Here is a 115343-nt window from a genome sequence, read left to right as displayed (position 1 = left end):
TTTGAAATACCGGCAAAAAGCCGCCACCGTCAGGTTGGTCAGGTCGGCGAGTTCGGCCAGCTCGATTTTCCGTCCGTAGTTTTCGTCGATAAACCGGTAAATGCGCTGCAACCGCTGCTGCTCCTTCGCGTTGTAGGGCGACTCGACGGGCTGGCGGTTCAGCAGGGTGTAGTCCGGCGAGGTAGCCAGCAGTTGAAAGATTTCTAGCAGCTCGATCAGTTGCCGGAAATGCGACAGCTGATGAAACCGCACCAGTCGTTTGCCGACCATCCGTTTCGTGTTGCCGTGAAAAGCGATGCCGTGTCGCGCCCGATCGAAAAGCCGGGCAATGTCGGTCAGCTCCGGCATTTTCTGGAAATTATCGCGCAAAAAATCCTCCCGCATCTGAATCACCACTTTCCGGTAATCCGTCCGAACGCCATAATCGAAGTTCAGGTGCGGAATGTAGGAGCCGATAAACACCAGATCGCTGCCTTCGTAACGCGAGAGATGATCGCCAACGTGCCGGGGGCCGTCGGCATTCTCAATAAAAACCAGTTCGTATTCGGGGTGAAAATGCCACAAGAAAAAATCGTTGAGGTGGGGGGTCAGCAACAGCCGGAACGAACTGTCGGTATCGGCCTGAATTTCTTCCAGATACGCTTTCATACGCCAGTGATTTGTACAAAGCTATACGAAGGGATCTAAAAAAGAGTCATAAACTATCAATCCTGTTCAAATAGTGGTCACTCGGCGTGTAGCCCGCAACCGCCCGGCGGTTTTACCTTTGTCCTGTTCAATCTAAAACCAATCCGATTCGATGGAAACCAGGACGCCAACCATGACCCCGACAGGAACGCCTGCCACCATGCAGCCGAATACGGCCCATAACGACATTCCCGGAAACCCGTCGACTGCCACCAGCAGTCACCTGAAACTTAATGATCGGACCAACGGAAAACCGCTGTGGGTGCTGTCGGAAGACGACTGGAAATTCTGGATTGAAAACGGTTACATCGTCATCAAAAGGGCGGTTCCGAAAGAACAGGCCGAACGCCTGGCCCGGTTTCTGTGGGAATTTGAGGAAAAAGACCCGAACGATCCCGAAACCTGGTATGCCCCGCCCCGCGCCGAAATGAAAATGAAGGAGCTGAGCAACAGCGGCATGGTCGAAATCTACAACCACCCGTATCTCTGGGAAAACCGGCAGTCGCCCCGCATCTACGACGCATTCGTGGACATCTGGGGGACGGAAAAGCTTTGGGTGACCATCGACCGGGCCAACCTGAACCTGCCCGCCCGACCCGGTTTTGAGTTCAAAGGCTTTATTCACTGGGACTATGATCCGGAAACAAAACCGCAAAACGTGCAGGGTGTGCTGGCGCTGGCCGACCAGACCGACGAAAACATGGGCGGTTTTCAGTGCATCCCCGAACTCTACCGCACCTACGACACCTGGAAGCTGACCCAGCCTGCCGACCGGGATCATTTTAAGCCCGACACCACCGGTTTTGAGCTGGTGAAAGTAAAGCTGGAAGCCGGTGATCTGCTCATTTTCAACAGCACGCAGCCGCACGGCATTCGTCCGAATTTGTCGGGCCACAAAGTCCGGATTGCGCAGTACATTTCGATGATGCCCGCGCAAGAAGACGACGAAGCGCTGCGGCAGTGGCGCATCACCTCCTGGCGCGACCGCAAAGCACCCGAAGGCTACGCGTTTCCCGGCGATCCGCGCGGCTGGGAACAAACCCGGTACCCAACCGCCAACCTGAGCGACTTAGGGAAAAAGCTGCTGGGACTGGAAGCGTGGTAATTTTGCTGGATGAACGAAGATCGAATAGCGAATACTGAACGGCGAATAACGAATGTTGAAGTGGCTCCGCCTGGGTTCGCTTGTCGTTACACGCGGATAGTCCCTGCGCTATTCGGTATTCAATATTCAGTATTCAATCGTTCATTCCCTCCTTCTCAAAGGCGGTTTCGGCCGGTTTGAATAAACGATCCGGCACTCTACAGAAAATGTCTGACAATTCAGCAAGGTATGCTCGTATCTTCATGGTTGAAGAAACCGCCCGAACGGGCGCGCCGGTTTTCTTCTCCACCGAAAAACAACAGCCTGCTAATGTCCTGGTTCCCTTCACAATCGCCGGTGCGCCCGGTTCAGCTGGCCATCGCCGGTTTGAGTAGCTACGTTGCCGACCCGACGCCCATTGCCGACTGGGCCGAGTCCTTTCAGGTTCCGGATCGAAAAGACCCTTCCCGGTTTCTGGACGGCCCGATGGTCGAAAAAGTGCTGGGTGTGCGGTCGAAGAGCTGGGCGCCGGAGGTTTTTCAAAATCAGGACGTGGTGACGCAGGTCGCGAAAGAAGCGCTGGCCAACGCCCAGATTTCGCCCCGCCAGATTGATGCCGCCATCATTGTGACCTGTTCGCCCTACCAGGTGCTGCTCGATCAGGATGCGTTTTACTTCCTGAAAAGCCTGCGAATTCCGGATTCGGTGGTGCCGCTTCAACTGGGAGCCGGTTGTGCCGGCATGGCGCGGGCCATGCAGCTAGCCACGCAATTGTCGGCCGAAAATATCCTGATTGTGGCCTACAGCCTGAGCAGCCTCTACACCCAAACCCCGCTTTACAAACAGAATCCGGTGCATCCGCTGGGCCGCTCGCTGTGGATGTCGTCGGCGCTTTTCTCGGATGGGGCCTCGGCGCTGGTGCTGCGAAAAACCGGCTACCGGGGCGGTCTGGCATTTTACTCCCGCGACTCGCTGGCGTTTGGCTCGGAAGGCGGTTTTGACGATCCGCTGATTCATTACATGGGCGGGGGCGCGCTCAATCCGCCGGGGCAGGCGCAATCCGAAGCGCTTTCCTGCTTCGGCATGGCCGGCGACCGCGTGAAGGAGTATTACAGGAAAGGCATGATGCTGAACCACCAGACCCTGCTCGAAAACCGCCCGACGTATTTAACCGACGTCCGGAAAATTTACACCCACCAGGCCAGCCCCGTGCTGACCAACGGGTTTCTGAATTACCTGATCGAAACCTGCGGCATTCCGCGGTCCCGGTTTGGGGTCAATGTTGAAACCTACGGGAATCTGGTGGCCACCAGCACCGTCAAGCTCCTGCACGACGACCTGACCAGCGGCCGGGCCCAAACCGGCGACGAAATCTGCATTTCGGTGGTGGGCGCGGGGCCGGAGCGGGGCGCTTTCATCACCCGAATTGCCTGAGTTTTTCCAAACCTAACCGATGAACAAGCAGAAAGTGATTGACCAATGAACGGGGATGCGTCAGCCTGTTCATTGGTCATCGTTTATTCCGAGCGCAGCGCGCGAACCGGATTCATCAGGGCGGCTTTGATGCTTTGAAAACTGACGGTGAGCAGCGCGATGCCCACCGACAGGAAGCCCGCCAGCGCAAACACCCACCAGCCGATCTCAATCTGGTAGGCAAAACCCTGGAGCCAGTGCTGCATGACGTACCAGGCCACCGGCGAAGCAAGGAGGATGGCGATGACCACCAGTTTCAGAAAATCCCGGGAGAGCAGCGCCACCACGCTCGCCACCGAAGCCCCCAGCACTTTGCGGACGCCGATTTCTTTCGTGCGCTGCTCGGCCACGAAAGCCGCCAGACCAAACAAACCCAGACAGGCAATGAAAATGGCCAGACCGGCAAAAAGCGTGGCCAGTTTGCCCACCACGGTTTCACTTTTGTACGTCATCTGGTAGTCGGTATCGACAAAGGAATAGGTGAACGGAAACGTCGGATTGATTTTTTTGCAAAAGGTTTCGATGCTGGCCAGGGCCTGCGCGGTCTGGCCGGGTTGCGTCCGGATCAGCAGGCTGCCGTAGTGGTTGTCGGCCAGGCGAATGATCAGCGGTCGGATGGGTTCGTGCAGGGAGTTGAAATGGAAGTCTTTGAGGAGCCCGATGATTTTTCCCGGTTTATTCCAGAACGTCAGCGGTTGGCCGACCGGCTTTTTGTACCCGATGCGTTTGGCGGCCGCTTCATTGATGAGGTAGTTGGCGGAATCGGTCCCAAAACCAGGTGAAAAATCGCGCCCCTCCACGAAGGTGAGTTTCATCGTTTGGGCAAAATCGTAGCCAACCGCTGTATTGTTGAACGAAATGGTCGCATTGGGATCTTTGCCCGGCCAGTTGACACTTTCCGTCGTGCTGCCATTCCGGAGCGGATTGCCGTTCATTTTCGTAACGGCCTGAATCCCGTTCAGGCGGAGTAGCTCTTGCTTAACAAGCGGATAATCGGTCGCCAGGGCGCCATCCATCGGGATTTTGATCAGGTTCTCCCGGTTGTACCCCAGATTTTTGGTCTGAATGAACCGCAATTGCTGGTAAATGACCACCGTTCCGATCATCAGCAGCGTCGATAGCGCAAATTGAAAAACGACCAGTCCGCGCCGGAATAACTGCGCCCCCGCCCCAAATTGCAGGGTTCCTTTCAGCACCCGCACCGGATGGAGCGACGACAGAAACAGCGCCGGATAACTCCCCGCCAGAAAACCGACGACCAGCAGCAGGCCCAGCAGCGACAGCCAGAAAATCGGCTGTCCGATGGGCAGCGTCAGGGTTTTATCGGTCAACTGGTTGAAAAAAGGAAGGACGAGCAGGACCAGCAGCAGCGCCACCAGCAGGGCGACGGTCGTCAGCAGGAGGGCTTCACCGATAAACTGCCCGGCCAGCGCGGAGCGTTTGGCCCCCACCACCTTGCGAACGCCTACTTCCCGGGCGCGTTTCACCGAGCGGGCCGTGGCTAGGTTCATGAAATTGACGCCCGCAATCAGCAGCAGAAAAACCGCCACCACCGCCAGCAAGCGCACGGATTCGATCCGCCCGCCGTTCAGAAAACCGTCTTTGAAACTGGAATACAGATAGGCATCTTCTTCGGGATGCAGAAACAGGTTGATGTAGAAAGTAGGGCCAAAATCGGTGTTCCGGCCTTTCAGAAACCATTTGAGTTTGGCGTCGAACTGGGCCACGTTGGCGTCGGGCCGGAGTTGAACCCGGGTTTTGGGCCCGCCGTTGGTCCATTCTTTCACCCAGGGTTCCCGTTTCAGTAAAGCGTCCCAGTTGAGCAGAAAATCGTATTTTTCGAGCGCGCTGGCGGGCAGATCTTCAAAAACCGCCGTGACCTGATAATCGATCCAGTTGTCCAGCCGCAGCGATTGGCCCAGCGCCCGCTGCGGACTGCCAAAATATCGCTCGGCCAGCTTTCGCGAAATGGCCAGGCTATTGGGGGTGCTGAGGGCCGTCGCGGGCGAACCCGCCAGCAGCGGAATGCTGTACATCCTGAACCAGTCGGCCCCGGCAAAATTACCGGTCTGCCGCATGATTTTGTTTTGGGCCGCCAGCACGTGTTCCTCAGACCAGGTAAAACCGGCGGCATACACCACTTCCGGAAACACTTTTTTGAGTTCGTCGGCCAGCAGCCCGGGCGTGTCTTCGTCGGCCACCACCTTGCCGTCGGTGTATTCCCGTTCCATGATGCGGTACAGGTGGGCGCCGTTTTCGTGCTGCCGGCCCCTGCTCCGTTCGTCCTGAATCCAGCGGAAAATAAGCAGACTGGACGCCATGCCCAGGGCTAGCCCGAGGATGTTGATGGCGGAAAACGCTTTGTTGCGAATCAGATTTCGCCAGGCGATGGTAAAGTAATTCCGAATCATGAGGTCCAGGAAAAAAGAAACATGAGGGTTAAAAAACCGGCTTTTTCCATAGACACTGCAGGACCTTTTTCCCCCTACGCAGCCGGTTTTCAGTCGTCCTGAACACCGGGAAAACCGGGTTTTGGGATTTAGCTTCGGAGCGGTTTTGAGGAAGAATCCGGAACAATTCGGGAGTTTGGGAGTATTTATTAATAACGTATACGCCCAATCGAAAAACGAGAAGTTGAAAAAAGTGACCTGATGGTTGTTAACAAAAGCGATTTGAACAGGAGTCTCTCAATAAGCAAGAAGTTGGTTTTCAGGAGTTTGGTTTTTATTCTTTCCGTCCTGTCACCCCTGTTTCTCCACGCCCAGCAAACCGCCGAAAGCAGCGAGGTCGATAGCCTGCCCATTATTCCGCAACCCGGTATTCCGGTCGACAGCATCATTGCCCGCCTGGAAAAAGGACATACCGCGCTGAACGACATCAGCAACCGCACCCGCCGGGGGTTCAGCACCTGGCAAATCGAAGACCAGCTGCCGGAAGTGCAGTCGTACGTCCAGACGATCCGGACCAACCTGCGGATTTACAGCAAGGTGAACGACATGAAAAGCATGCTGATGTTTCAGGTGCTGCTCGAGGACATGCAAACGCGGCTCAAAGTCTGGCGGGAAACGCTTTCGGGCTACGAAAACCAACTGTCCGAGATGAACGGCCAGCTCATTTCGCTGGCCCGCGATTCGTTGCTGGTGCTGCCCAACGACACCACGGCTCGCACCGTCTATTTTAACTCGCTCAAGGATTTGCGGCAACAGTGGATTCAGGCCAGCGAATCGACCAACCAGAACCTGACGAAGATCAACAAACTCCAGGCTTCGGTTTCCGACGGCTATTTTGAAACCGCCGAACTGACCAACATCGTCAACGACCGGATTCGGGAATTTAACGCCAGGATTACCGGAAAAGAAACGGAGTTCATCTGGGCCATCCCGAAAACCGCCGGTTCCGACGAACACCTGGACGAGCTGGTGGCTCGTTCCTACGAAGGGCAGCGCAACCTGCTGGGGTATTATTTCAACCGCAGCGCCGGCAACTGGCTTTACATGCTGGTCATCGGGGCGGTTTTTTTTACCTGGGTATACCGCAGTTTTTCCGTCATCGACAAACACGGCCAGCGCGAAACCGTTCGGCAGGAGCTAAAACTCCGGTACCTGCGGGCCATCCCGGTTTTTTCGGTGCTGGTGGTGGTGTTCAATTTTGCCCCCCTGTTCGACCTGCGCCCCCCGGCGGTTTATGTCGAACTGATGCAGTTTGTGCTGCTGCTGGCGCTGACGGCGCTCTTTTTCCGCAGCTGGTCCCGGCCGCTGTTCCGCAACTGGCTGGCCATCGTGGCGCTTTATCTGCTGGTGATCGTCACCCGCTCGTCCATCATCGACCCCGGCATTGGTTTTCGGCTCTGGTTGCTGGTTCTCAACGCCGTATCGGTGTTGTTTGGTTTTCTGTTTCTGTTCCGGATTCGGCAGGCCCTGGCGCTGGCGGGCTTTGTCAAGCAGGTTTCGGTGCTCTACATCGGCATGAACAGCCTGGCGATTCTCTGCAACATTCTGGGGCGCATGAGCCTGGCGAAAATTCTCTCGACGGCGTCGATTTACGGCTTGACGCAGGCCATTGGGCTGTTTACGATGGTGCAAATCATCAACGAAGCCTTCGCGCTTCAGGTTGTGAGCAGCAAACTGTCCGACAGCATTACGTCGCGCTTCAATTATGCAAAGCTGAAAATTGGCCTGCACCGGCTGCTGGGCACTATCGCCGTCCTGGCCTGGCTCATCATTTTTACCAACAACATTTACATCTACAACACGATTTACGACGTCGTTGCGCACTTTCTGACCACGGAACGAACCGTCGGCAGCACCAGCTTTACCTGGGGAAACATTGTCCTGTTTTTCCTGGTGCTGTACCTGTCCGGGGTGCTCCGGAAATACATCGGGTATTTCTTCGGCGAAACCGACGATGAGATCGGCGGCAGCATCAGCAATACCGACTCGCGGCTGGTCATGATCCGGCTTTTCATGCTCATCGGCGGTTTTCTGTTTGCGATTGTGGCTTCCGGAATCGGGCTGGACAAGGTGACGGTGATCGTCGGGGCGCTGGGCGTCGGAATCGGTCTGGGGTTGCAGAACATCGTCAACAACCTGGTGTCGGGCATTATTCTGATTTTCGACAAACCGTTTCAGATCGGTGATTTTATCGAGATTACCAACAAAAAAGGGCGGGTGAAAAACATCGGTATCCGGTCCAGCCGCCTGCTGACCACCGAAGGGTCAGAGGTCATCATTCCAAACGGCGATCTGCTGTCGGGACAGGTGATCAACTGGACGATCAATCACAAGGCCAAGCGCATCGAGCTGACCATCAAGGCCGATGCCGAACACGAGTTAAGTACGCTCAAAACGCTGATTAGACAGGAAATTACCAAACACCCGAATGCTGTCAAACGCCAGCAACCCGAAATTTTCCTGTCGACGATCACCAGCGACGCCATCGAATTAAAGGTACGGACCTGGATCAACTCGGTGAACAAAGAAGATCAATTCCGGAGCGAAGTGCTGCTGAATATTTACCGGCGGTTTAAAGAAGCGGGAATCAAGCTGATGTAGGTTCTTTGAATCAATAACCAATGAACAGGCTGGCGCCAGCCTGTTTATTGGTCATCGTTTATTCCGAGCGCAGCGCGCGAACCGGATTCATCAGGGCGGCTTTGATGCTCTGGAAGCTGACCGTCAGCAGGGTAATGGCTACCGCCCCCAGGCCCGAAACCGCGAAAATCCACCACGATAATTCCGTTCGGTAGGTGTACCGCTGGAGCCAGGTTGTCATGAAATAATTCGTGAGCGGAATGGCCAGCGCGCAGGCCAGCACCACCAGCACCAAAAACTCTTTCGACAACAGCCGCCAGACGTTGAAAACCGAGGCACCCAACACCTTGCGGACGCCGATTTCTTTCGTGCGCTGTTCGGCCACAAACGACGCCAGTCCAAACAACCCCAGGCAGGAAATGAAAATGGCGAGGATCGCAAAGAAGAAAGCCAGCTTGCCCACCCGTTCTTCTTCGCCGAATTTTTTGGCGTACTCCTGATCGACAAACTGGTAGGTGAACAGATTGTCGGCATCGTATTTTTTGTAAACCGATTCGATTCGTTCCAGCGCGTTGTGGGCACTGACGGCCGGATTTATTTTCAGCGTCAGCAGCGAAACCCGCTTGTAGTTAAGGACAAAAATGGTCTGTTTAACCGGTTCGTAGGGCGACTGCGTGATGAGGTTTTTGACCACGCCGATGACTTTATACGGTTCGTCACCCCATTTGATGGTTTCGCCCACCGGATTTTTCAGGCCCATGTACGCAACGGCCGCTTCGTTCAGCACAAAACCGGTCGAGTCGGTCGCAAAATCTTTGGAAAAATCCCGGCCTTCCTTGAGTTGCCAGCCAATCATTTTGCCAAATTCGTGCGTTATCCGCAGCGTAAGGAATTCGTCGGCCATGTTGGGAATTTTGCCCTTCCAGTCAAAACCGCTGTTGGTCACCCCGGTGGCCGTAATGGGGGAGTCCGTTGCGGATACTTCTTCCACCAACCCGGTTTTTAGCAGTTCGTCGCGAAAAGTTGGAAAATGGGTGATCAGTGCATCGTTCCGGATCGGAAGCGTCACCAGATTGGCGCGGCTGTAGCCAATGGGGCGGTTTTTAGCAAACTGAATCTGCCGGAAGACCACGATGGTGCCGATGATCAGCGTGACGGAAACCGTGAACTGGATGACCACCAGCGTCTGCCGGGGAATGGCCGCAAACCGCCCCACCCGAAACGTACCCTTCAGGACCTTGACGGGCTGAAAAGCCGATAGGTAAAAAGCCGGATAGCTGCCCGCTACGACGCTGGTGAGTAAGCAAAACACCACGCTTGCCAGCCAGAACCAGGGTCGGACAGCCGGGCTGTTGGTCCAGAGCAGACCGATTTCCTTGTTGGTGACTTCGTTGAAGAAAGGCAGACTAAGCTGTGCCAGCAGCAGGGCAATCACGAATGCAATGACCACCACCAGCAGCGATTCGCTGAAAAACTGGGCGATCAATTGTAGTCGCACCGAGCCAATCGCCTTGCGAATGCCGACTTCTTTGGCGCGCTTTTCGGAGCGGGCGGTGCTCAGATTCATGAAATTGATGCAGGCCAGCAGCAACACAAACAGGCCGATGATGCCAAACAGCCACACGATCTGAATTTTTCCGCCGACATTGACGCCGTTTTTAAACTCGGAATACAGATGCCAGCGCGACATGGGCAGCAGAAACAATTCCGGTTTAAACCGCCGGTCGTCATTCCTTTTCACCCGGTTCCATTTGGCCAGTTTAATTTTCTCCGAAACCGCATTCATATCGGTTTTATCCGCAATCAGAACGAACGTCTGAAACCAGCTGTTGCCCCAGTCTACCCACGCGGGCAAATCGCGTTTTTGCAAGTCAAAAGGCGCGATAAACGCCAGGTTGCCAAACGTAGAATTGTCCGGAATATCTTCGTAAACCCCGGTGACTTTGACACTGTACTTGTTGCCGATTTTTACGGTTTTGTTGATCGGATTGGCCGCACCGAAAAGCGCGTTAGCGGCAGAAGCCGACAGCAGGACGGAGTTGGGGTCCTGCAAACCGGAGCGGTTTCCTTTCCGCATGGTCAGCGCCAGCAGGTCGGTAATGCCGGGCTCCATGTAATTGCCGGTTTGCGTGATTTTTCGGTCGCCAACCGTCAGCAGGTAGTCGCCCGGAAAACCGGCCGTCACGACGTGTTTGAAATAGCTGCCGTAGCTGGTCCGAAGTTCGGGGGCCAACTGCATCGCCTGACTGCCCCAGGTTTCAACCTGTCCGTTGAACGTCTGATTCTGCATCACCTTCGCAATGCGGTCATAGTGTTGGTGGGATCGGTTGAACGACCATTCATCGAAAATCCACAGACCGATGAGCATCGCCACGGCCATGCCCGACGCCAGCCCGAAGATGTTGATGAACGAATAGCCCTTGTGTTTGACCAGATTCCGGAAGGCGATTTTGAAATAGTTGCGGATCATATCGGTATAGGTTGGGTTTGGAAAGTCAGAAGGTGCTCGCCGGATAAAAGCCGGTCGCAGGTAGGCCAGCAGATCACGCCAGTACCGGCGCCGGGCGCGGGCTTCTCCCAGCCGTTCCACCTGCCTGAAAAACCGCTCGTGCCGGTCGCCCAGCACCTCCTCCCGCAGGTGGGGAGCAATCAGCCAGGTCAGCAGTCGGTCGGCAAAGCGGGGCGGTTTCATCATTGAATTGTCTGAACTGGGATTACACAGATTGAAAGATTAACGGGGATATGACCATCAGATACGGCTAAGCAGGAGTGTCGGGTGGCAGTTCATCCCAGCTCAGATACCTATTCACTTCGCAGCGACTTCACCGGGTTCACCAGAGCGGCTTTGATGGCCTGATAACTGACGGTTAACAGCGCAATGAGGATCGCTACAAAACCGGCTGCGACGAAGACCCACCACCCAATCTGGATGCGGTAGGCAAACTCGTTCAGCCATTGATTGGCGGCCCACCACGCCACCGGAAACGCAATGCCGTTGGCGATCAAAACCAGCTTCAGGAAATCTCTGGAAAGCAGCGCCGTCAGGTTCCAGACACTCGCGCCCAGCACTTTCCGGACGCCGATTTCCTTGATCCGTTGCTCGGCTGCGTAGGTCGCCAGACCAAACAGACCCAGACAGGCAATGAAAATCGTGGCCAGCGCTACCCAGATCAACAGCGTGTGCCGGCGTTGGTCGTCGACGTAAAACCGGGCCAGTTGCTCGTCCAGAAAATGGTATTCAAACGTGTGGGTCGGGTCGATTTTAGCCATGGCCGCTTCCATGCGCTTCAGAGTAACGGGCAGGTTGCCGCCCTCAATCCGGGCCGTGTAATAATCGATCTGGTGCACCGGATTATTCCGGTACGCCAGCACCAGGGGCGCAATTTTTTCGCGCAGCGACTGAAAATGAAAATCCTTCACAACCCCGATCACGCGCGCCCGAAAGGGTTCGTTCGACTCGTTCAGGGGGGTGAAATCGACCCCGAACGACCGCGACGGAATTTCCACCACTTGTCCGGACGCTTCCCGGATGTTTAGGGCTTTGGCGGCCGTTTCGTTCAACAGGATGGCGGTCGAATCCGCCGGGTTGGTAAAATTCCGACCCTGCAAAAACCGGACTTCAAAGGTGTTGGCAAAGTTTTCATCGGCCCCGATCAGGTAGGCGGTTTTGTGAACATCGGCGCTGCCCTGCGGTTTTATTTTTACCATCTGGATTTGCTTCCACTCGCCCGGCACGCGGGAGGTCACCGACACATTTTTTACATCCGATAGCCTGGCCAGCTCCGTTTTCATCGCATCGGCTTCCGTCCGGGCTTTTGCGCTGTTGATGTCCACCACCACCAGCAGGTCTTTCTTAAAACCCAGATCCTTGTTGTTGGCGTAACGGATTTGCAGAAACAGCACCATGGTCGCAATCATGATCACGACGGAAATCGTAAACTGGAAAATCACCAGCCCTTTCCGCAGCGACAGATTGCTCTTGTTGTGGAGTTTCAGGCTTTTCAGCAGCACCACCGGTTTGAAATTCGACAGCAGCAGGGCCGGATAACTCCCCGACAGGAAACCGGTAACGACCAGAATAAGAAGCGTATAGAGCCAAATCCGGTAGTCGGTTCTGAAGCCCAGCGAAAGTTGTTTCTCCGTAAATTCATTGAAAACCGGCAGCAGCAGATTCGCCAGCAACACCGCCAGTACGCCCGATATCAGCGTCACCAGCAGGGATTCGGTCAGAAACTGCTTCACCAGCTGGCTCCGAAACGCCCCGTTGGCTTTCCGGACACCAATCTCCTTCGCCCGATTGGACGCCCGGGCCGTCGCCAGATTCATGTAGTTGATGCAGGCAATCAGCAACACAAAAACCGCCACAATCGCGAAGATTCTGATGTACAGCAGCGTTCCCTGTCCCATCGCAGCCACGTTGGAGTTGCGGGCCGCATCGATGATCGTTTCCGAATGCAGGTGCACGTCCGGCAGCGGTTGCAGACCAAACGCGATCGAGGTTCCCGCTTCGGGTTTGAAATTGGCGTACAGCAAAGAGGAGAGTTTGGACGCAACGACTTCCGGGTTTGCATTTTCCTTCAGCAGGGCAAAAACCATGAATTCCGTCGAGTCCCAGCTACCCGGTTCCTGTTTGCGATCCTTCTGGCTGCTGAGCGAAATCATCGACCCAAAGTCGAAACTGGAATTGCGGGGGTGATTTTTCAAAACCGCCGTCACCCTCAGGGGCGTATTGTTGTAACTGAACTGCACAACCCGACCCGCAGCCTGCGTCGTATGGAAAAGCCGCAGGGCCAGTTCTTCCACCAGAACAATCGAGTTCGGTTCTTTCAGCGCCGTTTTTCCTTCGCCGTCAACCACTTCGAAATCAAACAGTTCCATCAGGCTCTGGTCCGCATAAGCCACCGTTTCCTGAAATTGAATTTTGGTTTCGGGATTGATGAGGTCGGCCCGCCCGATCCGGGTCATTCGGGTGATGGCTTCGACTTCGGCAATCCGGTTTTTCGCTTCGTCGGCCAGGTTGTAGCTGGCAGCGGCCACCGTAAACTCCTCATTCGGATTCTTCCGGTGTTCCAGAATCCGGTAGATGCGGTTGGCGTTCCGGTGGTGCTGATCGAACGTCAGCTCATCGAACAGGTACAAACCGATCAAGAAAAAGCACGTGATGCCAAACGTCAAACCGGCCACGTTGAGGACGGTGTACAGTTTATTGCGGCTCAGGGTTCGAAACGTGATTGTAAAATAATTCCGTAACATATCGGTAGGGGTTGGAGTCGGAAATGCCCGGTGCGCCGGGCCGGATGGTTGTCGCCGGATAAAAGCCGGTCGCAGGTAGGCCAGCAGATCACGCCAGTACCGGCGCCGGGCGCGGGCTTCTCCCAGCCGCTCCACCTGCCGAAAAAACCGCTCGTGCCGGTCGCCCAGCACCTCCTCCCGCAGGTGGGGCGCCACCAGCCAGGTCAGCAGTCGGTCGGCAAAGCGGGGCGGTTTCATTAGCGTGATGAGTGAAGAGTGATGAGTTGTGCGGATTAACTGGAATTTGACCGTTGGAAAGCATAGTGAATTGTTTTTAACTCATAACTATTCACTCTTAATTCTCAACTCCACTTCAGGATTGTGTGCGGAATGATGCGGTCCCAGAGCCGGTTTCGGACCGACCGAACGTCCTGCAAAACGCGGCCGCCCAGGGCCGTGACGGTGAACAGGCGCTTTCGTCGTCCCCCGCGTTCGGCCGTGGCTTCCCCCAGAACGGACGTCACGTAGCCTTTCTGCTCCAGCCGCTGCAAAGCCGCGTGAACCGCCCCCGTGCTGACGGTTTGTCCGGTTTCCCGTTCCAGTTCCTCGGCAATGACGACGGAATAGGCGGTCGGCACCAGAACGGCTACGGCCAGCAAAACCACTTCTTCAAATTCACCAAGATCACTCCGTCGCATGAGCTGAAAATCAGTAGGGTTAAGAGTCTGATGTATTTCTTCTATTTCCGTATATCAAATCTCCGGCCAAACCGAAAAACCGCCCTGCGTTGGCCGCCAGGGGCTATTTTTGAAAACCGTACTGTCCGTTTGTGGACATTTTCTGTACGCATCTGGACAGTCTGGGGCGCTTCCGGTCCGGCATCGGTAACCCAAATTAATTGTCTACTTTTGGACCGGAAAACAGGAGCACGGCCGGGTTGCCGGTTTCCCCCTAAAAAATAGAACAGCTTATGAATCGTCGTCAGTTTATACACCAGTCGGCTGCCGCCAGCGCCGGCCTTGCGCTGGGTTCTCACCCGGTTTTTGCGGCCCCTGAGCCCACCTTCCCGACCGTTCGGGTGGCCGCCGACAAACGGAATTTCACGAGTGCTGCCGTCGAACGGGCCATCGAAAAAGTAAAAAAAACCGTCCGCGATCCCGAACTGGCGTGGCTGTTTGAAAACTGCTTTCCGAACACGCTCGATACCACCGTTCAGTTCAGGGAGTCCGGGGGCAAACCCGATGTGTTTGTTATTACGGGCGATATCGACGCCATGTGGCTGCGCGACAGCACCGCCCAGGTCTGGCCGTATCTGCCCCTGACGAAAGAAGACGAGCCGCTGCGGAAGCTGATTGCGGGCGTCATCCGGCGGCAAACGCAGTGCATCCGGCTCGATCCGTACGCCAACGCCTTCTATTCCGATCCGGCGAAGGAGGGCGAATGGAAAAAAGACATTACGGCCATGAAACCGGGTCTGCACGAACGCAAGTGGGAACTGGATTCGCTTTGTTACCCGATTCGGCTGGCGTATCACTACTGGCAAACCACCGGCGATACCAGTCCGTTTGATGCCGACTGGGCCGAGGCCATGAAACTGGTGCTGAAAACCTGCCGCGAACAGCAGCGCAAAACCGGGCCGGGGCCGTATAAATTTGGCCGCGAAACCGCCTGGTCGACGGACACGGTGCCGGGCAACGGCTACGGCAATCCCACCAGACCGGTTGGCTTGATCCACAGCATTTTCCGGCCGTCGGACGATGCCACGGTGTTTCCGTTTCTGGTGCCGTCCAACTGGTTTGCGGTGGTGTCGCTGCGGCAGGTGGCCACCCTGACCGATAAACTGCGGCCCGATGCGGCTTTTGCGACCGAATGCCGGGCGCTGGCCGATGAGGTGGAGAAAGCCCTGAAGCAGTACGCTATTTATACGCACCCGAAATACGGCAGGCTCTACGCCTTGGAAGTGGACGGTTTTGGCAACCATCTGTTGCAGGACGACGCCAACGTGCCCAACCTGATTTCGCTGCCGTATCTGGGTGCGCTGCCGGCCAGCGATCCGGTTTACCGGAACACCCGCCGGTTTTCGCTCAGCGCCGACAACCCGTATTATTTTCGGGGAAAAGCCGCCGAAGGCATTGGCAGTCCGCACACGCTGGTGAACAATATCTGGACGATGAGCCTGACGATGCGGGCCCTGACGTCCACCGACGATCAGGAGATTCTGACGCAGCTCCGGCAGTTGAAAAAGACCCACGCCAATACCGGTTTCATGCACGAGTCGTTCGACAAAGACGATCCGGCGAAATTTACGCGCAAGTGGTTTGCCTGGGCCAACACCCTGTTCGGCGAGTTGATTCTAAAAGTGGTCAACGAAAAACCGCACCTGGTGAGCAAGCCGTTGTAAACCAAGGCGGTTTGGCGAATTTCATTCTGATTCGCACCGAAATGAGAAAAGAAATAATGAATGTAAAATGAGAAATGGAGAATGATGAGTGAAAAAGGCCCGGATTGGCAATCCCTTTTCCATTCATCATTCTCCATTTCTCATTCCCATCCCCCTACCGGCTGGTCTGCGGATTGTAGACGATGTAGCGTTGCGATTCGATGGCCGGAAGGTCGATTACCTCGATCTGCCGGACGGTGGTTTGGCGGCCGTCGCTGATTTCGAGCTGGTAGAGGCCGGATGGCGCATCTTCAAAATCGAATTTCAATCGGTACGCATTCGGCGATGGTTTCAGGTAAGACCGGTGCATCACGGCGTTGCGCGTGTTTTTCAGCGTGACAATCACCGGCTTGGACTGGTGAATCGCCAGATTGACATTGACCCTCCTGGAAGCGCCCCGGTACACAAGAAAGTCAAACGGTTTTTGGATGGCCGTCGAGTCGGTTTCGCCCGTGGTTTTTGCGTGGCAGGCAGAAGTGCTCAGAATCAGCAGGACGAGCAGCGTGCGGACAAAGTTTAGTTTACTTTTCATTGGTTTGAGTACCCGCTCGCGCGGGCGTTTGCGTGGTGTGGAAAAAAGGAATTGATTGTAAAAGGGATAAAAAAAGTGGGTGCGGGGAAAGGGCGCTACGGCCATAAATCCGCCGTAATCTCCTCCCAGGAAATGTCGAACTGGTCGCTGGTGAAGTCCAAAGCTGCAAAGCGTTTGGGCCGGAATTCAAGGACAATGACCAGGAGGGTCAGGCAAAGAATCGAAAATGTTTTCATGGTTTGTTGTTTACTGGATGCGATCAGCTGAGGCTGAAAAGGCAATTCTGTCAATTGATTTGTAAAAGGTAAAGCCCGCCCGGATCAAAAACCGGCCCTGTTTCGGCAGGGTGGATACCACCGGAAAACCGGGTACGGATCACCGTTAAGTAAGTCGTGGTCAAAGGATTTCGTTTCAACGCCAGGAAAAGGTTACTTTGTGTGGATCAGATTATTACGGCACAAAGATCCCGCTTCTGTCGCCCAAAAAAATCACCGAAATCCGTCATTTTCTGTCACTGAATTCGGTGATTTTGCGGCTAAACCGGCTCTGGCGCGGGCAGAGACAGAGCGTTTGAGCATCCATCGCAGGCCATGAAACCCTTGCAAAACCTACTGCTGCTGGTTATTGCGCTGAGCCTGTCCGGCACACTCCGGGCACAGCGTTACGACACCCCGCCTTTCAACTTCGACCGGAGCATGGATCGGGCGTATGCCGATAGCCTGGTCCGGGCGACCCGCACCCGCCTGCTCGGGCTCGACCGGCTGCGACCGGGCCCGGTGGTGGATACGGCCCGCATGGAATACCTGCATTTCACAGCGTACGTCCACTACAGCGGCATGGTTCACCGCGACAGCGGCCTGCTGGTGGCCAACCACCTCGTCGAGCTTGCCGAACGGAAAAAAAACATCAAATACCAGATCAAAGGATTGTTGCTGGCGGAACGGTATTACCGCAATTTTGGGATAAATTACCCCCTGGCCATGAAGCAGAATTACCGCATTCTGGCGTTGATCGAACGGGCGCCCAAAGTCTACGGTCTTTATTTCTGGCGGATTTACCGGAACCTGGGTCAGATTAATACCCTCCTGGGCGAATATGGCGAAGCCGTGGCGTATTTGCAGAAAAGCATTGCCTGGTTTGACAAAGACCCTAAAAGTGATCCGGTTCACTTATCCGACCTGCACCGGATTCTGGCGAATGCCTACAAAAAGCAGGGGCAACTGGCCCGCGCCGAAACGCACTCGCTGCTGGCCTGGGAACTGCTGAACCGGCAGGAAAAAGTGTCGGTTTCCAACAAGGCTTTTCTGAGCAACGACATCGGCCAGGTCTACAACAGCCAGCAGAAATTCGCGCAGGCGGTTCCGTATCTGAAACAATCGGTGGCGTATTGGGAACAACTCAAATCCCCGCTTCCGCAGGGGGATGCGCTGGCCGATCTGGCGGTTTCGTACCTCGGCTTGGGGCAATACGCCAACGCCATTGCCAGCGCCAGGGCAGCGCTGGCTAAAAATCAGCAGGTTCGCACGCCCATGCTCACGGCCTATTCCGTCCTGATTGACGCGTATGAACACCAGCAGGACTGGAAAAATGCGTTTGCGTACCAGCGGCTTTACGACGCCAAAAAATGGGAGGAACAGCAGGCCATTAACCAGACCGAAAGCCTGCGCAGCAAAGCCCGTTTTGAGCGCGAACGGCTCGAAACCGCCCACCGTCAGGAGCAGCAGTTGCAGCAGCACCGGTACCAGACCCTGGCGAAACAGGCCGAACTGGATCGCCTGAGCCACGTTGTCAAAACGAATGAGTTGCGCCGACGCTCGGAAACCAGCCGGTTGCAACACCAGCTTGAAAGCCACCGGCTCCGGGCGGCAGCGGCCCAGAAAGAGGCCCGTCAGCAGGCCACGATCAAGCAGTTAAAGATCGATCGGTTGCACCAGGGGCTTTCGGCGCAGGAGCGGTTTCGGAAGCTGCTGGGCGTCGGTTTTGCGCTCATCAGTGCGCTGGGTCTGTTGCTGGTCTATTACAGCCTGCGGCTTCGGCGGACCAACCTGGCCCTGCGCGCCAAAAACCGGGAGATTGAAATGGCCCTGATCAAAGGCCAGACGCTGGAGCGGAAGCGCGTGGCCACCGAACTCCACGACCGGGTGAGCAGCCTGCTCGGGGCCACCAAAATGACGTTCCAGACCATCGACGCCGATATTTTATCCCCCCGCGACAAGAAGTTGTACGAAAACAGCCTCGATTTGCTCAACGACGCCGTTACGCAGGTCCGGCAGGTGTCGCGCAACCTCGTGCCTGATCAGGTGTTGCAGCAGGAGCTGCTGGTGTCGCTCAAAAGCCTGATCAAAAAACTGAATCTGATGGAAAAAACGCGGTTTTCGTTGAGCTACGAGCCCACCGCAAAGCTGCCGCTGAGTCCGGACGTGAAGTTCAATCTGTACGTTATCTGCCTGGAATTGTGCACGAACATCCTGCGTCACGCGCGGGCCAGCCAGGCGCAGATCAAGCTGGTCTGGCACGACCAGTGGCTGGCGGTGCAGGTCAACGACGACGGCATCGGACTGGCCAACCGCACCGATGCCGGCAGTGGTCTGGACAATATTCGGGAGCGGGCCCAAACGATTGGGGCCCAGTTCTGGCTGGAATCCGGCGCCGGGAACGGTACGCAGGCCAGCGTATTGCTGCCCCTGGCTATCGAAGAAGTTTCCGGCTGAGCGAATATTTCAGCAGGCCCAGCGCGGTCGTTACCCCCAGCTTCTGATAAATCCGTTTGCGGTGCGTTTCCACCGTATTGAACGAAATGAACAGCCGCTCGGCAATCTGCACGCTCGAAAATTCGTCCACAATCAGGCGGGCGATCTGATTTTCGCGCTCGGTGAGCGGGTTTTCGGTGGCCGGTGCGGGGGGGGCGGGTTCTTCCCACAGAAAAGCCCGGCTATCCATGTACCGCCGGCCGGCGGCTACGGCCAGAATGGCGTCGAAAAGCTCGGTTTTGTCGGCGGTTTTGGTTACATAACCGCTTGCTCCGGCCTGCATCGCCCGCCGAACCAGGGCCGGATCATCCGAACCGGACAACACCAGTACGGACAGATTCGGGTACTGTTCTTTCAGCGGGCCAATCAGGTCGGCACCGTTCAGGGTCGGCATGAGCAGGTCGGTGACCAGCACATCAACGGGCTGGCCTTCCCGCTGGTTCTGCTCCAGAATTGCCAGCAGCGATGGGCGGTCCTGCGCCATTCCCACCACCCGGAAGTGGTCCGAAGTCGCCAGCAGGTTGGCAAAGCTTTCGAGCACCACCTGATGATCATCCAGAAGAACAAGGGTATACATCTTACGACAAAATGAATGTGAATAGAAAAGGCGCCCGGTTTTTAACGTCGTGCCGTGTTCAGTCAACCAATTAGCGAGCCCGTTGCCGGTTTTCGGGCGAGCAGCCGCATTAATCCGTAAACCGCCAGTAAAACGGTTACGGCAAAAGCGGTCCATTTCAGGGTACCAACGACGGAGCACCAGACCGCGACGGTTGGCAGTGGTGCCGGATACGATTGCAGCAGCGTCACAATCAGGGCGTTTTCGATCAGATCAAGGCCCGGCATCAGCATCGGGAAAACATTCACCAGCGATCCCGGCCGTTTCCGGTACAGCAGCGACAGAATAAGGCAAAAGAGGAAGGTATAAACAATCGGATAAATCGTGTCGCCGATCAGCACGCCCTGCGTATAAAGGGCCCGGCCCTCCGGACCGTAATCCGCTACCATTTGCTGAATTTTAGCCGGGTTAAACTCGAACATCAACAGGTCGATCGGTCCGATTTCGTAACCGGCGAAGGCATTCAGCTGCTTTTCGAGCGGCCCCAGAATGAAGATCGGAATCGGCAGGTAGAGCAGAATGCCCAGGAGCAGCGTTTTCCAGGATGCAATCCGGTAAAAGAAAGCAGACAGCGCGCGAATCATACGGGTTTTAGGGCGGTAAGGGCGTTGATAATCAGCGAAAAGATTGCAAATTAACGCACAGATTTACCACTCTTCCAATGTCTATTTAGCGAACGGTTCGGGGTTACCATTTGACGCCGACCGTTGCAAAGAAGCTCCGCCCGTCGGACGGCAAAATACCGGGGCCGGGATAGCCCGTGGCCCGGCGCGTATAATAAAATTCGTTCGTCAGGTTGTTGACGCTGCCTTCCAGTTTGAGCCAGCGGTAATTCCAGGAAAGTGAGACGTCCATGATGTGGTACGACGGAATCCGCCCGACGACCGCCGAAAAACCGCCATCGACGGCGTTGGTGGCGTCGGAAAACTGATCGGTCAGGAAGGTGAACTGGAACGACGCTTTCAGGTTGCGATAGCCCCCGCGCAGGCCCGATTTGAGGTTGACCGCCGGAACAAACTCTACTTCGTTGCCCCGGACGCCCGGAATCTGGCTGTTCACGTACTGGGACCGGATCAGTGCAACGTTGCCAAAAACCGACCCGCTCCACTGCGCCGAAGGCGGTTGCCACAGGCGCAGCACTTCCGCTTCGCCGTAGGCTTCCAGACCGACAATCAGCGCCCGGCCCACGTTGGTTCGTTTGCGCAGAACCCGGTCGTTTTCGTCGTAAAACTGCACCTCGCCAATGCGGTTGCCGTAGTTGAGCGCGAACAAGCTCAGGTCGTAGTTCAGCACCTGGTTCTTCTCGCCCCGAACGCCCAGATCCGCCGAAAAACCGCGTTCGTCCTGCAAATTGGGGTCGATCACCGCCGACGGATTCGCAATCCGCATGTCGCTGAAGGTAATCGAACGGTAGTTCTGCGAGATGTTTCCGTACAATTCCGCGGCCGCCGAAGGCTTGTAACTCAGGCCAAGACCGGCAATGACAAACCCGCGCGGATTGACGCGCTTCTCATTGGTTTTCGTGATCGTAATGATGTTACCGGCCAGATCGCGAATGATGTTGCCGTAAAAACCGTCGGCGGTGGTGCGGATGTATTCGTACCGCAAACCGGGCGTAACGGAAAATCTGGAACTGAGAAACAGGACATTCTCGGCAAAAACCGACACGTTTCGGTTCGGAAACCGGTAGTCGGACGACATCAGTTGATCGGGTTCGACAAACGTAAAATCGGCCTTTTTCCCGGCGGGCCCCATGCCCTGCCGGCTGTGGTTAAAACCGTGGTAAAACCGGGTTCCTACCAGAAAAACGCCTTCTTTCCGGCCCAGCTTGTAGCGGTTCAGAAACCGCCCTTCGAAGCCCCAGTTGCGGAAATGGCCCGCGATCAGGTCGCGCTCGATGCTTTCGTGGTCGACCGTGGCCACGCGGTTGGGCCGAAAACCGAGCGAGTACCGCGACGCAGCCACGCCAAAGCCGATCAGGTTAAGCTCCGAGCGGGCATTGATTTTCCAGTCGTAATGAAGGTTGAAGAGGTTCCAGTCGACTTTAAACCAGTTGCGTTCGCGATTCGACTGGCGCGGATTCTGCCGGAACATGTCGTCGCTCAGGCCGCCCGGTTGCTGGGCCAGGTAATCCATGTGCGTCACTTCCAGCTCAATTTTAGCGTCGTCGGTCAGTTGGTAATGCAGGTCGGCAAAGGCGGTTTTGCTGTCGAAATGCGAATTGGACCGCCAGCCATCTCCGCGCTTGTACTGAAAAAAAGCGTAGTAACTCAACTTTTTGGCCGTGCCGCTCACGCTGTTGAACGAATTGAAAAAACCGTACGAACCCACGGTTTGCCGCGACGTCAGCTCGAACGTCCGGTCGGTGACGGGCGGGCGCATTTCAAAATTCAGCAAACCGCCGAACTGCGTTCCGTACTGCAACGAAGCCGCCCCACGCACGATCTTGATGCGTTTCAGGGCCTCCGTCGGCGGGGTGTAATAGCTCTCGGGATAGCCCAGCGCGTCGGCGCTGATGTCGTAGCCGTTCTGCCGGACGTTGAAATTGGAGGTCCGGTTGGGGTCGAGGCCGCGCCCGCCGATGCTCAGTTGCAAACCGCCCCCGTCGTTTTCCCAGATGTTCAGCCCGGCGACGCGCGCGTAGACCTGCCGGGCGTTGTTCGTGGCCAGATTGGCAACCAGATTTTCGGGCAGAATCACCTCCGATTTTTTGGCCGCAAAAATGGCCGTGCCTTCCACTTCCCGCAGCCGGGTCATGCCGAAACTACCCTGCGGGGCCGTTACGGTCACTTCGCGAAGCGTCTTTTCGGAGCTTTCCAGGGTAAACTCCAGCGTTGCGGTTTCTGGGCCAACGGTAACGTCGGTTTTGAGGGATTGGTGGTTGAGCGAAAAAAACTGGAGCTGGTAGGTACCGGGTTTCAGGTTCGGGATGAAAAACCGCCCGGCGCTGTCGGTCGTCGCAATGGTGCGGGAGCCTTTCAGGTACACGCTGCACCCATCCACCGGCCCGAGCGTGGTTTTTTCCCGAACGAGGCCCCGCAGCGTGTGCTGGGCCAGTCCGGCGTGCGAAATCAGGCAGAAAAGTAACCAGAAGCTATAAACCTTTAATTTCATCGGTAAACGGTAAAATCCACTTTTTGGGGCGGAATGAATCGGTTTCCTGCGCCAGATTGACGTTTGGATCGATGTACGGTTTTCCCAGCCGCCCGTTCAGGCTGACGTAGGTATCGGCGTACACTTTCGGGTTGCGGAACCCCTGCCGGGCGTAGTAATCCCGCAAATAGTGCGCAAACTGGAGCAGCATATCCGGCTGCGTCGCCATCATTTTTTCCTGCAAAACCGTCAGGTGTTGCTCGTTATTGACAATCGCGTACCGCCCCGATTCGTCCACTACCCTGAACTGCACGTTTCCCATTTTTTCCATCAGCATCACCCGCCACGAAAACCGGTATCCTTCTTCCGACCAGAATAACTCGTTGGGATAGAGCAGGTAACGAAACGGAACAATGAGTTGAAGGATGAAAAAAAAGAGCAGGAGGGCTGCCAAAAACCGGTTTTTCAGCGGGCTGTAGACCAGCGGTTTCTGCGCTGATGATAGAAAATCCGGAAGCCGGAGCAAACCGCTGAGCCGGGCCAGAAGCCGCTGGTGAAAACCGGCCGGAAAAAAGATCAGCGCGGCCACGATCATGATGTACGGAAACATCCCGATCGGAAACAACACCGCCGTCAGAACGTGGAAAAGCACAACGGCAACGTACGCATACGGGCGCGTGACGCGATTGAGCAGCAGAAACGGGATGCTCAGGTCGTACAACAAACCGAGCCAGCTAAACGCAAAGGCGGTTTCGCGGTAACTGAACAGCCAACCGATCAGGGGCAGGTCGTTGCGCCCCGGCAGCCAGATGCGGAGCGGCAGGGCTTCGAGCAGCCAGTCGGAATTGAGTTTGGACAGCCCGGCGTAGATGTACACCAGCCCCATCAGCAGGCGCAGACAGTCGATGGTCCAGCGCGGAACCTGGTTGTGAAAAATCCGGCGGTTTTGGAAAGCATCCACCGAGAAAAAGGCGTTGGCGGGCAGAAAAACCAGCAGGAACGCCACCAGACTCACAAAATAATAGTGGTTCAGGTAGGTGCTTTTGTCCATCAGTTCGATGTAAGTAAAACTGAGAAAAAGCAGTACCGAAGCCGTCCGGTAAAACCAGCCGATGGCGACCAGCAGCGCACTCAACCCGCAAACCGCAAAGAGCAGATACGTGTAATTGCCCAGCGGTTTGATGAACTCAAACCCGTAATACGGAAAGAAAAACGTCGGTTTGAGGTACAGTTCTTCAATCCAGCCTTTCGACCCGAACCGGACGACACTGCCGAACAGCATCAGCCCAAACGCGATCCGAAAAACCGCCAGGGGGGCTGCCGACGTGTATGTCCGAAGGTAGGCCCGCATCAGTCGCCATCCGTATCCACGTACGTAATCGTGATGCTCATGGCCGAGGTCATGTCTACTTTCAGCATCCGAACGGCTCGCTGCATTTCGGTATAAACCGCCGTAACGGCCGCAGTATTGGTTTTGACTTCGTCGGACAGGTTGGGTTTCAAGGCGTTGAGTTTCGCGTTCGATGCGTCAAACTGCGCGTTGATCACCTCCGTCAGCGACTTGCCGCTTTGGCTGTCTTTGGCACCGAGGGCGTTCAGGTACGACTTGAAACCGGGTCCTTCCTGGCCGGTTTTGACGTCTTTGCCGTTGAAGAAGTCAATGGCGGCCTGGTGGGCGGTTTTGGCCAGCGTCACCGCCAGATCTTTTTTGTAGAATGCCTCTACTTTTTCGGGAGCCTCTACGCCGTTTGTCATCGCTCCCGACGGGATGCCGAATTTTCCGGAACGGATGTAGCGCTCATAATGCAGAACATAGCCGTTCACCAGTTTGGAGGTCGAGCCGCTGACGTCGATGCCGGTGCTGGTGATGAACTTATCCCGGTAGGAGGTCGTCCATTCGGTCAGGACGGTGTTCAAAACCGTCTTCATCTGGTTGGTAATCAGCTTCAAATACGCAATTCGCTTGGCCGCGTCGGCCGCCGTGGTGTAGCGCAGAATCAGGGCGTCGTCGGTGGGAGCCAGGCCGTTGATGAGGTAATCGAGGGCCGGGAAGCCCTGTTTCGGATAAGCCGACGGTAAATCGAGCACCGCCGTTCCGGAAACGATGTTTTCTTCAATCCCGGTCGCGTTGGCCGGATAAATGTTGAAGAAATACCGCAGCGTGTGCGACTCGGCCGGCCCCACGTCGAACAGTTCTACTTTCTGCCATTCCACGTACGCATCGGCCCAGGCCTGCCGGAATTCGGTCAGCGTCGTTTTGTCGGGTTTGGCCGTAAACGCATCCGATTTCGCCAGCATCTGGTCGAACTTCGTTTTGAAATTGGCGTAACTGGGCAGAATCAGGTTGTCGGCCAGGTGCGTCAGCATCGCTTTGCGATCGGGCCCTACGGGATTGGTTGGATTCGGGTCCGGCGTGGGGTTAGGGTCCGCTTCGTCGTTGCCGGACGAACAGGCCCAGATAACGCCCACGAATACGACTAAAAAACCGACGGTTTTCCAACGAAAGAATGCCATAAGAAAAAAGAAAAGAACCGGGCAACGCAGATGGGTTGCCCGGTGTGGAATGATCAGGTATTTACCGGATGCGGTTTTCGGTGGGCGGGCGCCTGCCAGGAGACAAGCGTCGGCCCACCGAAAACCGCAAACCCAAAACCGTAAACTTATTTCGCGATCTTGAACTGCGTCCGGATGGCGGTGTCGGCGGCATCGATTTTGGTGTTGGTCAGACCCCAGAAGCCGTTCGGCGCCGTGTAGACCAGGTTCGCCAGAAGGCCGTCGGAAAAAGCCGCCGTGCCGCCGTTCAGTTTGGCGTAGCGCAGGGAGTAGATAAAGCCCAGTCCTTCGCCGATGGCGTGGGCGCGGGCCGCGTCGTTCGTTGCGTTGGTTTTCCATTTGCCCAAATAACCGAGGGCCGCGCCAGCAACCGCTTTTTCCATCGCCGGACGCAGAATAGCGGCCTGGGCTTTCAGGGTGGTGGCGTCATTGTTGACAATGGCAGCCCGGCCTTTCAGCAGCGCCATGTGGATTTTGGGGAAGTCTTCCTTGTTGTATTCCCACAGGTAAGAACCCAGGAAACTTTCGCCCGACGAGGTCGCCGTGGCTTTGCCGCCGTACACCGGGTTGGCCGTCAGCAGGCCGAAGATCTGATCCCAGCTGTGCTCCAGCTCGGTGTATTTTTTGCCGGATACGACTTTGGAATTGTCGAGCGCCAGCTTGGCGTCGCTGAGCAGCACGTTGCTGATGTAATCCAGCTGCAACCCACCGATCATTGATTTCTGGATGATCTGGCCCCACTCGATGCCTTTTGCATCCACCAGATACGTGCCCAATTTCCCGGCTTTTCCTTCACCCGCCGTGGCCGATACTGATTTGCTGGCCGTGGCGATGGCCGGAAAACCGGCTTCCAGGGTTTTCCGTTCTTTTTCGGCGTCGGCCGCAGGCAGCGACGACGCAAAGATCGAGCGCAGGTTCACGCCGGACGTGTTCAAGGCCGCGTCGGAGAAGGCGTTGTTGGTATTGGCAAACATGTTTTTCAGGACCGTCGAATCCAGCGTCGCGCCGGTTCCAACCGCCGTGCCGTTGTAGGTGTTGATGGCGCGGAACATCAGCAACTGGGTGCTGCCGGGCGCCAGATCAACGGTTTTGTTGCCGTCGTTATCCTTGAAATAGTTCGCGTAAGAGGTAGTGTCCGACAGTTTAGTGTAGTCGATGGCCGAGCGCAGGTTGGAAGGCGGAATAAACGTAGTGTCGTCATCGGCATCGTTACAAGCCGTCAGACTCGCCACCAGGAAAGCCACCGGCATAAACCGGGAAAGGAAAGAAGATTTTAACATGACAGGTTGATAAAAAGGTTTTCGCCGTAAATGTAAATACTATTTAGAACGATTATAAAGTTGTTGCCAATAAAATTTAAAAGTCTCAATTAACTGCCTAGCTGTCAATGCGTTATTTTTTTTGTAAAAAGGCAAATCCACCGGTGCTCCTATGGAAGGCCGGTGGATTTGCGGGAGTCTGATGCGGTTTTAGCGTTTCTGCCGCTCAAATACGTGGACGCCTTTTTTATTGCCTACGGTAATGTCCGGCAATTTGTCGCCGTTAATGTCTTCCACCGTGACGTGTAAGCCAACGCCGGAATTGTTGTCAATTTCGTGCGGAATCCAGGACGGATTTTTACCCGGTTTAAACTCAAACCAGTACAAAACCGCCGGGTCATCCTCACCCGGGTCAACCTTGCCGTTGTGCGCGTAATACCGTTTGCCCGTCACCAGATCCGGGTTTTTATCGCCGTTCAGATCGACCAGCGCCAGACCGTGGCTCTGGGAAAAATCCTTGTAGATTTCGTGGGTGGTCCAGCCCGGGTTGCCCTGCGCGTCCTTGCTTTGTTCGTGCCACCAGATGCCGTAGTTGTGGGCGGAGGACGTGATGACGTCATTCAGGCCGTCGCCGTTGACGTCATAGACGTACATCTGGGCGCATTCTTTGCCCAGGTTGGCCGAATGAAAAGTCCAGTTGGGTTGTTTCGGATCGCTGGGGCCTTCCCACCAGCCAATGTGAATCATCACGTCCAGCTTTTTGTCGCCGTTGACGTCGCCCAGGCCCAGGCCATGGGTGTACATGTGCGTACCGGGCGTCGAATCGCCTTTGCTGATCACGGTTTTTTCCCATTCGTCGGTGAAATTTTTGTCGGGTGCCCGCAGCCAGATGATTTCTTTGGCCGTCGGATCGTTGCAAATCAGGTCCTGCCGACCGTCGCCGTCGACGTCCGCAAACAGGGGCGATTCGTTGCCGACCGACGGATAGATCGGGTGAATTTTCCAGTGGCCGGGCTGGTTCTTCGGGTTTTCGTGCCAGACGGCGGCTTTGCCGGGGAAGTCGATCCGGATCACGTCCAGCCAGCCGTCTTTGTTGACGTCCATGGTGAAATTCAGGAAGGAATTGCTGTAGCCCGTGTTGTACGTAAACTTCTGGGGTTTGTCGAGTTCGTGGCGCGTCCAGCCCGGGGCTTCAAACCAGTAGGCGCCGGCTACCACATCTTTTTTCCCATCTTTATTGACGTCGATGACGGTGGCCCCTTCAGCAATGAATTCGGTGGTCAGGACGTGCTTTTTAAACCGGAGTTCGCTTCCTTTTTTCGGCTTACTCTGGGCGTTGCCGATCATAACGGCAACCAGCAGACAGCCGCACAGGCTCAGCCCTTTTCGGCCAAAACCGCCCAACTTCGTTGCCATGCTTTTCATTCGTGTCATAGTTCTGAATAATAGTAGACATAGAACGAAAGAAAAAAGGCCGCCAAAGCTACTTGACCCCAAACCCGAAAACACGCCTTCGGGGGGGCAGACGATTAGTTTGAGAAACCGAGTCGCAAACTGACACCCCCCGAACCGAGCTGCAGGTTCTCCCGCGTGAACGGCCCCAGCGGGTATTTCAGGTACGGCTCGGCCGACAACCGAAGCCGGTCGCTGATCCGGCGTTCAACACCAACGGAGACGTTGACAATCCGGCCCCAGTAAATCTGCCGGAAAGCCGGTTCGGAACGGTTGACGATTTGCTGCGCGGTCACGTATTGCGTCACCGTTTGCTCCTGCCCATTGGTGCCCATCACCGAAACGGTCACCGGTTTGAGTTGCTCATAGGTTTCGGCATACTGCTCGTTCAGGAAGGCCAGCGATGACAGACCGGTTTCGATGTAAAAACCGGTCTGGGCGGACTTGAAAGGGCGAAACCGAAGATTCACGGGCAGATCGACCGCGACCAGCCGGATGTCGGTGGCCACCCGATGCGGCAGCGTCGACATCGGAATCAGCCCCGATTCTTTGGTGCCGAGCGTTTGGCGGGCCACCAGCAAACCGGTCGACAAACTGAACCGCTTCGTGACCGGAATTTCGGAGAACAGACCGCCCCCGACGGCCATGGCGGGCGCACTGCCCGCGGCATAAACCGACTGCGGGCTCAGGCTCACGCCCAGCACCGGTTTGGGCTTCGACGCAGCACCGGCCGTTTTCGCCAGCGTCGGCGCTGCGGGCTGCGCAGTCAACGGAAGCCCCAACGGCCGCTCCGGCCAGCGGTAGAACGTTCGGAAACGGGTGGGAATCGGTTCAAACGAAGCGGTTTTTTCGGTTCGCTGGCTGAAACGCGGTGGACCGTCCGTGGCCGGAAGCGGGCCAGTCGGTTCCTGTTCAAAAACCGGATCGGAATCCGTTGAAAAACCGGGTTTTGCCGGTTTTGAATTGTGTTTCAATTGGTTTTTAGTGAGGGTTAGGGTCTGATAGTCAGCGGATTTGATGGACACTTCTTTAGGGTGCTGTGCCGTATTTTTCCAGGCCGGGCGGGTTTGAGCCAAAGCGTTCGGATGCAGCGGTTTTTCATGCCCCTGCGGACCGAAGGGCTGGCTGGTCGAAACCGGGTCGGCGGGTTGCCGGTTTTTCGCAGCCGGATTCCCTTCCTTCTGATCTGGAAGTCCGGTTTTGGGCCGGCTGACGGCCCAACCGCTTGGTTCGGACCGATCCAGATACAGCCAAAGCGGCACGCCCAGCAGGCCGAGCAGCAGGCAAGCTGCCATCGCATACCGGAACCAGACCAGCGGCTGGCGTTGCTGCCGCTGGCGTTGCAGGCGCTGAAACTCCTCCCATGAGCCGGGTTCGTAGGGAGTTTCATACCGCCCCACGGTTTTCCGGATGTGTTCGGTCAGCTTTTTAGGAATGGAATCTTTCATTGTGGTTCGGGAAATAACTTTTCACCATCCGGGCCAGTTTTTCTTTGGCCCGCACCAGGTACACCCGCGACGAACTGACCGACAGGTTGAGTTGCCGGGCAATCTCGTCGTGCGTGTAGCCTTCAATTTCGTAAAGATTAAACACCAGCCGGTAGTGATCGGGCAGATGGTGCAGCAGGTGCAGAATATCCTCCGCCGTTAGCTGGCTGATCACCGAATCTTCGACCAAAACCGCCGGATGATCGGGGTTGTCGTTGATGTCAAGGGTGTGGGCGTGTCTGGACAGCCGGCGGTAGTGATCGAGGGCGGTATTGACCACAATCCGGCGCAGCCAGCCCCGAAACGTTTCGTCGAAGGAATACCGGTCGATCCGGTCGAAAATTTTCAGGAAACTGTCGTTGACCACGCTGCCGGCTTCCTGCCTGCCGGGATGGTATCGTAACGCAATGGCCATTGCAAACCCGTAAAAATGCTTGTAAAACATTTCCTGGTGCTGCGGACTGCCTTTCCGGCATCCTTCGATGAGTTGTCGTTCAAACGGAGTACAATCGGGTGCCATATCACCGGCTGCGGGCGATAAAAAGAAACGGTGGGCCGCCTGACCCACCGTTTCGCGTGTGGTGTGTTATTGATTTAGCGGTTGGAAACCGAGCCATCCGGGCTGAGCGTGGTGTCCTGCACTTTGGACCCGTTGTAGACGACAAAGGTTGTATTGGCATGATCGCCTTCGCCCACCACTTTGGTGATGTCAATTTTGATCGTGTGTTCCAGATCCGTCGGGCAGCCCACCACTTCGGCGGTTTCGTGCAGGAGCGCCAGGTGGATCGTCGGCGGGTAAATCATGATCTCCACGCCGTTCCAGACTGCCTGGAACGATTCGGGCGAACAACCGCCTTTTACCTTGACCGTCAGGATGTTGCCTTCGCGGCTGACGTTCTCGATGGTGAACGGGACGCCTACGGCTTTGGCCCGCGCATTCATCGCCCGGTCAAATTCTTCGGCGCTTTTCACCACGCTGGTTACGCCCTTGTCGGACGGGGCCGGATCGTTGTCCGAATTCTGGTTACAGGCGCCGAGCGCCAGCAGGCATACGAAGCTGAAAACGGCGGTAATTTTTCGATACTTCAGGAGGCTGGATACGATGGTTGATGCGTTCATGGTGTAATGGTGTTAAGTTTTACACTACCAGGACGGAACCCGCAGCCCGAACGCTACAACCGGCCGTAAATTTTTTTTGAAAATTGCCGGATTTTTTTTCGCTTACCAGTCCGGGTTTTGCTGGAGTTTGGGATTGGCGTTGATTTCTACCTGCGGAATCGGAAAATATTTGTGTTTGGCCTGCGGGCGTCGCTCCGGAAAATCGGCGTTCTTCACTTTAGGAATTTCCGTTAAAAACTTACCGGTTCGGGTCAGGTCATACCAGCGGTCGCCTTCACCAAAAAATTCCCAGGCCCGCTCCTGCAAAACCGCATCGATAAAGGCATCTTTGCCCAGGCCGGTTTTCAGATCGGCAATTCCCGCCCGGCGTCGAATGGTGTTGATGAACGTATAGGCTGCCGCGGTGGGTCCGTTGGCGCGGGCTTCCGCTTCGGCCGCAATCAAAAACGCATCGGCGTACCGCAAAACCGGCATGTTGTTGCTGTTAGCCGCGCCAACTGATTTGGGATCTTTGAACTTTCCGAGCACCACCAGACTATCCTTGGCCAGCAGGCGCGTGTCGATTTCCTTCTGTTTGACCACCTTTCCGGCCGGGTTGACAAAGCTGGTATCGAGCAGGGTCCGGCGTTTATCCGCCCGGTCGAACGAGTTGTAGAACGACTGGTATATGTAAAAACCGCCGGAGGCCCCGTTCGAATAAATCCCGACGCCCGTGATGGGGGCTACCTGCCAGGCCACCGCCGTAAACTTGTTGGGGGTGGCAGTTCCGCTCGATTCGGCCGCGAAAATGTTTTCGATTCGTGCCTGCGCTTTTTTCGTAACGTCGTACACGTCAGCGACGTTGGGCATCAGACTTTGCTTGCCGGACGTGATCAGCTCCTGCGATTTGGCCAGGGCCGTTACCCAGTCTTCGTTGTAGAGGGCGGCTTTGGCGTGCAGCAGAATGGCGGCCTGTTTGCTGGCCCGGCCCGGAACCAGCTGGGCGGAATAATCCGGTAGCAGGGGCGTCGCTTGGGTCAGATCGTCGTAAATCTGCCGGTATACCTCGGCCAGGGTGGCTTTGGCGTTGGTGGCGTTGTCGATGGTGTTGGTCGGGGCGGTTTTGAGCGGTATTTCCCCGAAATTTTTCGCCAGTGTCCAGTGCATCAGCGCCCGCAGAAAATACGCTTCGCCAACAATCTGATCACGACGGACGGCATCCATGTCCGTCGCCGGAACTTTCAACAGAATCCAGTTGGCTTTTTCAACGCACTGATACGCCGACTGCCAGAGCTGGACCGGCGACTCGTAATTGCGGCCAAAACCCAGCTGAACCGAATACGTCGGCTCGTAGGTGTACAGGGTGATCGAACCCCGGCCCACGACATTGCGCGGAAACATGAGATCACTGGCGGTTTCGGCCAGCAGGGGGTAATGACCGCCGTAGAGGTCGTAAAAACTCCCGTACATCGCCACCTGGGCCGATTCGGCTTCGGCCGCGTTTTTGTAATAATTGTCGGTGTAAATCTGGGCGAACGGCGTCTCGTCCAGTTGGCAGCCCGATAGCAGAAACGCCAGCAGGGAGCCGATGGAATAGGAAAAGAATTTCAGGAATCTGTTCATCACAAACTTGATTTAATGTCTTATATTTCAACTCATTACTAAACCTCAAAACTCAACCTGCAAGCCCAGCAGATACGATTTGGCGACGGGATAAACGATGTTATCCACGCCCACCAGCGTGTTGGAACCGCCGAATGAATTCACTTCCGGATCAAAACCGGAATAGCCCGTCACCGTAAACAGGTTGTTGCCACTGAGGTAAATTTTGGCGTTGCTCACGTCCTTGATGCGCGGAAGCTGGTAGCCGACCGTGAGGTTTCGGGCCCGCAGAAAAGAACCGTCCTCGATGTAGCGGTCCGTCAGCGGAATCCGCTGGGACAGGTTGGTGCCCGCGTGTACGTATTCCTGGCTGGGGTTTTCGGGTGTCCAGCGGTTGGCCAGACCACTCAGCACGTTGCGCATGCCGAGCGGATTTTCCAGCTGATAAGCCGCCAGATTCAGCACCTTGTTGCCCTGGACGCCGGAAAACAAAGCGTTGAGGTAAAAGCCCTTAAACTTCAGATTGGTCGAAAAACCGTACGTAAAATCGGGCGACGAATTGGTCAGCACCAGATCGCTGTCGCTGATGCGGCCGTCGCCGTTGACATCTTTCACCTTAACGCCCCCCACCCGCGAACCGGAGCCTTCCAGGATGCTTTCGCCGTTCTGGTAAATGCCCTCAAACACGTAGGTTCGGAACAAACCAATCGGTTGCCCCACCACCAGGGAGTTGTAAAAATTGACGTCGAACTTTTGCAGGTTCTCCTGCAGGCGGATGATTTCGTTGCGGTTAAAGGAAATATTCCCCGATACGTCCCATTTCAGGTGGTCGGTGGTGATCGGACGGGCCTTCACGGCAAACTCCAGCCCCCGGTTTTGCAGGGAGGCAAAATTGCCAAAAACCGTAGCGTAGCCCGACGACAGCGGCAGGTTGCGGGCAAAAATCAGGTCGTCGGTGCGCTTGGAATAGGCGTCAAACACAAAGGAAATTTTGTTCTTGAGCACGTCCAGATCCAGACCCACGTTCACCTGCGTGCTTTTTTCCCACTTCAAATCCGGATTGGCAACGCCGGTAGGCTGCGTTCCGGTGACGTTGACCCCGTTGAAGATGTAATCCCGGCCGATGCCGACGGTAGCCAGCGACTGATACGCTCCGATGGCGCCCTGGTTTCCGGTTTGCCCGGCGCTGGCCCGGAGTTTCAGGTTCGAAATGACGGCGCTGTTTTCCAGAAAATCTTCGCCGGTTACGTTCCAGGCGGCCGAAAGGGCGGGAAAGAGCGCAAATTTATTGTTCCGGCCAAACTTGGACGAACCGTCCATCCGGGCGTTGAGGTCGATGAAATACTTGCCTTTGAAGTTGTAGGAAAGTCGGCCAAAGAACGATACCAGCTCGTCCCTCGACCGGCTGCTGCGGGCATCCCGAACCTGCGCCAGCCCGATGGATTCGTTCGTGGTTGCATCCGAGGCAAACCGTTGGCCGGTCGCGTAGTTGTAATTGCTGTTGTTGACGATGTAGCTGTATCCGGCGGTGGCCCGTACGGTATGGCTGGTGTTAAAAACCCGGTCATAACTCAGGATGCTTTCGTGCATCATGCGGTTGTAGTTCTGGTTTTGTTTCATGGCAAAACCGCCCCCTCCGCCGTTGGCCGAAATATCGGTAATGGTAAAGGCCGCAATCGGAAAGTAATAATCGAGCAAACTGCTGGTAACCACCGCGTTGAAGTTGGCCCGGTATTTCAAGCCTTTCAGCAGACTGAAATCCAGGTAAACATTCGGCACAATGGTGTTGGTATGTTGCTGATCCAGAATCTTGGTGAATTGCAACGGATGCCGCAGATCCTGGTACAAACCCCGCAGCTGGCGGTCGAAATTCAGAATCCGGCCCTCGTCGTACGGCCGCAAAACCGGGGGGGTCGCCAGGGCCAGCCCCACCAGCGAGTTGAGTAGTCCTCCACCGTCGGTATCGACCGAGCCGGTCGGAATCCGCTGATTGATCGATTTGGCCAGTAACGTACTCGTCCCGATTTTCAGCCAGGGCGTCGCCTGGTGGTCCAGGTTCAGGCGGAGCGAATACCGGTCGAACGAAGAGTTGATGACAATGCCGTCCTGGTTAAAATAATTGAACGAAACCAGCAACTGCGTCTTTTCGTTGCCGCCCGAAACCGTCAGTTGGTGGTTCTGAATCTTGGCCTTCCGGAAAATCAGCTCCTGCCAGTTGGTGCCGGTTCCGATCGAATCGGTATTCGGAAACCGGGCCGGGTTTTTGTAGACTTCGTTTTCCAGTTCGGCAAACTGGCTGCCATTCAAAACCGGGATGGTTTTCGTAATGCTCTGCTGCCCGAAATACGACTCGTAACTGACTTTGGTTTTGCCGCTTTTGCCGCGCTTGGTCGTGATGATCACCACCCCGTTGGCCGCCTGTGAGCCGTAAATGGCCGCGGCCGAAGCATCTTTCAGCACTTCGACCGATTCAATGTCGTTGGGGTTCAGGTTGGATAACGGACTGGTTTCGTTGGCATTCCCGCCGATAATCTGGCGTCCGCCGTTGGTGTTGATCGGGATGTTCTGCGAGGCATTCTGCACCTGCACGCCGTCGATGATGTATAGCGGTTCCGAAGAGCCGTTGATGGAGTTGGTGCCGCGAATCCGCATGCTGATCGCTCCGCCGGGGGCTGCGTTGTTTTGGGTCACCTGCAGGCCCGACACCAGCCCCTGCAAGCCCTGCGCGAGGTTGGTGGCCGGGGTCTGCAAAAGCTCGGCGGCTTTGACGCTGGTGATGGCGCTGGTGATCTCGCTCTTCTTCTGCGTTCCGTAGCCGACCACCACCACCTCATCGAGCGCTTTGGTATCGGGCACCAGGGCCACATTCACCGTTGAGCGGTTGTTGATGGCCACTTCCTGCCGAATATACCCGATGTAGGAAAACACCAGCGTAGCCGTTCCGTCGGGCACCGTCAGCGAAAACCGCCCGTCCGCGTCCGTCACCGTGCCGCTCGTGGTGCCCTTCAGCACGACGCTCACGCCCGGAAGCCCTTCGTTGGTTTCGCTGCGCACCACGCCCTGAACCGCAAATTCGACGGGCGGACTAACGGATTGATGGTTGAGCGAAAGCGCATTGCCGACCGGCGTGCCGGGCTGCTCCGGCTGCCCGGAAAAACGAGGGGCCGACGATTCATTTTCCAAAACCGGGACGGTTTTCTGCGGTGTCCGCTGCTCGCTCAGGGAGTAGATGTAATAAATCGTGTTCGGTTTTCGGTAGCGTTTATAGCCCAGTCCAATGGGTCTTAACAAATTGGTCAACAGACGATTCAGGTCGGCAGCCGCGCCGTCCGGCACGAGAATCTGCACCCCTTCCACGGTTTTTTCGTTGTAGGTAAACCGGATGCCGTAGCGGTTTTCGAGTTGTTTCAAAACCTCTTTCAGGGACTGCGTAGCCGATACCGGCTCGGTATAGACCGGAGTCTTTTTGGGAAGAGCCGGCAGTTGGGCTAGCGTAGCGCCTTGCGCAAAAACCCGGTTTTGCACACCGACGAAGGTCAGCACCAAACAAAGCCGGATGAGGGACGAACAAACATGTTTCTTCATTGGGAATTGGGTAAGGATTCAGATAAAAACGGAACCTACCGGCTGATGTAAAGCTGGTTTTCATCCCGGGAAATTTGCAGGGTGTTGGTGGTGGACAGGGCATCGATCAGGTCTTCCAGATTTTCGGCGGGCACCACCCCGCTCATGCGTTCCTGCGCAATGTCGGGGTCGGCAAAGGTGACTTTCAGGCCGAAGGTTTTTTCCAGCCGGTCGGCCACTTCGCGCAGCGACGTATTGTCCAGAATCCATTGCTGGCTGGTCCAGTCGCTGTAGCGCTCCGGTTTTACTGTCCGCTTGGTCAGCGTTTTCTGCCGGCTCGAAAATTCAACCAGTTCGCCGGGCGCCATCACAATGCTTTTCCGGTCGGCTCCCTGGGGCAGCTCCAGTTTCACCTGGCCCGAGTTCAGCACCACCTGGGTCGCGCCCTTCCGGCTGTCGACGTTGAACTGCGTTCCGAGCACTTCCACGTTCAGATCGCTGGTGTGTACGATAAACCGGGAGGGTCTCTGCTTTTGGACCACCTTAAAAAAGGCTTCGCCCTCCAGCCAGACCTCGCGCGTTTGTCCTTCCTGCCAGTCCGTCGCCAGTTTCAAATTCGAGTGCGCATTCAGGATAACCTCCGACCCGTCGGGCAGAGTAATGGTCTGTGTCTGACCGTATTCCGTATGGTACTGCGGACTGGTTGGGCGGTTGAAGAAATAAAGCAGGGTACCCAGAAAAACCATGCCGGCCATCGCTGCCGCCCAGCCCATCCAGCGCCGGGAAGCCCAAAGCGGCCGCACACCGACTTGTTCCGAAAAACCGGGTTTGCGCGTGGTGTTGAGCCGGTTCCAGACGGCGGCCTGTTCGTCGGCAGCTGGCTGGTCTTCGCGAAAGTTGAGCAGGGCGACCAGCTGCCGGGCTTCGGTAATGGTTTCCTGTTTGTCGGGATGCCGGGCAAGCCAGTCCTGCCAGAACCGTTCCGTGTCCGGATCGGGTTGCTGCACCCACCGCTGAAAACGCTCATTCAGCGCAAAATCTTCGGCGGAATAATCATCAAAATTCATCGGCTCAGGTTCGGGCTTAGAAGCCATTTTCCTCTAATCCGAAAAACCGCCGGAACCTCATCAGTCCAATGAAACTATTTTTAAAGAATTGGATTATTTTTCAAAAACCGGGTAGGCGCAGCCCGGAGATTGCCTAAAACCGCAGCAACAGCAGCACCAGTCCAATAGGCGTTATGTTTTTCCGCAAGACACCGAGGGCCTTGGAAATCAGGTTGTACGACGAATCGACATTCAGCGCCATGATCGACGCGATTTCTTCGTACGACAGGTTGTTGTAGAATTTCAGGTAAATGGCTTCTTTCTGCCGCTGCGTCAGCGTGTTGAGGGCCTTCAGGATGCGCTCTTTCTGCTCGTCATCCAGTTGCTGGGCAACCAGACTGGCTTCGTGCGGGGGCACAAAGTCAAAACTGCCCGAAACCGCATCGTGCTGCTCAAACACCAGCCGCTGTTTTGCCGACAGCTGGTCGAGCATCGTGTACCGCATGGCTTTGAACAGGTAATATTTGATGGAGGTGGTGTGTCGGAGGTTCCGGCGACTTTCCCACAATTCGATAAAAAGATCGTGGATACAGTCCCTGACCAGTTCTTTGTCGGGCGTAAATTTGCTGGCGTAGCTGTACAGCACCTTGAAATACCGGTTATAAAGTTCCTCAAATGCCGGTTCGTGGCCCTCTTTGAAGTTTCGCCATAGTGTTTCGTCGGATACCGGCATGCTCGCGTTTTGTTCCTCGATGCGTTTTCGTTTATGAAAGCGGCCCCGGAATCTTCAGTAGGAGAGCCGATTCACTATAACACGCTGGAATAAATAAAGTTAAAGATCATCGGAAGATAATCCAACGCGCACAACAGGACGGTTTTTAACCGGCGCCTTTGTGGCCGTCTACCCGGTTTTGTACTCAACGAAAAGGCCCGTCTGCGCTCGACGGATGGCGCAGACGGGCAGCGAATAAATTCTTCGGATGTCAGTTCACGGTCGCACCGATCACGCAGGTGCGGTTATAGGCTTCCACGATTTCGCCAAACCGCTTCCAGTCCCGGCGCGTGGCCGCCGGAAACTGCCGCACAAATTCGGGGCAATCGCCGAAGAGGGTTTCGTGCTCGTCGTCGAGGGTGCTTTTTTTCACGATCCGGGCGCTGCTCTGGTCTTTCACCACCACAAAGCTGAGGTCTTTCGGATTGGTGCCGATCGTAAACTGGCCGAAGGTGTATTCCGAATTCTTCTTCCAGCCGTTGGCGTCGAAGTAGAGCGTAAGCTTGCCGGGGTGGCTCAGCCGTTCGAGCAGGGCGGTTTTTCCGTTGTGGCGCGGATTCGGCACGCGCCCGAAAATCACCTGCTTCCGTTCGCGGGGAATGGCGCCGGTGGCATACGCAAACTGGGGAATGTCCTGAGCAATGAGCCGGAGTTTGTCGCCTTTGAAGGTCACTTTTTTGTCGTCGTCCAGCCGCAGGGCAACGCTGGCGGGTGCATCGTTGACCATCGTGTTCACCCGGACTTTCCCCCGGATCGTATCGTTTTCGGTGGTCACCACATAACCATCGGTCCAGGTCGTGATTGCGCCCAGAGGAGCGTATTGCGCCACCGAAGCCGCAGGACTCAACAGAAGGAGAAAGAAGCTGATTTTTAACGTGTTCATGGTTATTGGTTGTTTAACAGGCAGTGAATTGAATGATAAATGTAAAATGATGAATGGAAAAGGGAAGGTTCGCGCATTCGTCACCGTCTACCGATGCGTCGGTCCGGCGTAGCGTCGGCATCGCGAAAACCGTATACCGTAAACTGAAAACCGTAAACCGTAAAACCGGTCAATTCTTCCGCAGCAACGGAACCGTCACCCGAAACTCCGCGCCATCGTCGCTGATCACCAGCGGGGGCAAGCTCAGCCGCTGAAACCGCTCGGTGAGCGTGCCGAGGCCAATCGGGTTCGCGGTTACGCGCAGCGGTTTTCGCTGGATCGAGTTGGTGACCTGCAACTGATTGTCATTGGCGGTTCGGATGCTCAGCCGCAGCGGTTCTTCGGGCAAAATAACATTGTACCGAATGGCGTTTTCGACCAGCGTCTGGAGCGTCAGCGGAGGCAGCCAGTCGTCGAGCAAGCGGTCGGCCACCTGAATGTCGTACGAAATGGCCGACCCGAACCGCGTCTGAATCAGGAACAGGTACGAGCGGATGAATGCCACTTCGCTCCGGAGCAGCGTCAGTTCGCGGTCGCTTTCCTGCAACAAATACCGGTAAACGCTGGCGAGTTCGTCCAGAAATTCACCCGCCTGTTTTTTGTCTTCCGTAATGAGCGACGACAGCGAATTCAGCGAATTGAACAGAAAATGCGGATTGACCTGGTTTTTCAGGGTGTCGTACTGCCGCTGCAGGGTCGCTTTTTTCAGGATTTCGGCTTCCTGAATGGCTTCCCGGTTTTTCTGGAGGAAATACAGACTTTCGTAAATCACCCCGACCAGCAACGCAAACAGGAGCGCCATCGCCAGGTGCAGCAGGTACACGCGCGGAAACTCCGGCTCCCGCATCAGTCCGGTCACATCCAGAAACCGGATGCCCCAGGTCTCCACGAGCTGCACCGGAATCGTGAACAGCGAGTAGCCCAGAAACGTCGTCAGCATCCGCTGCCGGAATTGCTCGCGGGCGGCATACCACATCCGGACTTTGATGACCCACCACCGCAGCAGTTGCCACGCCACTCCGGTGGACACCAACCCCAGCAAAAACGTCTGGGCAAACAGCCGTCCGTCGTAACCGTACTCGTGCAGGTAAAAGAAAACGAACGGCAAAACCGCCAACGGAATCCCGATGATTTGCAGCCACTTATCATTGATCGGCTCCGCGCTCTGGCCCGATGCGTTCGTCGTCTGTTTTGTCACGTGCTTGTCCTGCTCCCGGGCCGGATTCGTGGTTGGATGCGGTAAATGATCGACCGATAAAAGTAGCCGATTGCGCAGGGGTTTCAAAAAAGAGTCGGTTGAATCCGCATTTTTGGCGGCCAAAGCGTAAGAAAACAGGCTGGATTTTCCCAGTACGACATTCTTTACTTATTTTTAGGTTAAATGGTAGTATTCCTGTAGATAACGAAGTGTTCCGATGATTATCAAATCCTTAGGAAAGTGTTTGCCGCGCCTGATCGGACTGGTCGTCCTGGTTGGCTGTGTGGCTCTGATGCCCGGGGAAGATCCTAAAACGCTGGAAATCGGGGCGCCGGCGCCCGACTTTTCGCTGCCCGGCATCGACGGCAAAACGTACAGCCTGAAGACTTTTGCCGGGTCGGCCGCGCTGGTCGTGGTGTTCAGTTGCAACCACTGTCCGACGGCGCAGGCTTACGAGGACCGGCTGATCAAAATGGTGCGTGATTACCAACCGAAAAAAGCGGATTTCATGGTCATTTCACCCAACAACCCGACCACGGTCAGCCTGGCCGAACTGGGCTATACCGACCTCAGCGACAGCTTCGAGGAAATGAAACTGCGCGCCAAAGCGAAAGGGTATAATTTTCCGTATCTGTACGACGGCGACACCCAGGCCACGGCCTTGAAATACGGTCCGGTGGGGACGCCCCACGTATTTATTTTCGACAAAAACCGCAAACTGCAATACGCCGGACGGTTTGACGCCCACGAAAAACCGGGAACGGGCCAGGCCGAAGATGCCCGGGCGGCTCTGGATGCGGTTTTGGCCGGTCAGCCGGTTCCGGTTGCCACGACCAAAACCTTCGGCTGTTCGGTCAAATGGATGGGAAAAGAAGATTACATCAGGAAGCAGCAGGCCGAATGGGCGAAACGGCCGGTTTCGGTGGACGATGTGGATGTGGCCGGCCTGAAAAAACTGCTTAAAAACGACTCGGATAAGCTGCGGCTGATCAACGTCTGGGCCACCTGGTGCGGCCCATGCGTGCAGGAGTTTCCCGATTTTGTGAGCATCGATCGGATGTACCGCGAGCGGGATTTTGAGTTTATTTCGGTTTCCGCCGACAAACCCGACAAAAAAGCCAAGGCCCTCGAATTTTTGAAAAAGAAGGAAGCCTCCAACAAAAATTACCTGTTCAGTTCGGAGGATAAATACGCCCTGATCGAAGCCATTGACCCGAACTGGCAGGGCGCGTTGCCGTACACGATTCTGGTCGAACCGGGCGGCAAAATTGTCTACAGCAAGCAGGGCACCATCGACGTGCTGGAAATGAAACGCCGGATCGTGGAAAACCGGCTGATGGGGCGGTATTATTGAGAATGATGAATGATAAACGATGAATGATGACGGGGCCGTTCGTGCAGTGCGGTTGCCAATTCATCGTTCATCATCCATCGTTCATCCTTTTCAAACCAGCACCACCTCTTCGGTCGGGTCGATGCGGAGCCAGAGCAGGCAACTGCACAGCAGCAAAAACGAGATCAGAAACAGCGGCAGGTTGAAATCGCCGGTCACCTCAACGATATACCCGAACAGGACGCCCAGAAAAACCGCCCCCAGTTGCCCGACGGTGTTCATCGCGCCCGACACCATGCCCGATTTGCTCCGCCCCACGTCGTTGCAAACCGCAAACGAAACCGGCAGCGTCAGGTCTTTGAACCCCATGCCCATCGACAGAAAAATAGCCGCCGTCTGATTTTCCTGGGTCAGGGCCGACAGCAGAATCATCGCTGACGAAAGCCCCAGGCCCACGATGCCCACCGCCCGCCGACCGGTTTTCAGTCCGTAGCGTTTGGCCAGCCAGTCGCTGAGGTAGCCGCCGGTGAAGCAGCCAATCGCGCCCAGAAAGAACGGTAGCGTAGCAAACAACTGCATTTGTTCTTTGTCGAAATGCCGGCCTTCGCGCAGGTACGTGGGCAGCCAGCCCGTGAAGAAATAGGCGCCGTACATGTAGAAGTGGAACATCAGCATGATGGCCCACATGTTGGGGCTACGCAAAACCGCCCCCCAGGGAATGTGGTGACTGGCAACCCGAAACCGCCGGTTTTCTTCGATATACGCCTGTTCGTCGGCGGTGATGTTTGGTTTTTCGCGGGGAAAATCACGGAACCAGACGTACCAGCAAACCGCCCAGATGACGCCCAGGAAGCCCATCACGTAGAACGACATCCGCCAGCCGAACTGGGCCGCCACCGGAATCACCATCCAGGGGGCCAGCATGCCGCCCACCCGTCCGGCGGCCCAGATGTAGGCCTGGGCGCGCCCGGTTTCCTGCCGGGGAAACCAGCGGGAAACCACAATGGACGCGTTGGGGTACGCCCCGGCTTCGCCCACGCCGAACAAAAACCGCACCACGACCAGGTACAGCCAGCTCGTGGCCGTGCCGGTCAGGGCCGTAAACGCCGACCACCAGCCGACCACCCGCGTCAGCACCCGCCGGGGACCCAGCCGGTCGCCCAGCGCACCCGTCGGCAGTTCGAAAAGCGCGTAGGAAAGGGCAAAGGCACTCAGGACCCAGCCCCACTGGTCATTGCCAATCTGCAGGTCGGTTTTGATGTCCGACGCCACCAGCGAGATGCAGGTGCGGTCGATGTAGGTGATGGCCGAAAGCGCAAATAAAAACGAGAGTACCCGGGAGCGGTAATTCATGGAAAGGGCCGGTGGTGAAATGATGCCGTAAAATAGCGAAGGATCGGACAATTTTGGTTTGCGGTTTTCGGTTTACAGCGGCACGACTCGCGTCAGCTACCGAAAACCGTGAACCGAAAACCTACAAAAAGTCCTCCCGCAGGGGCGTAAACACATCCACCAGCACCCCGGCTTCGAGCGCCAGCGCGCCGTGCGGAACATCCGGGGGCAGGTGATATACGTCGCCGGCTTTCAGTTCGCGGGTTTCGTCGGCAATGGTGATGGCAAACCGCCCGCTTTCGACGTAGCTCATCTGCGTGTGGTAGTGGTGGTGCATGGCACCGACTCCGCCCGCTTCAAACGCCACTTTCACCAGCATCAGGTTGGCGTCGTAGGCCATGATTTTCCGCCGGACGCCCGGGCCAACGTCTTCCCAGGGAAGATCGGTATCGTTCACAAAAAGTTGATTATTAGCAGACATCCGGAAAGCGTTAGGTGCTGAAGTTTCAGGGCAAAAATACCAGAATACACCGGACGGCAAATGCTTCCGGGCCGAAACCGGGCGATAGTTTTTGGTCCGTTGAACAAAAAATCAACAATTAAGCGGCTATCTTAGTTGATTAAAACAGCGCCCTGTCCGCCTAATCGAGAATTATTGCAAATGGCTAATCCTCCTTCGGATTCTTATAACGAATCATTACTGGCTGAAATCGCCCGGCTGCGGGCGTTGATGGACAGTTCGCAGACGGCTCTGTACCTGCTGCGGCCGGTTCGGGAGCCGCAGGGGGAAATCGTGGACTTTAGTTTCGTGATTGCCAACAAAACCCTGGCGACGATGGTTGGGGAGGAGCCGGAAAACCTGGTTGGTGAGCTTCACAGCCGGTGGTTTCCGAGGTACAAAACAAACGGTATTTTTGAGCATTACTGCCGCGCTTTTACGCAGAACGAATCGCTCGAGCTGGAGCATCACTACCAGAACAACGACACCGACCGCTGGCTGACGCTGGTGGCCGACCGGTTTGGCGACGAACTGCGCGTCACGTTTCTGGACATTACCGAAAACAAACGAACGCAGCACCAGCTCGAAGCGACCATTCACCAGATCAAAAATTCCAACGAAAACCTGGAGCAGTTTGCCTACATCGCGTCCCACGATTTGCAGGAACCGCTGCGGAAACTGCAGGCTTTTGGGGATGTGTTGCAGAGCCAGTTTGCGGATAGCCTGGTCGATGGCGAAATTGATCTGGTCCGGCGGATTCAGAATTCGGCCAAACGGATGCAGGTGCTGGTGCGCGATCTGCTGACGTATTCGCGGCTGTCGACCCAGACGGAAGCCTTTGAGACGGTTTCGCTTTCGCGGCTGATTAAAGAAGTGCTCAGCGATCTGGAAGTGTCTATTTCGGAGAAACAGGCCACGATTCGGGTGGCCGCCCTGCCCAATCTGCTGGGAAATGCGCTCCGCCTGCGGCAACTCTTCCAAAACCTGATCATCAACTCGATTAAATTTCAGAAACCGGATCAAAAACCGCTCATTCAGATCAGTGCGCGGCACGCGGAGCCGGAAGAATTACCCGACGAACTCCGGAACCAGGCCCAGCGCCTGTTTTTGCTGATCGAAGTGGCCGACAACGGGATCGGGTTCGACGAAAAATACAAGGGGCGGATTTTTCAGCCTTTTCAGCGCCTGGAAAGCCGGACCGCTTACAGCGGCACAGGCATCGGGCTGGCCATCTGCAAGAAAGTCGCCGAGATTCACGGTGGCGCCATTGATGTCGCAAGCCAGGTCGGCCAGGGGTCAACCTTCAAAGTCTTTCTGCCCGTCTACGGACGGGCCGGTTAAACCAGCGCCTGATTGGCGGCCTGCGTCTGTCTGAAAAGGTCGTGATAAGTTCGGAAGGTGCGCCCAGCCGCTTCCACAATCGCATCGTGATCCGACTCCGGCTGTTCGGCCAGAATGGCCCCGAACGCTTTCCACTTTTCCATCGCTTCGGCGCCGTATCCCCGGTAGAACCGGGCGTTTTGCAACAACGGCTGTACGTCCGGACTTTTCTGCAAATAGTGAAAAACCGTCTTTCCACCCAGCATCGATCCTTCACCAACGTAGGCTGCGCCCAGCAGTTCGATGGGCGACCAATCGCTGAACAGCTCCGGTTCAGTGTCCGGCAAAGCGCCGTTTACGGCGGCCAGATCGGCGGCCAGCCAGGGCGTTTTTCGGCGGTTGTCGGGCTGATAAGCCTGAAAAAAAACCGGGTTTCGGTCAATGGCCGCTTCCAGCGACCGGTGAAACAGCCCGTGAACCTGCAACAGATGCCGGTATTGTTCCGCCGTCAGCGTACCGTTTCGCAACGCTTCCGAATACAGCAATTCTTCGGTTTGTTCGTGAACCGGGCGCGTTTCGGCCCGCAGGCGCTCGGCTAACGTCATGCTTTCAAGACCACATTGTTATCAATCAGCCAGAAGTCACAGAGCCGGCGCAGCAACTGATTGATCGATTGGTAACTACCCGGTTTTACAACGTAGGCGTTGGCACCCAGAAAGAGCGACTGGCTGATGTCCTGCGGGTTGTCGGAGGTGCTGAAAACCACAATGGGCAGCAGCCGTGTCCGGGCCACCGAACGGGCTTTCTGGATAATTTCAAAACCGCTGTATTCCGACAGATCCAGGTCGAGCAGGAGCAGCTTCGGCAGCGGGGCCGTCTCCGACTGGTATTGACCTTCGGCGGTCAGGTATTCGATGGCTTCGGAGCCGACATTGATCACTTTGTAGGAAATGCCCTTTTCCATTTTCCGGATCACCCGACTGAACACGTCGGCATCGTCCGGATTATCTTCAACATACAATACATCTAACATGGTCGTACCCGTTTACAGTGGTTGTTGGTCTTCCTTCGGAAAGGAAACCGAAAAAATCGTTTCCCGGTTGGGCTGGCTGTGAAACCAGATTTTGCCCCCGTGCCGGTTCACAATGCGCTTTACGATGGCCAGGCCGACCCCCGTTCCTTCAAACGTGGCGGCATTATCGAGTCGTTTAAAAAGATCAAACATTTTTCCGGCGTGTTTCATGTCGAAACCAATGCCGTTGTCTTTCACCGTATAAATGATTTCTTCCCCGGTGTCGCGGCCTTCGACCTGAACCAGCGCTTCTTTGACCCGCTGGGTGTATTTAACCGCGTTCGAAACCAGATTCGTAAATACCTGATTGACCATCGTCGGATCACCGTAAATAGACGGCATGGTGCCAAATTCGATCCGCAGAACCCGGTTTTTCTTTTTTTCCGTAATCAGGATTTCGTCGCGGATCACGTCCAGCATTTTGGTCATATCCAGGTTCTTGAAGTTCAATTCCGTCCGGCCCATGCGGGAATAGTACAGAATGTGTCGGATCAGCGACCGCATCCGCTCCGTCGAATCCAGAATTTTCTGGAACATCAGCCGCGTGTCTTCTTCCATCGTACCGCCCTGCTCCTCCATGATGATTTCGGCGTAACACCGAATGGACGACAAGGGCGTGCGCAGATCGTGCGAAACCGTATAGCTGAACGCATCCAGCTCTTCGTAGGCAACCCGCAACCGCTCGTTCAGTTGCCGGACTTCATTGGCTTTGCGGGCCACCACCTGCAGCACATCTTCCCGCAACTTAACCGCCACCGAAATTTCGGCTTCTTTCCAGGGTTCGGAGGTGTTGCGAACGGTTTGCGACCAGGCTTCAAAACTCTTGCGGGGGTGCAGAAAAGCCTGGCCGTTTTCGGAAACCGTCATGGGTTTATCCGGGTTGCCGGCCCAGGTCACCTGCCGGATCTGTTCCGGTTTGAACCAGAGGATGTATTCGTTTAATTCTTTCGACAGCGCAATCGCCAGCAGGCCGGAACCAACGTCCCGGAAACCCTCGGCCAGCGGGTACAACTCGGGCAGTCGGTTGGTTTCGAAAAATGTATCGAACGACTCCGTTCCCAGCCAGTTGGTGATGCCGGCCACCGCCGATTCGCCCGGTACGGCACCGATGGAATAAAATTTGTTGTCGAACGCCAAAACCGCCCCCGTTGCCTTGGTAACGTCCAGAATCGTAACCGGATGCTGGGTTAAACCGGCCACCACGTCCCAGTCTTTCAGGACCTGGCTGTTCAGTTTTTGCTCGTTCTGCTGAATCTGAAACAGAAACGACTGGTCTTCTTCATCCTTCCGGAATTCGAGCGCCGATGACAGCAGCTGACTGACGAATTTGGCCGCCTGCCGGGCCGGAAAATCAACAAAGCGGGGTGACGAATGGTGGCAGGAAATCAGTCCCCAAAGCTCCCCGCGGTACAGCAGCGAAATGCTCATGGATGCCTGAACGCCCATGTTTTTCAGGTACTCGATGTGAATGGGCGAAACCGCCCGCAGCACCGCGTGCGTCAGATCCAGCGGTTTTTCGTCTTCTTTCTCGCCCAGCGAAAACAGGGGCGAAGACACGCTGTTTACATCGGCAATCAACCGGACCAGGTTGGCTTTGTACAACTCCCGGGCCTGCCGCGGAATGTCCGAAGCCGGGTAGTGCAGCCCCAGGTAGGGTTCCAGGTGCGGCTCTTTTTCTTCCGCAATGACTTCCCCGTGCCAGTCGGCGCTAAACCGGTAGACCATCACGCGGTCGTAGCCAATGATCTGCTTGACGCGCCGGGCGGTGTTCTGGATGAGTTCGGTCAGCGTCCGGTTCGACTGCACTTCGGTCAGCGCTTCCGCAATCAGCTGCTGATCCAGGTTGTTGTGGTTGGCAACGGCCGTTTCCCACTCCAGAATAAGCAGGTCATCGTTCTGGTGCACAATCAGATACCAGTCGTTTTCATTCACCCGAAACCGGTGCGGATTCATTCGTGACCAGGTATTGTCGCGCTTTCCAACGTTCAGAATGGCCACCAGATCGGCAACGGGCAGGTCGGTTTGGGTCAGCAAGTCGTCCAGCGGTTTTCCCAACAGCTCGGTGGCCGGGCGTTTGGTGAACCGTTCGCTGTTCTCACTGGCGTACCGGATGGTGAACGTATCCGCAGTAATGGCCACTAAAAAACCGTGGGACTGAATGTAACCGGGAATGTGAATCGGCTCCGATTCGCAATTGGTCAGATTAATTCCGGATGGTGTTATGTTGGCTGTTGGCACAGTCATTCTCAAAGGGTTGTCAGACCGGTGTGGCCCGGATGGTTAAGTGCAAAAGTCGTCGAATAACAAACTTGGGTACTGGGGAAACAAACTTTAAAAGGTAAGAATGCGTGCGGCCCCATACAAATAAAACGATAAAAACTTATCGGCGGTTTGGCAGACGGGCCATCTTGTCGAAAAAATCGGCTCCTAACGCCAGGGCATCCCGCAAAAAGCCCGGTTGCGTCAGGTGGTCAGGTAGGCGGCATAGAGCTTCGAATGGCCGTAGGCGGACGGGCGTTCGTTAATCCGGTTTACCGACAAAAAACCGGTTTCCTGCGCCAGTTTGGTCAGGGACTGAAAACTAACCGGATGGGGTACCCAGGGATTCGGCGTGTCGGTATCGTATTCGACCAGCAAAAAACCGCCATTGGGCTTTAAATGCGCCTTCAACTGCTGAATCAACGCTTTTTTGTCAGCCACAAAATGCAGCGAATTTGCCATCAGAATGCCGTCCAGAACCGGCAGATCGAGTTCGTCCTTCACAAAATCCAATTGTCGTTCCCGAATGGTGGTGTGGGCCGGAACCGGTCGTTTTGGCAGGAAAACCGGGTTTTTGTCCACGGCGTACAGGGTCGCCGGGTGAATTAAGAGGGCCGCCAGCGCGTGCGTAAACAACCCGGAACCGCAGCCCAGATCGGCCCAGACCGCCGGATTGGGTTGCGGTAAGGGGGGGTGAATCAGATCAATGGCCTGATGAAGCTCCATGCGTTTAAACTTTTGCAAATCTCGTACCTTCGCTCTCCTATTCCAAACCGTATTTTGCGATGAACCCACTTCTTGGCCTGCTCCTCTGGCTGTTTGTCCCCAAAACCGTCCCGCCAGCCGCCAACTGGAAACTGGTCTGGGCCGATGAATTCAACACGCCCGGTGCGCCCGATCCCAAAAACTGGGTGTTTGAAACCGGCTTTATGCGCAACAACGAGCTTCAGTGGTACCAGGCCGACAATGCCCGCTGTCAGAACGGGTTTCTGATCATCGAAGGACGGCGGGAGAGTCGCCCCAACCCGACCTACCAGCCCGGCAGCACCCACTGGAAAACGGGCCGCGATTCGATCCGCTACACGGCTTCGAGCCTGACGACGCAGGGCCTACGCCAGTGGCAGTTTGGGCGGTTTGAAATGCGCGGACGGATCGACACCCGGGCGGGTATCTGGCCTGCTTTCTGGACGCTGGGCGTATCGGGTTCCTGGCCCTCGAACGGCGAAATTGACATCATGGAATATTACCGGGATATGCTGCTGGCCAATGCCGCCTGGGGAACCGGCAAACCGTACGTGGCCGCCTGGAGCACGACCAAAAAGCCCATGCGCGAGTTCAACGATCCGACCTGGTCGGAGCGGTTTCACGTCTGGCGGATGGACTGGGATGCGAAGTATATCAAACTCTACGTTGACGATCAGTTGCTCAACTCGGTTGATCTGTCAAAAACCGTCAATGGCGACGGCAGCGGCAAAAATCCGTTTCACCAGCCGCATTACATCCTGCTGAACCTCGCCGTCGGCGGGCAGAACGGCGGTGATCCGTCGGCCACCAGGTTTCCGGCCCGGTTTGAGGTGGATTACGTGCGGATTTATCAGCAATGAGTTTAAAGAAGTTATTTCACAGGGCAGAGTTAACCAGCGTTTTTCTCAGCTACCTTCTGGTCACCTCCGCGAAATAACCTTTCGGCGGTAAACTTAACAGTAATTTCATCCCGGAACCGGCTTCTTAGTCCAGCGGATTGGCTAAGTTTACCCACTGACGTTTGTATCATGAAGCGCATCTTTCTGCTTGTTGGTCTGCTCGTTACCCGGTTTTTTGCCGCAAGTCACGCCCAGCAGGCCGGTCAGCCGCTGCCCGTCTGGCAGGAAGGCTACCTCGACATTCACCAGATCAATACCGGTCGCGGCAATGCCGCCTTGCTGATTCTGCCCGATGGCACCACCGCCCTGATCGACGCCGGACAACTGGACCCCAACGACCCGCGGACCCAAAGTCCCCGCAACACGCCCGCCAAACCGAACGGCAACCGCCAGGCTGGCGAGTGGATTGCCCGGTACGCCCGCAAGGTGCTCAGTTTCCGCCCCGATCCGGCCATCGATTACGCCATCATGACGCACTTTCACGACGACCACATGGGCGCGCCGACGGCCACCTCCAAAAAGGCGTCGGCGGGTCCGTATGTTCTGACCGGCATCACGGAAGTGGCCGAACACATTCCGGTTCGCAAAATCATCGACCGGGGCTGGCCGGATTACCAGTATCCGCGTTCGTTTGAGCAGGACCCGCTGGTGAAAAATTACCGGCAATTTCTGGACTGGCAAACGCAGCAAAAGGGCTTGAAAGTGGAACGGCTGCAAGCCGGTCGCACCGATCAGATTCAGTTGCTGAAACAACCCGCCAAATACAAAGAGCGATTCGAAATTCGGAATCTGGCCGTGAACGGCGAAATCTGGACGGGCGTGGGCACGGTTACGCGGCAGCATTTCCCCGAGCTGAAATCCCTGCCGCCCAACCAGTACCCGAGCGAGAACATGTGCAGCATGGCCCTGCGGCTGAGCTACGGCAAGTTTGATTATTTTTCGGGCGGTGACATCCCGGGCGTGCTGCAATTCGGCCAGCCGCTCTGGCACGATGTTGAAACACCGGTGGCGCAGGTGGCGGGTCCGGTGGAGGTGCAACTGCTCGATCACCACGGCAACCGCGATTCGCAGAACGGTTTTCTGCTGGGCAGCCTGCGCCCCCGTGTGCTGGTGATTCCGGTCTGGTCGTCCGACCACCCGGGACACGATGTGCTGGCCCGGATTTATTCGCAGCAGGTGTACGCCGGCGAACGCGACGTTTTTGCCACCCACATGCTGGAAGCCAACAAACTGGTGATTGGCGAGCTCCTGAACCGGCTGAAAAGCGATGCCGGCCACGTACTGGTGCGCGTCGATCCGGGCGGAGATTCGTACCGGGTCATCATTCTGGACGACAACGACGAGTCGCTGCGGGTAAAAGCCGTGCACGGCCCCTATCAGGCGCGGTGAACAAAACGGAGGCCAGCCGGTTTTTCAGGTGTCATCAAGCATATGAACATCCACATCGGTACATCAGGCTGGAGTTACGATCATTGGCAGGGCGTTTTGTATCCGCACAACACGGCCGTTCCGGACCGGCTGGCCTATTACGTCGAACAGTTTCAGACGGTTGAACTCAACAGCAGTTTTTACCGCTGGCCCCAGCTCAGCACCTTTGCGGGTTGGCGCAGTCGCCTGCCCGACGGTTTTCGGCTCACCGTCAAAGCACCCCGCGGACTCACCCACGCCAAAAAACTTTACGCGCCAGAGACCTGGCTCGAACGCATCAAAACCTGCTGGCACGCCCTGCGCGAAAAACGGGCGGTTTTGCTCGTGCAACTCTCTCCGCACCTGGCCTACGACCACGAGCGGCTGGCGTATTTTCTGGAGCAGGTGCCCGACTGGCTGCAAATTTCCGTCGAGTTCCGGCACCACACCTGGCACAACGAAGAGACGTTCCGGTTGCTGGAAAAACACCAGGCGGCTTACTGCATCATGAGCGGAGCCAACCTGCCGTGCGTGCTGCGGGCCACGGCCCCGTTTGTGTACGTCCGGATGCACGGCCCCGACACCCAGCATTTGTACGGCGGTTCGTATTCCGACAACGACCTCCACTGGTGGGCCGACCGCATCCGGGAGTGGACGGCGATGGGCAAGGACGTTTACGTCTATTTCAACAACGACGGCGACGGAAACGCCGTTCGGAATGCCCTGACGCTGAAGGCAATAGTTGGGGCCTAATCCTGGATCTTACACCCGTGAGCGCTGTTTTTCAGTTGGTTTTCCAGCGAATTGCCGTCGAGCAGTGCCCAGTGCTGGCTGATTTTTCCGTCGGTTACTTTAAAACAGCGATAGCCAACAACCGTCGCTTCGGCTCCGGCGGGTTCGATCCCGCGCCAGACGCCAATCTGCCGAACGACCATTTTGAACTTCAACAGGCAGGTGTCGCCCTCGGCGACCAATTCTTCGATGATGGTTTGGTGTTCGAACGACTCACTCGTGGCCGTGACCCATTGCCGTAACCCCACGCCGGTTGCGGGGAAAGCGGGCGGTAGCGAATGGTCGATGAAATCGGGATGAAGGTAGTCGTCCAGCGAATCGAAGCGGTTTTTGTTCCAGATGTTTTCGATAAAACCGGCGACAAGGTGGCGGTTTTTGGTTTCCGTTTTCATGGTTTAAACATTGATTTCGGTCGCAAAAGTCGCCGGTTTTAAGCCGGATAACCTGTGACAAAAATCACAAAAGGAAGCAGTTACGGATTTTTTCGAATCCGGCTGAGCGTTTCCCGCGCAATGCCCAGGTAGGAGGAGAGCTGAGAAAGCGAAATCCGTTGCAGCAGTTGCGGAAAATGCTGAGCCACATACTGGTACCGCTCGGTTGGCGAGAAGATTTTAAACAGGTTGGCGTGTTCTTCCTGATCGAGCAGCATTTGTTCCAGCAGGTTCCGGCCAAACGATTCGATCTCGGGTGATTGCCGGTATAAATTCAGCAGGGTTTCTTTACCGAATTCCCAGAAAACGGTTTCCTCACTGGCCTGAATGGAGTAGTCGGCGGGTGTCGCCATGCGCAGGCTTTTCAGATCCGTCACAAAGCTGTTTTCAAACGAAAACCGGGTGTTGATTTCTTTGCCGTCTTTGTTGTAAAAGGTTCGTACAGAACCGCTTTCCAAAAAATAGATGGCTTTACAAACCTGGCCTTCTTTCACCAGATACCCGCCTTTTAGAAGTGATTTTTGCGGGGCGGCATCCAGCAGCAAAGCCAGCGCAGCGGGCGAAAGATCCGCCATTAATTTAATTTTATTCGCAGAAAAGGGTGTCGCCATCGGGTAGGCTCTGGGCGTTGGTTATTCAAATTCCCACTTGCTGATCCAGGGGTCCCTGGTCCGTTCCTGAAACCGTTTCAATTTCGCCTGCATTCGTTTTAGCTCCGTCTGATAATGTGGATCGCTGGCCCGGTTTTTCACTTCATTGGGGTCCGTTTGCAGATCATACAGTTCGAAGCGCGGACGGTGTAGGTAGGCTTCGACGGTTCGCTTGCCGTATACCTTACGACCGGTTTTGCGAACGTCCTGCCAGGTGAACGACTGGTAGAGGTCCAGCGCCATCGGAAACGGCAGCGAGTGCGCCAGGTTGAAAATCAGCTTGTAACGCCGTTCGCGCAGTACCCGCATCGGGTAATACATCGTCACTTCGTGCAGGGAGTGCGACCCGTACACCTCATCCCAGCCCGCAGCTTTTTCCTGTTCAACAAGGGCTTTGAAACTCCGGCCCTGCCGGTAAACCGTGTCGGACAAGGCACCGGCAAAGTCCAGCAGGGTCGGCATAATATCGACCCACGACACCATCGCGTCCTGCACAAAACCCGGTTTTTGCGGTTTCGGTACTTTCACAAGGAGCGGCAGACGCATTCCTGGTTCATACAGGGTCGTTTTTGAGCCCGGAAACGGCGCGCCATTGTCCGATAAATAGACGATCACGGTATTGTCGTACTGGCCGGTTTCTTTGAGCAATGCCACCAGCCGCTCGACGCCCTGATCCAGCCGACTCACCGACTCGTAATACTGCGCCAGTTCCTGGCGGGTTGCCCGCGTGTCCGGCAAATAGGGTGGCACCGTAACCTGAAAAGGCTGGTAGAAAACGTCGTGAACCTGCGGATAGCCCCCCGGGCGGTTGCCGAACCAGTTGGCCCGATCGCTCGCAAAAACCGGCGAACCATTTGCCGAAACCGTATTGCTCCGGTGCGGATCGTCGGTGGCAAAATAAAGGAAAAACGGTTTTTCGGACGCTTCGGCAAACAGCGGATAACACAAATCCGCCATTTCGACGGGGCTGCGCCCGATGGAAGCCGGACTGTTGGTGGCTCCGGCCTGCAGCACTTTCTGAAAATGATACGCCGGTTCGGGGGCGACATGAAATTTACCGATTCGGGCGGTTTGGTAACCGGCTTTTTCAAGCAAAACCGGCAATGAACGGACGGTATCGAAAGACGCAAAATGGTGTTCGCGGTGTTCCAGCCCATACATGCCGTTGGCGTGGTTGTGCAGGCCCGTCAGCAACACCGACCGGCTGGGGCTGCAACTGGCCGTGGTGCAGAAAGCGTGCGAAAACCGGGTTCCTTCGGCGGCCAGCCGATCGAGGTGGGGCGTTTTTACGACCGGATTGCCGTAACAGCCCAGCGCTTCGCGGCCGTGGTCGTCGGCAACAATCAAAACGATGTTAGGCCGGGAATCTTTCCGGTTTTTTGCGGACGAAACCGGAAGAAAAGCCGTTGCCGCCAGCCCAAAAAGCAATAAACCTGCGAACACGATGCGAGTCATCCTTTCCTTTTTGGTAAAAATAAAACTTGGCCGCAAAACCCGCAGCGATCCCGCGTTTATTTCGCACTAGTTTGAAGAACAGGCTGAAAAACCGGTAACGGATTCGCTTGGTCAGGGTGTCAGCCGTTTTTCGTAGCAGTAGAACCGCAAACCGGGTCGGAAGCCCAGTCCGATCTCGCCCGCAAAAACGTAGCCCAGTTTGGGGAAAAGCCGTTGCGTGGCTTCGTTTTGGGTATTCGTATCGATGCGGAGAACGGCAATGCCGCGTTGCCGGGCCACTGCTTCGGCCTGCGCCAGCAGCCGGGCAGCGATGCCTTTTCCGCGCACGTCCGGATCGACCGCAAGCCGGTGGACCACCACGGCGGTTTCGTTCAGATCCCAGCCCACCTGCGCGTATTCCGGTTCCTGACCGGTCGTGATGGCGGCAACGCCCACCAGTTGGCCGTCCAGCTCGGCCACCCAAAGCTGGTCGCGTTCGATATCCTGCCCAAAAACAGCCGCGTTTGGATACTGATCATCCCATTGCAAATTACCGGCCGCGCGCATCAGCGGCACCACGCGCCGAATCAACGAGAGTAAAACCGGAATGTCGTCGGCCGTAGCGAAGCGAAGAAGCATCTTAAGCGTGGTGACTGATGAGAGTAAACGTTCAATGCGTCAGTTAACCGCACAGGCGGCTCCGTCATCATTCATAATTCAATTGCACCACTTTTTCTTCCCGGTTTGTATTTTTCTGCAAAACCGGCTCAACGTCCACTGGATTCCGGTGCCGTTTCATGCCGGCCAGAAAGAACAGGGAAGTGAAAAAGGCGTAAAAAATAACCCCTTTCTGTTGCGACCAGACGTTTTCGGTGAAGAAGGTAACCATAAACACCATCAGCAGCAGGGCGTACAGGTGATCGCGCCGTCGGATGGCCTTGGTAAGCTGAAGGGTCAGAACGAGCAGCAGCAGGCCAATGCCGATCAGGCCAAACGAAAGCCACTGGTTGATGTATTCGTTGTGGGTATCAAAGGTTTCCAGGGGTACGTTGAGTTTCCGGGCGTAATGGTCGTAGCGCGCATTCAGGGCCGGATCAACCCCGCCGGGGCCAAGGCCGGCTACCCAGTTTTCCTTCAGCACGTCCAGATCGACGGAGAAAATCACCTGGCGCATCTGCACCGAATTCGCCATCGGATTGTCGTTCGGCTCGGCGTTCAGCACGGCCGAAAATTCGCCGATCCGCTGGCTGCTGAACGGAATGGAAATGCAGGCCACCGACACCGACAACAGCAGCACGGCCGCAATGGGAATAAACCGGTGTTTGTAGGCCCGGTTGATCCAGCCGTAGTAGCCCAGAATGACAAAAAGCGCAACAACCGGCGCTTTGGGCATCAGCGCCATCAGAAACATGAACAGGGGAAACAAAACCGCCCCCAGCTTCCAGCCCCGCAGGTTCTGGCGCTGGCGGGGTGCGATAAGCAAAATGGCGGTGGCAAAGCACAGGTAGATGCCCATGTAGGTGGGATGCATACCCGTAACTTTCTCGAAATAAAGGCGATAGGTGATGTGCGCTTCCGGGCCGTTGATGTTCCAGCCGTATTCGTTCAGGTAAAACAGATTGCCCAGCAGGCAGGAAATGAAACAGGCGTAGACAAAATAAATGAGTTGGCCCGACAGGGTTTTGCGCGTCTGCGGATGCATGAAAAGAAGGACAAACGGCACGACCAGCAGGCTGGCTTTCTGCTCCAGATCGAACAGGACACCGGACCGGCCGGCCGGGTCGGTAAACGGCAGGTAAATCGCGTATAGCAGGTACGTACTGCCCAGCAGCAAAATTCCGCCGTAAGGCCGGAAGGCTTTTTCCCGCCGGATGAAGGCATCTCTGACAATCCAGTACAGAAAAATCCCCATCAGAACGAAAATCTGCATCCGGTTGGGCAGAAAAAACGAAAACATGACAAGCCGGGCTAAATGCTTATCGTACGCAATCAGGCTATCCATTGGTGTTCCTTTTAGCGGGGAAAACGTCATGCAGACGGGATAAACCGACATTTTGTCGCGCAACCAAGCTCATTTTCATACCGTTGAGAACGAAATGTGGTATTCAGAAAACCGGTCACCTATCCCTCCATGCGATCCCACAGTTTTATACTAAGACCCTGGATACCGCATTGTAGTTGCAATTGTTTTACGAATCTTATCCTGTAGCCCTTGTCCGGCCCCACAAAAAACCGGGTAAGGACTTGTCCATCAGGGGTTCGCGCACGCTGATTTGTCAGACTTTCCGCGCCGAAATTAAAAAGCCGGCTGGCAACAAAACAGCCCGGCACAAGCTGTACCGGGCTGTAAACTATCCCTAAACCCTTAATCTCAAAACGTTATTTTATTTTTCAACCTGAATATTATCCTGCGCGTTGGCCATAAAGGTGTTCACCGTGGAGGCATCGGCGTTCAGCTTGCCGGTATAGCTCACAAAGATGCCGTAGCCGCCACTTTTGGTGATCGTCGTGTTTTTGATCGACAGGTTGCCACCGTACAGGACCAGATTCGCTTTTTTGCCCGAAACAATGACCATGCTTCCGCCATTGCTGATTTCGGCGTTCTCGATCGCGTTCCGGGAATTGGTCGAATAAATTATCAGCCCTTTCCAGTAAGCGCCCGTGCGGTCAGCACCCGCAAACGTCACTTTGTCGGTGGCGGTTCCTTTGGCGATCAGGTAGCCTTTGCTGTTGATCATGATCATGATGTCGCGGGCCGCTTCAATCGTCACACCGGGGCTCAGCGTCAGGCCAACTTCAACCGCAAAATCACCCATCAGCCGGTACGGCGTTTTGTCTTTGAAACCGGCCCAGGTGATGTCGTCGCCTTCCCGCAGATAATAGCCCTTGATCTCAACCACGTTCCGGCCGTTTTCACCCGTGAATACCGAAGCCGCATCCAGCCTGACGACGTTGGTCGGATCGACCTGAATACCCGCTTCGCTGTTTTTGGTGAAACTATTGCTGGCAAATTCGCGCAGAATACCGCCATCCTGTACCAGCAGACCGTAACCGTCGTTCTGGGAGAAGAGGCTGTTCTTGAGGGCGATCTGCGCTTTGCCGCCACCGAACAAGGCCATTGCGGCTTTGGTCGAACTGATCAGGGCGCGGCTTCCGGCGTGCATAACTTCGATGTGTTCCAGAACGTTGGCGTTGCTGCCCGAGTAAATCATGATCCCCGCCCAGTAGCCTTTGGTTTTTTCGACCCCGACAAAGCGGATTTTTTTCTCGGCGGTTCCTTTGGCGATGATCAGACCACCGCCGTCGTTGATGTCCAGGCGCGCATCCCGTTCAAACGCAATGACTACGCCGGGGTTGATGGTCAGCTCGTGCGTGGCGGCAATGCTTTTCGTCACGATATAATCCGGGTAGTCCGGGTTGGCGATGCGGTCGGTCAGGACGGTTTTGACGGTAATGTTTTTATCAATGGCAACGGGTTGCGCCACCGAAGCGGCCAGTTTCACTTTATCCTTGCTGGTTCCGTTGGCGTTCGAAACCGTCAGTTCCAGTTCATATTCACCTACTTCATCGGCAACGAAGGTGGGCTTGGCCGTGGTAGCCGACGTAATGGCGGCCGTACTCTTCGCCGGTTTGCTGGCCACCGTCCACTGGTAGGTCAGCGGAGCGCCTTTGCTGTCGGCGGACGCACTGCCGTCGAGTTTTACGGTTTCGCCGACCTGCACTTCCTGGTCGGCTCCGGCGTTGGCCGTCAGGGTGTTGGTGGCCGGTGGGGGCGTGGTCGGATCGACTTCATCTTTTTTACAGCCGGTTACCAGAAACGTGGCGGAAAGCAGAATGGCAACGGCGCGCTTGGCAAAGGCAGGATTGACCCACGTAGGGTGGTTCGCGAACGAAGCCGCGGAAGGATTGGCTACTTTTTTCATGATGTGATGTTGTTTACTGGTAGTGTTTGGTAGCGTTCAACTACGGTTACAAAGTTGGGCGTTTCTGCGGAGCTGGGCTGTCGCATTTCGCGACGAAAAACGGGCTTAATGCGCCAACACATGACCATTCAGTCAATCTGCCAAACCGGGTTTCTAAAATCAATCTAATTATTATCTGTAGTTATGGACTATTCTAATTCATCATACCATTTGTTATGGATGGGGCCGGTTTTGCGTCTACTTTTGCAGCATCCTGCTGGTCAGAACTAAAAAATCTGTATCCACACCAGCATCACACAAAACAGGAACAAACAAAGAACATGATCACAACAGATCTTTGCATCATTGGGGCGGGTCCCGTCGGTTTATTTGCGGTTTTTGAAGCCGGTTTGCTGAAAATGCGCTGCCACCTGATCGATGCGCTGCCGCAGGTGGGCGGGCAGTTGTCCGAAATTTATCCCCAAAAACCGATCTACGACATTCCCGGTTTTCCGGACGTCAAAGCGCAGGAACTGGTGGATAACCTGATGGAACAGATTAATCCGTTTCACCCCACGTTCACGCTGGGCGAGCGCGTGGAAAGCCTGGAACGCCAGCCCGACGGCTCGTTTCACATCACCACCAACGAGCAAACCGTGGTGCATTGCCAGGTGGTTGTCATCGCGGGCGGGCTGGGTTGTTTCGAACCCCGAAAACCGGAGATTGCGGGCCTGGAAGAATTTGAAGGCAAAGGCGTTGCCTACATGGTGAAAAATCCGGAACTGCTGCGCGACCGGCGGGTGGTGCTGGCGGGCGGGGGCGATTCGGCCCTCGACTGGACGGTTTTTCTGGCCAACATCGCCCAGGAAGTGACGCTCATTCACCGCAGCGACAGTTTTCGGGGTGCACCCGACTCGGCCGAAAAAGTGTTTGATCTCGCGAAGGAGGGGCGGGTCAACCTGATTCTGCAATCGAACATCACCCGCATTTCCGGGAACGGCCACCTGCAGGAAGTCACCATTACGGCCAAAGACAAAACCGTCACGCAACTGGCGGCCGACCACCTGATTCCGCTTTTCGGCCTGACGCCCAGGCTCGGCCCGATTGCCGACTGGGGTCTTCAGATCGACAAATCGGCCATTCAGGTCGATACGACGGACTATTCGACGGGCGTAGAACGGATTTACGCCATCGGCGACATCAACACCTACCCGGGCAAGCTGAAACTGATTTTGTGCGGTTTTCACGAAGCCGCCCTGATGTGCCAGAGCGCGTTTAAGTACGTCTATCCCGATCAGAAACTGAGCTTTAAATACACCACCGTCAACGGAATTCCGACATTTTAAACTAGCCAGGAGAGACAAGACGTAAACCGTGTGAAACCGAAGGTTGTATTCTCTTGTCTACCTTCTCTTTCAAAACCATGATCCACATCACGATTGAAGACCGCGCCGGCGACCGGCAGGAACTGGACATTCCGGAGGGCATTAGCCTGAGCCTGATGGAAGTACTGAAAGGCTCGGATTACCCCATTCTGGCGACCTGCGGAGGCATGGCCCTGTGTGCCACCTGCCACGTGCACGTGCTGGAAGGCGCCGACAATCTGCTCCCGATCAACGACGCCGAAGGAACGATGCTCGACACGCTGCCCGATGCCGAGTCCGACAGCCGGCTGGCCTGCCAGTTGCGCATCGACGAAACCCTGCATCAGGCGGTTTTCCGGCTCTCCGATGGATAAACTTCCGGGAATTCCGAAAAAACCGGGTTATTATTTTTTGGTAATCCTGACCGTCCGGATGGACGCGCTAGTAAAATGCGCCGTCAGCGACCGGCTCCTTTCGCACAACCCGCGCTTTGGCCGGTTTTCGTCGTTTTGGGGGCTAATTCACCAAAACCGCCCTTAAAAATTTGAAAACGACGCACTTCATTGTATATCCGGTAGCTTCTGAATGTTATTTTACCCTTATTTTTGCCTGATTTAAAAAATCGGTTACTTGATACGGTTTTTTCGGTAGCCTAATTCTCTCCGTTCTGCCTCGATGATTACCAAACGACGCCCGGCGTTGCTGCTATTCATAGGATTGTGGGTGACGCAGGCACTGGCGCAGGCGCCGACGCTGTCGTTTCAGCGGCTGACCCTGCGGCAGGGACTGGCGACCAATTACACCTCGGCCATCACGCAGGATAATCTGGGGTTCATCTGGATTGGTACAGTTAATGGCCTGACGCGCTTCGACGGCCTGCGCTGCGTCAATTACACCCCCCAGACCGGCAATCCACGGTCGCTTTCGCACCGCACCGTTCGGGGTGTTTTCAAAGCCAGGGACGGTATTCTCTGGGTGGGCACCCAAAAAGGACTCAACCGGGTTGATCCGGAAACGCAGTCGTTCAGGCGATTTTCATTCACGGCGCTGGGTGATGGCTGCAACTTTGTGCGGACCACCGTTCAATCCCCCGACGGTCTGCTCTGGTTTGGGACCAACGGCGGGGTGGTCATTTTCGATCCGAAAACCGAGAAAAGCCGTTTGCTGACCATTCCGGCCGATTCGGCCGACCGCCAGCCCGCCAATGCGGTTCGGTGTTTACTGCTCGACGGCTCAACGCTCTGGATTGGTACCCAGTTCGGATTATACGCCTATAACCGGCAAACGCGGCAGTTTCGGACGTTTCGGCACGATGAAACGCAGGCCGGTTCAATCCCCAGCGACTACGTCATGACGATGATCCGGCATCCGGTTTCCGGGCTGCTCTACGTCGGAACCCGGAAAGGGCAGGTGGCGATTCTGGACCCGGCAACGGGCCAGTTTGAGCGAATGCCGTTTCAGGCCAGCCAGGGCGTGGCTTCGCTGCTGCTAACGCGGGAAGGCGTGTTGTGGGTGGCCGTTGCCGGAGAAGGTTTGTTCCGGTACGATGCCGTGAAAAACCGGTTTTTAGGGTATAAAAACGATGAAAACAACGCCCGTAGCCTGGTTTCCAATTCGCTGCGGGCCTTGTTTGAAGACCGGTCCGGCATCATCTGGATTGGTTCCGACGATGCGGGGGTGAGCTGGTTCAATCCGAAAGTCGATAAGTTTCGCTCCCTCTACGACGACATCGGGTACCGACCGGCTTCGACGCTGGGTTTGGACGCGGCTTCGCTTTCCTTCGACCGGCTGGACCGGCTTTGGGTGGCCTCGCGGGATGGGCTGGTGATGATCGATCCGGAGAAGCAGTCGTACCAAGTTTACCGCCATGATCCGGCCAACCCGAACAGCGTTGGAAACAACCTGACTTACAACGTATTGGCGGATCGGAGCGGGAAAATATGGGTAGGACACTTCACGGGCCTGAGCCGGCTGGATACGCTGACTCGCCGGTTTGAGCAGATTTCCTGCCTGCCTACTTCTGATGATCCGACTAGTTACCCGCCTTTCAACCCCAGACGGCGCGATTTTGTGGCGGGTAGCCAGGTTTTTTACTGTACGCAGGCCCGCGATGGCCGGATTTTTATCGGTTCCAACGAAAAACTGACGATCTATAACCCCCGAACCGGCGAATTTCTGAACCAGTTCAACGATGAACGCATTCGGAAACTGCCCGGCAAAAACTACAATACGCTCTTTATCGACCACCAGCAGAACCTCTGGGTGGGGGGGCTCGGCCCGGTTTACAAAATCAGTCCGGACCTGAAGCTGCTGAACGAATACGTTCATAACGAGGACGATCCGCACAGCCTGCCCGACGACGGCGTCACCGACTTTTCGCAGGATAGCAGCGGCCGGATGTGGTTTAGCACCGACAACGGCCTGGCCCGGCTCGACGAGCGGACGAAGCGGTTTGACGTGTACACCACCAAACACGGTTTGCCCAACAACGATATTTCGGCCCTGCGCCATACCGGCGATACGCTCTGGATCAGCACCAGCAACGGAGCCGCCGTGACCAATGTCCGCAAAATCCGGTTTATTGCGTTCGACGAAGCCGACGGCCTGCCCACGACGGAATTTGAGTCCGGATCGAGTGAGCGGGATCACCGAGGGCGGCTGTATTTCGGGGCCATGCGGGGGCTGGTGTATATTCAGCCCGGCCGGGTTCGGATCAACCAGTTTGCGCCCCCGGTTTACCTGACGTCGTTCCGGGTCAACGGGCGGGAATTGCTGGACGGCCCCACGGAAACACCGCCGGATGTGGTGCTCGATCACGACCAGAACCAGTTCAGTTTTGAGATGGCTGCGCTCAATTTCGACAACCCCGGCGCCAACCGCTACGCGTACCGGCTCGAAGGGCTCGAAGAACGCTGGAATCAGGCCGGAAACCGCCCGTTTGCCAGCTACACCAACGTGCCGTCCGGCACCTATAGTTTGCACATTATTGCGGCCAATAACGACGGGGTCTGGAACCGGAAAGGCCACCGGCTGCGGGTGACCATCCGAACGCCGTTCTGGGAAACCTGGTGGTTCCGGCTGGCGGTGGGGGCGGCTTTAGTGGCGCTGGGCGTATTCATTGCCCAATGGCGGGCCCGGAAAGTGGCCCAAGAGCAAAAGGAAAAAAGTGATTTACGCGAACGGATCGCCATGTCGGAAATGAAGGCGCTGCGTTCGCAGATGAATCCGCACTTTTTGTATAACTCCCTGAACGCCGTGCGCCTGTTCGTGTTGCAGAACGACAGCGACAATGCCGATAAATACCTCGTTAAATTTGCCCGTCTGATGCGGCTCATTCTCGGCAATTCACGGCAGGAATGGGTCACGCTCGCCAGCGAAACCGAGCAGCTTCAGTTGTATCTGGAACTGGAGCAACTGCGGTTTGGCAACCAGTTCGATTTTTTGATTGAAACCGATCCGGCGCTCGATCAGGAGCGGGTTTCGATTCCGCCCATGCTTATTCAGCCGTACATCGAAAACGCCATTCTGCACGGGATGGCGCACAAAAAAAGCCGGGGCCGGATTCAGGTTCGCATTAAACCGGTTGACGAACACCTGGAATGCCTGGTCGATGACGACGGCGTGGGCCGGGAAAAAGCCGCAGCCCTCAAAAAGAACTCCGCCACTTCGCACCAGAGCGTTGGGCTGAAAGTAACGGAGGAACGGCTGCAACTGATCCGGCAGCGAAGCGGCAAAGAAGCGGGCGTCACCATCATCGACAAACGCAACGACGCCGGCGAGCCCACCGGAACCCGGGTGGTCATTCGGGTGCCGCTGACGTTTCAGGCCGCTTCCGAAACCGTTTGATAGCAATACCGGGAGCGATCCGGTCCTTTTGGCTACCTTTGGTTTTCGCCAACCACCGACTTGTTTCTGCATGAAATCTTGTGTTGCCTTCCTGTTACTGGTTACCATTTCGCTCCCCCTTTTTGCCCAATCCGACAACGTTTATAACCTGCTTCCCTTTCCGGCCCAGTTTGCGGGCAAAGACGGCCATTTTACGGTTTTAGCGGGCACGCGAATTTTGATAGCCGCCGGCAATGGGGGGCAGCGCGCAGCCGCCCAGACCCTGGCTAATCAACTAAAAACCGCCAGCGGTTTTCCGGTGGCGGTAGCGCCCGCAACCCCCGCCCTGACCAAAGGCAAACACCTTGTTTTTCAGGCGCACAAAGCGGGAAAATGCGGTCCGGAAGGGTATCTGCTGAACGTTTCGCCGGAACGCATCGTGGTGGAGGCTGAAACCCCGAAAGGCTATTTCTACGCGACTCAAACGCTGTTGCAGCTACTGCCCACGGCGGTTTTCAGTCCGGCGAAAGTGGCCAATGTCAGCTGGACGATTCCGGCCTGCCAGATTCTGGACCGGCCGCGCTACGGCTACCGGGGGCTGATGCTCGATGTGAGCCGCCATTTCATGCCGGTTTCGTTCGTCAAGCGGTTTATTGACCTGATGGCGATGCACAAATTCAATACGTTTCACTGGCACCTGACCGACGATCAGGGCTGGCGGATCGAGATCAAAAAATACCCGAAACTGACGCAAATCGGCTCGAAACGGAAGGAAACCGTGGTGGGTCACAACGCCGAAAATTACCCGTTCCAGTACGACGGCAAGGCCTACGGCGGTTTTTATACGCAGGAGCAAATCAAGGACGTGGTTCGGTACGCAACTGCCCGGCACATCACAATTGTGCCGGAAATCGAACTGCCCGGCCACGCGCTGGCGGCACTGGCTTCGTATCCCGAATTGGGATGTGATCCGGCCAAAAAATACGAAGTCGCCCCGCGCTGGGGGATTTTCAAGGATGTGTATTGCCCGAATGAGCCGACCTTTGCGTTTTTGCAGAATGTCCTGACGGAGGTGATGGCGCTGTTTCCCGGAAAATACATCCACATTGGCGGTGATGAATGCCCGAAAGATGCCTGGAAAGCCAGCGCGTTCTGCCAGGATCTGATTAAAAAGCTGAAGCTGAAAGACGAGGATGCGTTGCAGAGCTATTTTATCCAGCGCATTGAGAAATTTGTCAACTCGAAAGGGCGCGCCATCATCGGCTGGGACGAAATTCTGGAGGGCGGTCTGGCCCCGAACGCAACCGTGATGAGCTGGCGCGGCACAGAGGGCGGTATTGAAGCGGCCCGGCAGAAACACCCGGTCGTGATGACGCCCGGCGAATTTTGTTACCTGGATCAGTATCAGGCCAATCCGGCGCAGGAGCCGCTGGCCGGGGGCGGTTATCTGCCCATCGAAAAAGTGTACAGTTACGAACCCACCCCCGCTGAGCTGACTCCAGACCAGCAAAAATACATTCTGGGCGTGCAGGGCAACGTCTGGACCGAATACATCCCGACCACGCAGCACGTCGAATACATGGTGTTTCCGCGGGCGTCGGCGCTGGCCGAAATCGGCTGGATGCCCAAAGGTCCGCGCAACTTCGAGGACTTTGCGGTGCGGCTGAAGGAGCATCTGAAACGGTTGTCGTACCTGAACGTCAATTATTCCAAACGGTTGCTCGACGTGCGGGCCGTCACCCAGTTTACCGATGCCGATCAGTTGCAGGTCCGGTTGGAAAAACTCGATTCGGACAGCAAGATTTATTACACCACCAACGGCCGGCAACCGACGGCATCGTCCACGGAATACGCCACACCGATTGCGCTGAAAAAAACGACAACGGTCAAAGCCGTCACCACCGCCGGCGCCCACTTCGAGGAGACGTTTTACATCCACCGGGCGAAAGGAAAACCGTATACGTACGCGAACGAAGCCGCCGGGAAGTCCGACCCAAACCGGAAAAAACTCACCGACGGGCAAGTGGCCCAAAGTCCGCGCAACAAGTCGGAATGGGTCAGCGTGTCGGGCGACGATCTGGAAGTGACGATTGACCTGGGCGAAGTGCGGCCCGTTACGAAAGTCTCGGCCAACTTTCTGAAACGGATTTCGTACAACGATTTTCCGCCCTCAGCGGTCGAAATCGGGTTGTCGCAGGACGGCGCGAGTTACAAAGACGCCATCAGCCAGCCCGTCAAGTATGCCCTCGAAGGTTCGTGGGGGATGTTGCCCGTGGTGGCCGATTTCAAAACCGCCCGGGCGCGTTACGTCCGGATTCGGGCAAAAAACGCCGGTCCGGCCCCGGCCGGTCTGCCCCGCGAAGGCCTGCCGACCTCGGTGTCCGTGGATGAGGTAGTGGTGGAATAACAAAGGCGGTTTTTTTGCAACCGTTAAATCCTTCCAGAGCAATTTGAGTTATAAAAGAAACCGATTGCAACATGACCACATCATCCACAAAACTCAAAACCCTCGACGCTGTGCTGGACGGCCTGATGAGCCGCTACCGGGAGCGCGTTCCCGATGTGCTGGGTATCGTCGACGCCATGGTTGACGAAAACGTGATTCCATCGGCGGACGCCATTGAAAACGATCACATTGCGTTCCGGACGATGGGCGTACCGAGTCTGGGCATTCAGTCGTTCGAGAAGATTTTCCTGCATTACGGCTACGAAAAACGGGAACCGTACGATTTCAAGGAAAAGAAGTTGAATGCGTATTGGTACAGTCCCCCAAAACCGCATTATCCGCGTATTTTCGTCAGCGAACTGCGGGTGCGGGATTTGTCGGACCAGGCGCAGCACATCATTTACAGTTACACGGATACCGTCGTGTTCGATCCGGTCGATACGCTGGATCTGGACGATGCGCAGGCCGTCGACCGGTTTTTGCACCAGCCGCTCTGGCAAATGCCCACGCTCGATGATTATTTGGCCCTGCTAAACGAAAGCGAATATGCCGCCTGGGTAATCTATAACCGGTACTACCTGAACCACTTTACGATCAGTGTGCACAACCTGAAAGCGGGTTACAACACCATTCAGGGGTTTACGGATTTCCTGGAAAAACGCGGTTTTAAACTCAACGACGCGGGCGGAAAAATCAAAATCAGTCCGGATGAAGGGTTGTTGCAGGCTTCAACGGTGGCCCAGATGATCGATGCCGAGTTTGCCAACGGCCAGTCGCACCGCATCGCGGGTTCCTACGTCGAGTTTGCCGAACGGCGGGTGTTGCCCGAGTTTCAGCACCTGCCCGCCGATCAGATTCGGCGCGAACACCGGCGCGACGGTTTTGAAGCGGGAAATGCCGACAAGATTTTTGAAAGCACCTTTACGTCGCAGACGGGGAAATAGCCAGCCGGTTTCTATCATGAACAAACCGTGAAGTTGGCTTAGAAATAGGCCAACTTTTTTACATTTGTGGGTACCCTGATCCTTCGGATGTATGAAAAAACTCATTATCGGCACGGTAGCGGTCTGCACGGTGTTGGCCGGATGCCAGACCGCCAAGAAAGAAACAGCCGCTTCGGCAAGTCCGAAAACCGTAACCACCCTGGCCTTCGGTTCGTGCAGCGATCAGAAACGACCGACGCCCCTCTGGGATGACATTGTGGCCCAAAAACCGGATGTCTGGATCTGGCTCGGCGACAACATCTACGGCGATTCGGAAAGCATGGACACGCTCCGAACCAAATACAACCGGCAGAAGGCGAACCCGGGCTATGCCCAACTCCGGCAAACAACTCAGATCATTGGGGTTTGGGACGACCACGATTACGGGGTCAACGACGGCGGCAAGGAGTACCCGCGCCGGAGAGAGAGCCAGCAGGTGATGCTGGATTTTCTGGACGAACCGGCCAACAGCCCGCTGCGGAAACAGGAAGGTGCTTACTCCGTCCATACGTACGGGCCGAAAGGCCAGCGCGTGAAGGTGATTCTGCTGGATGGGCGGTATTTTCGGGACCCGCTGAAAAAGGCGAACAAGGTGAATGTGCCCGATCCCTCGGGCGATATACTGGGCGAAGCGCAGTGGCAATGGCTGGAGAAGCAGCTCACCAACTCCGACGCCGATGTACACCTCATTGGCTGCGGCATTCAGTTTCTGGCCAACGAACACGTTTACGAGAAGTGGGGGAACTTTCCCACGTCGCGGCAGCGGTTTTTCGATTTGGTGGGCAAAACCAAACCGAAGGGCGCCATTCTGATCAGCGGGGACCGCCACATCGCCGAAATCTCGAAAACAAGCGTGCCGGGTCTGGGCTACGAACTTTACGACATCACGAGCAGCGGCCTGACGCACACCTCCAAACCCCACGACGAAGCCAATGCCCTGCGCGTCGGCAAGATGATCTTCGATCTGAACTACGGGTTGTTTACCGTTAATTGGGACCAAAAACCGCTGACGGTGACGGTGCAGATCAAGGGCGACAACCAGGCGACGTATCTGACGCAGGAAATTCGGTTTTGATCCGCTTCACATTATCACGGCAACTGGTATGCGGTATTTATTCTTGGCCCTGCTGGCTTTGCTGGGCACGGCCTTTGGCGTCGATCCGACGGAAAAAGCGGCTGATCGGGCGGCCGAAAAACCCAACATTATTTTTCTGCTGACGGACGACCACCGCTGGGATGCGTTGGGCGCGATGGGCAATCCACTGATCCAGACACCGAATCTGGACGCCCTGGCGAAGGACGGTCTGTTGTTTCCGAATGCGTACGTCACGACGTCGATTTGCTGCGTCAGCCGGGCGAGCCTGCTGAGCGGGCAGTATGAATCGCGGCACAAAATCAACGATTTTTCCACCGATTTTACGCCCGAAGCCCTGGCAAACACCTATCCGCTACTGCTCAAAAAAACCGGGTATACAATTGGGTTTATCGGGAAATACGGCGTGGGCGAGAACCCGCCCGAAGCACTCTATGATTTCTGGGCCTGCAACCGTAAGGGCCAGCCGCCGTATGAATACACCCGCAAAAGCGGCCAAACGATTCACCACACCGACAGCGTGGCCCACGCCATCAGCCGGTTTTTGAAAGATTTCGGCCGGAAAACCCCTTTTTGTTTATCGGTTAGCTTCAAAGCTCCGCACGAGCTGGACGGCAATCCGCCCACCTACCCAGTTCAGGAGCGGTTTCGGGATTTGTATAAAGACACCCGGATGCCGGTGCCGGAAACCGCCGATCCGAAAGACTGGAACCGCTTCCCGGAGTTTTTTCGCACCGATCAGAACATTGCCCGCCAACGCTGGAAACCTTTATTTTCGACGCCGGAACGGCACCAGCAAACCGTGAAAGATTATTACCGGCTGATCACGGGCGTCGATGAAGTGGTGGGCAAGCTGGTGGCGCAGTTGAAACAGCTCGGCCTGGACAAAAATACCGTGATTCTGTTCATGGGTGACAACGGTTTTTACCTGGGCGAGCACGGTCTGGAAGGTAAGTGGTTCGGACACGAAGAATCCATCCGGGTGCCGCTGCTGGTCTACAACCCGTTTTTGCCCGCCGACCGGCGTGGGACCCGGCCCCGGCAGATTGCGCTTAACATCGACATTGCGCCCACCATTCTGGCGCTGGCCGGTGCAGAAATTCCGAAAACGATGCAGGGGGTCGATCTGATGCAGCCTAAACCGCCCGCCCGAACGGACTTCTTTTACGAACACACGTTCATGGGCAGTCCCCGGCTGCCGAAAGTGGAGGGCGTCGTGACCACGGATTTCAAATACATGAACTTTATCGAACACGGCTACGAAGAACTGTACAAAGTCGCCACCGACCCCCACGAAACCCGAAACCTGGCCACTGACCCGGTTTTTCGGCAGAAATTGCAGGAACTCCGCCGGCGCTACGCGGTATTGAAAGAAACCGTCCGGTGAGAGGTGTTACGGCCTCAGAAACTGGTCATGCCCGCATCGTTTTTAAGAGTCCCGTCGGGCTTGTATTTCAACGCCCGGACCTTAACGTTTCGGAGGAACGTTTCGGAGGTGCGTTTTACCCGACAGGTCAAGGTCGTGTTGAAAAGAGGCCATTTATCCTGATAATCCGGCATTTGAGTGGTGGGTTTCAGTCCAAAACCGGTTTTTGCCAGGAGAAGAAAAGCGCAAACCAACCGGATTTTGAAGCAAAATTTAATTTAGAGGATTAAAAAGGTCTGTATGAGCGGCTTGATTCGAAGGCGGAAATACCACTCAGTCTGCTCGGGAAAAAATCTGCGGGATTGGACAAAAGCCGGACAGCTTATATTTTATTTTATCCGTAAAGTAAACGTACTTCGTATACGATTAACAAACTGTTAACCCGGAACCATTTATCTATTCGTGACCATGTTAAAAATTTCCTTAAGTCTGGTCTACGTTTTTCTGATCCTGATCGCCTTGATGGGAAAATTGGGTCAGCCAGAAACGCCGTTTACCCAGTCGGAGGTCAACACCGCTGCGCTTCAGCCCAAGCCCAAGGTGCAACCCAGTGGGCCCGACGATATCGTTATGACGAATTTCGCCGGTCCTGAACTGACGCCCAGCCCGGCCTGTCTGGCCGTAGCACCCACCGGCGACGTTTTTGTTGGGGTGGACATGATCGGGTCGTTGGGCAAAACGCCGGGCAAAGGGTACGTCATCAAACTGGTGGACAGCGACAACGATGGCAAAGTCGATCAGAACACCAAATTCTGCATGGTCGATAATCCGCGGGGCATCATCGCCAACGGCGATCAGGTGTTTGTGCTGCACACCACGTTCTCGAAGGAAACCGGCAAGGCCAGCGGCATGGATCTAGTGGTTTTCGAGGATAAAAACCGGGATGGCGTGGCCGACGGAGAGCCCAAACCGTTGATTCAGAACATCAGCTCGCCCAAATTCCTGCAAAGCCGCGGCACCGACCACGCGACCAACGGAATCCGGATGGGCATCGACGGCTGGATTTACATCGCCGTCGGTGATTTTGGTTTTCACGGTGCGGTGGATCGGAGCGGTCAGAAGATGACGCAACTCGGTGGCGGCATTGTGCGGGTCCGGCCCGACGGCACCGAAATGGAAGTGTTCAGCCACGGTTTGCGGAACATCTACGACGTGGCCATCGACCCGTATATGAACGTCTTTACGCGGGATAATACCAACGACGGCGGGGGCTGGAACATCCGGTTCAGCCACCAGATTCAGTCGGGTGAATATGGATACCCGGTTCTGTTCAAGCACTTTACGGATGAGATTATTCCGGCGCTGGTCGACGTGGGCGGTGGTTCCGGTACGGGCTCGCTGTTCATGGATGAACCCACCTGGCCGGCAAAATACAACAACGTGCCGATGATGGCCGACTGGGGCCGCAGCCAGTTGTACATCCACCGCGTGACGCCGGACGGCCCGACGTTTACCCAAAAAGAAGAAGAATTCATCAAACTGCCGCAGATCACGGATGTCGATGTCGATGGCGCGGGCCGGATGTTTCTGGCGGCCTGGGATGGCGCGGGTTATTCCGGCAACCCGGCCAAAGGCTACGTGGTGCGGGCGGTTCCCAAAAACTGGGCGTACAAAGCCTTCCCGAACCTGAAAAAAGCGTCGGTCAAAGATTTGAGCGCCTTGCTCAAATCCGGCAGCGCCGTCGCGCGGCTGGCGGCCCAGCAGGAGTTGCTCACGCGCCCCGGCAAAAATACGGTGAACGCAGCCTGGAAAATCGCGGAAGACAAAGCCCTGCCAGTTCCGGCCCGGATCGCCGGCATGTATACGTATGCGCAACTGGCGGGCGCGGAAGGAACGGAAAATCTGGTGAAGCTGACCGCCGAGAACGACTTTCGGGAGTACGCGCTGCGGGCGCTGGCCGACCGGAAAACGAACCTGAAAAACGTCCCGATTGAGCCGTTTTTGCAGGCATTGAACGATCCGTCGGAGCGGGTTCGGCTGGCGGCCACAATCGGTTTGGGTCGTCTGGGACGGGTGGAAGCCGCCCCGGCTTTGTTGCAGGTGAACGTGCCGGCATCGTTTGTGGCCCCGGCCAAAGGAACGGAAGGTCCGCACGCAACGCCCAATGCCGCCATCGTTCCGGGACATATTGCGGTGCGGACGCTGGTGAGCCTGAACGCGGTGGATGCCTGCGTGAGCGCCATCGGAACCAAAAATTCAACGCTGGCGCTCTGGGCCCTGCGGTACATGCACGATCCGAAAGCCGTCGATGGTCTGGTGGCGGCCTACAAAAAAGCGTCGGATGCAGCCCTGAAAAAGCAGATTCTGACCACGCTGTCGCGGCTTTACAAAAAAGAAGCCGACTACGACGGTTCGTGGTGGTGGAGCACCCGGCCCGATACGCACGGGCCGTATTACAAAGGAATTACGTGGGAATCCTCCCCGGCAGTCCGGGAGTTTCTGATGCAGGAGTGGGGCAAAGCGGACGAAACCGACAAGCAATTTTACGCCGACCTGAACGCCCGGCACCGGATGGAAATCACCGAGTTTGGGGGTGAGGAAGTGGCTGCGGTGAAAGAAGAAACAAAGGTGGATCTGGAAAAAATCAGAAACCAGAAAGGGCAGGTGGGCAAAGCGTCGATTGAAGACGTGATGCTGGCGATGGCGAAACTACCGGGTGATCCGGCGCTGGGCAAAACGCTGTTTACCCAGCAGGGCTGCATTGCCTGCCACAGCCTCAGCAAAAGCGAAGCGATGAAAGGGCCGTTTATGGGCCAGATCGGTTCGATCATGAACCGGGAGCAGATCGCCGAATCGATTCTGAAACCGAATGCGTCGATTTCGCAGGGCTTTGCGACGGTTCAGATCACCGCCAAAGGCAACAAAACCTACCTGGGCTTTGTCACGGAGGAAAGTTCAACCCGGTTGGTCCTGCGCGACATTACCGGCCAGGTGTACACGATCAGGGCCAGCGATGTGGTTGCCCGCAAGGAGATGGAAACCTCAATGATGCCGTCCGGGCTGGCCAATGCGCTGTCCTACGAAGAATTTGCCTCGCTGATTACCTTTCTGTCGCAGCAGAAGAAGTAAGGCGGTTTTCGGTGTACAATATACGGTTTTCAGTATACGGTTTTCGGAATTGCGCCAAAACGTCGATCAGCGAAAACCGTATACCGAAAACAGAAAACCGTAAATCGTAGTAATCCACCACAACGAGCAGTCCGATGAAAGGGTTTTTGATCGACCTCCAAAGGCGCAATGCGGTTTTGTATGGGTATGGCTGGCTGTGCTTTGCCGGAACCCTGCTGTGCCTGCTGATGACCCAGCTGACGGATACGGTGGTGCTGGGCATCAATGCCTGGATTAAGCCGATGAAGTTTTTTGTTTCCGTCGGCATTTTCTGCTGGACAATAGCCTGGTACATGGCGTATCTGACGCAACAGCGGAAGGTGCGGACATACTCCCGAATGGTGCTTTTCGTGATGAGCTATGAATTGGCGGTCATCACCTGGCAGGCCGCCAACGGCCGGTTGTCCCATTTCAATAATTCGGCGCCTTTCTACCAGATCCTGTTTGCGGTCATGGGAATCGCCATTTCCGTATTGGCGGTCTGGACGGGGTACGTGGGCTATTTATTTTTCCGCCAGAAACGGTTTCCCGTTCCCATGCCGTACGTCTGGGGCATTCGCCTGGGCATCCTCTTCTTCGTGATCTTCTCCTTTGAAGGCGGTTTGATGGCGGCCCGGCTGGCGCACACGGTCGGCGCGCCCGATGGCGGCCCCGGTTTGCCGGTTGTGAACTGGAGCAAGCACTACGGCGATCTACGGATTGCCCATTTTATTGGCCTGCACGCGCTGCAACTCCTGCCACTGGCCGGTTTTTTTGTGGCGAAAACCAACCGGAGCATCCAGCTTGTCTCGGCGGTGTATTTCCTTTTCACCCTTTTCCTCTTTATTCAGGCGATTTCGGCGATTCCGTTATTTTTCTGACGGGGCAGACACGAAGCTCCTGGCGACCGCCGTCATTCGGGGAGTCGGGAAATTTAAAGCGGCCGGCCGAACATCCGGGTGCGGTTTTCCGTTGTTTTCACGGAGTGATCAGTCAATCGTAGCGATGAGCAAGCCGGACAAACCTGAGAAAATACTGGCAACCGCGCTGAAGCTGTTTGTGGAATACGGTTTTCACGGAACACCAACGAGCCGGATTGCCAGCGAAGCCGGGGTGGCCAACGGAACCCTTTTTCATTATTTCAAGACCAAGGACGAGTTAGTAGTCGCCCTGTACATGTCCATTAAAGACGAGCTGAACCGGTTTCTGGCGGACAAAATGGGCGAGAGCGCAACGCCGAAAGAAAAATTCAGGACGCTGTTTCGGTACACCGTGGAGTGGGGGCTGGCCAACAACGACGCGTTTTATTTCCTCCAGCAGGTTCAGTTTTCACCGCACAAAAGCCTGCTTCCGGAGAGTTGGAACCAGACGGAAGTCCACACGCAGTTGTTGCAGGAAACCGCAAAAACAATCCTTTTAAAACCCTTGCCCCTCGATTTGATCAGGGCCCTGTTCAGCAATCAGATCGACGGCTTGTATCAGTACCTGATCAAAAAACCGCTGTCTTCGACCGAACAGCAATACCTTCTTAACGACGTTTTTGAACTAACCTGGACGATGATCGCCAACCCCGAAGCCCCATGAAAACCGACAAAGTACGCGCCATCATCACCGGCACCACCGGCATGGTTGGCGAGGGCGTTTTGCTCGAATGCCTGCAAAACCCGGCCGTGGAAGCCGTCCTGATCATCAACCGAAAACCGCTGGGAAGGTCGCATCCCAAACTGACGGAAATCATTCATGCGGATTTTTATAACTTTTCAGCGATTGAAAATCAGCTTGTTGGCTATAACGCCTGTTATTTCTGTCTGGGCGTTTCGTCGGTGGGAATGAACGAGAAGGAGTACGCCAAAGTTACCTACACGCTGACGATGCACGTCGCGCAGACGCTGAGCCGACTCAACCCGGACATGACGTTTTGTTACGTTTCCGGCGCGGGCACCGACAGCAGCGAAAATGGCCGCCAGATGTGGGCGCGGGTGAAAGGAAAAACCGAAAACGATCTGACGAAACTGCCGTTCAGACGGGTGTTTAACTTCCGGCCGGGTTTCATGAAACCGACCGAGGGCATGAAAAATACCAATTCCTACTACAAGTACATCGGCTGGCTGTATCCGATGGGCCGGGCGCTGTTTCCCGGCGGTTTTTGCACCCTGCAGGAAGTGGGTCTGGCCATGATTCATACCGTCAGCCAGGGGTACGAAAAACCGATTCTGGAAGTGCGGGATATTGTTGAGTTGGCGAAACGCTGACGGATTGGGCCGCCGACCTCACGCCAGAAAGAACCACACCAGCAGCCCGTATGCGAAAAAGGCCATCTGGCTTTTGAGGGACGTCAAGGCTTTGTAGAGGAGATTGGCCACCGACTGCCGGTTGATTTCCATCATTTCCGCAATCTGCTCGTTTTCCAGGCCCTTGTAAAACTTCAGAAAAACCACCTCCTGCTGCCGCTTGGGGAGCAACTCGATGGCATCGCGAACTTTGCGCTGACTTTCCGAATCGGCTTCGTTCCGTTCGATGGCGGTTTCAATCGTCTCCCAATCCGACAACTGACTGATTTCCTGGAGGGAAGGCACGGAGAGGGCGGGTTTGTTCCGGCGAAATTCCTGTAAAAGCTGATTGCGGAGCGATTTGAACAGGTAAATGGAAACTACCTGAATGGACAGCGTCTGGCGCTTTTCCCAGATGTTGATAAAGATTTCCTGAATCGAATCTTTGATGAACTCGCGGTCGGTGGTGAAATTGGTGGCGTAACGAAACAGCGACCGGTATTGCGACTCGGCCAATTGGCAAAAAGCCAGCTTATCTCCGGCTTTCGATCGCTGCCAGAGTTCCAGTAAATAGCTGTTTTCCTCAATAACGTGCCGCCGGTGCTCCAAAATACTGCTTTGTTACTGGAAGGTAAAATAACAGCATTAATTCTTAAAACATAAATAATAGACCGATGATTTGCGATTTATGCAAGTGAAAGCTGTTAAAATGCCAGATTTGCCGAATAAAATTGCGCACTTCAGGGTGCGGTTTTCGGTATACGGTTTTCCGTTTTCGCCGGCCCACCGAAAACCGTATACCGAAAACGGAAAACCGTATACCGCCTTTATTCCCGAAACTCAATGCTATTCAGTTTCAGAATCGACTCATTCGGTTTGATGGGTTTGATGGCAAAAAAGTAGACATCGTGCCGCCCCGACACCGGTTTGGTGAGCGCGCCGGTCACTTCTTTCAGCGTGTTGCCGTTGCCGGTGGGCTGATAGGCCGTGGTGCTGATGATCGGACCGGCCTGCGAGTCGATCCGGACCTGAATTTCGCCCGCGTGTTCCGACGATGCGTATTCGTAAACGAACTGTTTGATGTTGGTCAGGTCGATGTTTTTCAACAGAATGTAGGCCTTATGACCGCCCTGCGAAAGGTTTTTTCCGAACCGCGCAAAACCGGGGTGCGCATCGGCGTAGATGGAAAGCACTTTTGCGTTTCGCAGCGTCACGGCTTCGGTGCCGGTGAGCGGCCCCACCACCTGCCCACCTTTGTCGGTGTACGACGCCAGCAGCGTGTACTGGCCGTTCGGTTCGTCTTTCTGGTGATCGTTGAACGTCAGGGAGCCCTGCAAGGGTGCGGTTTTTGGCGCGCGCGGTTTGTCGGTCAGCGAGAAAATGTAACGGACCATTTCCTGCGCATCGGTCACCGGAATTTGGGGGTGGGCGCTCATGACATGCACGGTTCCCCAGTTGCCGCCCCCGCCGTTGATGATTTTCGTCGCCAGTTTATCAAGTGCATCCGTCTGGCTTTTGTACCGCTGCGCCACGGCCAGCAACGACGGCCCGACCGACACCTTGTCAATCGTGTGGCAGGCTTTGCAATCGCTGGCGTCCATCAGAATTTTGCCCGGCGGATTGCTGACCAGCACCGAGGTCGGTGACTTGGGCGCGTTCGGGTCGAGCGTGCTCGGCTGCGGATTATAGCTATACGACACCTTGATTCGCTTCGGATCAATTTTGCCGTCCTCCCGGTCCTGCACCTTTACCGCATAGGCAAACGGTTTTCCTTCCCAGAAAAACGATTTGTTCTGCGTGCTGGCAATGGCCACCGCCGGTTTGGCATTGCCGACCTTCACAACAACCGTATCGCGCCCCACCAGACCGGCCTTGTCCGTTACGTTCAGAATGGCTTTGTAAACGCCCGGTTTGGTGTAGGTGTAACTGGCATTCGGCGTGGTGGCGCCCGCGGTTTTTCCGTCGAACCACCACCGGTAGTTCACCTCATCATCGTCGTCGAGGTCGCGGCTGCCGCGTCCGCTAAACATCACCCGCAGGGGCGCGGGGCCGGCCATTTCACGCAGAATCGGGAAATTCCGGCGTTCGGAGGTCAGAAAAACCGTCCGGTCCAGGCGGTTTTCAATGGCCGTATCCTGCACGCTGGCCTGCGCCACGGGCGGGCGGTTTCCGGTGTTGTATTCAATCTTGACCAGCCGCGCATCTTCGTTATCGGCGCCGTATACCGAGCCGTATTCCAGCATGTACATGACACCGTCGGGGCCGAAATCGAGGTCGATGGGCCGCCGGAAGTCGCCGTTGCCGGGCATGAAAGGTTCGCTGCGGACGTAATTTTCGTTTTCGTCGAACGTCAGCGCCAGCACCCAGTTGCGCATCCAGTCGAACACAAACAGCTTGCCGTCGTAATACTCCGGAAATTTGGCCGCCGATTTTGAGGTTTTGTCAAACGCATAAAATTTGCCCGCCATCGCACTGCGGCCGCCCTGCCCCAGTTCCGGAAACTCCTCCGAAGCCGCGTACGGATACCAGATCATGGCGGGCATGGCCGGGGGCAACTGGTTCAAACCGGTGTTGTTCGGGGAGGTGTTGACGGGCGCTTTCGGGTCGAATTTCGGCCCGGCGGTTTTGGTCGCAAAGTCCCAGTCCACGTACGCGTAATTGTTGCCGACAAACAGCGGCCAGCCGAAATTGCCGGCTTTTTTGGCCTGGTTGAACTCGTCATAACCGCGCGGCCCCTGCGGCCCTTCCTTGCCCGCATCCGGCCCGATTTCGCCCCAATAGACCGTCGATGTTTTCGGATTAACCGCAATGCGGTACGGGTTCCGGCAGCCCATTGCATAGATTTCCGGTAAGGTTTTAACAGTTCCTTTCGGAAACAAATTTCCGGCCGGAATCGTGTAGCTGCCGTCGGGTTCGGGGTGAATCCGCAGCACTTTTCCTTTCAGGTCGTTCGTGTTGGCCGAGGAGCGCTGCGCATCCAGGCTGAAAAATTCCGGACCGGGCCGCTCGTCCATGGGCGAATAGCCGTCCGACGGAAACGGGCTGGAACTGTCGCCGGTCGACAGATACAGGTTGCCGTCCTTGTCCCAGGCCAGCGAGCCGCCGTGGTGCGAACCGCTGTTTTTCTGCACCGGCACTTTCAGCAGAATTTTCTCCGATTTCAGATCCAGTTGGTTAGTGGCCGAAACCGTAAAGCGCGAAAGCTGAAAATTGATCGGTTCGTCGGTTTGGCCGGCCGGGGCGTAGTAGACAAAAAGATGCCCGTTTTTGGCAAAGTTCGGATCGACCGTCACGCCGATCAGCCCGGTTCCACCCGCGAACGTAATCGGAAATTTATGCACCAGCGCGTGTTTCCGGCTCTTGGTGTCATACACCGAGAGGTTGCCCTGGAGTTCGGTAAAAAAGATGCGTCCGTCGGGCGTCACGGCCAGCTCCATCGGTGAGGCCAGGTCATTGACCAGTACGGTTTTCACGAAGCGGTTGGGTTCCGGCGTCACTTTGGCGTACGATTTCTGGTAGTCCAGCGGTTTTCCATTGCCAATGGCGTATTTGATTCCGCCCAGCAGGTGGTTCAGAAACAGCGGTTCGCTGAAACTTTCGTCGGTGTGGCCGTTGCCGGTGTAAAACGCCCGCCCGCCGTCGAATTCGTGGTACCAGCTAATGGGGTGATTGGCGCCGTTGGTGCCGCCCTCGTAGCTGCTCTCGTCGAGGTAGGCCAGCGGTTTGATGCCGGTATAAAACGAGCGGTAGTTGTACCATTCGTCGGTGCGCTCCCAGCGGTCCGGCAGCTGCACGGTTGAAACGTGTTTGTGGTCGGTCACGTCGACGGTGGCTTTCCGGACGTTTGGGTTGTGCGGGTGGCTGGCAAAATGCGCGCCCATCAGCCTGGCGTACCAGGGCCAGTCGTATTCGGTGTCAGCAGCCGCGTGAATCCCGACGTAACCGCCCCCGGCCTGAATATAGCGTTCAAATGCCGCCTGCTGTTCACCGTTCAGAACGTTGCCGGTCGTGTTGTTAAAGATTACCGTGGCGTATTTCTTTAAAGTTTCGTCGGTGAAGACGGCGGCATTTTTCGTGGTATCGACCAGGAAGTTGTTCTCCCGGCCAAGTTTCTGAAGGGCCGCAATCCCGAACGGAATGGACGTGTGTTTCCAGCCTTTGGTTTTCGAAAACACCAAAACCCGCACCGGGTCGGCCACCCGAATGGTCAGGCTGGAATGGAGCAGAAAAGCGATGCCGAATAGGAGAACGGAACTGATGCGCATTAGCAATGACCGGGTCATTCTATTTCAGTTAACGGTTTTTTAACGTTTTTTCTTTTTTATTTGATCGACGGTAGCGATCCAGCCCGAGGGGCCAGGCAACGACAGGGCAGACCGGGAATGTTGAAAAACCGCCGGTTGCCCTGATCCGGTTTTGGGAGGAGCTTTTGGTTTCATCGGGTATTTCGTTTCATCATAGTACGAGCCGTTGCCGAAAGCCGCACCGGTTTTTAACCGGTTGGCCGTCCGAAACGGGCATCATGATACTAAAGCAGCTTGTGCCGGAAATCTGCTTTGTCGTTCTAAAAAATATCGTTTTTTTCTTATTGAATAACCCGTATATGCTGCAACTCAAGCACGTTCACCACATTGCCATCATCTGCTCCGATTATGAACGGTCGAAGCATTTTTACACGGAGATTCTGGGGCTGGAAATTTTACAGGAAATCAACCGGGCTGCGCGCAGCTCCTACAAGCTGGATCTGGCGCTGAACGGGCAGTACGTCATCGAACTGTTCTCGTTCCCCAACCCGCCCGCGCGGCCTTCGCGGCCCGAAGCGCTGGGGCTGCGGCATCTGGCGTTTGCGGTGGAAAATGTCGAAGCCGCCAAAACCGCCCTGGAAGCGGCTGGCGTGGCGGTGGAGCCCATCCGGATCGATGAACAGACCGGGCGACGGTTTACGTTCTTCAGCGATCCGGACGGGTTGCCTCTGGAGTTTTACGAAGACTAATCAGTGGCCGGCGAACGTTGCGTTCCGGCGGTTTTCTGGCGGCAGAGCGCGTAGGCTTCGAGGAGCCGGTTGTGGTGCTGACGAGCTTTGAGCCAGGACCGGGCCGAGGTCTGCTGAATCACCGTCTGCATGCAGGGGTCGTTGACAAAGGCGGCTTCGAGGTTATGCCGGTTTAGGGCCAAAACCGGCTCGTCGGGCGTCACGCTGAAAAAGTAATGCTCCGTGGCGCCCTCCCCAAAGTCCGACTGGCGGTAGAGCGTCAGCGTTTTTTCCTCGACTACTTCGTACGTGCTCCCCAGGTAGAGCCGGTACAACGTGCCGTCTTTCTGCTGGTATCCCCAAAGCTGGTCGGTGGATGCGGTTTTTTTCTGGCCCGCATCGGTCGTAACCTGAACCTGGTACGGGTGCCAGTGGACGTGCACCGCCCGCAGATCCGGTTGCTGAAGCTGGTAACCGCCCGCATCGTTGCGATACACCAGCTGGTACTGATTTCGGTGCATCCGGCAGCCCTGAACCAGGAGCAAAACCACCCAGAACCCGATTAGATACCGCTTCATTTCCGACTGGCGTTTACGGCCTGACCATCGCGGATTTCTTCCGACGCGATCCGGACAATGGGGTCGCCCGCCCGCACTCCGCCGAATACCTCCACCAGGCTGTCGAGCGTGTTGCCTTTTTCCACCGTCACCCACTCGGCCTTGTTGTTGTTGACGCGAATGACAAACGTTTTTTCGCTGGAACTGACCACGGCGGTTTTGGGCACAAACAGCGTGGCCGCCGTGCGCTCTACCGGCAGCCGAACCTCCGCGTACATACCGGGCTTGAGCAGATTGGTTTTGTTGTCCACGTCGAACTCGGCCATCATCGCCCGGTTGGCTTCCACCAGACTTTGCGCGCTCCGGGCCAGTTTGGCGTTGAACTGCTGCTCCGGCATGGCGCTCACCGTAAAGGAAACCGCACTTTTGTTGGGCAATTGGTTGGCGAACGTTTCCGGAACGGCCACCGTCAGGCGCAGCGTCCGGCTGTCTTCGAGCACAAACAGCGGTTTGGCATTGCTGTCGCCCGCACCCACCAGCGCCCCGGCGCTCACGTTCCGCTCGGTGATGACGCCGTCGAAGGGCGCGGTGATGGTCAGGTACTGGCGCAGTTCTTTTTTGGTCTGGTAGTTCGACCGGCTGGCCCGAATCGTACCGGTGGCCGAGGCCACTGTGGCGCTGTCGGCCAGCATCCGGGCTTCGGCCTGATCGAGTTCGTGCAGCGAAACCGCCCCTTCCACTTTGCTGGTTTGCAGCAGGCGGTTGTACGTGAGCCGACTCGCGCGGAACCGGACTTTCTGCTCGTTGATGGCGGCTTCCTGCGCCTGCAATTGCGCCTGGGCCTGGGCGAGTTCCGACAGCACTTCGGGCGCGTCGAGCACCGCCAGCACCTGTCCTTTCCGAACGGCCGAGCCGCGATCAACGCGCACTTCGCGGAGGAACCCTTTCACTTTGGCGTACAGGCTCACCCGGTTCCAGGGCTTCAGTTCGCCCGGCAGAACGATCGGTCGGCTGGGGCGCAGGGTTTGAACTTCCGCCGTCGCCACCCGCTGAACTTCGGGCGCTTTGACGGTTTTCTTTTCTTCACTGGCGGCTGAGGTGCAGGCCGCCATACCGGCTGCGGCAACCACGGGCCAAACAAGGTTTGAAGCCAGGGCGTGAAGGAGTAAAGAAGGAAAGGAGCGAGGGGGATTTTTCATGGCTTACAGTGCGGGGCTTACCGGTTGATGATAAAATTTACTTTCCGGATCTTCCGGATCGAGGGATACCGATTGCAGGGCGGCTTTGGTCTGAAACTGCGTAAAGACGCAGGGCAAAACCAGCAGGGCCGCCAGCGTGGAGGCAATCAAGCCGCCGATCACGGCCTGACCGAGGGGAGCAATCTGATCACCGCCCTCGCCCATGCCCGATGCCATCGGTGCCATCCCGGCAATCATGGCAATACTGGTCATCAGAATCGGGCGAATCCGGCTGTTGGCCGCCAGCACCACGGCTTTGCGGGTATCGCCGGTTTCCAGCCGCAGGTTCTCGGCGTTGGTCACCATCAGAATGGCGTTGGCCACCGACACGCCCACGGACATGATCAGTCCCATGTACGATTGCAGGTTGAGCGTTGCTCCGCAGGCCAGCAGCATCAGCAAGGCCCCGGCCACCACCGCCGGAATGGCCGCCAGAATCACCAGCGACAGTTTAAACGACTGGTAGTTGGCCGCCAGCAGCAGGAAGATGATCACAATGGCGACGAGCAGACCGGTTTGCAAACTGCTCAGCGTATCGGTCAGCAGGTTGGTTTGGCCGCCCAGTTCGACCAGGACGCCCCGGGGCGGTTCGCCCGCATTGTTGATGGCCTGTGTAACGGCTTTCTGCGCCGACCCCAAATCTTTTTCCTGCAAATTGGCTGTGATCGTCACCAGCCGGTTCGGCCCGGCGCGGTCGTATTCACCGGGGGCGGTTCCTTCCGTAAACGTGGCAACATCCGACAACAAGGGGTGCATTTCGCCACTTTTCAAGGGGATGTTGCCGATGTCGCTGGCGCTGCTCATTTTGTATTCCGGAATCTGCACCTGCACCTGATAGGCCAGCCCCTTCGATTCGTCGAGCCAGAGGTTTTTGTCGGTAAACCGGCTGGACGAGGTAGCCGCCACCATCGACCGGGCTACCTGCGTGGAGGTAACGCCCAGTTGTCCGGCGCGTTCGCGGTTCAGCGTCACGTTCAGAACCGGGTATTGCAGCGGCTGGGCAATCTGCACATCGCGCAGGAAGTCGATTTTCGTCATTTCATCCCGGATCTTGTCGGCGAACCGCCCGGCTTCGGCCAGGTCCTTGGCGGCCACCGTCACCTCAATCGGTGTGGACGCGCCCTGGCTCATGATTTTTTCGGTCAACTCAATCGGCTCGAAGGAAATGGCCGCCATGGGCAGGGCTTTGGCGATGCGCCCCCGCAGGTCTTCCTTTAAATCGTCCATGTTTACCGGATGCTCTTCGTTGAGCGAGACCTGCAAAACCGCTTCGTGCGGGCCGCTGTTGAACACGAAGATGTTGGACGTACCGTAGCTGGACGGCACCGTGCCGACGTAGGCCGATGAAATTTCCACGTTGTCCGCACCGACGGCTTCTTTGATGATATCCAGCACCTTCAGCGTCGCCATCTCGGTGCGTTCCACCCGCGTTCCGTCCGGAATCCGCAGGCGCATCTGGAACTGGTGGCTGTTGCCGTGCGGCAGAATGTCCGTTCCGATGACCCTGAAACAGAGGACAATAATCACCAGACTGCCCACCAGATAACCGCCCACGACCAGCCCGCGACGGTTCAGGATTTTTTCGAGGACATGGGAATACCGTTGCTTGAACTTGTCAAAACCGGTCGGATTTTTGGCCGGATGAGCGGCTTCGTCCAGCATGGCATGACGTTCATTGGCATCCAGCGCCAGCGTCGGCGCTTCGTGCTGGGGATGATCTTTCAGCAGCCAGTTGGCCAGTACCGGCACGAAGGTTTGCGAAAGCAGGAACGAGACGATCATGGCGAACCCCACCGACAGTGACAGCGGCAGAAACATCGAGCGCGGCACCCCGCTCATGACGAACGCGGGGGCAAAAACCGCCAGAATGGCCAGCAGAATCAGAAATTCCGGGAAGACGATTTCCTTACAGGCATCCCAGATCGCTACGGCTTTGGGCTTGGCGTTCGTGCCCTGCCCCATTTCTAAATGCTGGTGAATGTTTTCGATGGTCACCGTCGCCTGATCGACCAGAATCCCGATCGCCAGCGCCAGGCCCGAAAGCGTCATGATGTTGATGGTCTGCCCGAACAGATTGAGCATCAGCACGGCGGCCAGAATCGAGATCGGGATGGTTGTGATGACGATGATCACGCTCCGCCAGTCGCGCAGAAACAGCAGCACCATCAAACCCGTCAAAACCGCACCCAGAATCCCTTCCGTCACCAGACTTTTGAGGGCGTTGGTCACGTACACCGACTGGTCGAATTCATAGGAAATCTTCACGTCTTCCGGTACGGCCGCGCGCAGCTCGGGCAGGGCTTGGCGGATGTTGTTCACCACATCGAGCGTCGACGCATCCGACTTTTTGACGACCGGAATGTACACCGCCCGGCGTCCGTTGACCAGCGCGTAGCTCACCGTTACGTCGGCTCCGTCTTCCACCGTGCCAATATCGCGCACGAAAACCGTTGGTCCGGCCCCCACGCGAATCGGGATGTTGAGGAAATCTTCGGGCCGCTTCACCAGCGAGTTCACCGGCGTCATCAGGGCTTTGTCGCCAATCCGGATGTTACCGGCGGGCGAGGGCTGGTTGTTGGTCACAATCGACTTGATGACCTCTTCGGGCGTGAGCTGGTAGCTGCGCACCCGTTGCGGATCGACCTTGATGATGACCGTCCGCTGGTTTCCCCCGAACGGCGGAGGGCTGGAAACGCCCGGAATCCGGGAGAACATCGGCCGTACCCGCGACGAGGCAAAATCCTGAATTTCGTTCAGCGAACGGCTCTGGCTTTCAAACACCAACTGCCCCACCGGCACCGAACTGGCATCGAACCGCACGACTTGGGGCGGCACGGTTCCTTCCGGCATATAGGCTTTGGCCCTGGAAACGTTGTTGGCGACCTCGGCAGCCGCCTGGGCCATGTCGGTACCCGGATAAAACGAAAGTTTGATCAGCGACAATCCCTGAATGGTTTTAACGTCGATGTCGCGGATACCGGAAACGTACAGAAAGTGGTCCTGGTAACGGGTGGCGATAAAACCGTCCATCTGGTCGGGGGCCATCCCGCCGTAGGGCTGAACGACGTAAATGGTGGGCAGATCCAGATTCGGGAAAATATCCACCGGGATGGTCACCAGCGACAGCCCCGAAAAAAACAGGATACCGAGTACCACTACCACCACCGAAATGGGTTTCCGCAGGGCCGAACGAATGATTTGATACATAAAATTTCTGGGTTTTCAGTTTTCGGTAGTCGGTTTACGGTGGCTGACGCATCAGGGGAACGGCATGCATCAGTCAACGGAGAACGGTAAACCGAAAACCGGATACGTTATTTTATCTGGTTCATGAACAGCGACAAATCTCCCTCGGCTGCGGCTTTCAGGAGCAGAAACCGCCAGACGTTGCTGGTGGCGACATAGCCGTCGATTTCGGCCCGGTTGAGGGTGACAAAACTTTGGAGCAGCGTGGGCAGATCGGCCAGGCCGTTCTGGTAGCGGGCCTGGGCCTGGTTGTAGGCCTGCCGGGCCGCCCGGAGCTGAACGGGCGCCTGCCGGGCCTGTTCCAGCCCGACCGTCAGTTGGGTGTCGGCTTCCCGGTTTTGCCGGGTGATGCGCAGTTGCTGGTCGTTGTAAAGTTGCCGGAACCGCTCGACCTGAAACTGCTCGCTGCGGTAATCGTGTTTGAGCCGCAGGGTGTTGGTCAGATTCCAGCGGGCGACGACCCCGAACAGGTAATTCGTGGCCTGATAGCCCAGCCCCCGGTTGAAATCCATGCGGAACGTTTCGTCAGCGTTGGTGAATCCCGAACCCCGCGCCCAGCCCGCTCCGACCAGCGAAATGGAGGGCAGCATGGACCGTTGCAAGGCCGTGCTCCGGGCGGCCGAAAGGTTGATTTGGGATTGGAAAAGCCGCAAAACCGGGTTTTTGGGCGAAAGAGAATCGGATTGGAAACGGGTCTGGGGCAGCGTCGTGTAAAACCGCATGCTATCGACCCGCAGACCGGGCTGCACCTGGCCGACGAGTTCCGACAACCGCAGCCGCTGCACCTGTTCGCGCTGTTCGCTTTCTAGCAGTTGCAGCCTGGCGCGAACGGCTTCGGCCGTGGCCAGCGAGCTATCAACGCCCGCCCGCATGCCGGAATTAACGCCCGCATCGACTACCTTTTTAAAGGTCTGCGCCCGTTCGAAGTTCGCCCGCTGCACATCCACCAGTTTCTGGTTGACCAAGAGCGTCAAATACGCGTCGATGATCCGGACCTGATGCTGGAAAAGTTCGTTTTCGTAATCGGACTGCGACCGTTGATGATCCGCTTCGGCGGCTTTCACATTGGCTTTTACCCGCCCGAAGTTGACGATCCGCCAGTCGATGACGGCGCTGACGAAACTGCCGGTGGTGCCCTGGTAAATATTATCGGGCCGGATGCCACCGGAGGTGGAAATGGCCGTTCCTTCGTTGGGAAAAAACGAACCGTTCAGGGCGTTGCTGGTCGCGTAGGTGTATTGATCCTGAGCGATCATGCTGGGCAGAAACTCCGTCCGGCTGGCCTGCACCCGCTTTTCGGCGCTCTGGACCTCGGCCTGTTTGGATTTCAGGAACGGATACGCCTGCGTGCCCTGTTCGATGGCCTGGCGGAGATTGACGGATTGCCCGGCGGCCGGTTTCGTCAGCAAACCGGCGCCCAGCAGAAGCAATCCGACGGTCCGGCTGCGTCGCCGACCGCCAGCGGATTGTTGAACGGTTTCCTGATCACGTGCTTGTTTCATGCCCTGTAGCCCGACCGGTTTTTTGATTCTTCACGGTCAAGGAATTGCAAAGCACGCGTTCAATGTTGGAAACATTTGGGAAAAAGGAGACGGGCAGACGTTTTAACGGATTCGTTTCACGCGAAATTTGCACGTGATGGCCTTGCCGCCCCGGCTAACTTCGCCGTTTGGGTATAAAATGGTCTTTACCTTCCACGTATTCACCGGGTTTACTGGCCCATTGAGTAATGTGAAGCGCACCGTCTGAGTTGACCGTATTGTAAGGTGACTGGCAACTGGAATACATAGCGACATAAATCTTTGAACCGGGCCCCGTGCTGAATTGCGACTAAAGCGGGATGAACTGTACACGACTCCATTCGTTACCGACGCGCCACCTGCGCCCGGATGCGGCTTAGCGAAGGGCCTTTGATGCCCAGATACGACGAAATGTGGCCGAGCGAAACCCGGTTTAGCAGATCCGGGAAATGATTCAGCAGATCGGTGTAGCGTTCCTCCGCGCTCTGGGTCAGCAGACTTTCCGACCGGCTTTGGTTGAACATGAAATATTGCTCGGCCAGCAACCGCCCGAAACGCTCCCAGCCGTGCGACTGTGCGTATAGCTGTTGCAGGTGGTCGCGGTCGATCACCATCAGTTCCGCATCCTCCAAGGCTTCGATCAGGTACGGGCAGGTCATCTGCGTGAGCATTCCCTTCAGGGAAGTCAAAAAGGCGTGTTCCGGAATGAAGTACAGATTGTGTTCCTGCTCGGTTTTGGGATCCACGTAGTACACCCGAAAAAGTCCCTTCAAAATAAAGCCCACCTGCCGACAGACCGAATTCTGAAAATTAAAATAGTCGTGCCGGACCATCGTCCGGACGTGCCAGAACTCCCCGGCCAATTGCCAGTCGGCTTCTGAAATACCAGCAAATTGCTGTAGATGGTGGTATAAGGTGGCCTGTTTCGACGGAATCATCTTTTTTAAAATTAGATTGCCCGCCAACAAGTTCCCGGTATGCGTTGCGAAAATTTTTAGTGCATCCGGCGGTTTTTAACCTAGGTGAAAAATGGTCCGAAAACCGCCGTTTACCTTTGAGCCATTAAAAATAAATCACGAACAACACTAAATCAGATCACTATGAAAATTACGCGTAATGCCTCCGCAACCTGGACCGGAACCGGCAAAGATGGAAAAGGAACCCTGACGACCGCCAGCACGGTTTTGAACCAGACGCAATATTCGTTCAACACCCGCTTTGCCGACGGCATCGGCACCAACCCCGAAGAACTGGTGGCGGCTGCCCACGCGGGCTGCTTTGCCATGCAACTGGCCTTCAACATTCAGCAGGCCGGTTTTGCCGCCGATTCGCTGGACGTGAGCTGCGCCGTGACGCTGGAAGACGGCGGTATTACCAGCTCTAAACTGACGCTCAAAGCCAGCGTGCCGGGACTCGATCAGGCGAAGTTTGATGAACTGGTCGACCACGCCGAGCACAACTGTCCGATCTCGAAGCTGTTTAACACCACCATTAGCGTAGATGCCACGCTGGCGTAACCGATTAAATCCTGATTAAAACGGCGGCCGAATGGTTCAATTCGGCCGCCGTTTTTGTTTTGTCAGAGGGTAGTAATCAGAGTAATACCGTTGACAGGATGGGCAGAGGAAAATTTGGACGACTAAAAACCTCCCAAATCTTTCCAACATTGGCGTTTACCTTGGCGGCTTTTAAAAGCTGATGACGCATGAAAGTACTGGTGGTAGAAGACGAAAAAGGGCTGGCCGAAAGCATCACCGCGTACATGAGCAAGGAGGGCTATCTTTGCGAAACGGCGAGCACGTTCCGGGAAGCCGACGAGCGGATTTATCTGTACGATTACGACTGCGTGATCGTGGACCTGACGCTGCCCGACGGCAACGGTTTTCAACTCATCGAGACCCTGAAAAAGCTGCTGACGACTACCGGCGTCATCATCATTTCGGCCCGCAACGCGCTGGAAGACAAAATTCGCGGCCTGGAAATTGGTTCGGATGATTATTTGACCAAACCGTTTCACCTGTCCGAACTGAACGCCCGGGTGAAGTCGCTGATCCGACGGCGGAATTTTGGCGGTCACACCGAAATCCGGTTTCGGGAATTGGTGGTCAGTCCGTCGTCCCGGAAGGTGTACGTCAACGGCCAACTGGCGGTTTTGTCCCGGAAAGAATACGATTTGCTGCTGTATTTTCTGTCGAACATCGACGTGGTGCTGACCAAAGTGTCCATTGCCGAGCATTTGTGGGGCGATACCATTGATTCGGTTGATTCGCTGGACATGGTGTACTCACACATTAAAAACCTGCGCCGGAAACTGCTGGAAAAAGGCGGGTCGGACTACCTGCGCTCGGTGTACGGAATCGGGTACAAATTCGGAGAATCTTGAAACTGCTGACCAAAACCAACCAAATCTACCTGGCTTTTTCGCTGGTGATCTACCTCTTCGCCGGGCTGGCCTTCTACCAGGTCGTCCGATTTCTGATTTACAAGGAGGTGGAAAGCCGGTTGCAGGTGGAACGGCTTGATTTTGAGGGGTATATAAAAACCCACAAGAGCTGGTCGGATACCACCTATTTCGTTGAAAACAAGATTGACGTTGATCCGGTTGGCTCCCATTCGAACCAGCGGGCAACGTTTAGCGATACGCTGATTCAAAACCGGTACGATAGCGAGCTGATGCCGTTTCGGCAACTGACTTTTTACACGCCCATTCAGGGGCGGCTGCACCGGGTGGCGATCCGGAAATCACTGATTCAGTCGTACCAGCTCATTGAAGTCATTACGGTGACGATGGCGGCCTGTCTGGGACTGCTGCTGCTCGGAACGTTCTGGTTTCAGGGCAAACTCTCGGGGCGGCTCTGGCATCCGTTTTACGAAACCCTGTCGCGCATCAAACGCTTCAATCTGGCGAGCACGACGCCCCTGCACCTGGAAAAACCGGAGATCAACGAGTTTCGGGAACTGAACGAAGTGTTGCGCAAGATGGGCGACAAAATGCAGCAGGATTACCGTAGCCTGAAAGAATTCACCGAGAATGCTTCCCACGAAATTCAGACCCCGCTGGCGCTGATCAACGCCAAAGTGGAGCAGCTCATTCAATCCGAGAAACTGACCGAAACCCAGACCCGCTGGATCGAGGACATTTACCAGGCCACCCGGCGGATGGCCCGGCTGAATCAGGGGTTGTTGCTGCTGGCCAAAATTGAGAATCACCAGTTTACCGGCGACCAAACAATTGATCTGACGGCTTTGCTCACCGGAAAGCTGGAGGATATGGACGAGGTGCTGACGCACAAAAAGATCGGGGTGGAGGTGCGAAACGAAAAACCGTTCGCGGTGCAGTTGCCGGTTCCGCTGGCCGAAAGTCTGGTGACGAATCTGGTGAACAACGCCATCAAGCACAACCACGCGGAAGGCCGTCTGGAATTGATTTCGGAGGGGGACCAGTTGTGGCTTAGCAACACCGGCAGCCCGCTGACGACCGACCCGGAACGCTTGTTTGAGCGGTTCAAAAAAGAAGGCACCGGCCCGGATTCGGTGGGCCTGGGGCTGGCCATCATTAAGGAAATCTGCGAAAATTACGGCTTGCGGGTGCAGTATGAGGAAGAGCATGGCTGGCACCGGTTTTGCCTTTCCCGCCATTTATAAAAACGCCTGGTACCGGTCTAGTGCGGCCGATAACGCCCGTTGTTGCGCGCTGCTTAGGTTGACAAACAGGTTGGTTTCGACCAAAACCGCGTGCTTCGTTTTCTTGCGGTTCCAGGTGCCCACCACCCGGCCGTCGATCACGATAACCGGGCTGAAAATACCGTTTCCGGTTTGGGCAATCTGCGCCGAATCCAGGCCCGCGAACGCGGCCGAACGGTCTTTGTAAGCGACCAGGTATTCGTCGTAAACCGGCAGCAAAAAAGCCGTTGTTGTCTCCGCTGCCGCATCGGGCAGGGAAGCAGGCATCCAGTAGGTTTGTCCGTCAATCCCGACCGACAGCAGGTCGGCCTTCACCAGTTCCATTGCGGTTTTAATTTCGGTTAGCGTCAGGCTCGACCACCAGCTGAAATCCGCCAGCGTGGCCGGACCGTGGCTCGTAAAATACCGCCGGGTCAGTTCGGCCAGCGCTTCCTCGCGCGACAGAGGAGCGGTTTTGAGAATCCACTCGTCGAGCAGCACAAACGTAAATTCGTTGCCGCTCCGCAGGCCGTGGCAGATGAGCCGGTCGTAGGAAGCCCGCCCGAACAGAATACCCAGCCGGTTTTCGTTGGTCGGAATTCCGGCTTCGTCCAGCAAAATTTTCAGTTCGCTGCGTTTCAGTTGCCGTCCGCCCGCCAGCGCTTTGGTCATCACGTCGTAACTTTTGGTGACCACGGCTTCGTCCAGTTCGTGCCGGCGCAGGTGGTTGGCGTAAATCGCGTGCGAGCGGGGATGAATCAGGTCCAGCAGCCAGTGAATGTCGGCAGCGGCCACCCAATGCAGCGTACCGCGCATCGGCCACGTCCGGATGATCGTTCGATCCCTAAGCGCCTGCTCGACAACGGCCTCGGTGCTGCCGGGCAGGCGGTTTCCAAGGGCCCACATGGCGGGGAGGTACTCCTGACCCTGCACCGCCCCAAACCACGCGACCAGCTCAGCGGGCGTTGTCAGAGTCGTCTGCGTCAAGTGCTGGTTATGCAGGCGGTAGCGAAGGAGGTCCGAAAGGGTCATTTTTAGAGAAGTGATGAAAGACCGGCGATGAACGATAAAAGAAGTAATTTTCTTTCGTCTTTCATCGCTTGTCCCGGGGGCGATTTTATTTCATCAGACAATAAAAGCAATAATCGGTCATGGGCGCGTCGGTCAAGCCGAGGTTGCGGCCGATCGTGACCACCTGCCCGCGGTGGTAGGTGCTGTGGTTCAGGCAATGCTGCGTAAATTCAAGCCGTGACTGAATCCCTTCGGCCCAGGGCGTTTTGAGCACCACCCGTTCCTGCAATTCGGCTTCGCTCAGCGACCGGATGTAATCGGCCAGCTCCGCCGACTGCTCCACCATTCCTTCGAAAATATCGTCAACCGTTCCTTCAAAACCAACCCAGATAAACGAAGGTGGCGCCGGAACCTGCTGCAACACCGAAAGCCAGAACCGCTGCGTGTCCCAGATGTGCAGCAGCGTCTGGTGCAGACTCGGAAAACTCGACGGCACGGTTTGCTCCATGACCGCACGGGGTTTGGTTTTCAGCCAGTCGACCAGTTGCTGGTTGGCCCACACGTTGTAAATTGCGTAATCGGTGACGAGGGATGCCAGCGTCAGTTCAGTTTTTTCGGCGATTGCGTGTACCATGATTGTTTCTGGTTTAGTATGCTACAAAGAAACACTGGAGGGGTGACAGCCCTATGTCAGCAGCAAAACCGCCGTTGTCGATTTATTGAAAAAATTTTCCCGGTTATTTTTCACACAACCCTATTCTTGACTGGTTATGTTACCGCATCTTGTTCAAAAACAGGAGCTTCGTCCGGCCGTTTCTGCCATTAATCTCGACGCTTATTTTCGGCGGATCGGCTACGCGGGCGCGCGAACGGCGACGCTCGAAACCCTGCGGGCTCTACAGCGGCTGCACGTGGAAGCCATCCCGTTCGAAAGCCTGAATCCGCTGCTCCGGCTGCCGGTTTTGCTCGACATCGACTCGCTTCAGCAGAAAATGGTGTACGGGGGCCGGGGCGGTTACTGCTTCGAGCACAACCTGCTCCTGAGCCACGCGCTGCAAGCCCTCGGTTTTCGGGTACGCGGGCTGGCGGCCCGCGTGTTGTGGAACGTGCCGGAGGGTGTCGTCAAAGCGATCAGCCACATGCTGTTGCTGGTGGAAGTAGACGACGAATGGTTGCTGGTTGATGTCGGTTTTGGCGGTTTGACGCCCACCGGCCCCCTGCGGCTGGCGTTGAATACGGTCCAGCGAACCCCCCACGAAGACTTTCGCTTGATTGAAGCCCACGAAGAACTGGTGTTGCAGGCCCAGGTTCAGAACGAGTGGCGGCCGCTCTACCGGTTTACGCTCCGCGAACACCTGCTGCCCGATTACGAAATGTTCAGCTGGTACCTCTGTACGAATCCCAACTCTTATTTTCTGACGAGTCTCTCGGCCGCCCGACCCACGGCCGACGGGCGGTTTGCGCTCCGGAACACCGTGTTGACAACGCACCACCTGGGCCGCGAATCGGAGCAGCGCGAACTCACCAGCGTGGCCGAAATGCGGACGGTTTTGGAAGCGGTTTTTCAGATCACGCTGCCCGCCACCACCGACCTGGATGCGGTTTTGCAACGGCTGCTGGATGAAGCGGCTGCCGCCCGCTAACGACGGCCGGTTTGGGGTCGTAAAATAATAAATGGGCTAAAAACGATTCGTTTAGTTTGGCTCCGGAAGCGGATTTTGGGCTAAAAGAAAGGCGAACAGGCGGTGGAAAGGCCCTGGCATCCTGCGGTACCCAACCGGGGCTTTTTTGATAGAAAGGAATTATTTGCTGAAATTAGGCTGCCGGAACCCGTTCCGGTATTCCAATTTCATTTCACATCTTACATCCTGTTCCATGCGTATTGAGACTATCTTTCAGAACAACGAAAAATGGGTGGCCGCCAAACTGGCCACTGACGAGAATTACTTTGGCAATTTAGCGCAGGGGCAAACTCCTGAATTTCTGTATATTGGCTGCTCGGACAGCCGGGTAACGGCCGAGGACATCATGGGGGTGCAGCCGGGCGACGTGTTTGTGCACCGCAACATCGCCAACCTGGTCAACAACATCGATCTGAGCGTCATGTCGGTGGTAAATTACGCGGTTCGGCACCTGAAGGTCAATCACGTAGTCGTGTGCGGGCATTACAATTGCGGGGGCGTGAAAGCGGCCATGCAGTCGGTGGATCTGGGCATTTTGAACCCCTGGCTGCGAAATATCCGCGATGTGTACCGGCTGCACAAGGACGAACTAAACGCCATTGACGATATCGATGCCCGGTATGACCGGCTGGTGGAACTGAATGTCGAAGAACAATGCCTGAATCTGATCAAAACGGCGGCCATTCAGGAAGCCTCCCGCGACCGGGGGCTGGTGGTTCACGGCTGGGTTTTCGACATCAAAACCGGCAAGCTCATCGACCTGAAAATCGACTTTCAGAAAAAACTGGAGTCCATCCAGGAGATTTATAATCTGTTTTAACCGGTTTTCTACCGGACTCCGTACGGTTCCAGCCGAAACCGGTAGCGGAGCGCCATACTCGCTAAAACCCCGTTGGGCAGTGGTTCGCGCTGCTGCCCAACGTCGGGTGGAGACCAGCCCGACCAGTCCGTCGATTCGAGCGGGCGTTTGGGCAGGTCCAGCCGGAAATCAACGGGTTGATTCCGGACAAAAACCCGCATTCGCCAGCCGTTGATTTCGTAAGGCGTGGTCTCCCAGGGTAAAATCACCGCATTGCCTTCCTCCCGCGTCTGCACCGACTGGCGCGATTCAAAATCCTGCCCGATAAACTGAAAGCTCACCGTCGAGTCGATGGCCTGCCCGTTCAGAAACGGTTTCGTCAACCGGACTTCCACCTCCAGCACGGCCCGCTGGTCGGAATAGTTCAGGACATACGGCTGGTCGTCCGACCAGATGAAGTAAGCGACAATCCAGCCGATGAGGGCAACACCGTCGAAAACCTGGAGGGAGCGCAGGTAGTGGTCGGCCAGAAACCGCTGCGCCAGAAACCACACCAGAAAAAAACCGGCGAAAGCCGCCAGAAAACCGCCCCAGGTTCCCAGATACGCAGCGCCCAGCCCGCTATCCCCGGAAAGCCCTTTGTTCATGGAAAAGACAATTCCGGAAAACAGAAAGAAAAACAGCGGAGCCGCGCACAGGCTGGCGACGAATAAGGTGACAAACCGTTCCATAGGGAAGCAAAGAAACGGCTTTAACGAGGGCCGGTAAAACCGGATTTGATAACGGGAAGCCCTGAGTGAATAAGCGCGCCTACAAAACCGATAACTAACAAAATGGTGCTTTTCGGGCTCCCTGCTGGCTTCGCCGGTGGCGATTACCGGGCGGGGTTTTTCTGCTGAATTTTACGCACGGTTTTTGATACAAACTAGGCAAATTACCAGACATAGTTATACGAAACAAAGAAAGTATCATTCATCTTCCTAATCGCACAACGGGTTTATGACGAAAGCATTACGGTTTTTTTTTCTTCTCTTCCCGTTATCAATTCTGCTGGTTACCGCTCAGTCAACCCCCATCCGGTTTAAACACATTACGACGGATGACGGTCTTTCGCAGAGCAATGTGACCTGCATCTTACAGGACAAACGCGGTTTTATGTGGTTTGGCACGCAGGACGGGTTGAACCGGTTCGATGGGTATACCTTTACCGTTTACCGGAACAACCCGAAAGATCCCGGCAGCCTGAGCCATAATTTTATTCGGGCGCTTTATGAAGACCGTAAAGGACGCCTGTGGGTCGGCACGGAAGACGGCGGCCTGAGCCTTTTCAACCGGGACACCGACACCTTTGTCAATTACCAGCGGATGGCAGAAAAGCTGAACAGCATCAGCCACAACCAGGTCACGACCATCGCCGAAGACCGGCGGGGACGGTTGTGGGTCGGCACGTTTGGCGGGGGGGTAAACCGCTTCGATCCGGCCACGCAGGCGTTCACGCCGTTCACCCACGATCCGGCAAAACCGGGTAGTCTGGCCAATAATTTTGTCAGCGATATTCTGGTCGATACGAGGGGGCGGATTTGGGTAGCGACCAGTGGCGGAGGGCTGGATGTATTCGATGCGGTTTCCTCTACTTTTCAGCACTTTGTCAACCAGCCGACCGAGCCGACTTCGCTGAGCCACAACAACCTGATGGCGCTTTTTGAGGATTCGCAGAAACGAATCTGGGTCGGCGCGGAAGGCGGGGGCGTCAACCTGCTGAATGCCGATCAGCAGACGTTTACCCGGTTTCAGCACAGCGCGACCAACGCCAACACCATTAGCCACAACGATGTAATTTCGCTGGAAGAAGGGCGGGGCGGCAGTTTGTGGGTCGGCACGCGCAACGGCGGAATCAGCGTCATCAGCAAAGACCTCACGCAAATCAGCCGCTATCCGTACAACGAAAACAACCGCGAAGGCCTGAACAACGGCTCGATTTATGCCATCTGCCGGGATCGGCGCGGGGATATGTGGATCGGAACCTACAGCGGAGGGATTAATTTTTACGACCGCGAACCCCAGAAATTTGAGTTGTACGAAAAAGAAAAAGACAACGCCAACAGCCTGAGCAACAACAACGTGCTGTCGGTTCTGGAAGACCAGCAGGGGCGCGTCTGGATGGGTACGGACGGGGGCGGGCTAAACCGCCTGCAGCGCGAAACCGGCCAGTGGGTGCGCTATGTCAACCGCCCCGGCGATCCGCGCAGCATTGGCAGCAATTACGTCATGTGCGTCTACGAAGATCGTGACCGAACCATCTGGGCCGGCAATTACAAAGGCGGGCTCAGCGCGTGGGAAACCACAACGGATCGCTTTGTTAATTTTCCGCAAAGCGATGACGTAAAAGGCGTTAGCCACGAAAGTGTCTGCACGATCATTGAAGATCAGCAGGGGAGTCTGTGGTTGGGAACGCTCGGAGCCGGGGTGAGCCGGTACGACAAAAAAACCGGGGTGTTTACGCACTACCGGGCCAGTCCGGACCGGGCGGGCAGCCTCAGCCACGGCGTAATTCGCTCGCTTTACTGCGACCGCAGCGGCACCATCTGGGTCGGCACGGAAGGGGGCGGTTTAAATCGGTTCGATGCCCAAAGCAAGGCCTTCACCACGTTTCGCTACAACCGAAAAGCGCCGAACAGCCTGAGCAACAACCTGATCAACAGCATTTATGAAGACAGCAACGGTACGCTGTGGATCGGCACGGACAGCGGCCTGAACCGGTTTGATGCCCAAACGCAGTCCTTTCGGACGTACCGCGAGCCGGAAGGACTGCCCAACGACGTGATTCAGGGCATTACGGAAGACCGCCACAAAAACCTCTGGATCAGCACCAACAAGGGACTTTGTAAATTCAATCCCCGCACCGGCACGTTCCGGACCTACGGCGTCAGCGACGGCTTGCAGGGGAATTCGTTCAACCGGCGGGCGGTTTTTAAAGGAAACCGGGGGGAGATTTTCTTCGGCGGCACCAACGGTCTGAACAGCTTTTACCCCGATAGCCTGCGCGATAATCTGGCCATTCCGCCGGTTTTTATCACCGATTTTCAGCTTTTCAACAAACCGGTTGCGATTGGCGGGCCGGATTCGCCCCTGCTGAAAAGCATCAGCGAAACGACCGAACTGACGCTGGCCTACTGGCAGTCGATGATTTCGCTGAAGTTTGCCGCCCTGAATTATTCGCTGCCGGAGAAAAACCAGTATGCCTACAAACTGGACGGTTTTGATCGGGACTGGATTGATGCGGGCAGCACCCGAACCGCCACCTACACCAATCTGGACCCCGGTGAATACGTTTTCCGGGTGAAAGCGTCGAACAACGACGGGGTCTGGAACGAAAAGGGAACGGCCCTGCGGATCGTCATTACGCCCCCGTACTGGCAGACCTGGTGGTTTCGCACGGCGCTGGCAGCCGCCCTGTTGCTGGCGGCTTACGCGTTGTACCGGTTTCGGGTGCTGGCCATTCACGCGCAAAAAAACGCCCTGGAAAAAGTGGTGGGCGAACGGACGGCGGAGGTGCTGTACCAGAAAGAAGAATTGCAGACCCAGTCGGAACATTTGCAGGCCCTCGTCGAAGAAATTCACGAACAGCGAACGCAGGAAAAACTGGCCCGCGAAGAAGCCGAAAAAGCCAATCAGGCCAAGAGCGTTTTTCTGGCCACGATGAGCCACGAAATCCGGACGCCCATGAACGGCGTGCTGGGCATGACCTATCTGTTGCAGGAAACCGAGTTGTCGGAAGAACAGCACGAATACGTCGATACGATTCACCAGTGCGGCACCAACCTGCTGGGCGTGATTAACGACATTCTGGACTTTTCCAAGATCGAATCCGGCAGCCTGGAACTGGAGGAACACGATGTCGATCTGCGGCACTGCGTGGAAGATGTGCTGGATTTGTTTGCCAGCAAAGCCGCCGAGCTGGAGCTGGATCTGCTGTACGAAATTGAGCACCCGGTTCCGACGCAGATCATCGGCGACGCGCTGCGGCTCCGGCAAATCCTGATCAATCTGGTGGGCAACGCCATCAAGTTTACCGAGCGGGGCGAGGTATTCGTCAGCATCGGCGTGCAGGAGCGCATCAGCGATCAGCAACTCGAACTGGTGTTTCGGGTGCGGGATACGGGCATCGGCATTCCCGAAGACAAGCGGCAGCGGCTTTTCAAGGCGTTCTCGCAGGTCGATTCGTCGATGACCCGGCGGTATGGCGGCACCGGTCTCGGCCTGGCCATCAGCGAACGGCTGGTGAAGCTCATGGGCGGCACGATCTGGGTCGATAGCCGGGTCGGCACAGGAACCACGTTTACCTTTACCATTCGGTGCGCGATCAGCCAGCAGGCGCAGCGGCAGTATATTTTCTTCAACACGGGCGAAAACGACGGGAAACGGGTGCTGCTCGTCGACGACAATCCGACCAACCTGACCATTCTGAAGTCACACCTGGAACAGTGGAAACTGGTAGTCGTGGCGGCATCGTCGGGCAAGCAGGCCCTGGCGCTCATGACGCAGGAAGCGCCCTTTCAACTGGTGGTGACCGACATGCAGATGCCGGAAATGAACGGCGTGCAGCTGGCGCGGAACATCCGAAACCGGAGTCTGGCCGTGCCGATTATTCTGCTGAGTTCCATCGGCGAAGAAAGCCGCAAGGCGTATCCGGAGCTTTTCTCGGCGGTCTTGACCAAACCCGTCAAGCAGCAGCAGCTTTTCGACGTGGTGCAGAAACAGCTGAAACAGTCGGGCGAAGCGGGGCCGGTTTCCGCCAAAACCGGCCATCCGACGCTGTCGGAGGTGTTTTCTCAGGACTACCCTTTGCAGATCCTGGTGGCCGAAGACTACCCGGCCAATCAGAAACTGGCGCTCAACATCCTCAGTAAACTCGGCTACCAGCCCCATCTGGCCCAGAATGGCGCCGAAGTGCTGGACCTGGTTCAGCGCCGGTTTTACGAAGTGATTCTGATGGACGTGCAAATGCCGGAGATGAACGGGCTGGAAGCCACCGCCTGGATTCGCCAGCAGACCGGGCCGCAGCCGACCATCATTGCCATGACCGCCAACGCGATGGCCGACGACCGCGAGGAATGTCTGCGGGCCGGAATGGACGATTACATCGCCAAACCCATCGTGATCGAAGAACTGAAAACCGCCTTGCAACAGGCCTCCGTGCAGCGGCAGACGCAATCCTGAAAACCGGGTTTAGAGATTATTTTCCGTAGCCAGTTGCCGTTTTGTAGTCACCACCACCAGCGCTTCCGTCTTGAAAGGCGGTTTCACCATCCCGATCTGGTCCTGGTCAAAAACCGCTACGGCCAGTTTGTCCGTGGGCGATAATTGCCGAAACTGGGCGTAGGTACCTGGCAGGCCGTCGATCAGAAAAGTCACTTTCTGCTGCTGGCTGCGGGTCAGCGGCCGGTGCTCCCAGAGTTGGCGGCCGATCTCCAGAACCGGCAATTTGATCGAAAAAATGGCGTCGACAATTTTGCCATCCAGGGTCGTAGCGCCGTATTTTCCGGCCGGTCCAAACCGCCGGAGCGCTTCCCGGGCCGTCAGGGAATTCCGCTTAAAATTAGGAAGGGTGCCAAAACCGAGCGGCTGACCGGGGCGCATCTTTAACAGGCGTCCGTTCAGCACCACCACCGGTTTTTCGTGCTCCCAGAGCGCGTACAGCGTGTCGGGCAGCAGCATGGGCTGGCGGGTGGTTTCCACCACAAATGGTTTCGATGGCTGCGATTGGTGCGCCGAAAGCACGAAGGGCGGAATTTGCCGCTTCGTTCGGGCAATCACCTTATTGCCGGTTTTCACTTCCACCGAAATATAGTCGATCAGTCCGGCCGGATTGACGTCGGCCTGATACGCCATCGTCATGTTTTTTTCGGCAAAAACCGCCCGCATCACTTCCAGGTCCTGAACCGTCGTCACCGCCGTAATGAGCCCAAATACGCCAAACGAATTGTCGACGACGTACTTGGACACGGTTTTGGGGGTATTGAAGGCGGTGCAGGATACCAGAATAACCCCCGCGAAAAGCAGATACGACCAGCCGGAGCCCACCGGCCGGGGCCGGTTCATCATCGAAATCCGACTTTTTAACTGCTGCTGGTTAAAGGAATTGCCCGCCGGGCGAACCGGCAGGGGAGCCGAGTCCGCCAGACTGGCTTTCAGCAGGTAATACTGGTACGTTTTTTTCTCCACGCCTTCGTCCAGCACCTCCCGGTCCACGAGGTACTCCAGGTTTTCCTGCACCAGCTGCTGGTGCCACCACGCAAACGGATTGAACCAGAAAACGATCCGCAGCACCTCGGCCGCCAGCATATCCAGGCTGTGCCACTGGCGGCAGTGAACGCGCTCGTGCCGCATGATCTGGTCGAATTCGTCGGGTTCATACAAAACCGGGTTCAGAATAACCCAGCGAAAAAACGAGAAAGGCGCGCTCACGTTTTCGTTGATTACCAGCCAGATCGTCTCCTGCCAAAACCGCTCCGAGTGCGCGATGAGCCGGCCCAGCGACCAAAGTTGCACCAGCAGCCGACCGGCCAGAAAGATCACCCCCGCCAGATACGCCCACAACGCCAGCTTCGGCCCGTTGAACGGAACCTCGTCCGGTTCGGCAACAAAGGCGTCCGTAACCCGGTTTTGCGGTTTTGGGGCTGTGGCCGCGAATTGGGCCGGTTTCAGCCGCGACCAGTCCACCACCCGAAAATGGGGGACGGTTTGCTGCACCAGATTCCGGATGGGCGCGGGCCGGAAGTCGGGCAGTTCGACAAGCGGCAGCGCCAACGCCAGCGCCACGTTCAGGCTGAGCAAAAACCGGTTCAGGCCAAACCAGGTGGCCCGGCGGAGCAGCAGCCGGTAACAAAGCGTCAGCACCGCCAGAATCAGGCCCGCTTGCAGGAGGTAGATCAACAGGCTCATGGCTACTGCCCCTTCTCGATCATGGTGATGATTTCTTTCAGTTCATCGACCGAAATCTTGTCTTTTTTGGCAAAATAGCTGACCAGATTTTTGTAGGAATCATCGAAGTAATCCGACACCACTTTTTTCAGCACAAAGCGGTTCTGGTAATCTTCCTTGCTGATAATCGGGTAGTATTCGTGCGTGTTGCCATACGCCTGATGGCCCACGTAACCTTTTTCTTCGAGGTTCCGGATGATGGTCGAAACCGTGTTATAATGCAGCGGAGGATCGGTGAAATACGGCAGCATGTCTTTGACGAACGACTGCTCGACTTTCCACAACACCTGCATGATTTCTTCTTCTTTCGCGGTTAGCTTTTCCATTGTGCTTGTTTTAGGTTAACGAATCGGGTTGCCGGGCCGGAGCGCCGGTGGCCTGAGAACGAATTTAAAACGATTTAGGTAGTTCACAAACTATTTTCATAGTTTTTTATCGGGGTGAATCAGCTCCGGTTTGGTTTGGAACTTTCCGGACGGGTCGTAGTTTTGTAGCAAGACCGCTGAACGCATGAAAAAAATACCACTCAGATTACTGGCCGGTTTGTGGCTGCTGCTCGCTGGCTGCGACGAAAAGGCGGTTTATAAAGGCATCGACGACATCAAAGACGGCACCTGGTACATCAACAACGCCCCGGAATTTACGTTTGAAATTGCCGATACTACCCTGACGTACAACATTTATTACAACATCCGCAACAGCGTTTCGTACCCGTACTACAACTTGTACATCCGGCGTTATTTGCTGGACGGGAGCGGGAAAATGCTGGAGTCGAAACAGGATGAACTGACGCTGCTCGATCCCAAAACCGGAAAACCGTATGGCGACGGCCTGGGCGACCTGTTCGACCACCGGATCAGCATGATGAAAAAATACCGTTTTTCCCGAAGCGGAAAATACACCATTCGCCTGCGGCAGTACATGCGCCAGAATCCCCTGCCGGAGATTTACAGCGTGGGTGTCACGGTCGAAAAAGATTTATAGCATGGATATTTATTTGCCTCTCTTTCCGCTGAACCTGGTGGTGTATCCCCATGAAGATCTGAATCTGCATATTTTTGAAGAGCGGTATCGGCAATTGATTAACGAATGCCTCGAAACCGGCCAGACGTTTGGGATTCCGGCGTTTATTGAGAACAAGCTACCCGGTTTTGGCACGGAAATGAGCGTGACGACCCTGCACAAACGCTACGATGACGGCCGGATGGACATCAAATCGAAAGGGTTGCGGATCTTCCGGATTGCGACGTTCGAAAACCCGGCGCCGGGCAAGCTCTACGCGGGCGGACAGGTGGAAGTGGTGGAAAGCAAACCGGAAACGGGCGATCACCTCGACGAACTGGTTGTCAAAGTGACCCGCTTGTACCGGCTGCTCCAGATCAACGCGGAGATTGACGAGCTAACGCCCCTGCTCTCGTTTCGGGTGGCTCACAAAATTGGCTTGTCGGTCGATGAAGAATACGAACTGCTGACGATTGAGCGCGAAAACGACCGCCAGCGGTTTCTGATTCGCCACCTCGACCGGGTGCTGCCGGTGGTTGCGGAAATGGAACGCACCAAAGACCGCATCAAAATGAACGGCCATTTCAAAAACCTCGATCCGTTGAAATTTTAGGAAGGAGGAAAGGGAGAAGGGATAAAAGGAGCAACTCTTCTTTTGTTGCTCCCTTCATCCTCTCATCCTTTTACTCCACCAGATTCTTTACTTTTTTCGGGATTTTATCCGTGATATCCTTTACATTCATCGGCCTGGTTTTCTGGCGTTCGGCTTCACCCAGCACAAAACCGTACGGTTTGAGCGGATCGACGGCGTCGAAAACCACCTTCAGAATGGCCGTCATCGGCAGGGCCAGAATCAGGCCCGTAACCCCCCACAACTGCCCCCAGAGTAACAGCACAATGATGGCCGCCAACGGATTGATGCTGACTTTCGAGCCGACAATGTAGGGCGTAATGAAATTGCCTTCCAGAATCTGGACGAACGAAAAGACCCCGATGACGCCCAGCGCCACCAGCGGATTGTCGTTGGTCAGCAACGTAAACAAGGCGGGGAGCAGTGACCCGATCAGAATCCCGATGTACGGAATCAGGATCATGAAGGCGCCCAGAAAGCCGAAAAAAATCGCATAATCGATGCCCAGAATGAGCAGCCCGACGGTGTTCAGGATGCCCACAATGATGATAACCAGCACCAGTCCGACCAGGTAATCTTTGACGACGGTATAAATCCGGCCAAAGACCACGTCAATTTTCGCCCGTTTGGTGCTGCTGAATACTTTGTAGAAGAACGTCCGGAAAAAATCGCGGTAGAGCATCAGAAAAAAGATGTACAGCGGAACGATGGAAATCGTCGAAAGCGTGTTGGTGGTCGCCAGCAGCGTCGAGGTCAGAAACGAACCACTTTCGCGAATGAGCTCGTTGAAGTAGCCCCGGGCTTCTTCGGCCAGTTTGGAACGTTCGATGTGAAACCGGTCTTCGCCGAAGGTCTGGAGCCGGTCGAGAATCTGGTTGCCGCGTTGCAGCAATCTGGGCGCTTCGGCGGTGAAGTTGGCAATTTGCAGCGAAATGAGGTAAAACAGCAGGTATAAAAAACCGATGACAATCACCAGACACACCAGAATGGCCGGTACGCGCGGAACGCCCCAGCGTTCGAGCCGGTGGTTGATCGGGTACAGAATCATGGCAAACAAAATCGAAAAGACCAGCGGCACCAGCAAATCCTGCATGGCTGACAGCCAGTAAACCAGAATCGTGGTGATGATCAGAATGCAGGCCAATCGAACATACGTCGGCAAATGAGCTTCAGGAAACTTGTTTTCCATATTTTTGTATACTACCCGGTTTTCAGTTTACGGTTTTCGGTATACGGTTTTCAGTTTACGGTATTCAGTGGTGATGTGTGCCTGCTGCCGGGTAAACGGAATGGAGTAGCCGAAATGCGTCAGCCACCGAAAACCGTATACCGAAAACCGTAAACTATTCTAATAAGATACACGAAATGACCTCTTTTCTTCTTTTTCTGTTTTCGCTCAAAGTGTCGCTTTGTTCCTGCCAGGCCGAAAACCGGCGCAGCGGTTTTCGGAGCGGGCGATCCCAGTACACGGTTTCGCGGGTGGGTCGGCTGGCGTCGGTCGTGAACGAAAGTTCGGGCCTGGTCTACCGCGCCCACCGGAATACGTTCTGGACCCACAACGACAGCGGAGGCCGCCCCACGCTCTACGAATTGGCCCGCGACGGGTCGCTGGTCGATTCGCTGCCGCTGCCACTGCTCAAAAATCGGGATTGGGAAGCCCTGGCGAGTCAGGACAGCACGGTTTTGTTTATCGGTGACATTGGTAACAACGCCAACGCCCGGCCCCAACTCGATATTTACCGGATCGAACCTAAACTACCTAACCAAATTCAGCGCATAACGTTTCAATACGCCCGCCAGCGGAGTTTCCCGGCGCCGAAAAATACGCGGAATTTCGACAGTGAAGCCTTGTTTTTTGCCCGCGACAGCTTATTTCTGGTCTCGAAAAACCGGTCGCGGCCCCGCCGGTTCGTCAACCTCTACGGGCTTCCGGCCCAGGCCGGCCACTACGCCCTGGCGCCGATCGACAGTGTTTTCCTCAAAAGCATGGTGACCGATGCCGCCCTCAGCCCCGACGGCCAAACGCTGGCGGTGTTGACCTACGGCAAAATCTTTCTGTTCGAGCAGCCGCAAAACCGCATCAGCCTGCGGCACCCGACGCGCTGCCTGCGGATTCCGCGCGGCCAGACCGAGGGCCTGACGTTCGTGAACAACACGGATCTGGTGATGACCAACGAAGGAGGAGGTTTGTATTTGATTCGGAAGAAGTGATGGTAAGGTTTTGATACGGCACTAGGGCATTCGGGGGCAGACGGGCAGTCGTTACTGGTCTGTGACAGGCTATTTAGCAGACACGAATCAGCTTGAGACAAGAACGATCTGGCTTTATTTTTGCTCCGCCTGTTGCAAAGTTTTCCGACAAATTTAATACCGTCATTCCGTGTTATCTTTTTGTTAACAATGGAGTTAACTTCGTAAAATTGCTGACACAGCGCGTAACTTCGGGTCTGAATTACACCAACAAACCTACCGAATGAGTGCCGCCAAAACTTCGCAACAACTCCACCGTGTGCTGGTTGTCGATGACGATCCGGACATTGTTGAAATGTTGCAGTACAACCTGGAAAAGGAAGGATACGACGTCCGCACTGCCCCCGACGGCCGCAAGGCCCTCGATACGGCCCGCGCGTTCGTCCCCGAACTGGTGCTGCTCGACATCATGATGCCGCAACTCGACGGGATCGAAACCGGTCGCCAGTTGCGCAACATGCCGGATTTGCGCCAGACCTATATTCTGTACCTGACGGCGCGTTCTGAAGAGTATTCGGAGGTGGCGGCTTTTGAAATCGGCGCCGACGATTACATCACTAAGCCCATCAAACCGCGGGCGCTCATGAGCCGCATCAATGCGCTGTTCCGGCGCGAAGCCCAGAAAGCCGATCCGGGCGAAAAAATCGAAATCGGCGGCCTGACCATCAACCGCCTGAACTACACCGTGACGACCGGCGACAAAACCGTCGTTTTGCCCAAAAAAGAATTCGAACTGCTGTTTTTCCTGGCCCTGTCGCCCAACAAAGTGTTTGGCCGCGAAGAGCTGCTGCAAAAAATCTGGGGTGTCGATATTTACGTTCTCGAACGCACGGTGGACGTGCACATCCGGAAATTGCGGGAAAAAATCGGCGAAACCTACATCAAAACCCTGAAAGGCGTCGGCTATATGTTCAATAATGAAGGATAAGAATTTTACCTTTACTTCATGTCCTTCAGTCCCCGTGTTATTGCGTTTCTGCTGGCCGGTCTGATTTCAGGCTTGACCGTTGCGTTTCTGGCGTTTGTGGAAGGCGTCACGAAAAGCATGCTGTTCGTAGTGGCCATTTCCTCGCTGATCGTCTCGTTTTTCCTGATTCTGTACGCCATCGAAATTCTGGTGTTCCGCGAAGTCAACAAGCTGTACAAAACCATCCACAAGCTGCGGATGCGCGATTTTTCGCTGTCGCGCAACACCATCGTCAAGAGCAACAACCCGTTCAAGAAGCTGAACGACGAGATTTTTGTCTACGTCGCCCGCAAGCAGAAGGAGATTGAAGAACTCCGGCGGCTGGAGCAGTTTCGGCGCGAGTTTCTGGCCGACGTTTCCCACGAACTGAAAACCCCGGTTTTTGCCGCGCAGGGCTTTATCCACACGCTCATCGACGGGGCCGTGGACGACGAGAAAGTGCGGGATAAATTCTTGTCCAAAGCCGCCAAAAGCCTCGACGGTCTGGATGCGCTGGTGAAGGATCTGGTCGCGCTCTCGCAACTGGAAACCGGCGAAGTCAAGATGAATTTCGAGCCCGTCGATCTCTATCTGGTGACGCTGGAAGTGTTTGAACAACTGGAAACGACGGCCAATGCGCGCGGCACCTCGCTGAAACTCAAAGCCAGTCCGCCCGGGGCGGTTCTGGTGAAGGCCGATCCGCAGCGCATCACACAGGTGATGACCAACCTGATCGAAAACGCCATTAAATACGGCAGCGAAGGCGGCAAGGTACAGGTCAGTTTTGAGGAAGAAAAAAAGCAGTACAACGTTCAGATTCGCGACAACGGCCCCGGGATTCCGCCGGAGCACCTCAACCGCATTTTCGAACGGTTTTACCGCGTCGACAAAAGCCGCTCGAAGGAACGGGGCGGCACCGGTTTGGGCCTGGCAATTGTGAAACACATCCTGAACGCCCACAAATCGAAAGTTACGGTGATGAGCAAACTGGAAAAAGGCACCGCCTTCAGTTTCAAGCTCGACAAAGCGGATTGATGCCGGGCGGTGCCGGTGCTCATCACGGTTTTGAATCCTGACGCGTCGTGTGCCACAAGGGTCGGGCGGCCAGCACGTTTTCGTAAACCGCGCAGTCGGCGGTATGGGCGCCGGGTAGATAGCCAATGCTCATCAGAAATTCATTGACGATTTCGCCACCCGTAAACCGGAACGTCTTTTTGAACAGCTTCACCCATTCTTCCTTTGTTTTGGGGTGGTTTGCTTCCAGCCATTTTTCAAAGGAACCGTACTCCTTTTGCAGCCCTAAAATAGTTTTAGCATTTTCGATGGCGGCATTGATCTTCAGCCGGTTGCGGATGATGCCGGGCTCGGCCATGAGTCGTTCGCGGTCGGTTTCGGTGTAGGCGGCAACGGTTTGGAGATCGAAGTTGTCGTACGCTTTTCGAAAACCGGCTTCTTTTTTCAGAATCGTCTCCCAGCTCAAACCGGCCTGGTTGATTTCCAGCACCAGCCGGGCAAACAGTTCGTTGTCGTCGTGAATCGGAAAACCGTAATGAAGGTCGTGGTAGGTTTTGTGCAGGGCCTGGCGGTCGGCCGGCAGGGTTTCAATGGCGCGGCAATAGGACATTTTGTTCGGAGTTATTCGGGGCAAAAATAGGGCGTGGCCGCTTTTGAAAGAAGTCTGAACCGGGCGGTTTTTAAAAAGGGAATTTTTTGCCCGTTGATCGCATTACCTTTGCAGGATGAAACTGAATTTTGAAGACCTGATTGTTTTCGAGAACGACGACTATATTCTGATCAATAAGCCGCCCTCCATTGCTTCGCTCGACGAACGGAACGCCGATAAGTCGCTGAGTATTTTGCGGCTGGCCAAAGCCTACCACCCCGATGCTCAACTGGGTCACCGGCTCGACAAGGGCACGTCGGGCATTCTGGCGATTGCCAAAAATCCGGCGGCTTACCGGCACTTGGCCATGCAGTTTGAACACCGCGAAGTAACGAAGCGCTATCATGCCGTGGTGGACGGCGTACACGATTTCGAGGGCATTTCGGTGTATTTGCCGATTTCGCCGGTGAAGGACGGAACCGCCGTGAAAATCGACCGGCAGAAGGGCAAAGATGCCGAAACGATTTTCAACACCCTACAGGTTTACCGGCAGCACACGCTCGTGGAATGCATTCCGATTACGGGCCGGATGCACCAGATCCGGGTCCACCTGATGTGCCTGAAAGCGCCCATCGCCAATGACCCGACCTACGGCGGAAAGCCGGTTTTTCTGTCGGAACTGAAACGGAAGTTCAACCTGAAAAAAGATACCGAGGAACAGTCGCTGATTCAGCGCGTGGCCCTGCACGCCCGCTCGCTGACGTTTGACCTGCTGGACGGCGAACGGACGGTTTTTGAAGCGCCGTATCCGAAAGATTTCGAGGTATTGGTGAAGCAGTTGGAGAAAAATAGTTAGTTTTCAGGCTCAAAACCCGTTACCACAAAACCGTACCGGCGATCCGGTCGAAACGAAACATGTTTGTTCATACCGTTTATTTCTGGCTTAACAACCCCGGCAGCGACGAAGATCGGCAGGCCCTGCGCGCTGGTCTCGAAACACTGAAAAGCATCACGCACTTTGAAGCTCTGTATATTGGCAAACCCGCCGACACCCGCCGTCCGGTGATCGATCATTCCTACGATTGGTCGTTGACCTACGTTTTTCGCGACAAAGCCGCTCACGATGCGTATCAGGTTGACCCGGTTCACGAGAAATTTGTGGAAGATTGCGCCCGGTACTGGAGTCGGGTTCAGATCTACGATGCCGTGGAATAAAAACCGTTCTTCTAAAAACAAAAACCCGGCTGAAAACCGGGTTTTTGTTTTTATGACGCTTTGCCGTTTTCCGGGCGACTGTTCTGAGCCGCCGGACCCGCAGCGGGTCCACCGCCCGGTGCCGGTTTTTTCTTTTTGCGTTTTTTCTTCCGGTCGCTCCGATCACTGAATTTTTTGTCCAGTTTCTCCAGATCGCTATTGAGCGAGGTGAGTCCTTTGGCCGCTTCTTTGCGCTCGGCTACCGGTTCCAGCAGGTCGAACGATTCGGGAATGATGCCTTTTTTGTTCAGCTCCTGAATCTGCACCACGCGCTCGACGGGCAGCGGATACCAGGTGCTTTCGGTGTTGTAGCCAAACCACATGATGCGCCGGAAAATATCGGTTTTCTGAAGCGAAGCCCGGCCTTTCTGGGTCTCAAGCGGTTTTTCCACCTGCGGAATGTCGCGCAGGGCATCCACGTAGGTTTCCAGTTCGTAGTTCAGGCAGCACTTCAACCGTCCGCACTGGCCGGATAACTTGCTGGGATTCAGTGATAAATTCTGGTAGCGGGCCGCCGAGGTGGTGATGTTCTTGAAATCCGTCAGCCAGGTGGAGCAGCAGAGTTCGCGGCCGCAGGAGCCAATGCCGCCCAGCCGCCCGGCTTCCTGCCGCAGACTGATCTGCCGCATTTCGACCCGGATTTTAAACTCAGCCGCCAGAATCTTGATCAACTCCCGGAAGTCAACCCGCTCGTCGGACGAGTAGTAGAAGGTCGCTTTCGTGTTGTCCGACTGGTACTCAACATCGGACAATTTCATGTTCAGCTTCAGTTCCTTCACCACTTCGCGGGTGCGGTACATGGTGGTGAGGTCGCGGGCGATGGCCTGTTCGTGCTTTTCCAGGTCTTTCTGCGAAGCGACCCGGTGAATTACCTTCAGATCATCGGAGAACGGAATGTTTTTTTTCAGCATCTGCAAGCGAACCAGTTCGCCCTGCAGCGACACGCACCCGATGTGATAGCCCGTCTGCATTTCGCACACCACAAAATCGCCGGTGGTCAGGTCGAGCTGGTGCGGGTTTCGGTAATACTCCTTGCGTCCTCCTTTGAATTTTACTTCCACGGCTGCGTCGTACCGGCGGGTGGAGGGCGTCTCCATGTTACTCAGCCAGTCGAAAACGTTCATTTTGTTGCAGCCGCCGGTGCCACAGGCCCCGTTATTTTTACATCCTTTCACGGCTCCGGCTGCGTTTTTAGTTCCGCAGCCTCCGGTCGTGCATGATTTGCATCCCATAACTCATATCTATAGTTAAGAGTTAAACGTGAAAAGTGAAGCATTGAAAAACCGCCCGTTCCCATCACGGTTGACAGAAAGCCGGTTTTGATTGCTTTTCCTTCTTACTTATTAACTCTGTCTGAGCCCGATTCCGGATCACATTTGCTATAGATCCGGTTCGGGAATGAACGATTTGAAAAGCCGTTGATTAAACAACAGCGACAGTTTGTACTGTAAAATTATCCCTAAGTTAATAAAAAAAGACACACCAGTAGAGTTAAGTCATTTCTGCCCGCGCTCACTGACCCAGCAAAACCGCAAAACCGACATCCAGGGAGAGCTTTCGGGTGTTGAAGGTGAAATCGGTGACCGCAGGCGGGTTGGTCAGGATCAGGACTTCACTGCTGGACTGGGTTATGTTGTAACTCAGTCCGGCCGACAAAAGCACGTTGCGATTGATGAAGTAGGCCAGGCCGAGGGTCGGGGCCAGATTGAAGGTGTGGCCTTTCAGCGTCCGATCCGTCGAAGTGACGTTTTTGTAAATTGTCCTGCTGCGGCTGTAGGTATAACTCACGCCCAGATAAGGCTTTAGGGACGACCGCCCGGCGTAATACCGGATAAATGGACCCAGGCCGAGGCTCCAGGTGTGCGGTCCCGATGCACTGACCGGACTGTTATACGACGATTGGTTGCTCGAAAAAGGGAGGGCAACGCCAATCAGCAAATTATTGACGGGAAAATAGCCCGCCGAGGGGTTGGCATCGACGGTAAAATTGTGGCCTCCATCGTTTTTAAATTTCTGGTAGGAGACGTTGCCCACCTGAGCGCCGATGAGCCAGCGTCCTTTTTCGGTTTGCGCCATCGCACTGGAAGCAATGGTCAGCAGTAGTAGCAAAAACTGGATATTTTTCATAGTTATGACGTGTTAAGGTGTGAAACTAGATCAATAGTACTAAAAATCAGGAATTTTTCAGTCGTATTGTAATAAGTTCATGCGTAGGACTACCGCGCAGCAATGCTGGTGGAGGGCGGTTTTTGAGCCCTCCATTAGGTGGTTAAGATTTTACAAGGCACAAAAAAACCGCCCCGGTGGTGCAGGGCGGTTTTACCTTATCGTACTTTTCTTAGTCCTGGTACCGGATCAGATCCAGGCCGATGTCTTTCCGGTAGTATTTCCCTTCAAACTGCACCGCCCGGGCCGCTTTCTGCGACTTCATAACGGCGTTTTCGAGCGAATTGGCGATGGCCGTCAACGCCAGCACCCGGCCGCCGTCGGTCAGCACATGGCCGTTGAAACCAGGTTTTGTGCCGGCATGAAAGGCCGTCACATCCTCCAGCCCGGCCAGGTCCGTAATGGATTTGCCTTTTTCGTACGTGTCCGGATACCCGCCGGAAACCACCACCGTCGTTACGGCGGTTTGGGGAGATACCTGCAATTGAATTTTATCCAGATCGCCCTCCGCCGTTGCCAGCATCAGTTCCACAAAATCCGTTTGAATCCGCGGCAGCACCACTTCCGTTTCCGGATCGCCCATCCGCGCATTGTATTCAATGACGTACGGTTCTTCCTTGACATTGATCAGGCCGACGAAGATAAAGCCCTGATACCGAATGGCTTCCTGCTGTAAACCGGCCAACGTCGGTTTGACGATTTTCTCTTCTACTTTGCTGAGGAACTTGGCCGTGGCAAATTTCACGGGCGAAACCGCCCCCATGCCGCCGGTATTCGGGCCGGTGTCGCCCTCGCCGATGCGCTTGTAATCTTTGGCTTCGGGCAGAATTTTGTAGTTCACGCCATCCGTCAGCACAAACACCGACAGTTCGATGCCCCGCAGAAATTGCTCGACCACCACTTTGTGTCCCGCTTCACCAAACCGCCCCCCGGCCAGCATATCGGTCAAAACTGACTTGGCCTCGGCCACGGTTTCGGCAATGATAACGCCCTTTCCGGCCGCCAGACCATCGGCTTTCAACACCACCGGCAGCGTGTGGCTTTCCAGGTACGCCAGCCCTTCTTCCAGCGTTTCCGTGGCAAAGGTTCGGGATGCGGCCGTTGGAATACCGTACCGCTGCATGAATTGTTTGGAGAAATCCTTGCTGCCTTCGAGCTGTGCTCCCCGCTGATCGGGGCCGACAATGCGCAGGTTTGACAGTTTTTTCCTGGACCGTAAAAAATCGACCAGTCCTTTAACCAGCGGTTCTTCCGGACCGATGACCAGCAAATCAATGTGGTGCTCCTGAATCGCCTGGGCAATGGCTTCCTGATCGTTAAACGCAATCGGCAGGTTCGTGGCTACCAGGGCTGTTCCGGCATTACCGGGGGCGACAAACAAGTTGCTGCACAGTGGGCTTTGCGCTATTTTCCAGGCAAATGCGTGTTCCCTACCGCCCGAACCAAGTATGAGTATATTCATTAGGAATGATGAATGATGAATGATGGACGATGAACCTTGGAAAGTCATCATTCCCATCATTCATCATTTAATTTGCTACTTCTGATAAAAATTTAATTCGCATTAATCGTAATTCTTCTTCGGAGTAATCATCGCCCGCAAACTCGCGCATGGCCACGCCGATGTTGTCGGTTTCGGCCCGCATGAAGTAGTCGTAAATATCATCCTGGCGGTCGCCGTCCATAATCTGGTTGATGTAATAATCTAGGTTGAGCCGGGTACCGGAATAGCAGATGTGTTCAATTTCCTCGATCAGGTCTTCCATCGATAAGCCTTTCGCTTCGGAAATTTCTTCCAGATCAACTTTGCGGTCGATTTGCTGAATGATGAAAATCTTAACTTTCGATTTATTCACCATCGACTTCACCACCACGTCCTTGGCCGTTTCGATGTCGTTTTCTTCGACGTATTTGGCGATCAGATCGATGAACGGTTTGCCGAATTTAACCACCTTGCCCATCCCGACGCCGTTGATCTGGGCCATTTCCTCCCGCGTGGTGGGGTAGGTGGTCGCCATTTCTTCAATGGACGGGTCCTGAAAAATGACGTACGGCGGCAGGTTTTTCTCTTTGGCAACCTTCTTCCGCAGCGCTTTCAGCAGGCCCAGCAGGGCTTCGTCGTAGGCACCCCCCGACGCAGCGGTTGTATCCTTGTCGTCGTCGTCGGCCTTTTCTTCGTCAATTTCGTAGTTATGGTCTTTCGAGAGGGTAACCGGATACGGATCTTCGATGTAGTTCTGGCCTTTCTGCGACAACTTCAGGACGCCGTAATTATCGACATCCTTGTCTAAATACCCATAAATCGTAATCTGCCGGACGAGTGAGCACCAGAACTCCACGGTTTCGTTGAATTCTTTGCCCCGCCCATACACCGGCAAGTTGTGGTGTTCGTAACTGGTAATGTATTGATTTTCAGTGCCGGTTAAAACATCCGCCAGGTGAGCCGTGTCAAACCGCTGATCGGTTTGCAAAACCGACTGTAGGGCCAGCACCACCTCATCCTGCGCCTTGAACTTCTCGGTGGGCTTCATGCAGTTGTCACAAAAACCGCAGTCTTTCTCCTGATACTCACCGAAATAACTCAGCAATTGCCGCCGGCGGCACACGCCCAGGTTGGCATACGACACCATTTCCATGAGCAGGTGTTTGGCGTTGTCGCGTTCCGTCACCGACTTGTCTTTGTTGAATTTCTCCAGTTTGACAATGTCGTCGATGCTGTAGAACATCAGGCAGTTGCCTTCCAGCCCGTCGCGGCCCGCCCGCCCGGTTTCCTGGTAGTAGCCTTCGAGCGATTTAGGCGCGTCGTAGTGGATAACAAACCGCACATCCGGTTTATCGATTCCCATGCCGAACGCGATGGTGGCCACCACCACGTCCACGTCTTCGTTCAGAAACGCATCCTGGTTCGCCATGCGGGTCTGCGAGTCCAGACCGGCGTGGTAGGGGAGCGCCTTGATGTCGTTGACCGTCAGCAGCTCTGAGATTTCCTCGACGGTTTTGCGGCTCAGGCAATAGACAATCCCCGACTTGCCTTTGTTGTTCTTGATGTACCGGATCAGCTGCTTTTTGGCATCCGTTTTCGGTCGGATTTCGTAGTAGAGGTTCTTGCGATTGAATGACGTTTTGTAGATGTGAGCGTCCTCCATTTGCAGGTTCTTCTGAATGTCCTGCTGCACTTTGGGCGTAGCGGTGGCCGTCAGGGCAATCACCGGCAGGTTACCGATGTTGTCGATAATGCCCCGGATTTTGCGGTATTCGGGCCTAAAATCGTGGCCCCATTCCGAAATACAGTGGGCTTCGTCGATGGCCACAAACGAGATACTGGCCTTTTTCAGAAAATCCAGGTTTTCTTCCTTCGTCAGCGATTCGGGCGCGATGTAAAGCAGTTTCAGCGTACCGTTCAGGGTATCTTTCTTGACTTTGCTCATTTCGGCCTTGCTCAGCGTCGAATTCAGGAATTGGGCGTTGATACCAAAGGCGTTCATCTGATCGACCTGGTTTTTCATCAGGGCAATCAGGGGAGAAATGACAATGGCCGTTCCGTCGGACGAAATGGCCGGAAGTTGGTAGCACAGGGATTTGCCGGCACCCGTGGGCATAATTACAAAGGAATTGATACCCGCCAGAATATTATGGATAATGGCCTCCTGGTCGCCCCGGAACTGGCTGAATCCAAATATCTCTTTTAGCTTCTCTTTTAGCGATACCTGTACCGAAGGGTCTATCTGCTGCGTCGTCATCTCAAATTGCGGAAGGTTCCTGTCACTTTTTTTGGTTGTATCTTTGCCTTTATAAAATTAGTTAAAAACCGATTGACAAAAGCAACATTGAAATTAGTTAAGAAAAATATTCAGTCGATAGCCCGAAACGTGCTGTTTGCGGAAGCGGAAGCCATCCGGCAGGCCATCGACGGAATCGACGAGCAGTTTGAGCAGATCGTCGAGACCATTCTCCAGTGTGCCGGCCGGGTTGTTGTGACCGGCATTGGCAAGAGTGCAATAATCGGACAGAAAATCGTTGCCACTCTCAATTCGACCGGAACCCCCGCTCTTTTCATGCACGCAGCCGACGCGATTCACGGCGATTTGGGGATGATTCAGGCCAGCGATGTGGTGATTTGCATCTCCAAAAGCGGCAATACGCCCGAAATCAAAGTACTCGTTCCGCTCCTGAAGCGAACCGGGGTTCAACTCATTGCACTGGTTTCCCAGACGGATTCGTACCTCTGCCGGCAAGCCGATTTTGTTTTGAAAGCCGCTGCCGAAACCGAAGCCGATCCGCTCAACCTGGTTCCGACCACCAGCACCACCGTGGCGCTGGCGCTGGGTGATGCCCTGGCCGTCAGCCTGCTCAACGCCCGGGGATTCACCAGTCAGGATTTTGCCCGGTTCCACCCCGGCGGGTCGTTGGGCAAAAAGTTGTATTTAAAAGTTAGTGATATTTATCCACATCACGAAATTCCGACGGTTTCTCCGGACGCCACCGTTCACGAAGTTATTCTGGAAATGACCTCCAAACGACTGGGTGCTACGGCGGTGGCGGATCAAAACGGGCAGTTGGCCGGCATTGTTACCGACGGCGACCTTCGGCGGATGCTCAACCGGTTTACTCCGCAGCAACTTGGATACTTGTGCGCGGCCGATATCATGACCACCGCGCCCCTGTGCATTCTGCCCGACGAATACGCCACCCACGCCCTCAAAATCATGCAGGATCGCAGCATTACGCAGTTGGTGGTGGCCGTCGACAACCGCATCAAAGGCTTCATTCACCTGCACGATTTGCTGAAGGAAGGACTTGTGTAGTGAAGAGTTGGCTGGCGCACGCTTTTCACGCTTAATTCATCACTCTTAACTCCTTTAGCGCAGTCGATCCGATTCCCGGACCAGCTTTTCGTCCCGCCGAATAAAGCGGTTGGCCAGCATATTGCAGATCAGCGCGGCCACGATGCCGTAAAAACCGACGCCAAAGCTGCCCTGATCGTCCGGATTGAAATACTCTTTGCCTTTGTAAAGCGTCATGTACAGCACAACGCCCATCAGCGCCGTCAGTAAAATGGCGTTGATGGCACACATTCCCATTTGCAGCAACCGGTTTCGGTATTTGAAAATGGTAAATAGCGAGATTCCGGCGACGCCAATGGCCAGAATGGCCAGGTAATAAACCGGGGTAATATAGGAAGAAATTCCTTTGGTATACACCAGTTGCAAAGCGGTCAGGCGGGCGGTTTCGTTGGGATTAAGACCGGTTTTCTCCCAAATCGGGACACCCAGCACCACGCCCATGCACACGACAATCAGGAACAGAAATATGGTTTGAATGCGTTGAAGCATAATATGAATTTTTTGAGTTTGCGAAGAT

At 55.7% G+C, this 115343-nt stretch carries 92 protein-coding genes (1 of these 92 only partly in view); 37 read left to right on the top strand and 55 right to left on the bottom strand.

Features of this window, described 5'->3' with window-relative positions; genetic code table 11:
• Positions 1–648, bottom strand: the 5' portion of a protein-coding gene (locus ACYVHX_RS07590; RefSeq protein WP_460671033.1) for a helix-turn-helix domain-containing protein. The gene continues 195 nt to the left of window position 1, outside the view; only the first 648 of its 843 coding nucleotides appear in the window; the start codon lies at positions 646–648; its stop codon lies beyond the left edge, outside the window.
• 172 nt (positions 649–820) lie between these two features.
• Between ACYVHX_RS07590 and ACYVHX_RS07585 the strand changes: the two genes are divergently transcribed.
• Together ACYVHX_RS07585 and ACYVHX_RS07580 are read left to right on the top strand one after the other, a co-directional pair.
• The gene (locus tag ACYVHX_RS07585) at positions 821–1792 is read left to right on the top strand and encodes a phytanoyl-CoA dioxygenase family protein (RefSeq protein ID WP_460671032.1); all 972 of its coding nucleotides are present in this window, start codon (positions 821–823) and stop codon (positions 1790–1792) included.
• A 309-nt stretch (positions 1793–2101) separates the two neighbouring features.
• A complete protein-coding gene (locus ACYVHX_RS07580; RefSeq protein WP_460671031.1) occupies positions 2102–3205 on the top strand; it encodes a 3-oxoacyl-[acyl-carrier-protein] synthase III C-terminal domain-containing protein in 1104 nt (367 codons plus the stop codon).
• Positions 3206–3288: 83 nt separating this feature from the next.
• Here ACYVHX_RS07580 and ACYVHX_RS07575 read toward each other — a convergent pair whose 3' ends face one another.
• Positions 3289–5655 (bottom strand): ABC transporter permease, encoded by a 2367-nt coding sequence (locus tag ACYVHX_RS07575; protein WP_460671030.1) that lies wholly within the window; start codon positions 5653–5655, stop codon positions 3289–3291.
• A 306-nt stretch (positions 5656–5961) separates the two neighbouring features.
• On the opposite strand from ACYVHX_RS07575, the gene ACYVHX_RS07570 reads away from it, so the two are divergent.
• Positions 5962–8295 carry a mechanosensitive ion channel family protein gene (locus ACYVHX_RS07570; protein ID WP_460671029.1) on the top strand — a complete coding sequence of 778 codons (2334 nt, stop codon included), beginning with the start codon at positions 5962–5964 and terminating at the stop codon, positions 8293–8295.
• A gap of 58 nt (positions 8296–8353) precedes the next feature.
• Here ACYVHX_RS07570 and ACYVHX_RS07565 read toward each other — a convergent pair whose 3' ends face one another.
• The 3 genes from ACYVHX_RS07565 to ACYVHX_RS07555 all read right to left on the bottom strand — a co-directional run bounded on the left by ACYVHX_RS07565 (position 8354) and on the right by ACYVHX_RS07555 (position 14204).
• Positions 8354–10969: an ABC transporter permease gene (locus ACYVHX_RS07565; RefSeq protein WP_460671028.1), complete on the bottom strand. Its 2616-nt coding sequence runs from the start codon at positions 10967–10969 to the stop codon at positions 8354–8356.
• Between the two features lie 107 nt (positions 10970–11076).
• Positions 11077–13764 (bottom strand): ABC transporter permease, encoded by a 2688-nt coding sequence (locus ACYVHX_RS07560; protein WP_460671027.1) that lies wholly within the window; start codon positions 13762–13764, stop codon positions 11077–11079.
• Positions 13765–13868: 104 nt separating this feature from the next.
• Positions 13869–14204 carry a PadR family transcriptional regulator gene (locus tag ACYVHX_RS07555; RefSeq protein ID WP_460671026.1) on the bottom strand — a complete coding sequence of 112 codons (336 nt, stop codon included), beginning with the start codon at positions 14202–14204 and terminating at the stop codon, positions 13869–13871.
• A gap of 272 nt (positions 14205–14476) precedes the next feature.
• On the opposite strand from ACYVHX_RS07555, the gene ACYVHX_RS07550 reads away from it, so the two are divergent.
• Positions 14477–15907: a glycoside hydrolase family 125 protein gene (locus ACYVHX_RS07550; protein WP_460671025.1), complete on the top strand. Its 1431-nt coding sequence runs from the start codon at positions 14477–14479 to the stop codon at positions 15905–15907.
• A gap of 154 nt (positions 15908–16061) precedes the next feature.
• Here the strand turns inward: ACYVHX_RS07550 and ACYVHX_RS07545 are convergent, their stop codons facing one another.
• On the bottom strand, positions 16062–16478 hold the full coding sequence (locus ACYVHX_RS07545) for a hypothetical protein (protein ID WP_460671024.1): 417 nt from the start codon (positions 16476–16478) through the stop codon (positions 16062–16064).
• Positions 16479–16573: 95 nt separating this feature from the next.
• A complete protein-coding gene (locus ACYVHX_RS07540; RefSeq protein WP_460671023.1) occupies positions 16574–16714 on the bottom strand; it encodes a hypothetical protein in 141 nt (46 codons plus the stop codon).
• A gap of 354 nt (positions 16715–17068) precedes the next feature.
• Between ACYVHX_RS07540 and ACYVHX_RS07535 the strand changes: the two genes are divergently transcribed.
• The gene (locus tag ACYVHX_RS07535) at positions 17069–19189 is read left to right on the top strand and encodes a tetratricopeptide repeat-containing sensor histidine kinase (RefSeq protein ID WP_460671022.1); all 2121 of its coding nucleotides are present in this window, start codon (positions 17069–17071) and stop codon (positions 19187–19189) included.
• Here ACYVHX_RS07535 and ACYVHX_RS07530 read toward each other — a convergent pair.
• From ACYVHX_RS07530 to ACYVHX_RS07455, 16 genes are all read right to left on the bottom strand, one after another.
• Positions 19167–19805: a response regulator gene (locus ACYVHX_RS07530; RefSeq protein ID WP_460671021.1), complete on the bottom strand. Its 639-nt coding sequence runs from the start codon at positions 19803–19805 to the stop codon at positions 19167–19169. The two genes, ACYVHX_RS07535 and ACYVHX_RS07530, sit on opposite strands and share 23 nt — an antisense overlap.
• 62 nt (positions 19806–19867) lie before the next feature.
• On the bottom strand, positions 19868–20428 hold the full coding sequence (locus tag ACYVHX_RS07525) for a hypothetical protein (RefSeq protein WP_460671020.1): 561 nt from the start codon (positions 20426–20428) through the stop codon (positions 19868–19870).
• A 103-nt stretch (positions 20429–20531) separates the two neighbouring features.
• Complete coding sequence (locus ACYVHX_RS07520) at positions 20532–22958, bottom strand: TonB-dependent receptor domain-containing protein (RefSeq protein ID WP_460671019.1); 2427 nt, start codon at positions 22956–22958, stop codon at positions 20532–20534.
• Positions 22939–24288, bottom strand: coding sequence for an HTTM domain-containing protein (locus ACYVHX_RS07515; RefSeq protein WP_460671018.1), 1350 nt, complete (start codon positions 24286–24288; stop codon positions 22939–22941). The genes ACYVHX_RS07520 and ACYVHX_RS07515 overlap by 20 nt, the downstream gene beginning before the upstream one ends.
• Complete coding sequence (locus ACYVHX_RS07510; protein ID WP_460671017.1) at positions 24288–25451, bottom strand: imelysin family protein; 1164 nt, start codon at positions 25449–25451, stop codon at positions 24288–24290. The genes ACYVHX_RS07515 and ACYVHX_RS07510 overlap by 1 nt, the downstream gene beginning before the upstream one ends.
• Before the next feature lie 146 nt (positions 25452–25597).
• A complete protein-coding gene (locus tag ACYVHX_RS07505) occupies positions 25598–26770 on the bottom strand; it encodes a DUF4856 domain-containing protein (RefSeq protein ID WP_460671016.1) in 1173 nt (390 codons plus the stop codon).
• A gap of 189 nt (positions 26771–26959) precedes the next feature.
• Complete coding sequence (locus ACYVHX_RS07500) at positions 26960–28165, bottom strand: FG-GAP repeat domain-containing protein (protein ID WP_460671015.1); 1206 nt, start codon at positions 28163–28165, stop codon at positions 26960–26962.
• Positions 28166–28278: 113 nt separating this feature from the next.
• Complete coding sequence (locus ACYVHX_RS07495; RefSeq protein ID WP_460671014.1) at positions 28279–29649, bottom strand: porin family protein; 1371 nt, start codon at positions 29647–29649, stop codon at positions 28279–28281.
• Positions 29630–30208, bottom strand: coding sequence for an RNA polymerase sigma factor (locus tag ACYVHX_RS07490; protein ID WP_460671013.1), 579 nt, complete (start codon positions 30206–30208; stop codon positions 29630–29632). Before ACYVHX_RS07490 ends, ACYVHX_RS07495 begins: the two co-directional genes overlap by 20 nt.
• A gap of 74 nt (positions 30209–30282) precedes the next feature.
• Positions 30283–30807, bottom strand: a complete 525-nt coding sequence (locus ACYVHX_RS07485; protein WP_460671012.1) for a hypothetical protein — start codon at positions 30805–30807, stop codon at positions 30283–30285.
• A 102-nt stretch (positions 30808–30909) separates the two neighbouring features.
• Positions 30910–32409 (bottom strand): RagB/SusD family nutrient uptake outer membrane protein, encoded by a 1500-nt coding sequence (locus ACYVHX_RS07480; protein WP_460671011.1) that lies wholly within the window; start codon positions 32407–32409, stop codon positions 30910–30912.
• Positions 32410–32454: 45 nt separating this feature from the next.
• On the bottom strand, positions 32455–35973 hold the full coding sequence (locus ACYVHX_RS07475; protein ID WP_460671010.1) for a SusC/RagA family TonB-linked outer membrane protein: 3519 nt from the start codon (positions 35971–35973) through the stop codon (positions 32455–32457).
• Positions 35974–36008: 35 nt separating this feature from the next.
• Entirely contained in the window at positions 36009–37019 is a 1011-nt protein-coding gene (locus tag ACYVHX_RS07470) for a FecR family protein (protein WP_460671009.1), read from the bottom strand.
• A 133-nt stretch (positions 37020–37152) separates the two neighbouring features.
• Positions 37153–37731 carry an RNA polymerase sigma factor gene (locus tag ACYVHX_RS07465; RefSeq protein ID WP_460671008.1) on the bottom strand — a complete coding sequence of 193 codons (579 nt, stop codon included), beginning with the start codon at positions 37729–37731 and terminating at the stop codon, positions 37153–37155.
• A gap of 250 nt (positions 37732–37981) precedes the next feature.
• Positions 37982–38653, bottom strand: coding sequence for a hypothetical protein (locus tag ACYVHX_RS07460; protein WP_460671007.1), 672 nt, complete (start codon positions 38651–38653; stop codon positions 37982–37984).
• 169 nt (positions 38654–38822) lie between these two features.
• The gene (locus tag ACYVHX_RS07455; RefSeq protein WP_460671006.1) at positions 38823–39977 is read right to left on the bottom strand and encodes a sensor histidine kinase; all 1155 of its coding nucleotides are present in this window, start codon (positions 39975–39977) and stop codon (positions 38823–38825) included.
• Positions 39978–40107: 130 nt separating this feature from the next.
• Between ACYVHX_RS07455 and ACYVHX_RS07450 the strand changes: the two genes are divergently transcribed.
• Positions 40108–41244 carry a redoxin family protein gene (locus ACYVHX_RS07450; protein WP_460671005.1) on the top strand — a complete coding sequence of 379 codons (1137 nt, stop codon included), beginning with the start codon at positions 40108–40110 and terminating at the stop codon, positions 41242–41244.
• Positions 41245–41334: 90 nt separating this feature from the next.
• Here the strand turns inward: ACYVHX_RS07450 and ACYVHX_RS07445 are convergent, their stop codons facing one another.
• Positions 41335–42576, bottom strand: a complete 1242-nt coding sequence (locus ACYVHX_RS07445; protein ID WP_460671004.1) for an MFS transporter — start codon at positions 42574–42576, stop codon at positions 41335–41337.
• A gap of 121 nt (positions 42577–42697) precedes the next feature.
• Positions 42698–43036 (bottom strand): cupin domain-containing protein, encoded by a 339-nt coding sequence (locus ACYVHX_RS07440; protein WP_460671003.1) that lies wholly within the window; start codon positions 43034–43036, stop codon positions 42698–42700.
• Positions 43037–43216: 180 nt separating this feature from the next.
• Between ACYVHX_RS07440 and ACYVHX_RS07435 the strand changes: the two genes are divergently transcribed.
• Positions 43217–44395: a sensor histidine kinase gene (locus ACYVHX_RS07435; RefSeq protein ID WP_460671002.1), complete on the top strand. Its 1179-nt coding sequence runs from the start codon at positions 43217–43219 to the stop codon at positions 44393–44395.
• Here ACYVHX_RS07435 and ACYVHX_RS07430 read toward each other — a convergent pair.
• From ACYVHX_RS07430 to ACYVHX_RS07415, 4 genes are all read right to left on the bottom strand, one after another.
• Entirely contained in the window at positions 44392–44979 is a 588-nt protein-coding gene (locus ACYVHX_RS07430) for a biliverdin-producing heme oxygenase (RefSeq protein WP_460671001.1), read from the bottom strand. The genes ACYVHX_RS07435 and ACYVHX_RS07430 overlap by 4 nt on opposite strands.
• Complete coding sequence (locus ACYVHX_RS07425) at positions 44976–45407, bottom strand: response regulator (protein ID WP_460671000.1); 432 nt, start codon at positions 45405–45407, stop codon at positions 44976–44978. Before ACYVHX_RS07425 ends, ACYVHX_RS07430 begins: the two co-directional genes overlap by 4 nt.
• A 12-nt stretch (positions 45408–45419) precedes the next feature.
• On the bottom strand, positions 45420–47690 hold the full coding sequence (locus ACYVHX_RS07420) for an ATP-binding protein (RefSeq protein WP_460670999.1): 2271 nt from the start codon (positions 47688–47690) through the stop codon (positions 45420–45422).
• A gap of 219 nt (positions 47691–47909) precedes the next feature.
• Positions 47910–48431 (bottom strand): class I SAM-dependent methyltransferase, encoded by a 522-nt coding sequence (locus ACYVHX_RS07415; protein ID WP_460670998.1) that lies wholly within the window; start codon positions 48429–48431, stop codon positions 47910–47912.
• 59 nt (positions 48432–48490) lie between these two features.
• Here ACYVHX_RS07415 and ACYVHX_RS07410 point away from each other — a divergent pair, with 59 nt between their 5' ends.
• The 3 genes from ACYVHX_RS07410 to ACYVHX_RS07400 all read left to right on the top strand — a co-directional run bounded on the left by ACYVHX_RS07410 (position 48491) and on the right by ACYVHX_RS07400 (position 51508).
• Positions 48491–49309, top strand: a complete 819-nt coding sequence (locus ACYVHX_RS07410; RefSeq protein ID WP_460670997.1) for a glycoside hydrolase family 16 protein — start codon at positions 48491–48493, stop codon at positions 49307–49309.
• 168 nt (positions 49310–49477) lie between these two features.
• Positions 49478–50737: a ComEC/Rec2 family competence protein gene (locus tag ACYVHX_RS07405; protein WP_460670996.1), complete on the top strand. Its 1260-nt coding sequence runs from the start codon at positions 49478–49480 to the stop codon at positions 50735–50737.
• 42 nt (positions 50738–50779) lie between these two features.
• Positions 50780–51508, top strand: a complete 729-nt coding sequence (locus ACYVHX_RS07400; RefSeq protein ID WP_460670995.1) for a DUF72 domain-containing protein — start codon at positions 50780–50782, stop codon at positions 51506–51508.
• On the opposite strand, the gene ACYVHX_RS07395 is transcribed toward ACYVHX_RS07400, so the two are convergent.
• The 6 genes from ACYVHX_RS07395 to ACYVHX_RS07370 form a co-directional block, all read right to left on the bottom strand.
• The gene (locus ACYVHX_RS07395; protein ID WP_460670994.1) at positions 51505–51939 is read right to left on the bottom strand and encodes an ester cyclase; all 435 of its coding nucleotides are present in this window, start codon (positions 51937–51939) and stop codon (positions 51505–51507) included. The genes ACYVHX_RS07400 and ACYVHX_RS07395 overlap by 4 nt on opposite strands.
• 80 nt (positions 51940–52019) lie before the next feature.
• On the bottom strand, positions 52020–52589 hold the full coding sequence (locus ACYVHX_RS07390) for a Crp/Fnr family transcriptional regulator (RefSeq protein ID WP_460670993.1): 570 nt from the start codon (positions 52587–52589) through the stop codon (positions 52020–52022).
• Between the two features lie 21 nt (positions 52590–52610).
• Entirely contained in the window at positions 52611–54083 is a 1473-nt protein-coding gene (locus ACYVHX_RS07385) for a sulfatase family protein (protein ID WP_460670992.1), read from the bottom strand.
• 111 nt (positions 54084–54194) lie between these two features.
• Positions 54195–54701, bottom strand: coding sequence for a GNAT family N-acetyltransferase (locus ACYVHX_RS07380; protein ID WP_460670991.1), 507 nt, complete (start codon positions 54699–54701; stop codon positions 54195–54197).
• A 67-nt stretch (positions 54702–54768) separates the two neighbouring features.
• Positions 54769–56064 carry an O-antigen ligase family protein gene (locus ACYVHX_RS07375; RefSeq protein WP_460670990.1) on the bottom strand — a complete coding sequence of 432 codons (1296 nt, stop codon included), beginning with the start codon at positions 56062–56064 and terminating at the stop codon, positions 54769–54771.
• Between the two features lie 382 nt (positions 56065–56446).
• Complete coding sequence (locus ACYVHX_RS07370; RefSeq protein WP_460670989.1) at positions 56447–57985, bottom strand: PKD domain-containing protein; 1539 nt, start codon at positions 57983–57985, stop codon at positions 56447–56449.
• A 320-nt stretch (positions 57986–58305) separates the two neighbouring features.
• Between ACYVHX_RS07370 and ACYVHX_RS07365 the strand changes: the two genes are divergently transcribed.
• The 8 genes from ACYVHX_RS07365 to ACYVHX_RS07330 all read left to right on the top strand — a co-directional run bounded on the left by ACYVHX_RS07365 (position 58306) and on the right by ACYVHX_RS07330 (position 69062).
• Positions 58306–59310: an NAD(P)/FAD-dependent oxidoreductase gene (locus ACYVHX_RS07365; RefSeq protein WP_460670988.1), complete on the top strand. Its 1005-nt coding sequence runs from the start codon at positions 58306–58308 to the stop codon at positions 59308–59310.
• Positions 59311–59387: 77 nt separating this feature from the next.
• Entirely contained in the window at positions 59388–59702 is a 315-nt protein-coding gene (locus ACYVHX_RS07360) for a 2Fe-2S iron-sulfur cluster-binding protein (protein ID WP_460670987.1), read from the top strand.
• Positions 59695–59868 (top strand): hypothetical protein, encoded by a 174-nt coding sequence (locus tag ACYVHX_RS07355; protein ID WP_460670986.1) that lies wholly within the window; start codon positions 59695–59697, stop codon positions 59866–59868. Before ACYVHX_RS07360 ends, ACYVHX_RS07355 begins: the two co-directional genes overlap by 8 nt.
• Positions 59869–60003: 135 nt before the next feature.
• A complete protein-coding gene (locus ACYVHX_RS07350) occupies positions 60004–63174 on the top strand; it encodes a two-component regulator propeller domain-containing protein (RefSeq protein WP_460670985.1) in 3171 nt (1056 codons plus the stop codon).
• Between the two features lie 70 nt (positions 63175–63244).
• Complete coding sequence (locus tag ACYVHX_RS07345) at positions 63245–65560, top strand: glycoside hydrolase family 20 protein (protein ID WP_460670984.1); 2316 nt, start codon at positions 63245–63247, stop codon at positions 65558–65560.
• Between the two features lie 71 nt (positions 65561–65631).
• Entirely contained in the window at positions 65632–66543 is a 912-nt protein-coding gene (locus ACYVHX_RS07340) for a 2-oxoadipate dioxygenase/decarboxylase family protein (RefSeq protein WP_460670983.1), read from the top strand.
• Between the two features lie 91 nt (positions 66544–66634).
• Entirely contained in the window at positions 66635–67657 is a 1023-nt protein-coding gene (locus ACYVHX_RS07335; protein ID WP_460670982.1) for an alkaline phosphatase D family protein, read from the top strand.
• A gap of 28 nt (positions 67658–67685) precedes the next feature.
• Positions 67686–69062 (top strand): sulfatase family protein, encoded by a 1377-nt coding sequence (locus tag ACYVHX_RS07330; RefSeq protein ID WP_460670981.1) that lies wholly within the window; start codon positions 67686–67688, stop codon positions 69060–69062.
• A gap of 14 nt (positions 69063–69076) precedes the next feature.
• Here the strand turns inward: ACYVHX_RS07330 and ACYVHX_RS07325 are convergent, their stop codons facing one another.
• Positions 69077–69235 carry a hypothetical protein gene (locus ACYVHX_RS07325; protein ID WP_460670980.1) on the bottom strand — a complete coding sequence of 53 codons (159 nt, stop codon included), beginning with the start codon at positions 69233–69235 and terminating at the stop codon, positions 69077–69079.
• Between the two features lie 274 nt (positions 69236–69509).
• Here ACYVHX_RS07325 and ACYVHX_RS07320 point away from each other — a divergent pair, with 274 nt between their 5' ends.
• From ACYVHX_RS07320 to ACYVHX_RS07305, 4 genes are all read left to right on the top strand, one after another.
• Complete coding sequence (locus ACYVHX_RS07320; RefSeq protein WP_460670979.1) at positions 69510–72170, top strand: DUF7133 domain-containing protein; 2661 nt, start codon at positions 69510–69512, stop codon at positions 72168–72170.
• A gap of 134 nt (positions 72171–72304) precedes the next feature.
• Positions 72305–73069: a hypothetical protein gene (locus ACYVHX_RS07315; protein WP_460670978.1), complete on the top strand. Its 765-nt coding sequence runs from the start codon at positions 72305–72307 to the stop codon at positions 73067–73069.
• A gap of 124 nt (positions 73070–73193) precedes the next feature.
• Entirely contained in the window at positions 73194–73772 is a 579-nt protein-coding gene (locus tag ACYVHX_RS07310) for a TetR/AcrR family transcriptional regulator (RefSeq protein WP_460670977.1), read from the top strand.
• Positions 73769–74440: an NAD-dependent epimerase/dehydratase family protein gene (locus tag ACYVHX_RS07305; protein ID WP_460670976.1), complete on the top strand. Its 672-nt coding sequence runs from the start codon at positions 73769–73771 to the stop codon at positions 74438–74440. The genes ACYVHX_RS07310 and ACYVHX_RS07305 overlap by 4 nt, the downstream gene beginning before the upstream one ends.
• Positions 74441–74458: 18 nt before the next feature.
• Here ACYVHX_RS07305 and ACYVHX_RS07300 read toward each other — a convergent pair whose 3' ends face one another.
• The gene (locus ACYVHX_RS07300; RefSeq protein ID WP_460670975.1) at positions 74459–75067 is read right to left on the bottom strand and encodes an RNA polymerase sigma factor; all 609 of its coding nucleotides are present in this window, start codon (positions 75065–75067) and stop codon (positions 74459–74461) included.
• A 218-nt stretch (positions 75068–75285) separates the two neighbouring features.
• Positions 75286–78741: a ThuA domain-containing protein gene (locus ACYVHX_RS07295; protein WP_460670974.1), complete on the bottom strand. Its 3456-nt coding sequence runs from the start codon at positions 78739–78741 to the stop codon at positions 75286–75288.
• Positions 78742–79061: 320 nt separating this feature from the next.
• Here ACYVHX_RS07295 and gloA2 point away from each other — a divergent pair, with 320 nt between their 5' ends.
• Positions 79062–79451 carry an SMU1112c/YaeR family gloxylase I-like metalloprotein gene (gene gloA2, locus ACYVHX_RS07290; RefSeq protein WP_460670973.1) on the top strand — a complete coding sequence of 130 codons (390 nt, stop codon included), beginning with the start codon at positions 79062–79064 and terminating at the stop codon, positions 79449–79451.
• Here the strand turns inward: gloA2 and ACYVHX_RS07285 are convergent.
• The 5 genes from ACYVHX_RS07285 to ACYVHX_RS07265 all read right to left on the bottom strand — a co-directional run bounded on the left by ACYVHX_RS07285 (position 79448) and on the right by ACYVHX_RS07265 (position 86929).
• On the bottom strand, positions 79448–80008 hold the full coding sequence (locus ACYVHX_RS07285) for a hypothetical protein (RefSeq protein WP_460670972.1): 561 nt from the start codon (positions 80006–80008) through the stop codon (positions 79448–79450). The two genes, gloA2 and ACYVHX_RS07285, sit on opposite strands and share 4 nt — an antisense overlap.
• A complete protein-coding gene (locus tag ACYVHX_RS07280) occupies positions 80005–81186 on the bottom strand; it encodes an efflux RND transporter periplasmic adaptor subunit (RefSeq protein ID WP_460670971.1) in 1182 nt (393 codons plus the stop codon). The genes ACYVHX_RS07285 and ACYVHX_RS07280 overlap by 4 nt, the downstream gene beginning before the upstream one ends.
• A gap of 3 nt (positions 81187–81189) precedes the next feature.
• Positions 81190–84432, bottom strand: a complete 3243-nt coding sequence (locus ACYVHX_RS07275) for an efflux RND transporter permease subunit (RefSeq protein WP_460670970.1) — start codon at positions 84430–84432, stop codon at positions 81190–81192.
• A gap of 107 nt (positions 84433–84539) precedes the next feature.
• Positions 84540–85973, bottom strand: a complete 1434-nt coding sequence (locus ACYVHX_RS07270) for a TolC family protein (RefSeq protein WP_460670969.1) — start codon at positions 85971–85973, stop codon at positions 84540–84542.
• A gap of 362 nt (positions 85974–86335) precedes the next feature.
• Positions 86336–86929, bottom strand: coding sequence for a Crp/Fnr family transcriptional regulator (locus ACYVHX_RS07265; protein WP_460670968.1), 594 nt, complete (start codon positions 86927–86929; stop codon positions 86336–86338).
• Positions 86930–87091: 162 nt separating this feature from the next.
• Here ACYVHX_RS07265 and ACYVHX_RS07260 point away from each other — a divergent pair, with 162 nt between their 5' ends.
• From ACYVHX_RS07260 to ACYVHX_RS07250, 3 genes are all read left to right on the top strand, one after another.
• On the top strand, positions 87092–87508 hold the full coding sequence (locus ACYVHX_RS07260) for an OsmC family protein (protein WP_460670967.1): 417 nt from the start codon (positions 87092–87094) through the stop codon (positions 87506–87508).
• 188 nt (positions 87509–87696) lie between these two features.
• Positions 87697–88374 carry a response regulator transcription factor gene (locus tag ACYVHX_RS07255; RefSeq protein WP_460670966.1) on the top strand — a complete coding sequence of 226 codons (678 nt, stop codon included), beginning with the start codon at positions 87697–87699 and terminating at the stop codon, positions 88372–88374.
• Positions 88371–89636 (top strand): sensor histidine kinase, encoded by a 1266-nt coding sequence (locus ACYVHX_RS07250; protein WP_460670965.1) that lies wholly within the window; start codon positions 88371–88373, stop codon positions 89634–89636. Before ACYVHX_RS07255 ends, ACYVHX_RS07250 begins: the two co-directional genes overlap by 4 nt.
• On the opposite strand, the gene ACYVHX_RS07245 is transcribed toward ACYVHX_RS07250, so the two are convergent.
• Both ACYVHX_RS07245 and ACYVHX_RS07240 read right to left on the bottom strand, forming a co-directional pair.
• Positions 89631–90686: a winged helix DNA-binding domain-containing protein gene (locus tag ACYVHX_RS07245; protein WP_460670964.1), complete on the bottom strand. Its 1056-nt coding sequence runs from the start codon at positions 90684–90686 to the stop codon at positions 89631–89633. The two genes, ACYVHX_RS07250 and ACYVHX_RS07245, sit on opposite strands and share 6 nt — an antisense overlap.
• A gap of 85 nt (positions 90687–90771) precedes the next feature.
• Positions 90772–91299 (bottom strand): DinB family protein, encoded by a 528-nt coding sequence (locus tag ACYVHX_RS07240; RefSeq protein ID WP_460670963.1) that lies wholly within the window; start codon positions 91297–91299, stop codon positions 90772–90774.
• A 136-nt stretch (positions 91300–91435) separates the two neighbouring features.
• Between ACYVHX_RS07240 and ACYVHX_RS07235 the strand changes: the two genes are divergently transcribed.
• Complete coding sequence (locus tag ACYVHX_RS07235; protein ID WP_460670962.1) at positions 91436–92308, top strand: arylamine N-acetyltransferase family protein; 873 nt, start codon at positions 91436–91438, stop codon at positions 92306–92308.
• A 232-nt stretch (positions 92309–92540) separates the two neighbouring features.
• Entirely contained in the window at positions 92541–93167 is a 627-nt protein-coding gene (locus ACYVHX_RS07230) for a carbonic anhydrase (protein ID WP_460670961.1), read from the top strand.
• 8 nt (positions 93168–93175) lie between these two features.
• On the opposite strand, the gene ACYVHX_RS07225 is transcribed toward ACYVHX_RS07230, so the two are convergent.
• Positions 93176–93877: a hypothetical protein gene (locus ACYVHX_RS07225; protein WP_460670960.1), complete on the bottom strand. Its 702-nt coding sequence runs from the start codon at positions 93875–93877 to the stop codon at positions 93176–93178.
• A gap of 268 nt (positions 93878–94145) precedes the next feature.
• Between ACYVHX_RS07225 and ACYVHX_RS07220 the strand changes: the two genes are divergently transcribed.
• Entirely contained in the window at positions 94146–98366 is a 4221-nt protein-coding gene (locus ACYVHX_RS07220) for a hybrid sensor histidine kinase/response regulator (RefSeq protein WP_460670959.1), read from the top strand.
• A 9-nt stretch (positions 98367–98375) separates the two neighbouring features.
• Here the strand turns inward: ACYVHX_RS07220 and ACYVHX_RS07215 are convergent, their stop codons facing one another.
• Together ACYVHX_RS07215 and ACYVHX_RS07210 are read right to left on the bottom strand one after the other, a co-directional pair.
• Positions 98376–100091, bottom strand: a complete 1716-nt coding sequence (locus tag ACYVHX_RS07215) for a M56 family metallopeptidase (RefSeq protein ID WP_460670958.1) — start codon at positions 100089–100091, stop codon at positions 98376–98378.
• Between the two features lie 2 nt (positions 100092–100093).
• Entirely contained in the window at positions 100094–100456 is a 363-nt protein-coding gene (locus ACYVHX_RS07210; RefSeq protein WP_134024829.1) for a BlaI/MecI/CopY family transcriptional regulator, read from the bottom strand.
• A gap of 184 nt (positions 100457–100640) precedes the next feature.
• Between ACYVHX_RS07210 and ACYVHX_RS07205 the strand changes: the two genes are divergently transcribed.
• Positions 100641–101114 carry a gliding motility lipoprotein GldH gene (locus ACYVHX_RS07205; protein ID WP_460670957.1) on the top strand — a complete coding sequence of 158 codons (474 nt, stop codon included), beginning with the start codon at positions 100641–100643 and terminating at the stop codon, positions 101112–101114.
• Position 101115: 1 nt separating this feature from the next.
• Positions 101116–101745, top strand: coding sequence for an LON peptidase substrate-binding domain-containing protein (locus ACYVHX_RS07200; protein ID WP_460670956.1), 630 nt, complete (start codon positions 101116–101118; stop codon positions 101743–101745).
• Positions 101746–101815: 70 nt separating this feature from the next.
• On the opposite strand, the gene ACYVHX_RS07195 is transcribed toward ACYVHX_RS07200, so the two are convergent.
• Entirely contained in the window at positions 101816–102952 is a 1137-nt protein-coding gene (locus ACYVHX_RS07195) for an AI-2E family transporter (protein WP_460670955.1), read from the bottom strand.
• 176 nt (positions 102953–103128) lie between these two features.
• Between ACYVHX_RS07195 and ACYVHX_RS07190 the strand changes: the two genes are divergently transcribed.
• From ACYVHX_RS07190 to ACYVHX_RS07180, 3 genes are all read left to right on the top strand, one after another.
• Positions 103129–103974, top strand: a complete 846-nt coding sequence (locus ACYVHX_RS07190; protein ID WP_460670954.1) for a hypothetical protein — start codon at positions 103129–103131, stop codon at positions 103972–103974.
• Positions 103975–104236: 262 nt separating this feature from the next.
• On the top strand, positions 104237–104941 hold the full coding sequence (locus tag ACYVHX_RS07185; RefSeq protein WP_460670953.1) for a response regulator transcription factor: 705 nt from the start codon (positions 104237–104239) through the stop codon (positions 104939–104941).
• Between the two features lie 18 nt (positions 104942–104959).
• Positions 104960–105994 carry a sensor histidine kinase gene (locus ACYVHX_RS07180; RefSeq protein WP_460670952.1) on the top strand — a complete coding sequence of 345 codons (1035 nt, stop codon included), beginning with the start codon at positions 104960–104962 and terminating at the stop codon, positions 105992–105994.
• 22 nt (positions 105995–106016) lie between these two features.
• Here ACYVHX_RS07180 and ACYVHX_RS07175 read toward each other — a convergent pair whose 3' ends face one another.
• Positions 106017–106583: a DNA-3-methyladenine glycosylase I gene (locus tag ACYVHX_RS07175; RefSeq protein ID WP_460670951.1), complete on the bottom strand. Its 567-nt coding sequence runs from the start codon at positions 106581–106583 to the stop codon at positions 106017–106019.
• A gap of 115 nt (positions 106584–106698) precedes the next feature.
• On the opposite strand from ACYVHX_RS07175, the gene ACYVHX_RS07170 reads away from it, so the two are divergent.
• Both ACYVHX_RS07170 and ACYVHX_RS07165 read left to right on the top strand, forming a co-directional pair.
• On the top strand, positions 106699–107418 hold the full coding sequence (locus ACYVHX_RS07170; protein ID WP_460670950.1) for an RluA family pseudouridine synthase: 720 nt from the start codon (positions 106699–106701) through the stop codon (positions 107416–107418).
• A 59-nt stretch (positions 107419–107477) separates the two neighbouring features.
• Positions 107478–107777, top strand: coding sequence for a Dabb family protein (locus ACYVHX_RS07165; protein ID WP_460670949.1), 300 nt, complete (start codon positions 107478–107480; stop codon positions 107775–107777).
• A 50-nt stretch (positions 107778–107827) separates the two neighbouring features.
• Here ACYVHX_RS07165 and ACYVHX_RS07160 read toward each other — a convergent pair whose 3' ends face one another.
• From ACYVHX_RS07160 to recQ, 4 genes are all read right to left on the bottom strand, one after another.
• Positions 107828–109048, bottom strand: coding sequence for a PSP1 domain-containing protein (locus ACYVHX_RS07160; protein ID WP_460670948.1), 1221 nt, complete (start codon positions 109046–109048; stop codon positions 107828–107830).
• A 280-nt stretch (positions 109049–109328) separates the two neighbouring features.
• Positions 109329–109943: an outer membrane beta-barrel protein gene (locus tag ACYVHX_RS07155; protein ID WP_460670947.1), complete on the bottom strand. Its 615-nt coding sequence runs from the start codon at positions 109941–109943 to the stop codon at positions 109329–109331.
• 211 nt (positions 109944–110154) lie between these two features.
• A complete protein-coding gene (purD, locus tag ACYVHX_RS07150) occupies positions 110155–111444 on the bottom strand; it encodes a phosphoribosylamine--glycine ligase (RefSeq protein ID WP_460670946.1) in 1290 nt (429 codons plus the stop codon).
• 67 nt (positions 111445–111511) lie between these two features.
• On the bottom strand, positions 111512–113722 hold the full coding sequence (recQ, locus tag ACYVHX_RS07145) for a DNA helicase RecQ (protein WP_460670945.1): 2211 nt from the start codon (positions 113720–113722) through the stop codon (positions 111512–111514).
• A 72-nt stretch (positions 113723–113794) separates the two neighbouring features.
• On the opposite strand from recQ, the gene ACYVHX_RS07140 reads away from it, so the two are divergent.
• Positions 113795–114787, top strand: coding sequence for a KpsF/GutQ family sugar-phosphate isomerase (locus tag ACYVHX_RS07140; RefSeq protein WP_460670944.1), 993 nt, complete (start codon positions 113795–113797; stop codon positions 114785–114787).
• Between the two features lie 54 nt (positions 114788–114841).
• On the opposite strand, the gene ACYVHX_RS07135 is transcribed toward ACYVHX_RS07140, so the two are convergent.
• Positions 114842–115315, bottom strand: a complete 474-nt coding sequence (locus ACYVHX_RS07135) for a DUF4293 domain-containing protein (protein ID WP_460670943.1) — start codon at positions 115313–115315, stop codon at positions 114842–114844.
• Positions 115316–115343: the final 28 nt, after the last annotated feature.

Source organism: Larkinella ripae (genome assembly GCF_054780775.1).
The sequence above is the reverse complement of the archived record's forward strand: the minus strand, read 5'-3'. Positions and strand labels throughout refer to the sequence as shown.

Coding starts and splice junctions, on each gene's coding strand:
- ACYVHX_RS07450 (WP_460671005.1), top strand. CDS start 40,108: ATGATTATCAAATCCTTAGGAAAGTGTTTGCCGCGCCTGATCGGACTG.
- ACYVHX_RS07425 (WP_460671000.1), bottom strand. CDS start 45,407: ATGTTAGATGTATTGTATGTTGAAGATAATCCGGACGATGCCGACGTG.
- ACYVHX_RS07340 (WP_460670983.1), top strand. CDS start 65,632: ATGACCACATCATCCACAAAACTCAAAACCCTCGACGCTGTGCTGGAC.
- ACYVHX_RS07360 (WP_460670987.1), top strand. CDS start 59,388: ATGATCCACATCACGATTGAAGACCGCGCCGGCGACCGGCAGGAACTG.
- ACYVHX_RS07530 (WP_460671021.1), bottom strand. CDS start 19,805: ATGTATACCCTTGTTCTTCTGGATGATCATCAGGTGGTGCTCGAAAGC.
- ACYVHX_RS07435 (WP_460671002.1), top strand. CDS start 43,217: ATGGCTAATCCTCCTTCGGATTCTTATAACGAATCATTACTGGCTGAA.
- ACYVHX_RS07245 (WP_460670964.1), bottom strand. CDS start 90,686: ATGACCCTTTCGGACCTCCTTCGCTACCGCCTGCATAACCAGCACTTG.
- ACYVHX_RS07445 (WP_460671004.1), bottom strand. CDS start 42,576: ATGAATTACCGCTCCCGGGTACTCTCGTTTTTATTTGCGCTTTCGGCC.
- ACYVHX_RS07350 (WP_460670985.1), top strand. CDS start 60,004: ATGATTACCAAACGACGCCCGGCGTTGCTGCTATTCATAGGATTGTGG.
- ACYVHX_RS07505 (WP_460671016.1), bottom strand. CDS start 26,770: ATGTTAAAATCTTCTTTCCTTTCCCGGTTTATGCCGGTGGCTTTCCTG.
- ACYVHX_RS07525 (WP_460671020.1), bottom strand. CDS start 20,428: ATGATTCGCGCGCTGTCTGCTTTCTTTTACCGGATTGCATCCTGGAAA.
- ACYVHX_RS07160 (WP_460670948.1), bottom strand. CDS start 109,048: ATGGGATGCAAATCATGCACGACCGGAGGCTGCGGAACTAAAAACGCA.
- ACYVHX_RS07185 (WP_460670953.1), top strand. CDS start 104,237: ATGAGTGCCGCCAAAACTTCGCAACAACTCCACCGTGTGCTGGTTGTC.
- ACYVHX_RS07175 (WP_460670951.1), bottom strand. CDS start 106,583: ATGTCCTATTGCCGCGCCATTGAAACCCTGCCGGCCGACCGCCAGGCC.
- ACYVHX_RS07365 (WP_460670988.1), top strand. CDS start 58,306: ATGATCACAACAGATCTTTGCATCATTGGGGCGGGTCCCGTCGGTTTA.
- ACYVHX_RS07225 (WP_460670960.1), bottom strand. CDS start 93,877: ATGGAACGGTTTGTCACCTTATTCGTCGCCAGCCTGTGCGCGGCTCCG.
- ACYVHX_RS07405 (WP_460670996.1), top strand. CDS start 49,478: ATGAAGCGCATCTTTCTGCTTGTTGGTCTGCTCGTTACCCGGTTTTTT.
- ACYVHX_RS07320 (WP_460670979.1), top strand. CDS start 69,510: ATGTTAAAAATTTCCTTAAGTCTGGTCTACGTTTTTCTGATCCTGATC.
- ACYVHX_RS07385 (WP_460670992.1), bottom strand. CDS start 54,083: ATGACTCGCATCGTGTTCGCAGGTTTATTGCTTTTTGGGCTGGCGGCA.
- ACYVHX_RS07490 (WP_460671013.1), bottom strand. CDS start 30,208: ATGGCACCCGATTGTACTCCGTTTGAACGACAACTCATCGAAGGATGC.
- ACYVHX_RS07310 (WP_460670977.1), top strand. CDS start 73,194: ATGAGCAAGCCGGACAAACCTGAGAAAATACTGGCAACCGCGCTGAAG.
- ACYVHX_RS07430 (WP_460671001.1), bottom strand. CDS start 44,979: ATGACGTTAGCCGAGCGCCTGCGGGCCGAAACGCGCCCGGTTCACGAA.
- ACYVHX_RS07195 (WP_460670955.1), bottom strand. CDS start 102,952: ATGGAAAACAAGTTTCCTGAAGCTCATTTGCCGACGTATGTTCGATTG.
- ACYVHX_RS07540 (WP_460671023.1), bottom strand. CDS start 16,714: ATGAAAACATTTTCGATTCTTTGCCTGACCCTCCTGGTCATTGTCCTT.
- ACYVHX_RS07215 (WP_460670958.1), bottom strand. CDS start 100,091: ATGAGCCTGTTGATCTACCTCCTGCAAGCGGGCCTGATTCTGGCGGTG.
- ACYVHX_RS07555 (WP_460671026.1), bottom strand. CDS start 14,204: ATGCGACGGAGTGATCTTGGTGAATTTGAAGAAGTGGTTTTGCTGGCC.
- ACYVHX_RS07240 (WP_460670963.1), bottom strand. CDS start 91,299: ATGGTACACGCAATCGCCGAAAAAACTGAACTGACGCTGGCATCCCTC.
- ACYVHX_RS07470 (WP_460671009.1), bottom strand. CDS start 37,019: ATGAATTTTGATGATTATTCCGCCGAAGATTTTGCGCTGAATGAGCGT.
- ACYVHX_RS07440 (WP_460671003.1), bottom strand. CDS start 43,036: ATGTCTGCTAATAATCAACTTTTTGTGAACGATACCGATCTTCCCTGG.
- ACYVHX_RS07565 (WP_460671028.1), bottom strand. CDS start 10,969: ATGATGAAACCGCCCCGCTTTGCCGACCGACTGCTGACCTGGCTGATT.
- ACYVHX_RS07550 (WP_460671025.1), top strand. CDS start 14,477: ATGAATCGTCGTCAGTTTATACACCAGTCGGCTGCCGCCAGCGCCGGC.
- ACYVHX_RS07465 (WP_460671008.1), bottom strand. CDS start 37,731: ATGCCGGTATCCGACGAAACACTATGGCGAAACTTCAAAGAGGGCCAC.
- gloA2 (WP_460670973.1), top strand. CDS start 79,062: ATGCTGCAACTCAAGCACGTTCACCACATTGCCATCATCTGCTCCGAT.
- ACYVHX_RS07180 (WP_460670952.1), top strand. CDS start 104,960: ATGTCCTTCAGTCCCCGTGTTATTGCGTTTCTGCTGGCCGGTCTGATT.
- ACYVHX_RS07495 (WP_460671014.1), bottom strand. CDS start 29,649: ATGAAAGATTCCATTCCTAAAAAGCTGACCGAACACATCCGGAAAACC.
- ACYVHX_RS07475 (WP_460671010.1), bottom strand. CDS start 35,973: ATGAAGAAACATGTTTGTTCGTCCCTCATCCGGCTTTGTTTGGTGCTG.
- ACYVHX_RS07255 (WP_460670966.1), top strand. CDS start 87,697: ATGAAAGTACTGGTGGTAGAAGACGAAAAAGGGCTGGCCGAAAGCATC.
- ACYVHX_RS07295 (WP_460670974.1), bottom strand. CDS start 78,741: ATGACCCGGTCATTGCTAATGCGCATCAGTTCCGTTCTCCTATTCGGC.
- ACYVHX_RS07585 (WP_460671032.1), top strand. CDS start 821: ATGACCCCGACAGGAACGCCTGCCACCATGCAGCCGAATACGGCCCAT.
- ACYVHX_RS07135 (WP_460670943.1), bottom strand. CDS start 115,315: ATGCTTCAACGCATTCAAACCATATTTCTGTTCCTGATTGTCGTGTGC.
- ACYVHX_RS07170 (WP_460670950.1), top strand. CDS start 106,699: ATGAAACTGAATTTTGAAGACCTGATTGTTTTCGAGAACGACGACTAT.
- ACYVHX_RS07230 (WP_460670961.1), top strand. CDS start 92,541: ATGCGTATTGAGACTATCTTTCAGAACAACGAAAAATGGGTGGCCGCC.
- ACYVHX_RS07485 (WP_460671012.1), bottom strand. CDS start 30,807: ATGAACGCATCAACCATCGTATCCAGCCTCCTGAAGTATCGAAAAATT.
- ACYVHX_RS07200 (WP_460670956.1), top strand. CDS start 101,116: ATGGATATTTATTTGCCTCTCTTTCCGCTGAACCTGGTGGTGTATCCC.
- ACYVHX_RS07500 (WP_460671015.1), bottom strand. CDS start 28,165: ATGGCAACGAAGTTGGGCGGTTTTGGCCGAAAAGGGCTGAGCCTGTGC.
- ACYVHX_RS07370 (WP_460670989.1), bottom strand. CDS start 57,985: ATGAAAAAAGTAGCCAATCCTTCCGCGGCTTCGTTCGCGAACCACCCT.
- ACYVHX_RS07260 (WP_460670967.1), top strand. CDS start 87,092: ATGAAAATTACGCGTAATGCCTCCGCAACCTGGACCGGAACCGGCAAA.
- ACYVHX_RS07420 (WP_460670999.1), bottom strand. CDS start 47,690: ATGACTGTGCCAACAGCCAACATAACACCATCCGGAATTAATCTGACC.
- ACYVHX_RS07235 (WP_460670962.1), top strand. CDS start 91,436: ATGTTACCGCATCTTGTTCAAAAACAGGAGCTTCGTCCGGCCGTTTCT.
- purD (WP_460670946.1), bottom strand. CDS start 111,444: ATGAATATACTCATACTTGGTTCGGGCGGTAGGGAACACGCATTTGCC.
- ACYVHX_RS07335 (WP_460670982.1), top strand. CDS start 66,635: ATGAAAAAACTCATTATCGGCACGGTAGCGGTCTGCACGGTGTTGGCC.
- ACYVHX_RS07265 (WP_460670968.1), bottom strand. CDS start 86,929: ATGATTCCGTCGAAACAGGCCACCTTATACCACCATCTACAGCAATTT.
- ACYVHX_RS07380 (WP_460670991.1), bottom strand. CDS start 54,701: ATGCTTCTTCGCTTCGCTACGGCCGACGACATTCCGGTTTTACTCTCG.
- ACYVHX_RS07210 (WP_134024829.1), bottom strand. CDS start 100,456: ATGGAAAAGCTAACCGCGAAAGAAGAAGAAATCATGCAGGTGTTGTGG.
- ACYVHX_RS07575 (WP_460671030.1), bottom strand. CDS start 5,655: ATGATTCGGAATTACTTTACCATCGCCTGGCGAAATCTGATTCGCAAC.
- ACYVHX_RS07330 (WP_460670981.1), top strand. CDS start 67,686: ATGCGGTATTTATTCTTGGCCCTGCTGGCTTTGCTGGGCACGGCCTTT.
- ACYVHX_RS07355 (WP_460670986.1), top strand. CDS start 59,695: ATGGATAAACTTCCGGGAATTCCGAAAAAACCGGGTTATTATTTTTTG.
- ACYVHX_RS07535 (WP_460671022.1), top strand. CDS start 17,069: ATGAAACCCTTGCAAAACCTACTGCTGCTGGTTATTGCGCTGAGCCTG.
- ACYVHX_RS07155 (WP_460670947.1), bottom strand. CDS start 109,943: ATGAAAAATATCCAGTTTTTGCTACTACTGCTGACCATTGCTTCCAGT.
- ACYVHX_RS07285 (WP_460670972.1), bottom strand. CDS start 80,008: ATGAAGCGGTATCTAATCGGGTTCTGGGTGGTTTTGCTCCTGGTTCAG.
- ACYVHX_RS07560 (WP_460671027.1), bottom strand. CDS start 13,764: ATGAAACCGCCCCGCTTTGCCGACCGACTGCTGACCTGGCTGGTGGCG.
- ACYVHX_RS07205 (WP_460670957.1), top strand. CDS start 100,641: ATGAAAAAAATACCACTCAGATTACTGGCCGGTTTGTGGCTGCTGCTC.
- ACYVHX_RS07400 (WP_460670995.1), top strand. CDS start 50,780: ATGAACATCCACATCGGTACATCAGGCTGGAGTTACGATCATTGGCAG.
- ACYVHX_RS07325 (WP_460670980.1), bottom strand. CDS start 69,235: ATGCCGGATTATCAGGATAAATGGCCTCTTTTCAACACGACCTTGACC.
- ACYVHX_RS07480 (WP_460671011.1), bottom strand. CDS start 32,409: ATGAACAGATTCCTGAAATTCTTTTCCTATTCCATCGGCTCCCTGCTG.
- ACYVHX_RS07190 (WP_460670954.1), top strand. CDS start 103,129: ATGACCTCTTTTCTTCTTTTTCTGTTTTCGCTCAAAGTGTCGCTTTGT.
- ACYVHX_RS07520 (WP_460671019.1), bottom strand. CDS start 22,958: ATGAAATTAAAGGTTTATAGCTTCTGGTTACTTTTCTGCCTGATTTCG.
- ACYVHX_RS07315 (WP_460670978.1), top strand. CDS start 72,305: ATGAAAGGGTTTTTGATCGACCTCCAAAGGCGCAATGCGGTTTTGTAT.
- ACYVHX_RS07510 (WP_460671017.1), bottom strand. CDS start 25,451: ATGGCATTCTTTCGTTGGAAAACCGTCGGTTTTTTAGTCGTATTCGTG.
- ACYVHX_RS07580 (WP_460671031.1), top strand. CDS start 2,102: ATGTCCTGGTTCCCTTCACAATCGCCGGTGCGCCCGGTTCAGCTGGCC.
- ACYVHX_RS07390 (WP_460670993.1), bottom strand. CDS start 52,589: ATGGCGACACCCTTTTCTGCGAATAAAATTAAATTAATGGCGGATCTT.
- ACYVHX_RS07165 (WP_460670949.1), top strand. CDS start 107,478: ATGTTTGTTCATACCGTTTATTTCTGGCTTAACAACCCCGGCAGCGAC.
- ACYVHX_RS07345 (WP_460670984.1), top strand. CDS start 63,245: ATGAAATCTTGTGTTGCCTTCCTGTTACTGGTTACCATTTCGCTCCCC.
- ACYVHX_RS07545 (WP_460671024.1), bottom strand. CDS start 16,478: ATGAAAAGTAAACTAAACTTTGTCCGCACGCTGCTCGTCCTGCTGATT.
- ACYVHX_RS07375 (WP_460670990.1), bottom strand. CDS start 56,064: ATGGATAGCCTGATTGCGTACGATAAGCATTTAGCCCGGCTTGTCATG.
- ACYVHX_RS07220 (WP_460670959.1), top strand. CDS start 94,146: ATGACGAAAGCATTACGGTTTTTTTTTCTTCTCTTCCCGTTATCAATT.
- ACYVHX_RS07415 (WP_460670998.1), bottom strand. CDS start 48,431: ATGGAGCTTCATCAGGCCATTGATCTGATTCACCCCCCCTTACCGCAA.
- ACYVHX_RS07460 (WP_460671007.1), bottom strand. CDS start 38,653: ATGAACACGTTAAAAATCAGCTTCTTTCTCCTTCTGTTGAGTCCTGCG.
- recQ (WP_460670945.1), bottom strand. CDS start 113,722: ATGACGACGCAGCAGATAGACCCTTCGGTACAGGTATCGCTAAAAGAG.
- ACYVHX_RS07305 (WP_460670976.1), top strand. CDS start 73,769: ATGAAAACCGACAAAGTACGCGCCATCATCACCGGCACCACCGGCATG.
- ACYVHX_RS07275 (WP_460670970.1), bottom strand. CDS start 84,432: ATGTATCAAATCATTCGTTCGGCCCTGCGGAAACCCATTTCGGTGGTG.
- ACYVHX_RS07280 (WP_460670971.1), bottom strand. CDS start 81,186: ATGAAAAATCCCCCTCGCTCCTTTCCTTCTTTACTCCTTCACGCCCTG.
- ACYVHX_RS07410 (WP_460670997.1), top strand. CDS start 48,491: ATGAACCCACTTCTTGGCCTGCTCCTCTGGCTGTTTGTCCCCAAAACC.
- ACYVHX_RS07515 (WP_460671018.1), bottom strand. CDS start 24,288: ATGCGGGCCTACCTTCGGACATACACGTCGGCAGCCCCCCTGGCGGTT.
- ACYVHX_RS07270 (WP_460670969.1), bottom strand. CDS start 85,973: ATGAAACAAGCACGTGATCAGGAAACCGTTCAACAATCCGCTGGCGGT.
- ACYVHX_RS07395 (WP_460670994.1), bottom strand. CDS start 51,939: ATGAAAACGGAAACCAAAAACCGCCACCTTGTCGCCGGTTTTATCGAA.